Origin of the sequence: Paenibacillus taichungensis, assembly GCF_003287275.1 — a bacterium.
Taxonomy (GTDB): Bacteria; Bacillota; Bacilli; order Paenibacillales; family Paenibacillaceae; genus Paenibacillus; species Paenibacillus taichungensis_A.
In genome coordinates, this window is the sequence record NZ_QEVW01000008.1 from 173,014 (window position 1) to 288,356 (window position 115,343).

The window sequence follows — 115,343 nt, forward strand, 5'->3', positions numbered from 1 at the left end:
AATCGGCGTCTGATAGTTTTGCTCCATGTAACGCAGCGCGTCCAGTACAAGGCTGGCCGAGTCATAATCCGAGGTGGCTTCAAGCCGTTCTCCGACATCGGCGACCCATTGCAGAAATTGTCCTTGGATACGAATCCGCTGCCAATGGTTATGTTTCTGCCAGAGTATATGCAGTTCTTTGATTAACTCGCGTTCATGTGATTGAAGGATACCAACACGGTTATGCTCAAAAAGGGGAGGAAGATTAAGAGCCTCTTCGAAATCCTCTCTGTTCGAGATCTGGCCCTCGATCTCCAACGCGATGATGCGTAAAGGATCTGCGGAAGTCTGTCTAATCTGCAGTTGTTTGCCATCCTGGAGAAAAATAAAATGCCCTGCCTTGAGATCGCGATGCTGACGATTCACGGTCAGACAGATCTCTCCATCCTCCAGCAGCAGTAACAGTTGTCCTTCTGTATGTGTGAACGGGTTGCCATTAGAGGGCAGCCTGGTGTGGTGCTCAATAGATGTAAGATTGTACATTGGAATATCCCTCTCTATGAAGCCGATCTCAGTGTGTATTAAAAGGCATTGGAGTCAAAGCCTAAGTATTATCTTATTATTCTAGCGAGTAACAGAAATGCTATCAATCATCTTCGTCATCTTCGATGTTCCCTTCCTTGTTCTCCCATCCTTTCTAATGGTCCAGTATGTGAAGATTACTGTTTAATAGCGTTTACAATAAAATTCAAAGAGAAACACCGAAATTAAATGGATTATCCTCCTAAAACGATCTATCTGCCGTTGTTTATGTATGCCAAATGTTAGTCCGATTTTATAAGCTTATTTTGTAGGCCAGAGGCTTCTGAATTATATAAAAATAAAAGGATAAAGGAGAGTTTTTGTGAACGCGAACACAATCGCAAAAGAACGCCTCCCCTGGTCAGCTCTGCTCGCTTTGGCCATGGCTGGATTTATATGCATTCTTACAGAAAGCCTGCCAGCGGGGCTGCTGCCGCAAATAGTGCAAGATCTGAAGATCGGTGAAGGTTTGGCTGGACAGCTCGTCACTTTGTATGCGGTGGGGTCTCTTCTGGCGGCAATTCCCCTAACGACAGCAACTCGTGGATGGAGACGCAGGCCGTTGCTGCTATTATGCATCTTCGGTTTTCTGATTTTTAACACGATTACGGCCGTATCCTCGGTATATGGTTTGACCCTTGCTGCGCGCTTCATGGCGGGCGTGTCTGCTGGAGTGTTGTGGGGGATGACGGCAGGTTACGCACGCCGGATGGTTTCAGACTCGCTAAAGGGAAAAGCGATGGCTGTCGCCATGGTGGGCACACCGCTCGCGCTTGCATTGGGCGTTCCCTTGGGAACCTTTTTGGGCAATTACGCCGGATGGCGTCTTATTTTTGGAACAGTCTCATTATTGACGGTAGTGCTTGTATTGTGGGTGCTCTGGAAAGTACCTGACTATGAGGGGGAGCCTGCACGTCAGCAGCTTGCGCTTCATCGGATCTTTGTTATACCGGGGGTTCGTCCCATATTGTTTGTTGTTCTGACCTGGGTATTGGCCCATAACATTCTGTACACGTATATCTCACCTTATCTGGGCGAGACGATGCTGTCCGAACGGGTGGACCTGGTTCTGATGATCTTTGGAGTGACTTCGGTAATCGGTATATGGATTATTGGGCTGTTGATTGACCGTTACATGAGATTATTGATTCTGGTTAGCCTTGTTCTATTTGGGCTGGCCTCGCTGGTGATGGGGATCTTTATCCATCAACCGATGATGATCATTCTGGGAGTAGTGGCCTGGGGGCTTACATTTGGCGGAGCGGCTACGTTATTACAGACTGCAATTGCGCAGGCCGGAGGCAGAAGTGCCGATGTTGCCCAATCCATGCTGGTGACAGCATGGAACCTGGGGATCGGAGGGGGAGGGATCATCGGAGCCATTCTGCTGGACCAGACAGGTGCTCGTTTCCTGCCGATTTCCCTGATCCTGTTGATCGTTATGGCTTTGCTCGTCGCCTGGTTCACCAGTAAACAGGGTTTCCCAAGACAGGTTAAGGACCGATGAACGATGAAACATTTACACCGGATTCGTTCCTTCGATGAGATTTTTGGTTGCAATAGGTGAAGACATCGCGATGAGGGTGGTGTAAGTGCCGTATTGATCGCATCGGTCTCCAAATGCTTCAAGACCAGCAATCGAATCCGTCATGATCTTCAACAGGTAATTATGCTCTCCGCTCACGCGATGACATTCGATCACTTCGGGTGACGAACGGCAGAAATCAAGAAAGGCATGGCAATCCCGTGTGCGAAAAAGAAGATAGGAGGTACTCGACCTCCCTATTTTCTGCGGGGAAATGATGGTGCGGTATTCTTCGATTACGCCACTTTCTTCCAAGCGTTTCACGCGTTCCGTTACGGCGGGTTGAGATAAACCGACCAGCTTACCCAGTTCAGTCATGGATAGCCTTGCCTGGTTTTGCAAATGAAAGAGGATATTCGTATCGATTTGGTCCATGAGATGGCCTCCTTTAAAATTATAGGAAATGTTTAGTAAATGCCTTTATATTCATCGCGGATTAAATCGAATAACATGGTTTTATTATGTAATACGGATGATATCATTTATATAATAAGCACACTTACTTTAAATAATCAAGCATGTGGCACATGGAGGGGATGAGTGAGATGGGAGACAAAAATATGAAGTTTAATCCTGAATTTGTAGAAGAAGTGATTCACCGTACGTTGGCAGAAAAAAGAATTGTGGGTTCCGTTGTTCAGATTGCGTGGAAAGGGGAAGTGGTCTATAACAGCGCGGATGGCCTCGCCGATCGAGAACAGAACAGACACATGCAAGAAGATGCGTTGTTCAGGTATGCTTCTGTAACCAAGCCAATTGTATCCACCGCCGCCATGGTATTGATATCCCAGGGTAAATTAAAGCTGGATGACCCGGTTATGAAATGGTTGCCAGAATTCCGTCCCAAACAGCCAAATGGGGAAGTTGCCTCCATGACGGTTCATCATCTGATGACGCATACGGCGGGTTTAACGTATCGTTTTTTTCAGGAGAACGGGGGAACGTACGAAGTTGCCGGAGTATCGGATGGAATGGATATCGCTGGCATTACGCTGGAAGAGAATTTGCAAAGGATTGCTTCTGCTCCACTGCTGTATGAGCCCGGGAAGATGTGGAGATATTCGATTGCAACAGATGTACTAGGTGCGGTTATTGAGAAAGTGACTGGGCTGACACTGCGAGAAGCAGTAGAACTGCTCGTGACTCATCCACTGGGCATGAAGAATACGGATTTTGTCGCTGTGGATTCGAAGAGAATGACAGCTGCATATGCGGACAGTTCCAACAGTTCGGGGCAACCTCGTCGCTTGCGGGATGAGGACCATGTACCGTTTATTGAAGGTGCGGCGGGCTTCCAACTTGCACTCGAAAGATACCATGAACCATCGGCCTATCTTTCGGGTGGTGCGGGCATGATAGGAAGTGCAGGAGACTACCTATCATTGCTTGAAACGCTGCGTCAAGGTGGAGGTTCGCTTCTTCCTAAAGCACTGGTGGCCCAAATGACGATTAATCAGATTGGTCATCTAGAGATGCCTTATTGGCCAGGCAGAGGATTTGGCCTGGGATTCACGGTGTTGAAAGATCCGGCAGAAGCAGGTACACCTGAGTCTGCTGGAACGTGGCGCATGGGTGGAACCTATGGTCACTCGTGGTTTGTTGATCCAACAGAAGAACTAAGCGTTGTTGCGTTCACCAATACAGCTTTGGAGGGCATGTCGGGCAGATTCACAACGGAACTTTGCGAGGCTGTCTATGAGGGAATAGAGCGAAAGAGATAAGTTGAGTTATGGATTAATATGGAAAAATGTGATAAGGTAGAGCAGCAGATTACAGTGAATTCTAAATTTGATTCCGAAATGAGATGAGAAGATGGATCGCATCCGCAATTACCTGTTTGTGTTCACAGGGAATTTTCTAGCTGCCTATATGATCTTTCCTGAAAGAACCATTGGTAAATCCGTGATGTTTGCTGTACTGATGCTGTTGCTGAGCATGGGAATGGATTTCATGAAAAGCCAAAAGCAGCATTCGTTGGAGCAGCAATAAGCAAGCTTATCATTACATGTCAGTGCGGAATAGCGGAATACCTTATCCGTATTTAATAACTGAACCGATTCTCGACAGAGGATCGGTTTTTTGTGTACAGTTGAAGCATGAAAGACATGTATGTTGGTCAATTCAGAAGGTGGGGAAGCTTTTCATATGATCCGAAACCAATTTAATCAATGGGCCCAGTGTCAGGCGGAACGGTTGCAAACGTTGGGTATCTCGACGGAGCAGGCCAAACAGGGGAACATCGATGAACGACTTATCCCTGATCCGTCAACCGGATTCATTCATGAGTCCGAGTATGCCATCGGTCAGGTGACTGTCTGGGCATCAAAACAAATGGAATATGAGGTTGTGAACATCGAGACGGAAGAACTGCTTTTATGGAAGTATGTTGAAAACATAGAGGATGACGAACCTGAATTTGATTGGATTTTGAGACAATATTTCGAGGTGTTACAGTCCGGGCTCAAACCTTAACCGGCTTCGGGAGGAGAGACAGAGGCCACTTTATCCAGCTCCCATTTACATGTCCGCGATTGTTCATTACACTTGGTTTATAGCACTTACTTAATCCAAACTCAGATGTTCAGGGGGAATATATTTATGCATCAATCTGCACATATTCAGGAAGCCAGAGATTACATATTAAACCGTATTAATAACAAGCCTGTCGTGGGCATGATTCTGGGATCAGGGCTGGGAGCGCTCGCGGACGAGATCGAGAATGCTACCGTCATTCCATATACGGACATTCCTTATTTTGCTCAATCCGAGGCTATTGGTCATGCCAACGAATTGGTCATTGGAGAATTGATGGGCAAGACTGTCGTAGCGATGAAAGGACGCCTTCATTATTATGAAGGTTTCACGCTGGATGAAGTAACGTTCCCGGTTCGGATTATGAAAGCACTGGGTGTCGAGCAGTTGATTATCACCAATGCTTGTGGAGCGATCAATACCAGCTTCGAACCTGGACAGCTTATGTTGATTACCGATCATATTAATCTGGTAGGCAATAATCCGCTGATGGGTCCGAATAATGCCGAACTGGGTGTGCGTTTCCCGGACGTGTCACAGGTATATAATCGCGAACTCCGCAGTATCGCCCTGAAGGTAGCGGAGGAGCAGGATGTCGGTTTGCAGCAAGGGGTATATGCATGGTGGAGTGGTCCGGCGTATGAGACTCCAGCAGAGATTCGCATGATTCGTACGATGGGCGCGGATGCTGTGGGGATGTCGACGGTACCTGAAGCGATTGTAGCCATCCATGGTGGGATGAAAGTACTGGGAATTTCCTGTCTGACCAATATGGCCTGCGGCATTCTGGACCAACCGTTAAGTCATGATGAAGTGATTGAAGTCGCGGCAAAAGTGAAAACAACCTTTATTGGACTGGTTAAAGGTATTTTGAAAGAGATGTAATCCGGAATCGAGAGGAAGCTTTCTTTTCAAAGTAAAAAAATTTATGAAGCATTGTCCAAGACGGAGTGATTCCGTTGGGCAATGCTTTTTTACAAATGAACATGCGCAAAATATTCCTATTTCGGTCAAAACGACCTATAATAATAGTGATTCAAGCTATAGGCTGAAAAAGGAGACTGATAGAAATGGAAGAATTGGCCCCCATGAACACGTCATTTTTGAGAGTATTCATGCAAACTGGTTAAGAGGTTTTGAAGGAGTAGGAGAAAGCTTTTTCTAACTAATGAACGATTAATTTTTATTCCTCATGGTCTGAATTTTCAGACGGAATGGGTTCAAATCGAGATCTGGGCTATGACTAAGATTGAGAAAAGTGCGACATGGGGACTAATCCCTAACGGAATTACCATTACATTAGACAGTGGACATGTCTTCAAGTTTGTTGTCTGGAATCGTTCTAAGATCATCAAAGAGAGTGTACAAGCCAAGAGAATGAATAACGAAATCATTTAAGTTTCAGATGAAGTACATAACCCAAAAAATGTGGGATAATAAACTGAACGGATTCTGCTCTGGCCAGATGAATTTATCAAATCCTCATAGATCAATGATGCATTGAAATCTATATAGACAATAGTAATAACATGATATGCACTAAAAAGGCTATAAAATGGGCACTGTCTATACGGAATTAATCCGTTGGGCGGTGCTTTTTGATTTGGCAAAATGATGGGATTAACTGGATCGTCATGCACTCCCTTGTATTTCCTATCTCTGATATCGTACAGTTGAAAGATAAACAAGGATATGGATTATCAATGAATTAACTATACTCCTGAGGAGAAACGTGAAGTATAGATTTTCTATATCATTAGACTAGACAATCTATATAGCACACAAAAAGGAGGATGAGAATGATCGAGCAAGCAGAGCTGCTATGGCAACGTATTATTGCAAAAGGAACAGGAGCAAATGCAGATTTTGAGGTAGCGCTCAATCTTCAACCTGGTGCGAGCGATGAAGATTTTCAATCTGTGGAAAATCAACTTGGGGTGACATTGCCTGAAGAGATGAAGGCTCTGTATCGTGTACATAACGGACAAGTCTGGAATGTTGGCGTAGATTGCTTTGTGCGGAACCTGACATTGTCGCCTCTGGATCAGGTTAAGGAGAATTGGGCGTTTTTGCAGGAAGAATTCGACCCGGATGATATGGAGCCTGAGATTGAAGATGATACCATTAAGCCAGTACTGTGGAACTGCAAATGGATTCCGATCGCAGAAAATGGCGGTGGGGATTATCTATGTCTGGACACAGACCCATCAGGTTCTGGAACGGTAGGACAGGTGTTGTATTTTTGGCATGATTGGGGACATCGATCAATTGAAGCTGCGGGGTTATTTGAATTCATTCAGAAGTGTCTGGAAGAAAAGGATGAGGACAATGCAACGTAGGCAGCATGAATTCGAATAAACGTAAAAGGAGTCCTTTCAATGATCCAAATAACCATGCTTCAATCCAAGCAGGCAGATGAGGAGCACCTTGCTGAGTTGCGAGCTTTGGTTCTATATGATGATCTAAACCGGTTGGGAAGATACGATGATGTGAAGGTTCGTGAACGTTTCCGTAATACATTTGATCCTGAGTATACATGGATTATCGAGTTTGAGGGTGAACGGGTGGGGTGTGTAGCATTGAAGCCCAAGTCAGAGGAGATGCTGCTGGAACATTTCTATATCCATCCCGATTATCAGGGTCGGCAAATAGGGACCCAAGTGCTGAATATGCTATTGAAACGGGATGACGTTAAGGGCAGAAATGTTACTTTAAATGTATTGCAGGGCAGTCCGGCTCGGCGTTTGTATGAACGCTTTGGGTTTGTTTTGGACAGTGAAGATGAGGTGGATGTATTCATGTCCGTTCAAGTGAAGTAATTTTACGGTCAAAATAGCAGCATAAAACAGATCCATTCATTTAATTCTTGAATGGGTCTATTGAACTTTTCTATTATACTTTCCAGTGACGGTATCCTAATATGGATAATAACCTACTTTTTATATAGGAATTATATAGTATGGAGAATGCCAAGATGCCGCATTGGAAGCGAAATCTGTATATTTTGTGGTTTGGTCTATTTTTCAATCATATGTCTTACACCTTGTCTGTTCCGTTCTTTCCGCTATTTCTGCAAAATGATCTCGGTATCCAGAGCGGATTGGAAGTCTGGTCCGGCATTTCGATCTCGATCAGCTTTCTGATCAGCGGACTATGTGCTCCATTCTGGGGCTCGCTGGCTGACAGATATGGAAGCAAACTGATGCTGATTCGTTCGGGCGTTGGCCTCGCCATTGCTCATCTGGCTAACTATTTCGTTTATGATCCTTACACATTTATCGCTGTGCGGATATTTCAGGGACTCATGGCCGGCTTCAATCCTGCATCCATTACGTTGGTCGGCACCAATACACCGGAGAAGCATGTAGGTTATGCGCTTGGTGTCATCTCCACATCCACGGCTGCTGGGGGAATTCTGGGACCGCTTGTGGGTGGAGTACTGAGCCAGTGGATCGGTCTGCGCGGATGCTTTATCGCCTCGGGAATTATTACGCTGCTCTCGGCTGTGATGGTGATATGGGTAAAGGAAGCCCGCGGTCCCCGCACTGTGGTTCGTACAAGTATTCTGGGTGATTTGAAAAAAGCTGCCGCCACGCCGGGATTAATGCGGATTTATGGTTTGATTTTGCTCGTTTCAACTTCCGTGCTCATTATCGAACCTGTACTGACGCTTTATGTGGTCCAGATTGGTGGTGATGTCAGTAGTGCAACACTTAGTGCAGGAATCGTCTTCTCGGCCATCGGTGTGGCAACGGTAATTATGGGGCCGCGCTGGGGAAGGATTGGCGGAAAGATCGGATACGAGAAAACGTTGTTTATCGGCCTGCTGGGCGGTGGCATTGGCAGTTTACTGCAACTGACGGCGTATAACCTCATTTATTTTGGAAGTTTGCGATTTGTTTATGGTCTGTTCTTCGCAGCCGTATATCCGGCCTTGAATGCGTTGATCATCAAATATGCTGACCGTGATTTTCGGGGAAGGGCTGTCAGTCTGAGTCAGACGGCGAATCAATTCGGTATTGTACTCGGCCCGTTACTCGGCGGTTTTCTGGGCGGATGGACGGGGATTCCTTTTATATTTCTCCTGACAGGCATTGTCCTTCTGGGAGCAGCCTGGACAGTCCGGGTAAGCGAAAGGAACCAGACGAATAAACCGGGATTGGGTATGGCAGCAGCAGAAGCAGGCGCAAACAGCATAAAGAAATGATGAAATGAAGAAGCGATTCTCAGAGAAAAAAGGTACTCGAACTGAATTCATTGTTCATCACCACAACAAAGGGAGGAATTCATATGTCACAACGACGATTGAGATTGGGAGCAAACTTGAATGGAGTGGGAAATAGCATTTCTTTTTGGCGGCACCCGGATATTCCAATCAATGCCAGCGTAAATCTGGATTTCTACAAGAAGCAGGCGATTAAGGCGGAGGAAGGGAAGTTCGATCTGCTTTTTATTGCGGACGGCCTATTTATTAACGAGAAATCCAACCCGCATTTCCTGAATCGTTTTGAACCGTTAACCCTGCTCTCCGTTCTCGCGGGAGCAACCTCACATATCGGGCTGGTTGCGACGTTGTCCACCTCATACAGTGAGCCGTTCACGGTAGCAAGACAGTTTGCTTCTTTGGACCATATTAGTGGAGGACGAGCCGGATGGAACGTAGTCACTTCGCCACTTGAAGGCTCGGCTCTGAATTTTGGCAAAGGTGAACATCCGGACCACGCACTGCGCTACGAAATTGCAGAAGAACATCTGAATGTGGTTAAAGGACTGTGGGATTCCTGGGAGGATGACGCGTTTATCGGGGACAAAGAGAATGGTGTTTTCTTCGACCCATCCAAAATGCATACGTTGAACCACCAGGGAGATCACTTTTCCGTTCAGGGGCCACTCAATGTGGCGCGCTCGAAGCAGGGACATCCGGTCGTTTTCCAGGCAGGTTCTTCCGAATCCGGCAAGGATCTGGCGGCCCGATCGGCTGATGCTGTATATACGGGGCATGAGACGCTGGAGGAAGCTAAGGAGTTCTATTCGGATGTGAAGGCAAGAGCGGTGGCTTATGGACGTAAGGCAGAAGATATTCTGATCTTCCCTGGCATCGGTCCCATTGTGGGCAGAACGGAGGAAGAAGCGGAGCGCAAATATCAGGAGATCGCGGAATTGGTCAGCATTGACCAGGCACTGAACTATTTGGGCCGATACTTCGATCATTATAACTTCGCCCAATTCCCATTGGATGAGCCCTTCCCGGAGATTGGTGATTTGGGCAGTAATAGCTTCCGCAGTACAACGGACAAGATCAAGCAGCAGGCACGAGAACAGGGACTGACCCTCCGCCAAGTGGCATTGCTTGCATCAACGCCGCGCACATCCTTCATCGGTACACCGGATCAGATTGCTGATCAGATTCAGGAATGGTTCGAAGGGGGAGCTGCGGACGGTTTCAATATTCGTACAGTTGTGCCGAACGGACTCGCGGACTTCGTGGATCTGGTCGTACCTGTCTTGCAAGAGCGCGGCCTGTTCCGTACCGAGTATGAGCATGAGACACTGCGCGGTAATTTGAATCTTGAGATTCCACGCAATCGATATACATTGGAGACGGTAAAATAAATCAAATATCGCATATCGAACGTGCTTCCAGTTTAGAATGCTTTAAAAGCGATCCAGAAAGCCCCTATCATAAAGACAATTCCGCATACCTTGCTCAAAAAGTAATCAAATTCGCTAGGCTCGACATCGTTCGCCCAGAACGAACGAAGCGAGAGGTAGAAAAGGAAGTCTTGAAATTTTTGATAGCGGAAGCTGCACCATCCGAATATCACTGCGGCTAATGCGAGAAACAGATAACCTGGAGCACCACGAGTGTAATGATATTCCGGGTAAGCGGCTGTTACAAGCGTTGCAGGAGAGAATTGTTCTTCCCCATCCTGAAGTACTCTCTGGCTGCCAACGTACAAGAAGACCTCGGAAACGCTATTGCCTTTTGCATCAAAACTTATTAATTGTCCCGAATGATCTTGGACTTCATACTTGTTCCCGTTAGGATATATCAAGTCATACGTTGTACTGAACGCAGAATCAATTTTCGTGATGAGATATTGCTGATGATTGATGTAAACAGTCCGCTCCTGATGATCAAGGCGTACTTGAATAGGATCTGCCGTTCCGCTGCGATAAGTCGTTAGATTACCTTGTTCACTATTGAATGTGTACTTGTTGTTCTCAACATGGAAAATCGGCTCTGTGAAATAAGTTCTGGACAGGATCGCGACGATTACGGACAGGACCAGAACGCATGAAAAGAAAATGAAGGTGGGGGACTTGATTTTTTTGAGTGACACTGCCATATAAACGTCATCCTTTCCATTTTGTTCTATAATACGTCATTGAGAAGTACAGGTTGCGAACAGTTACTGCCTTAATAACGATCGAATAACCACAACACGAAGAAACGAGCAAGTCGCCCATCATCTGGGGACTTGCTCGTTTCTTTGGTTAAGCTGCTGCAGCTATAGGGTTATACTCTCAGATCAATCTCAAACGTCTTGATTTCATAAGGTTCAAGAGCAAAAGTTATCGGTGTATCATACAGGAGTTCGCCCTCCGGTACTTCCATAAGATTGCATTCTCTCCATGCGTGAATCCGTAGATCGCTTGTCAGTTCAAGCATATTCATGCTGCCGGAATAATCATGAACGCGTACGATGACACGATTGGAATCCTCCGCCTTCTTAACTGCCGAGATCATGGCTGTGCTGCCGGACAAGGTGAACATGGAGCGACTTGGTTGCTCTGATTGTCCCACTGTATATCGAGCCGGAGAATTTAGAAGCCAGGCTTGCTGCACGGTTCCGCCAACCAGCCAATCTCCCTGATGCGGAAGAAGAGCATAGGTGAAGCTGTGCAGTCCCTGATCGGCATGTGGATCAGGGTGCGTAGCGCTCTTGATCAGGGTCAGCCGCATGACGTTATCTTTAATGTCATAACCGTACTTGGAATCATTCAGCAAACTGACGCCATAACCTCTGTCGGACAGATCCGCCCATTGATGGCCAACGGATTCGAAACGCGCCCAGTCCCAACTTGTGTTCCAGTGCGTCGGCCGTTTAACGTTACCGAACTGAATATCATAGGTGGCTTCGGTAGAGCGGATGCCGACTGGAAAGGCAACTTTCAGCAGTTGCTGCTGTTCATGCCAATCCACCTCTGTGGCGTAATCGATTCGCCGCTGCCCGGCATATACAGTCATGTTCTGCGTAATCGTGGAGCCGAGGTATTCCCAAGCGAAGCGAATCACGGCCTGAAGCGGCCCAGTCTCTACGACTTCAATGCTGGTGCATTTCGTAATCTCTCGCATATCCTCCTGATAGAAGATATCAATATCCCAGGCTTCGTGGGCAAGCGGTTTGTCCTCGAACACCTGAAGCACATTGCCTCTAGCGCCTTTGGCAAGCACCTCACGGTGTGACTCTTTATCGTAAAGGCGTGTCAACTGCCCATTCTCGTTCCACTCGAGCAGATAGAACGGCGTCTCAATTCCATTGGCTGAGTGGATGAATGGCGAATGCTCAGGGATTTCGTTTACCGTACTGATCTGGAAGTGAATGGTGGTGTACCCCAGCGAAGGAATATCCTTCACCTCGACGGACCAAAGGGCATCCTGGTATTGAGCGTTCAGGATCTCACCGGAATCGCTCAGCCAAGTCCCCGTTTCCAATTCACCTGATGCCGCAGGAATGCTCACAATTTCTGTAACGACCCATGGGGAGGAGTTCCAAATGGTGTACGTATGCGGAGATTCTCCGCTGCCAGCGATAGCCATCCGAGCCTGCGTGTCCACGTGACTGCCAATCTGCTCAGCTTCTGCATATTCAATTCTGCTATCCTCATACACCTCTGTGATGGAGGAACCGGGAATGATGTCATGGAACTGGTTGCGCAAAATGATTTTCCAACCCGCAGTCAGAGACTTCGCTTGATACAGATTCCAGTCATTATGCACAATACTTTGCAATGCATTCAGCCATTCTGCTTCGCGGTAAGCCAGCTCAAGCTTGCGGTTCATCCGTTTGTTGTACGCCTGACTGGTATACGTTCCGCGGTGATACTCCAGATACAGTTCGCCGTCCCATGTATGGATGTACGAATCGGTTTTCTCCACTGTCTCCTGCAGCTTTTCAAAATAATCATCTGCACGTCCTGTCTTAACCTTGGGCAGTCCGGGCAGTTGATCCAGCCGTCGTCTCATCTCCAGCATTTCACGGTTAACTCCGCCTCCGCCGTCTCCGTATCCGTACGACAGCAGCAGATCCTGGTTCATCTCCTTGTCGCGGTAGGCATCCCAGATGCCCTTGACCGTCTTCGGAATGATTTTCCCGTTATAGGTATAGAACCATGAACCCGGCTCGGACCAAGGCTCAGGCGTGGTAATGAAGTGGGTCAGCACCTCTGAGCCGTCAATTCCGCGCCAGTGGAATGTATCGAATGGCATGCGGTTGTATTGGTTCCAGCTGATTTTGGTCGTCATGAACGTATGAATGCCGGATTTTTTCAGAATTTGCGGCAGGGACCAGCTATAGCCGAATACATCTGGCAACCAGAGATATCGGCAATCCGTCCCGAATTCTTCTTTGAGAAAACGAGTACCGATCAGCAATTGCCGGACCAGAGATTCGCCCGAAGTCAGGTTGCAGTCAGCCTCCAGCCACATGCCGCCGCCCGCTTCCCAGCGACCTTCAGCGACACGTTCCTTGATGGATTCGTACAGTTCCGGGTAGTCCTCTTTCACATATTCGTACAATTGGGGCTGTGTCTGAAGGAAAACATACTCCGGGAACATCTCCATCAGTCGCATGACCGTAGAGAAGGAGCGGGCGCATTTCTCGCGCGTATGCTTCAACCGCCACAGCCAGGCAACGTCAATATGAGTATGGCCGATACAAGTAACAGTCACATCAGAGGCTTTGTCCATCGCACTCAATCGGGAGCTCAAGTCATCCCTTGCGTCATGCACAGAAGAATAGAAAACATCGGACTTAGGCTGCGACCAGTCAATCAGGCGGAAGGACTGCTGGAGCGCATGAAGCAGCTTTGTGCGTTCCGGTGCATGGGCATCCAGAATGTTGACCGTTTCCAGAATCGCCGACCCTGTAAATACAAGATCATCAACAGCTTCATCCAGCCAGCACAGTTCTGCTTGTCTGAACGTATGCGTCTGGTTGCGGGGCTGACCGCCACCTTCCAGACCGGACCATAAGCGGAAGACCAGCTCGTTGGTGCTGCCTGCGGCAGAGGCTGGAAAGAACACTTCCTTGTGGTTGGAATCTACGCCTTGAAACGGCTTGCCATCCCAGTAGAACAGGGATTCAAACCCGGAATTGTTACCACCCCCGGTATCGCCAAAATCAAACAGTCCGACAATCCGTTTATCTGCCCAGGAGGCAGGGAACTCGACTTTTGTACGCAGCCACAAATAGAGATCTCGACCGGACCAACTTTCTCCTGTATGCATAGGCTTCCAATGGCTATTATCTGCCGGCAGGACCGGGTTGATCTCTTCCCTGCGGTCTTCGCAGGCAAGAAAATGATTTAAAGGCAAACGATTCCGGTAACGGAGCTCGGATAATTCATGAATACGTGCTTGTAGTTTGTTTTCAGTAAGAAACATCGTTAAAAACCCCCAGTTCATTTTATCGGGGAGTGATTCATATATAGAGAGCATCCAAAGCGAGTATGTATTACATAACTTTTATAGGGGAATGCGCCCATTATAGCGCTTCCATTCAATTTTGACAAATCATAATATGGATTACGGGTTCTGAGGGCTGGTGATTGTCGAATTTAACCAAACGGTGATACACTGAGTTGGAAATTGGTCTGGAGGAGGTGTTCAGGCGCGAATGTCCAGGATACGAACCATGTATAAGAACTACTTGAAGAAAAAAATGTTCAACAAAATCCTGCTCTTTTATTCCATGGTGATGGTCCTGTTGTTCATCAGCATATCGGTGTTGGCCTACCGCTATTATGAACAGCGAGTGGTACAGGAACAAATGGATGCCAGTTTGCAGGAGCTGGATATTGTCAGTATCAACCTGAATCAGCAATACGAACGGCTGTATAATGCCGTGCAGCAGATTTATACCGACGCCATGATCGGCGATGATCTGAAGTATTTTTTGACTCATGAATACGAGGATTTTCTCAATTGGCGTCTGAATCAATATGCTTACAGCTACCGTACAGAGCGAGGGAACTTCGATTATCAATTACGTCTGTTGTTAAAGGATGAGGCTTCGATTGCAAATGTCGTGTTATACAGCACGGATCAGGATTTCTTCTATGTGCTTAATCGGGAGACTCAGCACTTTTACTATCATCCCAAGCTGCCTGCAGGGCATCAGGACTGGTTCCAGCGGCTGAGGAGTGCACCTTGGCAATACATGGGCAGCGAACCGCTGTTCGAAGGGAAAATGGCTGATGAGCCTACCCCTTACAGCTACGCGAATGTGCTCAAAGACTCCGTGACATTGAAGCAGTACGGAGCAATTATGTTTGAGCTGAATACAGACCGTATCAAAGGGCTTCTTCGAGATAGACTCGACGGCAAGAACAGTCGGATCATGTTGATGACAGGGGAAGGTCAGGTGATTTTCGATTCGCAAGGCAAGTATGACAACACCGTCTACCCGTACTGGGGGAAGATGAATTTGCCGGAGGATTGGGTGGATCTGGAGGAGCGCTCCAAGGTGCAGCTGCTGAATATCGGGAATACGGGAATGGTCGTGGCTTCTATTATTCCGGAGTCGCAAATCAAACAGAGCCTTCAGGCGATTCGTTTCAGCCTCATTGGGATTGTGATTCTGTGCATCATGATTAGCATCGCGGTGACGTTCACCATCATCCGCCGTTATTCCAAAAAAATTCATAGACTCGTGCTTTACATGCGTCGCTGGCAGGAAGGTGATCTGAGTAAACGTATCGAGATGGAGGGGGAAGATGAGCTGCAGCAGATTTCGCAGAGATTTAATCATATGTGTGATCGGCTGGAGTCTTACATAGAAACGGTATATGTGTCGGAGATCAAACAAAAGAACGCACAGCTTGTGGCTCTGCAAGCCCAGATTAATCCCCATTTTCTGTATAATACGTTGGAAAGCATCCGCATGAAAGCCATCAGTTTGGGAGCCAGGGATGTTGGGCAGATGATTTATATTCTCGCCACGATGTTCCGTCATTTGATCAAAAAGCAGACACATGTAACCTTGGCGGAGGAAATAGAGCTGTGCGGCATGTACCTGGCTTTGGTCCAGTACCGGTATGAGGACAAGCTGCACGTGGAGACCCGTATCGAGAATGCAGCGGCGGGAAGCATGGTCGTCAAGTTGCTGGTCCAGCCGATTATTGAGAATTACATTGTGCATGGTTTTCGTACAAATGATGAGGATAACCGAATCTCCATCACAGCCGAAGAAGAGAACGGCGTGATTCGCATCCGTGTAAAGGATAACGGAAAGGGGATTTCCGCGGAGAGGTTGCTTGAACTGCAGCATGGGTTGCATAAGGGCGATGAAGCTACTGAGACATCTGACCGATCTTTGGGTCTTAAGAACGTCCACGACCGCATACGTCTGAATTATGGCAGTGATTATGGTCTGCACCTGAACAGTGTGGAGGGCGAAGGATGTGAGGTGACCATCAGCATTCCAGTTACAAGGGAGGAAACGGGATGAGAAGTGTAATGTTGGTCGATGATGAGCCGCTTATTGTGAAAGGAATGCAAGCCATCATTGATTGGGATCAGAATAATATGCAAATTGCCGGAACGGCTTGCAATGGGTTGGAAGCGCTAGCAATGATGGACGAGGTTCCTGTCGATCTGATTATTACGGATATCATGATGCCGCAAATGACCGGACTTGAACTGATCCGGGAGACCAAAGCGCGCAATCCATATACTAAATTCATTATTTTGAGCGGTTACGAAGAATTCAAATATGTGCGGGAGGGCATCTCGCTTGGAGTCGAGAACTACCTTCTCAAGCCAGTCAATATGGATGAACTGGAAGCGACCATCAAGCATATGCAGCAGGATTGGGAGCACGAAGAGATGCGCCAGATTCAGATGGATCAGAGCTGGAGGATTCTGCGCAACAATATTTTGCAGCGGTGGGCGAACGAGACCATTGACGCCAAAGAATTCCGTGAGCGTGCGCAGCTGCTTGAGATTCCCATGAATAAGTCCACATATTGTGCGGCTTCTTTGCGAATTGTAGGGGAGGATAAAGGGGAGGATTCCCAGATGTATCTGCCTGGAATTGCTGAGAAGTGTGAGCAGATCGGGAACAAAGACCTCCCGGATGGCTGCGGTATCATCTGTTTCCCCGATCAGGAGGGAGACATCATGCTGCTGTTCATTTCATCAGGTACGGAAAGTAGTGATGAATGGCAGCTCCAGGCACTTAACAAGATGAAGCAAGCGGTTGCTGAGGACACAGGTGCACGTGTATGGGGGATCATCGGTCAATCCGAGTCGACCTATCTGGGTTTTCCGAAGAGCTGTAAGTCTGTCAAGCTGTGGCTTCAGAACCATTTGTTTATGGATTGTAATACCTTCATCATGCAAGTGGAGAACGAAGAACCTACCAATCAGCATCAAGAGAAGCCAGGGCCAGCGATGGAGCAATTCCACAAGCTGCTGCGGGATGGGGAAGGTACAGAGGTGGACCGGTTCATCGACGAATTCTTCAGTGTTGAGGGTAAGGAACTTTGTCTCGCAAGAACACCGTTCTTCAATTCTGCCATCCAGCTTATGCTAGCCGCCAAGGAACTGGAGAAAACGCCTGACTACGGGGACATCTTCGGGCCCCTGTCCAGAATTCATACGCTCAGCAAACTGAAACAATTGGTCAGAAAAGTTGTTCATCACACGCTGGATACATATCATACCGCCGAGAAAACGTACAGCCCGCATATCATGTCTGTGCTGGAGGTGGTGAAAAATCACTATCAAGATGAGCTTTCACTTAAGACGCTCAGCCAGAGGATGGAGCTTCATCCGAACTACCTCGGCCAATTGTTCCAGCAAGAGGTCGGTACCACGTTTTCTGATTATGTGAACCAGTACCGGATCGAGCGTGCCACTCATTTGCTGTTATATTCGGACAAAAAGACGGCAGAAATAGCGGGCGAGGTGGGTTATTGGGATTCCACTTATTTCTACAGACAGTTTAAGAAATATGCTGGCGTTTCTCCTACGGAGCTGCGGTCGATCTACATGAAAAAATAAGCCGGGAGCTCCGGCTGAATGGAGACACTCCCCATGTGGGGGTGTCTTTTTTGTAATGCAATGAATGCACGATCTTTAATTAATCCATCAAATTATTGGTTTTTTCAACTATCTCAAAATTGGTAGCGCTTGCATAATGGAGGTAGGAGTGAACGAGGAAATCCAAAGCAACAAAAGAGCTTAGGTCCAGTGTTGATTATAGGGGATTAATACTGGATGTAGCTAAAGCGATAATGAACGAGATTATAAGGAGGGACAGCCGTGCAGGGCATCTTCAAAAGTCTGATGAAGAACAAGGCGTTTCTTCTGCTGGTACTGCCGGGAGCAGCTTGGTTTATCATTTTTGCCTATTTGCCAATGTTCGGAACGATTATTGCTTTTAAGGACTTCCGGATTCATCCGGGCGGATTTCTTGAAAGCGTTCTAAAAAGCGAATGGGTCGGGTTCAAAAACTTTGAGTTTCTGTTCTCCACCAGTGACGCCTATATCATCACACGTAACACCATTCTGTATAACCTGGGTCTGATCTTTCTCGGGTTGGTGCTCGCGGTGACGCTTGCGATCATCATGAACGAACTGCTGAACAAACGGCTGGCGAAGATCTATCAGACCGCAATGTTTATGCCTTATTTCCTGTCATGGGTTATTATCAGTTATTTCGTCTTCTCGTTTCTGAGTGTGGAAAAGGGTGTGTTCAACCAGATCATTACCTATTTTGGTGGAGATCCGGTTAGTTGGTACAGTGAGACAGGGTATTGGCCGTATTTTCTCATTCTGCTCGGCCTGTGGAAAGGTGCAGGTTATGGCAGTGTAGTTTATCTGGCGGCAATCGCAGGTATCGACCGTTCTTATTATGAGGCAGCGATGATCGATGGCGCCACGAAGTGGAAACAGATCCGGTATATTACGCTGCCACTGCTCCGCCCACTGATGATCATCCTCACCATTCTGGCGATCGGCGGGATCTTCCGTTCCGACTTTGGACTGTTCTATCAGGTTCCGCGGGATTCTGGTGCGCTGTATCCGGTCACCAATGTCATCGACACGTTTGTATACCGCGGCTTGACCATTATGGGTGATACAGGAATGAGTACAGCTACAGGATTGTATCAATCGGTTGTCGGTTTGATTCTTGTCCTGCTGGCAAACTATGCTGTGCGTAAAATTGAAAAGGATTATGCCGTATTCTAGGCTTGCGGCAAGGGGGTGCTGTCCATGAGTAATTTAAGCGAACCGGTAAAGCGGGCATCTGCCCATGCGAAGAGGACCAGACAGAAATCGAAAGATTTGAATGCCATTTCGCCATTTTCCAATGTGATTTTTAATATAGCTATCGGTCTTTTTGCCTTATCTTGTATCTTTCCGTTTCTGTTCATCGTTATCATCTCATTTACCGATGAGAAGACGCTGGCGATCAATGGATTTAAGTTATTCCCTGAAGTCTGGACGCTGGATGCCTACAGATTCCTTATGGAATCCGGGCAGCAGATGGCCCAATCGTTTGGGGTTACTTTAACGGTGACGGTTGTCGGAACCGCGCTCACACTGTATTTGGTCACGACATATGCGTATGCCATCTCGCGCAAAAATTTTGCTCAGCGTCGGTTTTTCAGCTTTTTGGCCTTCTTCACCATGCTATTTTCCGGCGGTCTCGTTCCCAGTTACATTGTGGTTACGCAGGTGCTGCACTTGCGGGATTCAATCTGGGCGCTGATCCTGCCGTCAATCATGAACGCTTTTTACATTATCGTTATGCGCACATTTTTCACGACCACTGTGCCGGATGCGGTTATTGAGTCGGCCAAAATCGACGGAGCTACTGAATTCGGTATCTATACGCGCATCGTACTGCCGATTTCGTTACCGGGCATTGCGACTATTGGATTGTTCAGTACGTTAGGATTCTGGAATGACTGGTTCAATGCGCTGCTCTATATCGACAATGCGAATTTGATTCCACTCCAGACATTGCTGATTCGAATACAGAACAATATGGATTTTGTTGTGCAAAACAGCAGCCGGGTCGTGTCCTATGACATTGCCTCGACACTGCCAACGGAGACCGTCCGCATGGCAATGGTTGTCTTGGCAACACTGCCGGTTGCGCTGGCGTATCCGTTTTTCCAAAAGTATTTTATACAAGGCCTGACCATCGGTTCGGTCAAAGAATAAGTCTGGTTGTGCCTGCCCTCAAAGGGCAGTAACAATAACATTGATAAGGGGGATACACATGAAGACAAGAAAAATCGCTCTGCTCATGGTTACTTTACTGCTTGCTTTTTCTACTGTTCTAGCAGGCTGCGGTGGCAGTAATACCAATGATACAAGCGGAAATGCGGCATCCGGGGGAGAATCCGGCGATAAGGACACAGTGAAGCTCAAAGTATATCTGATTGGTGGTCCACAGCGCGATCTGCCAATGGTGCAGGAAGAAATGAACAAATACTTAATGGAGAAAATAAACACAACCGTCGACATCACGATGATTGACTGGGGTGATTATTCCAAACGTATGCCAGTCATTACCGCTTCGGGCGAAAATTATGATATCGCTTTCACCTCTTCCTGGGCTTATGACTATCTGCCAAATGCCACCAGAGGAGCCTTCCTGCCAATCAATGATCTGTTGGATAAGTATGGTCAGGGTATTAAAGAGCAGCTTGATCCACGATTCCTCACAGGATCGCAGATTGATGGCCAAAACTATGCCGTGCCAGTTAATAAAGAGTTGGCTTCGCAATGGGTATGGCGCTTCAACAAGCAGTACGTTGATAAATACAACATGGACATCAGCAAGATTCGTACATTAGAAGATCTGGAGCCTTACCTGCAGCAAATCAAGGACAATGAACCAGCAGACATTACTCCGCTGGCTGTTCCGAAGGGCTTTAAGCCTTATCTGGCGTTCGACTTCCTGCTCGGTGACGAATTCCCGGTTGGTATCAACATGAATGGAGACACCGGTAAATACGTTAATGTGTTGGAATCTGAAGAGCTGAAAAGCTCATTGAAAACCATCCGTAAATACTATCAGGCTGGTTATCTGCGCAAGGATGTAGCGACACTGGAAGGCATCGACAACATCAAAACAGGCAAATGGTTTGTTGACCGTGAACAGACACAGCCGTACGCCGAACTGGGATGGTCCAGAAGTGCGGGCTATGATATCGTGACTACACCGATGCAGGATCCGGTTATTTTCACTGGCTCAGCAACAGGCGCTATGCATGCAATTTCGGCGAACTCCAAGAACCCGGAACGGGCTATGATGTTCCTGAACTTGCTCAATACCGATCCATATCTGCGTAACCTGATCAACTACGGTATTGAAGGAACACATTACAACAAGATTTCGGATAATGTCATAGAGGATCTGCCAGCGATGAAGGACGGATTCCAGATGCCCGGTTTTGCTCTGGGTAACCTGTTCTTGACCTACATGCACAAGGAAGATCCAGCCGATAAGTGGGAAGCGTTCAAGGAATTCAACAATTCCGCGAAAGTTGCCCCGAGCTTTGGCTTCAACTTCAATCCTGATCCGGTGAAGACGGAAGTGGCTTCCATCTCCGCCATCGTGAAGGAATTCTACCCATCCATCATGACGGGAGCTGTTGACCCGGATGAGCATCTGCCGAAAGCGATCGAGAAGTTGAAAGCGGCAGGTCTGGATAAAGTGATTGCGGAAGCGCAAAAGCAGTACGACGAATGGAAAGCTGCAAATCAAAAATAACCTGAATTATAAAGTAGACATGGAAACGTCTGTCCTGGTTTGACGGGCGTTTCTTTTTTTACCCTGATTGGATTGCCAAAAATGGATTGGAGGGTATGGCATGAAAAAACTTGGTGCGAGTCTCATATTTGTAGTATTGGTATGCGCTGTTCTTTCCTCAGCGGCCTTGGCGAAGCAACCTTATTCATCCTATTGGCTGCCTGAACAATTGCTTAACTGGAATCCAGCTTCCGACCCGGATGCGGCCTTCAACCGGAGCACTATTCCACTCCAAAGCCGATTCACAGGAGAGGCAGTTAACCCGAACGCAACGAAAGATCCCAAAGTGATGGCCTTGTCTGCACTGAACCAGGGAACCAGCGGCGTTCCATCACAGGGATCGGATACATTTTCTGCAAATACGTTCTCTTACTGGCAGTATGTTGACAAGCTCGTATATTGGGGTGGCTCGGCGGGTGAAGGTATTATTGTGCCGCCAAGCGCTGACACGATTGATGCGGCACACCGGAACGGAGTGCCAATCATGGGCACAGTGTTCTTCCCGCCATCCGTATACGGTGGAAAATATGAGTGGGTGAAGCAAATGCTTCAGCAGAACAGCGACGGCTCCTTCCCGGCTGCGGATAAACTGATAGAGGTGGCAGAGTATTACGGTTTTGACGGTTGGTTTATCAACCAGGAGACTGAAGGTGGAACAGCCACTGACGCACAGTTAATGAAGACATTCCTCCGTTATCTTCAAGATCATAAGCCCGCGGGTATGGAGATCATCTGGTATGATTCCATGACGAAGGAAGGCAATATTTCATGGCAAAATGCGCTGACGGACCGGAATGCGATGTTCCTTCAGGATAACGGGAACAAGGTATCGGACAGCATGTTCCTGAATTTCTGGTGGAATGATCTTGGCAGTTCTGCGGCCAAAGCCAAAAGCCTGGGCAGATCGCCATTTGAACTGTTCGCAGGTATTGATGTGGAAGCAAAAGGATACGATACCAGTCTGAAATGGAATTTGCTGTTTCCTGAGGGGAAACCGGCTGTAACTTCCCTCGGCATTTATCGGCCGGATTGGTCGTACAACAGCGCGGACAGCATGACCGATTTCTTTGCTCGTGAAAATAAATTCTGGGTAGGGCAGAACGGCAACCCGGCCAATACGGGGACAAGCCAGGCCTGGAAAGGGATTGCGAACAATGTGGTTGAATCATCGCCGGTGGACCAACTGCCATTCACGACCAACTTCAACACGGGCAGTGGCGAGAAATTCTATGTGGATGGCACGCAGGTGCGGGAGACTGGATGGAATAATCGCAGTTTGCAGGACGTACTTCCGACATGGCGCTGGCTGACAGAGAGTAAAGGTAACGCACTTACGCCGTCCCTGGATTGGTCGGATGCCTACTATGGGGGCAGTTCCCTCAAGGTATCGGGTACGCTAAGTTCGGCGAATGCCACCCATCTGAAACTGTATCAAACCGATCTGAAGATTGAGCCAGCTACCAAGCTGTCGATCACGTACAAAACGCAGAACAAGCCGAGCATGAAGGTTGGCCTGGCTTTTGCAGACCGTCCTGACCAGTTCGTCTTTCTGGATGTAAAAGACAAAAAGGCATCGGGGTGGACGACGGACATCTTGAATCTGACGCCTTACAAAGGAAAGCGGATTGTGGCATTGTCTCTGCATTTTGACAGCAAGGAAATCATATCGGATTATGACATCCATATTGGTCAGATATCCATTCGGAACAATTCTAATCCAGTGAAGCCACTTGAAGCAGTTCAAGAATTGAATGTCATCCAATCCGATTTCCGCGGGGGTATATACGGTGATGCCAGATTGCAGTGGAAAGCACTGGATGAGGAAGTTCAGCAGTATGAGATTTACCGTGTTCTGCCCGACGGCAAAGAGACTTGGGTGGGTGCGACCACCAATAACGTCTTCTATGTGCCTGAGATGAAGAGAATCAACGCGGAACAGGCAACTATACTGAAAGTCGTAGCAGTGAATGCAAAATATGAGCGAGGCCAAGCTGCAAGCGTGACCATCCAGTGGCCAGCGTATCCGAAGCCGGAAGCAGGATTCAAGGCCGATGCAACACTTATCACACCTGGCCAGCAAGTGCATTTCACTGATCTCTCTTCCGAGGTGACGGAAGGCTGGTCTTGGACTTTTGAGAATGGCAGTCCGGCTGTCAGCACGGAGCAAAATCCAGTGGTAACGTATGACAAGGAAGGCACGTACAATGTGACGCTTACAGCTACCAACAGTTCGGGGCAGGATACCGTAACGAAGCAAGCTTTGATCACCGTAAGCAAGGGTGCTTCCGGGATCAAAAATGTCGCACTTGGCAAAACGGCCACTGCCGACCATGCCTGTGGACCTGCTGAAGGTGCGGGAAAGGCAATTGACGGCAAGGTGACGGACAACAGCAAGTGGTGCGCACTGGGTAACCAGCCGCATTGGCTGCAAGTTGATCTTGGCAAAGAACATCAGATCAGCGGTTTTGTCATCAAACATGCGGAGAGCGGTGGGGAATGGTCTGGTTTTAATACAAGCGACTATTCGATCCAGGTCAGTGCTGATGGCGTGAATTGGTCAGATGTAGTTCATGTACAGGGGAACGCCGCAGCCGAAACCTCGGATGCAATTGCGCTGGTCAAGGCTCGTTATGTGAAGCTGAATGTGCTGAAACCTACGCAGGGCGGTGATACCGCAGCCCGAATCTATGAATTTGAGGTTCATGGGTTGCAGCCGTAGTTGGCGGTTAAGAAGTGACAAGTGTAGCTGTGAAATTAGCAAAAAAGGAACCATGCGGCCAATCCGGTTTCAATGACGGCTGGCTATCCCTGAAGTAGCCAGTCATCTAATGAATGTACCGCATTGCATCAGATTACGACTGAATATAATTGATTATGAGACTCACAGATCATTGGATCTTGTGAGTCTTTTTACATTTATGCTGGATTCGCTTGCAAAGGTTATCAAATCGTTGTTTTAGATAAAAAATCGGTTTTGCAATCAAAGACAATGCGAATGAAAAGTCTTATATTGTAGTTAAAAAGATAAGAAAGGAGTGAAGGTGATGAAGAATAGAAAGATCATGTTTGCTCGTCCGCTGCAAGTGGAAACGGTAGAAGAGGATTTTATTTTGCCAGCCCTAGGGGAGAAGGAAGTATTGGTTAAATTAATCTATTCCCTCATCAGTCCGGGGACGGAGCTGGCCATGTTATCGGGAAAAGAAGAGTGGGCCAAGCTTCCCGTATGTCCGGGGTATGCAAGTGTAAGTGAAGTGATCGAGGTGGGACAGGGTGTACGCCATGTTCAGCCCGGGGACGCTGTGTTTCATTATGGTCAACATGCTGAATATCAAGTGGTATCCACAGATCATGTTTTCATCAAGGTACCTGAGCACTTGGATTTGAAGTGGGTTCCCTTCACCCGCATGGCAACCGTGGCATTCACCTCAGTTCGTGTATCCAATATTGAACTTGGGGACGTTGTGGGGGTGACGGGGCTTGGACTTGTAGGGAATTTGGCTGCTCAATTGGCACGCCTTCAAGGTGCAACTGTGATTGGCGTGGACCTGTCACCGGAACGAATTCGAACTGCCCAGACATGTGGGGTTGACTATACGCTTCATGGCGGAGAAGATAAAGTAAAAGAAAAGATACATGCCATAACGAATGGAGCAGGTGTATCCACTCATATTGAGGCGACGGGTGTACCCAGAGTAGGTGTTCAAAGTCTGGAGTGGATCGGGAAGCTGGGAGAGATTATTTTCCTCGGCAGTCCACGAGGCGAATATAACACGGATGTCACTGATATATTGAATTACTGCCACCTGTATGGACGAGGCTGCATTACGTTTAAGGGGGCACATGAATGGCGCTTCCCGGTTGAGCCGAACGAATTCGTTAAGCATTCTCTGGTGAGAAATTCGAACATTGTATTTGAACTGATGTTAAAGAACAAGCTGCATATCGAACCATTGATCAGTCATGTGATGAAGCCGGATCAGGCACAAGAAGCATACGAGGGACTGAGATTGAATAAAGACCAGTATAACGGTGTACTGTTTGACTGGTCCTAGGAGGAGATTGGGATGATTAGAGGGTTAACAAGAGCAGGCTTAGGGAACATCGAGTCCAATGAACAATATATTACAAACGCTGCAACTTACGTATTTCAGTCTGTAGATTTGAATCCGCTCTCATTGATTGAAGAGGTTGGCAAGGAACAGGCTATACATCTGTTGGAGAGCAATCAGGTGATCATCGGTTCATCCGATCTGACCGTAGACTGGAGAACCACAGATGAACAGTTTCGTGATGGACTTCAATCGCTGGTTCAAATGGCAGAAGCCTCTGCTGCATTGAACTGTTACAGCTGTTGCACCTATATTTTACCTTCCACAGATCAGCCAGCAGCATCATTTATGGCGGCAGCTACCAAACGATTGAGATTGTGTGCAGATATTCTGGACGCCTATGGCATTCGACTGGGCCTGGAGTTTGTGGGTTGCCATCATCTGCGCACTCAATGGAAGAATCCATTTATTTGGAGTGTGGAGGATACTCTTGACTGGATCGAAACAATTCATGCTCCGAATGTTGGTTTATTGGTGGATTCCTATCATTGGCATACGAATGGATTAAAGATCGAAGAGGTGTTGGATCTTAAGAAGGAACAGATTGTCCATGTTCATATCAATGATGCTTATGATCTGCCCATTGAAGAATTGCTGGATCATGAGCGTTTATACCCTGGCGAGGGAGTAATCGATTTGCAGGGGTTCTTGAAGAACCTGAAGGCGATTGGATACAATGGCGTCGTATCTCAAGAGGTGCTGGCACCAACGCCAACCGTCGATTCAAGTGAATTGTTTGCCAAGTCCAAAGCAGGCTTCGATAAAGTGTTTGCGACAATATAACCGGATCAGTGAGAAGGCAGTTGGGAGGAATACATGTGTATGAGCCATGGATGAATAGCATTTCGCCATTCGTAAGAGCGGCAAGAGTGACGGAATCATTTTCTTTGGCAGGGGAATGGATAGACCACGATCATGTGTATACATACATCGAACAAGGGGAAGCGGAGTTCTTCTTGAGTGGTGTGAAATACCAGGTCAAAGAAGGCGATATTGTGCTGATGCATCCATTCATGTCTCATATCATTCGGTCCACCTCCCAGCAGCCATTGATTCAGTATATTTTTCATTTTGATCTGTATTATGAGGAAGAGCGCAGTTTATTGAAGAATACGAGTGCAGCGCATAGTGAAAGACCCGATCTGGAAGATAGGGAAATGAAGCTGGCTTCCATACGCCCAATCTCTCATTTGCAGCTAGCCGATCGAATCGAATGGAAAAAGAGATTTGCGCTTATGCATAAGGAGTTTCAGGAGCAGCGGGGAGGATCTTCGTTAATTACGAAATCCATATGTTTGGAGATGCTACATCTCTTTTTCAAAAATCAATCCGAAGATCACGACCAAGAGGGGAATATGACCAAGGGGTGGGCATTCATTGAAAAGTCGATTCGTTATATTCATGAATGCTACGCCGACCCTCAATTAAATAATACTGCCATCAGCAGACATGTTGGTGTATCGACGAACCATTTATCGCATTTGTTCAAAAGCAAGCTGGGGATTACCCTTCACAAATATGTGACACATATCAGAATAGAGCAGTCCCAGAAAAGAATTATTGAAGGAACACATAATTTAACCCGGATTGCCGAGGAGGTTGGCTTTTCGAGTATTCATCTGTTCAGTCGGTCTTTCAAGGCTGCTGTAGGTATCACCCCCAGTAAATATGCAGCGATGAAGTCGAGGGTAGAGTAAACTCAGTAAAGTTCAGCGAAGTTCATGCGTCCGTATGACAGCAATAACGATCATAAAAAATGGCCCATACATCAAGTATGGGCCATTGGTGTTTCACGATGCATAGGATTGAAGTAGTCGCTGAAGCGCAAGTCGAACATCCCCTTGAAAATGACCCCCATGGTAGCAAATGAGCGAATCGATCTCATATCCAAGCAAGCGTTGTACAGAGCGAACCGCTTCCTTCAGGTCCAGTGTATGCTGGGGATTGGCGATTCCGAGCTCCCCATTGTTCTCAATGATCACAGCATCACCAGCGATCAGGGTACGACTTGAGGGAAGGTAAATGGAAATGTGCCCTGGTGTATGACCAGGTGTGTGTATAATCTCCATACCTTCACACCATGGCAGTAGTTCATGATCATGAACCGCCTGATCAACCGGACTTGGTTCAATCATTTCCAACGTACAGATGAATTCCTTCGCTGCGGGCTGTGCTTTTTCAGGCAAAAGGCTAAGTGTCGCTAGCGCTTGCTCCAGCCGCAATGAGGTTCTCGTGCCATCAATATATGGAGCTTCCTGTTCATGCGCGATAATCCGGATATCGGGATGGGTTCGCTTGATCTCTGCGAGAGAGCCTACATGATCCAGATCATGATGGGTAATGATGAGGCCAGTTAGATTGGACAACGACAACTCATGTCTATTCAATGCTTTTTCAATATGTGGAATGAAGCCGGCGTAACCGCAATCTACCAGAAAGGCATGCCGTTGATCACCAATCAGGGCAGGTGAAATAACCTGTGATATCCCGTTGTATTCAAATTCGATACTTAGTGGTGTAACGTATAAACTCATGAAGTAAAGGCACCTCCTGATTTGAATCCTTCAGGAACAGATTACCGTATGCTCTTAACAACGAGCAAGGACATACATGATACAACATTATTATTGTCCGTGTTTATGCTGGAGAAGGATACGGCGAATACTGCGCTCTGTCAGGTAGTACTACTGTGCCAAAAGACGAACAGAAATTCCGGAATGATGAGCCTCAGCAATCGCCTTATTGCGTTTTTGCAACATGGCTCTCGAACCGGAACATGCTCCCCATGGTTTCTTATATTCTTCCTGGACCGGGATATACAAATAGGTTCCCTGAATATATTGTTGAATGCGCTGCACCAGTTCTTGTGGTAGTACATAGTCTGCATTTTTGTATTTCATCTGATTTTGCTCCTATCTATATAACGTAATGGATATATAGAGGGGCAAAGCTCTTACCTTCAATGCTGTTAGAAAAGGCTCCAGGCAAATATGGAAAGAGGGCTCTGCCCAGAGCCGGATGCATCGATTCGAACCATCCCATCAGCTCCTTTCTTAAGTTCAGGATGATGTGCAGATGAACATGATATACATTTAAAATTGGCATTGTATTACACTGGAAGGGAACAGTCAACCGAATGTATCTTGACCTTGCTTTGGAGATTGTGTTGTAGTTGCTAACTAAACATAAAAGATATATAGTATATTTAGAAAAAAAGTTAGGATGAATGCAATGGCATACTCTACAGCCTTATCACAGGGAATCTCCATTCTGCTCTACGTTCACACGTACACCGAGAAGAACTGTCTTAACTATCTATCGACCAAAGTGATATCGGAGCAGCTAAATATTCCGGTTCCTACGACGGTAAAAGTCATTCGCAACCTGAATAACGCCAAACTGACAATGGCCAAAGAAGGGGCGAAAGGCGGCATATTGCTTGCTCAGCCGTTATCGGAAATCACGATGTTGGACGTATTCCTGGCGGTTGAACCTGGCAAAGACTTGTTTAAAATTCATACCGATGTAACACTCCAGGGACAGGACGTGGATGACGTGAAACAAAAGGTCATTCATCATCTTGAAGGTGCGGAGATCGCCATGCAGAATTATTTAAAAGACATACGGTTAACCGATCTGCTTCATGAAGAAAAAAAGGGTTAACCTCTTTTTTTGGCTTTAACTAGATATAATATATATCAAGTATATTCCGTTTTGAGAGGAGTAGTTAAAATGAATTTGCATACCAAAGTGATTGAAGCCAGTAACGGGGTTCCCATTCCCCAACTGGGTTTTGGGGTTTACAAAATAACGAAAGAAGCAGAATTTACAACAGCGACTCGTGAGGCCATTCAAGTCGGGTACCGGCATTTTGATACTGCCAGAATCTATGGGAATGAGAAAGCGCTGGGAGCAGAGATCCGGCATAGTCAGATTCCGCGCGAGCAATTTTTCATCACGTCGAAAGTCTGGAATACGGATCATGGTTATGAAGCGACCAAAAAAGCTTTCCAGAAAACGATAAACAAGCTGGGGGTCGACTACCTCGACATGTATTTAATCCATTTTGCCTCGCCAAAGTATATCGAATCGTGGAAAGCCATGGAGGAATTATACGAGGAAGGCAGGATCAAAGTCATTGGGGTCGCGAACTTTGAGATTCAGCATCTGGAAGAATTAAGGAAGCACGCGAAAATCTTGCCGATGATCAACCAGATCGAGACGCACCCGGAATTTCCGCAGAACGAACTACGAGCCTATATGAACAAACATCAGATTTTACATGAGGCATGGGGTCCGTTGGGACAGGGGAATAAAGTGTTATTGCAGCATCCCATATTGAAGGAAATCGCTGATCATCATCATAAGACGGTGGCTCAAGTGATTTTGCGTTGGCATCTGGAACGAGGTGTTATTCTGATTCCCAAATCATCCAATCCAAAGCGGATCAGAGAGAACAGTGAAATCTTTGATTTTGAGCTGTCCGCTGAGGAAATGGAGAAGATCAGCCGTCTGAACTCGGGTAAGAGGTATTCTATCCATCCGACAGGTTATATTGTGAATCCGATTTTTAATACATTGATGAAACTTTTTATTCGGTAGAACGAAGGATGCGTTGCATTGGCATATCTAATTTTATATGAATGAAACAATTGCGATAGGGATTAACGGGTGTATCCGTTAATTCCTTCGTTTTTTTTTGAGGAAAAAGGTCTTTTGCACCCTACTCTGTTGGTTCTTAGGTGTTCAGTGATTGTTAAGAACTGCTTGCTATATTGGTACAGAACGTTATCAGAAACCTAAGGAGGAGACCATTTGAGTTTACACACTAAAAAGGGTGCAAGAGTCAAAAGAACACGATGGAGTGTGCTTGCTCTTGTCATTACATTACTCACAAGCGTGGGTTTTCCAGCTTCATCGGCTCTGGCTGCAACAGAACCCGTTTCATTAAACAGACCTACAGATATCGAGTTCTATAAGACGGCTAATGGTGAAACAGAGTTGCTGATTGCAGACACTGGAAACAATCGGGTTATTCGGTCTACACCGGAAGGCAAGGTACTATCGACGATAGAGGTCAACCAGGTGACGGCGGTTACGATGGGGAACGATGGGCTGATCTACGCTGCTGAATCCGGAGCAGCCGCAAAAGTACATATTTTTAATCAGGATGGTACTGTGAACGGACAGCCTATAGACGTTATGCGTAAATTTTCGTTGTATCCGCATCCAGATGAGGATAAGCAGCCTTACATTCGAAACTTAATTCGATATAAGCAGGGCGATTATGAAAGACTGTACGTTTTCTTCAACGTGTATAGAGAAATGAATAATGCTCCAGCGAGATATGGCACATTGGCCAACTTCGCTTTGGGACACGAAGGATGGGGAGGTTTGAGTGGCGCATTCTCAGAATACTCTGGCGCAACCCAGGGAACTGGAGATCAGGTATGGTATACCAATGGGCAGGGAGCGATGCTTTACCCCGTTACAAGTATACTGAATTCAACAGATAAACTCGGAGACTTGACACTGGATCCAGTAAACAAACGTGTATACGTTGTGAGCGAGAACCAGATCATGCAGAGTGGCTACGAGGGCTTTGTATCTCCTGAACGTCCTGTCCTGAGTACGTGGGCGAGTGGAAACGAGACATATCCGATTGACCTCACTAATCAGATTGCCTTCGGACCGGAAGGCGAATTGTATATGGCTGATACGGCGAGAGACCGAATCGTTGTATTCAGTGCAGATGGCAGCTCTGCCCGTATCTTGGGACTAACGCTGGATAACACCCCCAAACCTGTTGTAGGCACGTTTAACAAAACGGTAAAACAGGGGCTCCCGGTATCCTTTACATCTACGGATTTTACCAGTAACTATGCCGACCCAGAGAACCGGTCTATGACGGATATTCGCATCGCATCCCTGCCTGACAGCGGTAAATTACAACTGAATGGTACAGACGTTGTGAAGAATCAGGTGGTTCCTGTCGCAGAGTTGAACACATTGGCCTTCGTTCCTTCTTCGGCTTTTACAGGGATCAAGACAACGTTCGGCTGGCAGGCCAAGAATGGAGCTGTGTTTTCGGATAGCGTGGAGGTAACGATCATGCTGCGAATTAAAGGGGATGCGAATGGAGACGGTGTGATTACACCTGCAGATGCCTTATTGGTGAATAAATATATCAAAGGTTTAATCACGTTAACACCGAGTCAGATTGAAGCGTTGGACATGAATGATGATGGTGTACTGGATGCCGAAGATTCAGCCCTGATTATGGGCGTTTACTTGGGGATTAATTCTTAAAATTAGAAGGGAGTGACTATCTTGCCAAACAATAAGGGACATTTCATTTCTGTAAAATCCAAACGATTCATGAAGGCGCTTCTGGCTGTGCTGCTCTTGGTTTCCATGAGCTTTTCGTGGCTTCCTCAAGCACATGCCAGTGTAGATCCTGTAATTCATATCGGAGAAGTATCTGGTAAACCAGGAGACATCGTCGAAGTGCCTGTATCCTATGATTCAAAAGGCTCAGAATTTTCTTTTTATCACTCTGAATTGTCCTTTGCCTATGATTCGGCTGTGCTTGAACTCGTTGAAGGGGACAAGGTTGTAAACCGCCAAGCTTATGAGAATTATCAGGGAGTCAGCCTAACTGAAGATACGTCTGCTCCAGGATATATATCAGTGATAATGACGACGCAAAATTTCATTCAGGAATCCACGGCGCTGTATTCCCTTCATTTTAAAATTAAGGAGAGTGCGGCTATCGGTCAAAGTTCAGTAGCTCTTCATGCGGGCGCACTGGTAGAGGAATTTGATCCGTTTCAGGTGACTGGGGAAAATGGGCAAGTTACTGTGCTGGCCGATGTGAAACCGGTGGGGAGTGTTGTTGTCTACATTGGATCAGAAGAAGGAAAAGCAGGTGACAAGGTAACGCTAACTGTCGACACGGTGGCGCTTTCTCAACCGATTGGCTCTTACGGGGTACGTCTGAAGTTCAACCCGGCAGCCTTACAGGTGACTGATGTTACAGGCAGTCCGGGAATACGACATCATGCGAATAATGAGACAGGATCGCTTATCGTGGGCTGGAGTGATGAAAATGGAGGGCTGAGTCCTATCCCGGCGTTCGAGACCTACCAGACGTTGTTCAAAATTGAATTCACGATTACCTCCAATGCTGTTGCAGGCGAGTATCCGGTGGAGTTCGTCAACGAGACGCTACTAGAACACTTCACGGTGACGGATACCGATGGAATTGAAATGCATAAACAGGCAATATCAGGCGATATCACGGTCGTTGGTGAGCCAACAACACCAACAACGCCAACAACACCATCCAATCCGGGTTCGTCCGGTTTAGGAAGTTCATCCGGTGGTTCGACGCCAACCTCACCGTCTGCAAGCACTTCCGAGAAGATTACGCTAAATGTGACCAATGAACGGAATGCAAATGTAGTTGTTTCTACAACGATCATCGAAAGAACAACAGGGGCAGATGGACGTAAAAAGGATGTGGTGAATCTGACAGCCGAGCAGACTTCTCGTGCGATTGAGAGCTTGAAGAAGGCCGGTTCGAATATTGCCCGGATCATGATTCCGGATGAGAAGGACGAGGTATCCGAACTGAATGTGAAGCTGCCAGCCAAGTCTACTTCACTGATGGCAGATGAGAAGATGAATCTGTATATTGAAACGGATAACGCTTCCCTTCAACTTCCGGCGAATTCTTTAAAGGGACTGGGCTCGGATATATTCTTCCACCTTGTTCCGATTAAGGATGCCGCAGGGCGTGAAGCGGTGGAGCAGCGTATCCAGAAAGATCCATTAATCATCAAAGCATCAACAGATCCTGCCGACTTCCGCTTGGTAGGACGTCCAATGACGATTGAGACGAATATGAGCAGTCGTCCAGTGATGGTTGTGCTTCCGGTCAGAGATAAGAACCTGACGCAGAAGGAACTGGACAAGCTGCAAGTATTTATCGAACATAGCGATGGGACAAAGGAACTCGTTAAGGGTAAAATCGTTAAGTTTAATGGAACAGATCAACCAGGAATTGAGTTTGAAGTCACCAAGTTCAGCACATTTTCCATTATTTTGATGAATGGGGGCCAGTCATCAGCCTACATTCAAGGATTTGCGGACGGCACGTTCAGACCGAATCAAGCGGTTCAGCGTGCTGAAATGGCTGCCTTATTATCTCGAATACTGCCGTCTGGCAGCGACGAGGCTGCGCACAATAGATCATATCGGGATATGCCGGTTGCGGAATGGGCACGCGAAGCGATTACAAAGGCTACTGCAGCAGGTTACATGCATGGCAATGCTGCCGGGGATTTCATGCCAGGGCGTTCCATTACACGAGCCGAGATGGCTGTCATTATTGAACGGATTTTGAAAACTCAGGAAGCAACTGCAGAAACAACGGCTGTGCCAAACGAAGCTGCTGATCTTACACAGCACTGGGCACGCGAAGCAGTTCAGCGTGTATTGGCAGCAGGCATCATGAGTGTGTCGCAAGACGGAGCATTCCGTCCAAACGATGCTGTGACACGAGCAGAGGCCGTTACATTGCTGAATCGTCTGGTTCATATCGAACCTGATCTGTCCAGTACATCCATGTGGAAGGATGTATCTGTTGGTCATTGGGCTCACGGCGCAATCCAGGCTGCATCCCAAAATTAGAATGTTTATTGCTGATGCTGCTTTGTTCCTATCCTGCGCTAGGGACGAGCAGCATCAGATGAACTCCAGAGGCATCTGCGGATGCCTTTTTTTCATCGTTATATCGTAGCCTGGGAAAAGGATGGACAGGGTCAAGCGTGAGTGCGAAAATAACGCTATATTGAGTGGTAGCTGCTACGGAAGAAGGAGAGATGACTGTCATCAGAAAGGATCGGTTTTTGTTAGGGGTTGGATTAATGACAATGCTGCTCGCACTCGTGGTTGTGTTGCAGATCGGGGGTGGACGAGGGACGCCTGTTGCCAAGCAGGGGACTCTGGAGCTGGTAGACTTCTCATGGACAAGCGATACCATTATTCCACTGGATGGAGAATGGGAATTCTATCCTGAGCAGCTGCTCTCACCACAGCAGATCCATCTAACGCGTATCAAGCCCATCATGATGCAAGTGCCTGGGAACTGGGATGAGGATGTGATTAATCAAGGCTATCCAATGAGCGGGAAGGGATATGGGACCTATCGCCTGATTGTGCGGAATTTGCCTCAGGGGGAGCAACTGGCAATTGCCAAACGATATGTTCGATTCGCGGATGCGATGTATCTGGATGGGCAGCAGATGAGCCGATCAGGGCTTCCGAGCACGTCTGCGGCATCCTATATACCACGCAATGAGCCATATACGATTTATTTTCATACGAAACAAGCAGAGCTCGAAATTGTGTTACAGGTAGCTAATTTCGATTTTCGCAGCGGTGGTATCTACAACTCGATTGAACTGGGGTATGCCAGTCAGATTGAAAGAAGAACGATGATTCAGTCTGGACTGGAGCTGTTCATCATGGGGATTGTAGTCATCTTTGGTTTGCTGTTTTTCTATCTCTATCTTCGTCTGCATCGTGATCGCATTCAGTTGCTTTATGCGCTATTTTTCTTGGGTTTTGCCGTCATTGTGGTGACGAATGGGGAGCGTCTGTTATTACAGCTTGCGCCGGGAATTCCCTTTGAGTTCGCCTTTAAAATGAAATATGCAGCGGTATATGGTGTATCCGTCATTGTTAGCATGATTACATGGAAACTGGCACCTGGGCTGGGGCAAACGATCAGAAGATGGCTTCGGCTGCCAAGTGTTCTGCTTGCTCTATACGTCGCCCTGATCATGATATCTCCATTTCGAGTGTATTCCTCCATTCAGGAAGCCATGTATATCGTTAACCTGTTGTCTTATGCTGTAGCCTTTGCTGTCATTCTGCTTCACTATGTTCTGAAGAAATATGAGAGCAAGAGTCGTTCCCAGTTACAACTTCTCATCACATGTATCTGGCTTATGCTTGTAAATTACGTTCTTGGCATCCTCGTAACGTGGTATCCGGTGAGTCAGATTCTACTTAATTGTACAACATTAGTAATTTTGAGTGTCTTCGCCGTGCTCCTGATCTATCAATATGTCGGAGCTTATGATGCAATGCAGCGGCTTACGCAACAGCTTCAATTATCGGACAAAGTAAAGGATGAGTTTTTGCTGCTGACATCGCATGAACTGAACTCTCCGCTTCACAGCATCATTCATTTATCCCGTTCTCTTCTAGGAACGTCGTTGAGACGCACGAATGAGACCGAAATTCGAAGTAAGCTTCAACTCATACGCAATACATCATACCGGATGTCCAATCTTGTGAATGATCTGATCGATATGTCGCGATTTAGAGACGGCAATATGAAGATTGCGGTGGGCACTGTTGATCTGGTATCCTGCCTTTCTTTGGTCACTGAGGTGCTCGGGTTTCTGGCTACGGGAAAAGGAATCGTTATGGTACGCAGGCTGGAGCTTGAGGCCCGCTATGTTATGGCAGATGAGAGCCGTCTGCTGCAAGTGCTGTACAACCTTGTTTATCATATGATTGGTCAGCATAGTCACAGGGAGCTGGTATTCGAGTGCGAGCGGCATCAAGAGCGAGTGCGGATTATACTTCGTTTCGAGGCATACACGGAACAGTTTACCCGATTGGGGAGAGAAGACCGCGCTGATTTACAGAGTATGCAGAACGGTTCAGCAGGCTTGTCTGTTTCAGCAGAGCTTGTCGGCATTATGGGGGGGCGGCTTACGGTCAACGATGCAACAGAATCAATTCAGATCGAGCTTCCATCCGCAGAAAATGCTGGCATGGAGAGCGTTACTGAGACTGCAGTATCTCAGGAAACGTACGTAGAGGATTTATCGGAATTACCATCTAGCAACGCTTCAGCAGCCATATTAATTGCAACAACCGATCTTGTGGACATGGAGCACTTGAATACATTACTTTCTACAGAAGGTTTTCAGGTTAGCTTTGCGGACTCCGACATAGAGGTGCAATCATTACTTGCAAGCGGTAAGCTGCCTGATCTCGTCATCGTGGATGCGATGCTGCCTGCGGTTACAGGTTATAAGGTGTGTAAACAGATTCGGCTGGAATTCAGCCAGGTGGATCTGCCGGTTCTGTTTATCAACATGCGCAGTACACCAGCGGATATTGAGGCATGCATTAAGGCAGGAGGCAACGATTTTATTACACGCCCGCTGGATGCGGGAGAGATTCTGGTCCGAGTACATACCTTGCTCGGTATGAAACGACTGGTGAAGGAAGCTGCGAACAACGAAATGGCGTTTCTTCGTTCACAGATCAAACCGCATTTTCTGTATAATGCCTTGGGAACGATTATGTCGTTATGTTTCACAGACGGGCCCAGAGCGGGAGAGCTGTTAGGCAGCTTCAGTCGTTATTTGCGAATTCTTTTTCATCTGGATAACTCGGAGGAGTTGATTCCGCTCAGCAAGGAGATGGAGTTGATTCAGGCCTATGTGGAGATTGAGCAGGAGCGCTTCGGTTCACGTCTTCAGGTTGAGTTGGATGTGGACAGATCACTGAATTCCTGTAAAGTGATGCCACTCCTCATCGAACCGCTGGTGGAGAATGCTATCCGGCATGGGGTGTCGAAAAAGATTGATGGAGGAACGGTGCGGTTATTCATCCGAAAATGTGAAAATCGGGTTCAAGTGGTGGTTGAGGATGATGGGATCGGCATGTCTCCTGAGCAGGTCGCAAGTATTCTGGAAAGAGGCCATGCCGAACAGGGAATTGGCTTGCAAAATGTACAGAGGCGACTGAAACACATGAACGGACAAGCACCTGTGATCCAGAGTGAACAAGGTCACGGGACGAAGATAACGATTGAATTCCCATACCAATAAATGAAGCAAAGGGGGAACCTGTAGTGATGCAAGCGTATTTGGTGGATGACGAGCCGCATGCTTTGAATATGCTGGAAATGTTCCTTACTCGAACAGGTAAAGTACACGTCGCAGGGCGTGCGGCTAATGGCTTTGATGCGCTTGTGGCACTTCGGAACATTCACCCGGATATCTGGTTTCTGGATATTGAGATGCCAGGAATGAGCGGATTGGAGTTGGCAGCGAACATACACGAGGTGGAACCGGACGCCATGATCGTGTTCACGACTGCCTATGATCAGTATGCTGTGGCCGCTTTCGAGCATGAAGCGCTGGATTACCTGCTCAAACCAATCGAGATGGAGCGCTTGTCACGGACCATTGAGCGATTGACAAAGGAGAAGAACAGACCCACGGATCACGTTGTCGTCAAGACTGATAATATGGACAAGTTGTTTGTCCAATTGCTTGGGACATTCCGTGTTGCAATCACAAATGGAAAGACGATGATGTGGCGAACAGCCAAAGAGAAGGAGCTTTTTGCGTATTTGCTGCTGAATAACCCTGCCACAAGTGCAGTTCACCGGGATCGTATTATCGAAAAGTTATGGCCGGATGAACCTTATGAGAAAGCCAAAATTTATTTGCACACCTGTGTGAGCCTGTTGCGAAAAAATTTGCGGAACGTTGGTATTGAACATTTGTTGAGATATAAAAGTGAGCACTATATCCTGGATAAGGAACGAATCAGAGCAGACGTATATGATTTTCTGGACATTTCGTTCAGGATGGAGCAAGAAGATATGCCGATATCTCTAATCGAGCAAACCTTACATTTGTATCTGGACGAACTGTTACCTCAGGAGGATTACCCATGGATAGTGGAGCTAAGTCATAAGCTGGAGCAAATTTCACTGGAGCTTAAGCTGAAACTTTCCGAGAAATATCTGGATTCACGTAACGGCAGAAAAGCAGCAGAGGCAGCAGAACGTGCAATCAGTCAATCGCCATATGAAGAAGAAGCCTATCGTCGTGCCATGCAGGCGTACTTGTACATGGGTAAACACGACCATGTGCTGCGGATCTATCGCAATCTCAAAGAAAGATTGACTGAGCTTAACATTCAGCCCTCCTTTCTCACGAGACAGTTATATGAACAGATTGAGGTCTGAAGAATCGACATGTTCGGATACTGGAGCCGCAATTTTAACTCACAAAAAACGAGTCATGGATCATATTCCATCGACTCTTTTTTTGTATTTATGAAAACATTGACAATTCGTTAACAATTCCAGGATTTCCCGTTTACAAATCTCTCCTATAATTACAATCGTGATAGGTCATTTTTACTATGAACGTGGAAGTTTGGGGGGATGAGCCGGACAAGCTCTCATAAAGACGATACATGCAGAATACCAGACAGCAGGGCATGACAAAACAAGGCAAATTAAATGGAATAGAGAAGGGTGACAAGAGCCAATGTCAATGAAAAAAGTGTTAGTGGTGTCCATGGTAGCAACAGTGTTAGGTACTTCTGTGGTTAGTGCAGTATCGGCTGCTCCTGCAGTGAAACCTGCGGCTAATGCAGCTCAGGTGCAAAATTCCACGCTTACAATAAACGGTAACAGCGTCATCGTTCGTTCCATCGTTAAAAATGGGGAGACACTTGTGTCACTTCGTGATGTGATCAAAGCCATCGGCGCACAAGCCGAAGTACATAGCGGAACGACGGTGATCAAGCTGAATGATCACAGCGTGACGCTCCAAAACAATAGCAAACAAATTGTGGTAGATGACGTCAAAGTGAATCTGAATCAACCGGTTACCATCATCGGTGGTACAAGTTATATCGCTCTTCGTCCACTGGTGTCGGGCGTTGGCGGTACGATTGTCAAACGAAACGGACTGCTTGAGATCAGTACGGTATCCTTGATCGATGAAGTCGAGAATCCTCGTTTTGCCGGAGCGGATAAGCTGATTGTTTCCAAGAGCGACAACAATGGCAGAAACGATTATCTCGTGAATACAACAAGCGGCAAATATGAGTTGTTGCTAACGACAGACGGTGGATCGGATCTCGTTATTTCGCCAAGTGGTGATCAAGCGGCTTATACGAATGCCGAAGGAGCCGTTTATATTATTGATCTGAAGACCAAGGCTTCCAAACTGATCACGAGTGACAACAGCATCAAGCCTGAGTTGGTTTGGTCTGCTGACGGGAGTGCAATCTACTTCCTGCAAGGAGATAAAGGGTCTGTGATTGCCAAGCTGAATCTGGCGGATGGCGCGATTACGAAAGTGGTCGAAGACAAGGTGGATTATAAGGAAAACCTGAATGTTTCTGCTGACGGCAAGAAATTCATCTATACCGTAACAACACTTGGTACCGTAACTTCGGATACAACCAATGTGGATGAAGACAATGTCTCCATTGATTTCTCATCCAATCAACAGCAAATATTTTCGTATAACACAGGAGATTCAAAACCCGAGGCTGTGAAGCTTACAACATCAACCGACGACAAGGTATTTGTATGGTCTGCTGACGGACAAAAAGCCTACTACGTGAGTGTACCTTCCGAAGACGGTAAAGCATCGTTGCTGTCTGTGAATTCATCCCAAAAGTCTACGCCGGTGTACACCGAGTACGATGTAGAACAAGCTATTCTGTCAGGTGGAATCTTGTATGTACTGGCAGCCCAGGATGACAACAACAGCGTGATCCTTTCGATCGACCCGGTAACTGGAAAACAAACCAAGTTGTACACCGTATCTTCCGATGTATCATCCATCGCGGTTGCCGGATCACAGATCTCTGTGGTTGAGAACGGCCGAGTTCTGGTACAAGCTGGCGGAAGCTGGAGAGCCGTTACGAAGTAATGTTTTATATCAAATATGATCACAAGCTTTTTAATTCGAGAGGAGTTTAATTAACATGAAAAAATGGATCAAACCCTTCACAGCAATGCTTATGGCTGTATCTCTGATTGGTGGACTGGGTGGCGCAACGACAGCATCAGCTGCCAAGAGCACAGAGAAAGGTAAAATCGTCATTAACGGTTCCTCCGCATTACTTCCGCTGACACTTCAGGCAGCCAGCGAATTCAAAAAGGATAATCCAAAAGTTAAAATCTCGGCTTCCGCAGCAGGTTCCATCACAGGTCCCCAATCCGTTCGTAAAGGGATCGCGGACATTGGGGCTGTAGACTGGGATGCATCCAAAGATGTACCTGGCTTCAAGAAATTTGATGGCTTGGTAGCCAATCCGGTAGCTGTAACAGTGTTCACGGCAGTCGTTAATACCAATGTGGGTGTAAGCAATCTGACAACAAAACAACTGCAGGACATCTTCTCCGGCAAAGTGACAAACTGGAAGGAAGTCGGCGGATCGGATGCCAACATCGTTGTAGTTAACCGTAAATTTGGTTCCGGTACACGGGTTAACTTCCAACAAAAAGCACTGGATGGCAAGGACTTCATGAGCAAAGGGGACAACTACAAAGAGGTTGGCTCCAGCGGTGATATGAAAACAACGATTGAAACAACACCAAATGCAATCGGTTATATTGACCTTCCGTATGTAACTAGCAAAATGAAGGCTGTATCCATCAATGGCGTAGCACCAACAGAGAAAAACGTCCTGAACAAAACATACAAAGTATGGGGTATTGGATATTACATGACCAAAGGTCAACCTACGGGAGCAACGAAAGCGTTCATCGAGTATATCCAAAGCAGCAAGTTCCAGAACGGTTCCCTGAAAAAACTGAAATTCATTCCGCTTGCTGCCGTTAAATAACGAAAGCTGCGAACGTTCATCATTCTCGCATTTCATAAGGAAAGGGATAGCCAGCTTCTGCGCACGGTCGCCAAGCTGGCTTCTCTATGTGAAAGGAAGAGCCCTTCATGATCGATTTAAATCCATCCACGAACAGCCCTGCTCCGAGTGAGCTTGGTCCAAGCATTGGCAAGGCTCCCGGATCGGGAACCCGTTTTGACCGTAAGGCGCGTTTAAGATGGTCCAATAAACTGTTTCGCATGATCTGTATTGGCAGTACATTGTTCGTTTGTCTGGTTCTGTTATGCATTCTGGTTCTTATGCTTCGTACGGGCGTTCTGACCTTTGCGGATGTTTCGCTCAGCGAATTCTTTTTCTCTACCAACTGGGACCCGGAAAATGAGCATTACGGCGCACTGACCTTTATTCTGGGAACGCTGGCACTGACGGGGCTCACGATGCTGTTTGCCATTCCAATCTCCGTCATCATTGCTGTGTTTCTGGCCGAAATGACGCCAAAATGGCTTCGCCATATTCTGCGACCCGTATTGGATCTGTTGGTGGGTATTCCTTCTGTGGTATACGGTTTCTTGGGACTGACGATTCTCATCCCCTGGCTTAGGGATATCAGTGGACATGATCTGGCGGATGGATTGCTCGCAGCATCCATCGTTCTGACGATTATGGTGCTGCCAACCATTAGCCGGATCAGTGATGATGCCATATCTGCTGTACCGAACAAATACCGGGATGCAGCTTATGCGCTGGGTACGAACCGATTCCAAACCATAACCCGTGTGGTCTTGCCTGCTGCAAGAGGCGGAATCATGTACGCCGTCATTCTCGGGATGACTCGTGCCATTGGAGAGACGATGGCGGTGGTAATGGTCATCGGCAATACGGCGCAGCTCGCGAACAGTCTGTTCACGCCAACAGCCGTGCTGACAAGTAATATCGTTATGCAAATCTCAAGCGTCGAATTCGATTCCACCTGGAATCACGGGCTATACATGATGGGCTTTATCCTGCTTGCCATTTCCATCTTGATGATTGTAGCCGTAAGAATGCTTCAGAAGAAAGGGGGACGCTACTCATGAGTATGAAGAAACAGGCGAACGCTGTCCCCGTCTATTCGTTCGGCAAACGCAGAGGTGCATCCACGCTGATGGACCGGATTTTCACGGGCATGGTATGGGGTGTAGGGATTGTCGTCATTTTATTCATTGTTGGACTGTTATTTCTTCTTCTAGAAAAGGGGTTGCCTTTGCTAAGCTGGGACTTTCTATATGGTGTTCCAAGCGAGATTGAAGAAGGAGGAGGGATTGGGCCGGCGCTGTTCAACTCGTTCTATGTGCTGATTCTATCCCTTCTGATCTCCATTCCCATCGGTATGGCGGCCGGGATTTACCTGGCGGAATTTGCCCCAAACAACAAACTCATGGAGATCGTGCGGATTTGCGTGGAGGGACTATCATCTGTTCCATCCATCATCTTTGGATTGTTTGGTATTGCCCTGTTTGTGGAGTTCTTTGAGATAGGTCTTACGATTCTGGGCGCCGCTGTCAGCCTTGCCTTTCTGAATTTGCCTGTGCTGACCAGGGTAACCGAGGAATCGGTCCGGGCGGTTCCGGTTGAACTTCGTAATGCGTCCTTTGCGCTTGGCTCCACCCATTTGCAGACGATCCGTAATGTATTGCTGCCGGTGGCTGTAAACGGGATCATGACAGGCATTTGCCTCACGGCAGGTCGGGCATTCGGTGAGAGTGCCGTCATTATTCTGACCGCAGGGGTGTCTACATCCGGGGAAATGTGGGACTTCAATTTGCTATCGCCGGGAGGAACCCTTGCTGTGCATCTGTGGTACATTCAATCCGAAGCAATTGTGCCGGATGCCGAGGAAATTGCGCAAAAGACAACGGCTGTGTTGATCTTTGTGGCCTTGCTCATCAATATTCTGTTCCGTGTGCCGCTGTGGCTGAACTCACGCAAAAACCAAGCCTGATGTGCCAGGCTGATCCAGTAACCAGATCAATTTCAACACCGGGAGGAACTATTGTGCAGCCAATCATTGAGATCAACAAATTGAATTTATATTACGGTCAGTTTCAGGCACTTAAGGATGTCTCCATTGAAATTCCGGAACGGGCCATTACCGCTTTTATCGGACCGTCCGGCTGTGGCAAATCGACGCTGCTGCGAACCCTCAACCGCATGAATGACCGTATACCCGGAACACGCATCGAAGGGAAAGTGGCTGTAGGTGGGACGGATATCTACAGCGGCGAGGTGCATGTGGAAACCATTCGCAAGAAGATCGGCATGGTTTTTCAGCAGCCGAATCCCTTTCCGAAATCCATCTACGATAATGTGGCCTTCGGCCCACGACAACATGGCATTCATGGCAAAAAGAAGCTGGATGAAATCGTGGAACAGAGCCTGCGTTCTGCTGTCCTGTGGGATGAAGTAAAGGATAACCTGAAGCGCTCCGCGTTAAGTTTATCCGGAGGACAACAGCAGCGCCTCTGCATCGCACGTGCACTGGCAGTGGAACCAGACATTCTGCTGATGGATGAGGCTACGGCATCGCTTGATCCCGTCTCGACTTTCAAGATCGAAGAGTTGGCCCATGAGTTGAAGGAACGTTATACCATCGTGATGGTCACACACAATATGCAGCAAGCAGCTCGGGTTTCTCAGCAGACGGTGTTTTTCCTGAATGGGGAGGTCGTGGAATACTCCGCTACCCAAGACATGTTCGCCGAGCCCGTCGATTCGCGTACGCAGGACTATATCAGTGGTCGATTTGGTTAATTGTAGATCGGCAAGAGGTGAAGTCTTTCAGATAGTTATCTGGAAGGCTTTTTTCTCATTTGTGATCTTCACTACCTAGGGAATCATCCCCATATAGTCCATCTCTTTTAATGACATGATCTCGTTGGAAATGTTATTGAGTTTTGCTGAATAAGGTTTAATCGCTTGAAGGAATTCATTAAGGATTTTCTTGCGATCTTTATCAAAGGCGGCTGATGTTATGGAATTCTCTTTTAATACATTATCGTTCTTTACGACTTGTTTAGAATAACTAACTGGATTACCATAATCGATTAGATGCGTAGACCCCGTGAATTTGCCACTAGTTAATGTGCCTTTGGAGAATTCGGAAGGTTTAATCCCAATATATTTTTCTAAAGAGCCGTCTTTCTTTTTATAATTGATAATCGTGTCAAAAAAGTACTGGTCCCCGGTTAACTTTCCATTGAAATAATTGTTTTTGAGGGTGATTGTCGTCGTGTAATCTGTATATCTTAGTGAAACAATATCTGAGGAATGGATTGCGTAATAACCCTGAGACATCTTGCCTTGATTGTATGTTCCATCGTTAATGGTGTTTATGTAAATACTAGGTATAGGATGAACCTTGTTGTCAGAAGTAAGATACTGTACTTCTAACCATTGCGTAATTTCTTTTCCTTTTCCATGATATGTATCATTAATCCACGATCCGTTGTAGGTTTTTGTTGTGAATTCACCTGTTCCTTTACCCATGTTAGATTCATCATAATCATCAAAGGGTACACCCGCACCTTCGACTAATTTATATGTATACTTGCCTTTTCCTTGCCGCTTACCATTCACCCAATCTCCAGAGTATATTTCGGTTTCTCCCCACCTCGCTGTCCCTTTACCATGAGGTTTCCCGTTTAAAACTTCGCCATAAAACGTCGCTCCATCTGACAATTTTAAATTTATTTTCTTCGATGCTGCTTCTGTTGGAGTAGAGCTTAGTAATAGTAAAATTAAAGCTATAATAGTTAGCCCCAAACCTTGATAAAATCTTCTCAAAAGTGTGCAACTCCTTCTATATAATATGATCTATGTCTAATGAGCCAGAGCCATCTTCAATAGTATCGGTTTATTGGGAGAATTTTTCTAGTTTAAATATAAAGTAGAGAGTGACCACATTTCACAACCCGTTAACTTCACATTCACAAAAGTAAACATGTAAAACCTAAATCAAAACCCAGTCAAATCCAGAGTACCTGCGGATTAAGGGCGCGTTGCGCCTGTGCATTCGGGGGTTCTTTTTTCTATATTCGGCAGATGCTCCGTCCTCAAATATTTACAAAGTCCTTCATATATACCTCTTCATCACCCTTGTTATGCTAATTCTCTTCCTAATGCTCCACTAGCTGTGGTGGAACTTTCCTGAATGGTGAACAAAATTCGAATTTTTCTCCACCCTCTTGCAACCTTTCTCTAGTACATTTCAGCACCTCAATATGGAGAATGATAGAGCATGATCTTCATAGACACAGCAAAAGAAATCGTTAACGAAATGTAAAGTAATGCAGGAATGTGTCAAATTTTTAATAGGCGCTTTCATTGCGTTGACCCAGTCCTCAAAGTTTCTTATATTTACTCCCGACACAACAACTCAGAACGGTGGTGGGATGATTTTGTTCAACAATAAAGGAAAGAAAATGCTCGCTATGCTTACGCTTATACCACTGGCTACAGGCCTTGTCATGGGAGCTTTTCCTGCTGCGGTAACCTATGCGGATGCAGGAGATAACACACCAACCAACAGCTCGACAACAGGTTCATGGCAAACGGGAGATTTGCACGTACATACGTTTGAGTCCGATGATGCGCAGAATTCGCTGGAAAATGTACTCGACGCGGGACTGACGAAGTATGGTCTGGACTGGATTGCGCTTACGGATCATTTACGGTTATCCAAACGGGATCACAACGGAGTAGACATTCCAGGCGGATCGATTCCGATGTCCAAAGGGATGAACGAATATCAGGTACCACAGATCAAGGCCCTTCAGGCAGCAGGCAAATATGCAGGCAAAACGATCTTCTCCGGTTTCGAATGGGACATGCCGACACATGAACATGTTGGGGTGGGGATTCTCACGGATGAGCCAAGTTCGACCGAAGCGCTGGAAGCTGCAAACGAATTTGAGTATCGTTTTACCAATCGGGACGCAAATCTTTTCGATGCGGCTGACGTAGCGAATTGGGATCTGACGGGGGGACGTGCCTATACAACTCATCAGGATGCACTGGCTGCTATCAATTGGCTGGCAACCAAGTATCCGACGACGAGTTATGCAATGATCAATCACCCTTCACGGGGCAAATACAAATATACCATCGCGGACTTCCGTGAGTTCAACGATCTGGCTCCACAAGTTGTTTTTGGTATCGAAGGTATGCTTGGCAACCAGATGGAACCGGATCGCGGTGGGTATAACACGAGCTACAACGTAGCCAATCCGACCGCAGATGATGGATACAAATACCGTACATACGGCGGTGTGGATTACATGGTCGCCAAAGTGGGCGGTCTGTGGGATGCATTGCTGGGAGAAGGGCGTCACTTCTGGAACTATGGCAATTCGGATTACCATTTTAAGACGATTGGCACGAATTCCAGCGGTTATTTTCCGGGCGAATATGCGAAGACCTATTCGTGGGTTGATGGTACAGGTATGCAAGCCGTGCTGGAAGGACTGCGTTCGGGGAAATCATTTTCCGTATTCGGTGATCTGATCAACGCACTGGACTTCACGGCTTCCGGCGCGGGTACTCAGGCTGAAATGGGCGGTGACCTGGGTGTGACCCAAGGTGACGAAGTGGAACTGAAAATCCGTTTCAAGAGTCCAACCACGAGCAACAACTATGAAAAACCAATCAACAGTGGCACGTCCGCTGGACAAGTACCGGTGGTCGATCATGTCGATCTCATCGCGGGAGATGTGACGGGCAAGGCCGAGAAGGGCACAGCCGCATACTCCAAAGATACTAACGACTCTACCGAAGTGCTGGCAACCTTCACGTCCAACGATTGGACAACCGATGCGGAAGGTTACAATGTCATCACGTACAAGATCAAAGCTACAGATCAGGATAAATATTATCGCCTGCGCGGTACAAATCTGGGCATGAATGTTGCTGGTGAGACCGTAGATGGTGAACCGCAACTTGATCCGAAGATCACAACAGCGGATGCAGAGACTCGGTTCAACGAGATCAATGATCAGAACTATCGCGATCTGTGGTTCTACTCCAATCCGATCTTCGTGAGTGCTACATCTTACAGTGATGCACAGGCGGTAACGGATACGCTTCAAGCGATTGATCTGGGTGATCTCAACGCGGTCACTTCCGACCTTACCCTTCCTGTTGAAGGAAAACATGGAGCTACGATTAGCTGGTCCAGCTCCAACCCGGAATTGATGGATGCACAGGGTAAGCTTCTTACACAGCCTGAAAATAATGAGCGACTGGAATTGACAGCAACGGTACAACGTGGCAGCGAAACGGATACCAGAACGTTCACAGTCATTGTGGAAGGAACAAATAATCAGGTATTGGTGTTAAAAGACAACATGACCACCGCTGACGGCCAGCCGTATCATACGGATACATGGACAAACCAGTCCGTAACGGTTAGCGTAACCAGCGCAGTTTACGCGCCAGCCACTTCGGCGACTATTGAGTTATCCCGTGATGGAGGACAGACGTACGAACCATATACGGAGAATACACCTCTTGAGGAAACGGAGCCGGGAGAGCACAACCTTTTATTCCGAGCAACAGACGATTTGGAACAAACGTATACTTTACCTCTGGTCATTAAAATAGACCGCGAGATTCCCGTCATCACCCTGCAAGGCAGCAGCCAGATGACATTAACCGTGGGAGATATGTATAACGAGCCTGGGGCACAGGCTACCGATAATGTAGGCATCCGTGGTTCCGTGCAGATTGATGGCACAGTGAACACACAAGTGGCGGGGCTCTACACCATTCGTTATAACGTGAAAGATATTGCCGGCAATGCTGCACAGGAAGTCACACGTACGGTTACTGTACAAGCCCGTTCGGGCAATGGAAGTGGGGGTTCAAGTGGAGGTAATGGAGGCAACGCTGGAGGGAATTCCGGTGGAGGCACACCAAGCGTGCCAACAACGCCTGCCGTGCCAACCACACCAACCAACCCGGATACGGGATCAGATTCAACTACTGAAGTGGAGGTAGATGTCGAAGCGAATCAGCCAGTACAAACGGGTCTGAAAGATATCGTGCAATTCAACGCTCCGGCTGGAGCCATTGGGGAAAAAGATACTTTGCAACTGTCCGTAGTATCCCAGGACCAATTGCAGAATGCAGCTTCGCTGAATGTACTGGGCCAAGCGGTCCAGATTACTCGCAGTGGAGGACGGACATTGAACGATCAGGCAGCATTGAGTCTGCAATATGATGCTTCCAAGCTGCCACAAGGAACACAGCCAGCGATTTACTATTATAATGAAGCCCGTCAGAGCTGGGTATTCATTGGTGGCAAGACGAATGCAGCAGGAACAATATCAGCTAATGTGAATCATCTGGGTACCTTTGTTGTGTCCAGTTACACAGCTGCTAATCTGTCCGATCTGAACGGACACTGGGCATCCGACTATGCAGATCGTTTGATTGGCATGGACGTTATCCAGGGTTACACAGATGGTACATTCCAACCATCCAAGAAGATTACACGGGCAGAGTTTGTTACGTTGATCAGTAAGGCATTGGCTTTGAAGTCCGTGCAGTCGGATTCGACGTTCGCAGACCAAGGCAGTCTGCCAGACTGGGCTAAGAACGACATTGCCGCAGCCGTGCAAGCTGGAATTGTGAAGGGCTATGGAGACAACACGTTCAAGCCTAATCAGACGATCACTCGTGCCGAGATGGCTGTGATGATGGCGAATGCATTGAAGTTAAGTGCAGATGCACAATCGGGAACGAGTGGAGATACTGTAAAACCAAGCTTCACTGATGCGACGCAAACGCCGGCTTGGGCACAAGAAGCACTCAATACAGCCGTTCAAGCCAAAATTGTGAACGGATATACGGACAATACGGTTCGTGCAGGAAATATGACGACCCGTGCGGAAGCCGCGGCAATGATCTATAAGTTGTTGTTGGCGTTGCATGTGTAAGATATGAAGAAGAGAATTAACCGTATATAAGTAGAAAAAAAACGGCCCATAATTGTCGAGATAACGTCTCTGTGATTCGTTACAATTCGGAATTGTACAAAAAAGAGGGAATTAGCGTATCCTCAATTCGTTAGAATGAAGCGAATTCCAGAACAAAGCGATAGAGAAAAGGCATCGAGCAAAGCCATCGAGCAAAGCCACAAAGCAAACCCCAAAAGGGCATTCCCTGTCTTCCGTATGACGTATGACAGGGAATGCCTTTTTTCTTATGATTTTTAGCTAGAGTTCTTCTATGTTGAGCTACTGATTATACTGAAGCACTAACCAGAGGCCATGTTCTCTGCAATCTGACGTAGGCACGCTCCGCACCGCTGCGTAGCAACTCAACCCACAACCCTTGCAGATGCACCATGAAAAAGGCGAAGGAGCTTTCCGCAGCTGGATAAGGTTTCGTTCTTTGCAAGGGAACAGCAACCTGATATTGTCCAGAGTTAGCAAGGGATATGTAGAATTCCTGATCCGCCGGCTCCTTACTGAACACAGTGAACAAAATCTGCTCCAATTCATCGATATAATGATTACGCAAGTCCTGAATTGGAGCTTGCAGGTGCTGCGGAGGATAAAGGAATGTTTTGAGCATATAAGAAACACTCGGTTCGCTCTCGTAACGATCAATGAAGCTGGACAAGAATTGAAAGAGCACTTCTTTGAAAGCTACGTCAGAACGAATTTTCGTTAACTGACGGGCGAAGTCCAACTCCTGTGTAAGTGAATCATGCAGTAATTCGAGATACAACGCATCTTTACTTGTGAAATACGTGTAAATAGAAGGCTTCTGTATACCGACTTGTTGTGCAATGGTTTGCATCGAAGTGCCGTCAAAGCCGTGGATGGAAAATAACATCAGGGAAGCTTGTTTGATTCGTTCCAACGTCACAGCAATCCCTCCCGTTACGCGCTATTCTATTACTCTATCTGTTGGCTCTACATGCTGTGTTCTAACAATCCGTCAGTGGGTTAAGCACTACCGCCAAATCTCGTGTGCCCTCACTAACTAACATGTCAAACGAACAACTGAACAATCAAAGTACCATTGAACAAAATCACCTTTGTTTACAAGGCTTCATCCACTTTGGATATGCTTATGGTTGCGGGCTTCAAACGTTTAACAAGGTAGTATATGAGTCCAGCTACGAGCCATCCGGAGCCAAGCATCAACGAGGAAACATCGAGTAGCGTGATAAGATAAAATACAAATCCGGCACCGAGTAGCGGACATAGGAAACGTACGAACATATCACGGGGAGAACGCTGTTTTTCACGAATAATATAGTGGAATATAACGGATAGATTGACGAACAGAAATGCGGTTAATGCACCAAAACTAACAAACATGATCGCTGTCTCCAGGCTGATAAACATAGCCGATAACGAGATGACACTCATGAGAACAATGTTGAACACTGGAGTTCGAAGTGTAGGATGGAGTGATGCGAATGCTCGTGGCAACAAGGACGTTTTTCCCATCACGAACATAAGACGTGTTACGGTCGTCATGGAGGACATACCCTGAGATAGTACAGAGAATATAATGACAAAGGTGAAGATCGAGGCAAGTAAGGGACCACCGATCGATTGCATGAGTTCAAAACCTGCGGAATCGACATGATTAAACGTGAATGAAGGGTACATCTGCTGAATCAGGAAAGCTGTGACGAAATACATTAGTCCTGCCAATAAAACGATGATTATGATGGCCCGAGGGATGGTTTTCCTTGGGTTCTTCGTTTCTTCGGTCATGGTCGTAATGGAATCAAAACCAAGGAACGAGAAGCATACTAGCGAAGCTCCGGCAAGAATCGTGGAAATGGGGACACCATCTTGAGTATTAAGCGGATTCCAGCCTGCGGTGATCCCGCTCTGAAATGCTCTGTATACAAGTAAGGAGCAAAAACCTGCAATGAACAGGATCTGCATGATTACGAAGATTTTGCTGACATTGGCTGATGTTTTGATCCCGATAATATTAATGATCATGACCACAAGGGTACATAACAGAATCCAGACAAAGGAAGGTATCGAGGTGAATTGTGCGTGAAGATTAATACCGAACATGAGCACGGCGATAATACAGGAGAAGAGATAATCTAACAGGATGGCCCACCCGACAAGGAAGCCGATAAATGGGTTCATGGATTTGGTTACATAGGTATACGCTGATCCCGACACGGGGAACGCCTTGGCCATCTGACCATAACTGAGCGCGGTGAACAAGATGGCTATAAATGCAAGCAAGTAAGCTGCGAGAAGCATGCCTCTGGAACCTTCATGCAACACACCGAAACTGGTGAAAAAGATCATGGGTGACATCCAGGACAGACCCATGGTCACGACGTGAGACAACGATAAGTCTCTTTTCAAAGTTAGTTTATCTGACATAGAATCTCCCCCCGATTTCGGAATGTATCGATTTTTTGCATTGGTGTTTGTCATGACACCTCACATTTAACCAAGTTTTTTTGGAAATCACAAGCTTTTTTTTCGTAAATGAGGTGGGAATGCCTCTAAATATAACATGAATCCGATCGCTATATTGAAGAAAATAATTAAAATAAAATTATTGTTGTCACTGTTTTTGTTATGTGTTAGGATTGTTAACATGAAAAGCAACCGAATACAAAATGTTTTCTAGGGTTCCGAACGGTGGCTCACATTGTTGCCTGGTCCGAGAGAAAACGCATGGAAGTAGCCGATCTGGCTCACATCCATGTACACGGCGGGAAAAAAGCCCGGGAGAATGTACCAAATTCATTTTTGGTATTTCTCCCGGGCTTTTTTATATTTTTTTCTACTACACAGGAGGTACTGATATGACTTCAATTCGCATCCAAGCAGGTGGCAAGTGGTCAGGTTACATTAGCCGGGGCAAGAACATTCGAATGACAGCAGCGGGGGATCGCGCTAACCTGACAACACTTCTGTTTCAGGCTTCCGATCCTTCCGAACGTTACAACATGCCGGATTCACTCAAAGCGCAACACACCGCATACCTGACATCCGGTCATGTGTTGATGAGTGATCAGGGCCGTGTCCTTGCATCCATTATCGATGACACGACGGGTTGGCATGATACGTTGTCGGGATACACAACACGTCGAAGTACGGATCACAAATATGGAGTCACGACCTATCAGCAGGAGCGAAATGACTGGTACCGTAGCGGATATGAGAATCTGGTGGTAGAGATGTATCGACATCGGCTGACGCCTCGTGATCTCTGTACGCCGGTTAACTTTTTTTCCAAAGTGGTCTGTGAGCTGGATGGCACGATGCGATACGAATCGCAACCGACTGCAGGTACTTCGATAACGCTTCGCACGGAAATGGAACTTCTTCTCGTCGTATCCAATACACCGAATCCGCTGGACCCGGAAGGGCGTTATCCAGATTCAGTTATTGAGCTGACGTTCAGTGATGCCGAACCTGTGAAGGAAGATGATCGCTGCCTTGTTCATTGTGAGGAGAGTCGGAGAGCATTTGAAAATACCTGGCAAGCACAATCGTTACTGAAAGGGGCCTATTAATATGAGCACATCAACATTTGTAGCGACCACGAGCACACGGGAACCCGCCACAGCGATCTACGACCACATCATCCCGGCAGGGGATGGGTGGATTCATGATCTGGCCGCAGGCCAGGTACTCCGCATTGTCGATCTGGAAGGGAATCAGGCGGTGGATACACTCTTTTATGCTACGGAAGATCCTGGGGATCACTATAGTGCTATTCAAACGATTACTGGACAGCAGAACCTGTATCTGACGACCGGATCAGTGCTGGTTGCGGAGTCGGGTCGGGAACTGCTTAAGATTACCGCGGATACCTGTGGCAGACACGATACGATTGGTGGAGCTTGCTCGGCACAGAGCAATACCGTTCGGTACTCCCATGATGCGCTGCCGATGCATAACTGCCGGGATACGTTCATGCTGATGCTGTCCAGTCGCCCGGAGTTCTCCAAACGGGATCTGGCTCCCAACGTCAATTTCTTCATGAATGTGCCGGTTACACCCGAAGGCAAGCTCACATTTGCAGATGGCGTATCGGGACCAGGGCGGTATGTAGAACTGGTGGCTCTAGCTCCTGTCACGGTGTTGATCAGCAACTGTCCACAGCTTAACAATCCATGCAATGCATACAATCCGACACCTGCTCAGGTGCTGATCTGGGAAGCAGAAGGGAGCGATTCTCATGTTTAAAAAAGTGCTCATAGCCAATCGCGGAGCGATTGCCGTCAGAATCATTCGTACGTTGCATCAGATGGGCATTGCTTCTGTGGCCGTCTACACCCAAGCAGATCGCGATAGTCTGCATGTTGAACTGGCAGATGAATCCATCCTGATCGGTGATGGCCCGGCGAAGGAGAGTTATGTGAATGCCGAACTTATCCTGAACATGGCCTTGGTGGCTGGTGCTGATGCAATTCATCCGGGGTACGGATTTCTAAGTGAGAATGCGACTTTTGCGAGAGCGTGCGGAGAGCAGGGAATTACGTTTATTGGACCAACTGCGGAGCATATTGAACTGTTTGGCCTGAAACATACGGCGCGTTCCATTGCGGAACAGGCGTCTGTGCCGTTACTTCCGGGTACGGGGCTGGTGCCATCGCTGGAGGTGGCGATGGAACAGGCTGCTGCGATTGGTTATCCCGTTATGCTCAAGAGCACCGCCGGTGGCGGCGGGATCGGGATGCGTATCTGCACGGATGAACAAGCGTTGCAAGAGGCATACGATTCGGTAACCCGACTGGCCGTTGCGAATTTTAACGATGGCGGCGTGTTTCTGGAAAAGTATATCGCAAGAGCAAGACATGTCGAGGTGCAAGTCTTCGGTAATTCTTTTGGAGAAGCGGTGGCACTGGGTGAACGGGATTGTTCCGTACAACGTCGGAATCAGAAGATTATTGAAGAGACCCCGGCACCGAACCTGCCGGAAGCAACGCGAAGCGCCATGCATGAAAGTGCCAGAAGGCTTGCTGCGACAGCAGGATATCGCAGTGCGGGTACGGTCGAATTCCTGTATGACCCGGAGACAACACAGTTTTATTTCCTGGAGGTAAACACCCGGCTACAGGTTGAGCATGGGGTAACGGAAGAGGTGCTGGGCATTGATCTGGTTGAATGGATGGTTCGGGAAGCAGCCGGAGAGATGGAAAATCTGGCGGCTCTGGTTCATCAGCCGCAAGGCCACAGTTTGCAGGTGCGACTGTATGCGGAGGATTGTTTGCATGATTTTCGCCCGAGTGATGGCCGGATCGATGCTGTCGTGTGGCCCGAACATGTTCGGGTGGAAACGTGGATTCGCAGTGGTGTACAAGTGACAACCCTGTATGATCCAATGCTGGCCAAGGTAATCGTGCATGCCGAATCCAGACAGGCCGCCATTGAGAGCATGATTGAAGCACTCGCTGCATTGCGAGTATATGGCATAACCACCAACCAGACTTACATTCAGGCGTTTCTGGATACGGAGCCTTTTCGGGAAGGGTTGGTATATACGAACATGCTCGCTGGATTCAGTCCGGCAGAGCATGCCATTGAAGTGCTGGACGGCGGGATTCAGACTACGGTGCAGGATTATCCGGGCCGTAAAGGATATTGGGATATCGGCGTACCGCCTTCGGGTCCGATGGATTCGCTTGCGTTTCGAATCGGCAATCGTCTGCTAGGTAATGATGAAGGTGCGGCGGGGCTGGAAATGACTTTGCGCGGAGGCTCGTACCGCTTCCGTGATGAAATGACATTCTGCCTGACAGGTGCGGATATGTCTGCAACGCTGGATGGAACACCGATTCCGCTCTACACACCCACACTTGCGGCTCAGGGTTCTACTTTAGTTCTGGGTGAAGCTGTGGTCGGCATGCGGGGTTACCTGCTTGTCTCTGGGGGACTGGATATGCCGCTGACGCTGGGCAGTGCGTCAACCTTTACTCTGGGGGAGTTCGGCGGGCATACGGGCAGTGCACTGCGAACGGGAGCGGTATTGCGAGTTCATCCAGAGCGGCAGCAGGAGCAACAGCAAAGTCAGCAGCGGAATCAGGAGCAAGAGCAAGTGCTGCAGTCTAAGCCAGAGGGAATGCAGCAACAAGTGCAGCAAGGCCAGCAACAGAAAACTGTTTTGCAGCCGCTCTCTCTTCATCAACAACCGGAATTAACCCATAACTGGATGATTGGTGTTATTCCGGGGCCTCACTGCACGCAGGAATATCTTTTACAGGAATATTTGGAGCAGTTGACGGAGACGGAGTGGGAAGTTCATTTTAACAGCTCACGTACAGGCGTGCGTTTGATTGGCCCTAAGCCGCTGTGGGCAAGAGAAGATGGCGGAGACGCCGGGCTTCATCCATCCAACATTCATGATAATGCCTATGCGGTTGGGGCACTTGATCTGACCGGAGATATGCCAATTCTTTTGGGGCCGGATGGACCGAGTCTGGGAGGATTCGTATGTCCGGTGACAACGGCGTCGGCGGAATTCTGGAAAGTCGGACAGCTGTCTCCGGGCGACAAAATAAAGTTTAGGCTGATCACAGTGGAGGAAGCCGAGCAGCTCCGGGATGCACAGCATACCTATCTCGATGCATTGATCGAGGGGGGCGAACGTCTTTCTTTGCCGAAACTGTTGGATATTTCTTCTGACGCCTATATGCCAATTCTCGCTTATGAGGAGCAGGGACGTCGGTTCAAGATCGGTATTCGTTGCTCTGGTGACGAGAATATTCTGATTGAATATGGAGATCGGGAACTGGATCTTCTGTATCGCTTCCAGGTCTATGTGTTAATGCAAACGGTGCGTGACAGTGGACGGATACCGTTCATCGAGATGACACCGGGCATTCGCTCCTTGCAGATTCATCTGGACAGCACCCGAATGACGGTGAAGGAAGCCGCGGCAATCATTATGGAACTGGATCTGCAATTGCCGTCGCTGGATTCAATTGAAGTGCCATCCCGGATTGTGAAGCTGCCGCTGTCCTGGGATGATCCGGCCACCCAACTGGCGATTGAACGTTACCAGCAAAATGTACGCCCGGATGCGCCTTGGTGCCCCAGTAATCTGGAATTCATTCGTCGCATGAACGGACTCGGCTCGCTGGAAGAAGTCGCTGAAGTGGTATTTAACGCATCCTATCTGGTGATGGGACTGGGTGACGTATATCTCGGAGCGCCAGTAGCTGTACCGCTTGATCCGCGTCATCGTCTGGTGACGACCAAATATAATCCTGCACGCACATGGACACCGGAGAATGCGGTTGGCATTGGCGGCGCGTACCTGTGCATTTATGGCATGGAGGGGCCGGGTGGATATCAATTTGTCGGTCGTACGATCCAGATGTGGAACAAATTCAGGGAGACAGCCAACTTCCAGGAGGGCAAACCGTGGTTGCTGCGTTTCTTCGATCAGATTCAGTTCTATCCGGTATCCCAGGAGGAATTGTTGCAGATGAGAGAGGATTTCCCGCGTGGGCAGATGGTGGTTGACGTGGAAGAGACAACGTTCAATCTGGGTGAATATCTCAGCTGGCTGGAAGAGATTCAGGAGCCTTCCGCACGTTTCCGGGATTCACAGCAGGCTGCATTCCAGCAGGAGCGGGAGTACTGGAAGGAGCTTGGCATCGCAGAACATGTGTCCGAACCGGAAGGTGCGAGTGCGGCGGAGCAAGAGGCTTTGCCCGAAGGAAGTCTGGAAGTGAACAGTTCGATGTCCGGCAGTGTATGGAAGGTGCTTGTGGAAGTGGGTCAGAAGGTACTCCAAGGCGAAGACATTATAATAGAAGAAAGTATGAAAATGGAGTTCCCGCAAAAGGCACCTTATGACGGAATTGTCGCTTCCATCTATGTCTCATCAGGGGACCAGGTTCGTGCCGGGGACTGCATTGCAGCTATATATCCTGTAGAAGAGGTGAATGCGTCATGAACCAATCATCTGTACCAGGGCAATTCACCGTACCTAACTTGCAAAAAGCTTATCGCCATCGCCACTTCACCCCACAGGATGTGATCGAGGCTATTATCCAGCGGGCAGAGCATGCCCGGGATCGTAACATCTGGATTCTGCCGCCGACCCTTGAACGGATTCAGCCGTTCCTGGATCGACTTGCGCTGATGAAACCGGAGGATTGCCCGCTTTGGGGCATTCCGTTTGCCATCAAAGACAATATTGAGGTAGCCGCTTGGACGGTTACGGCGGCTTGTCCTGACTACGCTTATGTCCCGGATCGCCATGCGACCGTGGTAGAAAGACTTATTGCTGCAGGTGCCATTCCGGTGGGGAAATGCAATCTGGATCAGTTCGCCACCGGACTTGTAGGCACACGAAGTCCGTATGGCGATACACATAATGCGCTTCGTCCCGAGCTGATCAGCGGAGGCTCCAGTTCGGGATCGGCCATAGCGGTAGCGTCTGGTCAGGCGGCGTTTGCTCTCGGAACGGATACCGCCGGATCAGGACGTGTGCCAGCAGCGCTGAATAATCTTGTTGGATATAAGCCGGCGGTGGGTGCATGGCCTTCGGCTGGAGTTATTCCCGCTTGTCGCAGCATCGATTGCGTCACCGTATTCGCTCATGAACTGGCCGATACACAGCGCGTGGACGAGGTGGTGCGGGGTGTGGATGTGCAAGATCCGTATTCTGTGCATCGCCCGTTGAGTCGAGGGGAGATGCCGCGTACCTTTTTGCTGCCGTCCAATGCACTCGAATTCTATGGCCCTTATGCTATAGCGTATGAAGAGGCATGGTACCGGAAGAAGGAAGCCATTCTAGCATCCGGCGTAGCTGTGAAAGAGATCGATATTGCCATGCTACAAGAAGCGGCGGCACTTCTGTACGAAGGTCCTTTGGTTGCGGAGCGCTGGTCTGATCTGGATGAATATGTAGAGGCACATGGGGAAGCGGTCTTTCCGGTTACGAAGACGGTACTGGAGTCTGGGAAAAAAGAAGCCTTTACCGCTTCGGCCTTGTTCAAGGCTCAGCATCTCTTGGCAGAGATTCGGCGGCACACGGCGACTTTGCTGGAGGATGCCGTGCTGATTCTGCCGACATGCGGGGGAACCTGGACCCGCGAGCAGGTGATTGCGAATCCGATCGAAACGAACAGCAAGATGGGACTGTACACCAACCATTGCAATCTGCTTGATCTGAGTGCCGTGGCGATTCCCGCAGGCTGGGCAGAGGAAGGGCTTCCTTTTGGTATAACGCTGTTTGCCCGGCCGGAAGAAGAAGCGAATATCATCGTGGCATCTGAACTTCTGCTTCAGCAGGAAGATGTCATTACGGTTGCCGTGTGCGGACTTCACCTGCGCGGAATGCCACTGGAACCCCAGATGACTGGACTCGGTGCCGTATTCCGGGAAGAGTCGCTGACGGCGCCTGTGTATGAGATGTATGCACTGCCCACCACGCCAGCCAAGCCTGGTCTTGTGCGCACAGTAACAGGCGGCACATCTATTGAAGTCGAGCTGTGGGATATGCCGCGCGCTTCGTTTGGAGCCTTCACCGCGTCGATCCCCGCCCCGCTTGGCATCGGTCAAGTCGAGATGATCGATGGCAGAAGTGTGAGCGGATTTGTCTGTGAGGCCTACGCTGCGGAAGGTGCCGAGAAGATCAGTGACTCGGGCGGATGGAGAGAGTGGATTGAGACAAGGGTTATATCTTGAGTGGGATTAGCGAATAAATAAATAAGGTGTCAAAAACAAGTCTTTCGGATATGATCTGAAAGACTTTTTGCTGTATGTTTAGATGGGGGAACCAAGCGGTAACTGATAGAAAAAGCGGTGCTTTACCTGAACTTGTACGTTATGATAATAATCCAGTGATGAAAGGAACGTCTGCACGTATACGGATGGGGTTCAAGTGCGCAGGTCCCACAAACAAAATAAAGGAGATGTCCTCATATGATTCGAACCTACCAATACTATGCGATTTTTAATTTTGCTGACGACGGAATTAATGTTTCGTTCCCCGATCTGCCGGGTTGCCTTACCTGGGGGGATTCCATAGAAGAGGCATTGATGATGGCCAAAGAAGCACTTGCTTTATTTATAGATGAAGTACCCGTGGAAAAACTTCCGCCTCCTCAGACAATGCCTCAGGTAGTTGAATCAAATGACAAAGCTTATTTAATTGAAGTGAGTATCCATTTGGAGATGGCCCCAAGGGTACTCCCGCATATAATGGAAAAGCAATTGACCAATATACCAAGCGTGATTTCACTCCTGAATTCACCAAACTGAGTTTAGAACATCGTCGACTTCTTTGATTTTGGTGACAGATGGTGTTTGAATTAGATTTCCTTTGACCATGACCATAGAGATATCCGACAAGGCATCAATATGTTCCAGCGGATTTTGCTCCATGATAATCAGATCAGCATGTTTCCCGATATCCACCGTCCCTGTAACATCGTCAACACCGAGGATCTTCGCATTAGTTCGAGTCACCATGTCAATGACCTGCTTGTTGTTCAGGTTGGCCTGTCTCATGTAGTGGTCCATCTCTCTCCACATATCATAGTGAGTCACGTAAGGCATGGCGGCGTCGGTGCCGATCCCGATGGTGATGTCGTTTTCGATTGCTTGCTTGACGCCCTTGAGCATGGAATCATAGACCAGTCTGGAATTCTCTTTTACCGTTGCACTTACCTTCGTTACGCTGGTATCCAGTGAAGCGGATGGATAGGCGGCTTGCAGGGTGGGGATGAGTGCGGTGTAGCCATTCAGGGCATTGGGATTATTTTTGTATAAACGAATGATTTCGTCATCCATCTCCGAACCGTGCTCAATCGTATCGACGCCACCTTGTAACGCAACTCTTACGCCTTCCGTGCTTTCCACATGCGCTGCCACCCGCAGGCCAATCTTATGCGCTTCATCGCAGATCGCCGCAACTTCCTCCACCGTCATCTGTAAACGTCCAGCTTCGCCAACCATTTTCGCATCCGTCACGCCACCCGTCACACAGATTTTGATCAGATCCACGCCGTGTTTCACATTCAGTCGTACATTTTTCCGTGCTTCCCACGGGGAATCGCCTACCAGAGCGAGGAATGGGGCACCATGTCCGCCCGTGACACTTAGGAAGAACCCGGAGACAAGCAGATTAGGGCCGACAACTTCACCGTTGTTAATCTCATCCCGCAGCTGGACGTCCGTGTAAAAGAATTCTCCCACACTGCGCATCGTTGTTACACCCGCATGGAGTGCGGTCAGCGCGTTGCGTTTCATGCGTTTTTTCAAAACGTTTCTACCAAATTTGGTGTTCAATATCCGATCATAGGCAAACTGCAACAAACCTTCACTGACCGAAAGACTGAATGGTTTACCATCTGCAAAGAGGTGCACGTGGGCGTTGATCAGTCCTGGCATTACGTATTTTCCTGAGAGGTCGATTGTTGTGTAGTGACTTGGGATATTGAGTTCATGATCTCGGCCGATGTCCTGAATAAGACCTTGTTCATTGACGAGAATCGTCATGTTTTTTTGCAGATTGCGGCTTGAGTCGCCGTGGATCAGATTGACGTTTTTCAATGCGTAAGCGGTGTTCATATGGTGGTTCCTCCTTAGAATGTGGGTGAGGTGAGTGGTTAGGGTAACGATGATCCTTTTTCAAAAATGAATAATTAATTCATTTTTAGGTCAAAAAAATAGGCTGATCTATGATTAAGTTTTTTCGCGTGCAAACCAATTGGAGTTGATATGATCTGCACGCTTTGGCTACCTAGATAAGTGATGAGATGGAGCGTTATTCGTTGAGGCTCTTCATACCGTACAGTCTGTATACATACAACGCTTCAAATATTTGCTTCCGGCTGTCCTCACTCATATCTCGCTTTAATAGATCCAGGTTCATGTCGATCACATTATGCGCGAGAATGTTCAGCAAGATCAAGTTCTCCTCGGTGCCAATCTCATACCGTTTATATTGATTCTTCAAATAGGCCTTCTTGGTTTCGATCATCAGCTCAACAAGTTCATTCTTCGCGTTGGTGTAGATCGTACCTTTATTCTTTTCAAAGATGATGACAATCTGGTTCCGGTATTTACGTAGGACATCCACCTGTTCCTGCAACAGTGCCGACTTTCGCTCGCTATCCGTTTCCTCGAACAAGGTCTGGTTATCAAAGTGAATCGTCTCCACCAGCACATTTTTCAGATAATCCACCAGATCCGGCGGCACGACGGCGTAGAATAGTTCCTTCTTGTTCTTAAAATAAGTATAGATATTGCCCACGGAAATATTGATTTCATCCGCGATATCGCTCATCTTGGCATCCACATAGCCTTTTTCAAAAAAGACCTTGAGCGCCGCATATTCAATCTCTTTCCTGACTTCGTCTTTCTTGGCTTGCACCATCGGGAACGACTCCTTAATAGTGAATGATTGGTTCGTTATTAGGGTAGACTTGTTTTGGGAAATTGTCAATGAGAAGGAGTGCGAAGGGAGGAAAGCCTGCAAAAATAAAGAGCACCGTTCTGGTGTTCTTTGTCTTTTGACCTTAACCATGTTTATTAATGAGAGGGAAGTATGAGTTTGATTGCTTGGGTAGATTACATGCGCCAAGGAACCTGTGGCGTTTTATAGCGAAAAAAAGTGTTCGAATCTTTTTTTACATAAATCCATGGTGGGTTTGGCGTTGTACCTTTGGCCTTGTAAAGTGCTTCGCCTTTATCACTTGATGCATATTCGTCAAGATCGGAAGGACTAGAAAAAATTGTTCCTTGATAAGATAGTCTTTTCCCCTGTACTTCAATATTAGGTGCACCAGAGATAATTCTGTTCGCTGTATTGAATAACCCAACTCTTCCCGAAGACCAAAGGAATAATTCACTGAGTAGTAATAAGCCAACCAGCGTATAAATGCCTATTAATATTCGTTTTTTTCTCATCATTTTTGATCTCCTTTTGAATTATCGACTATGATGTTACAACCAAGTAACAACGTGTTACGTTTTTACGTACCACATTATCCCTAATTTAATGTTACTCTCTTTTTAACAAAGGAGTGATGACATGACAAGTACCAACAGCGAAGAATTAACTTTGCAGTACGCACAACTCGTAATACAGGAAGACGATTACGTTGATCAACTCATCACATGCAACAAACTAATCTTGGACGCCATGGACATCATTGCGAAGCAGGCAGGTGTGCTAGAGATGGATACCGTGAAACAAGCAGCATATCACCTTCATTCCATGGAACAGGATTTGAACCGAAAGCTATTTAAAGTCCGACTGGAGAAGAGCATCTTAGCGAATCGGATGAGCCAGTCTACATAAAAACACCTTAACCAAAGGCAGCGCAGGATCATATAAGATGATCTTGAACTGTCTTTTTGCCTTTCCATCCAAACGATTATTGCTCCCAATTAAGCATTGACTTTCCTCCCAAATCCCCCTACACTTCAATTATTAAAACACTTTTAAAAACATTCATTGAATGGTTCGAAATGAACGAAAGGAGGCATACAACTAACCATGTTACCCACATCACACAACACCCAACAGGTGAAACGCATTAACGTTGAACTGGTGAAGAATACGCTCCGATCCATGGGCGTAGGCACAAAAGCTTCCATTGCGAACCTGACCAAACTCAGCGTGGCGACATGCGGCACGATCCTGAACGAATTGCTCCAAACTGGTGAGATTATCGATCTGGGTCCAGACGAATCGAGTGGGGGGAGACCTGCGAGTCGGTATCAGTTTAATGCGGACTACGCGAGTGTGCTCTGTCTGATTATTCGAACAGAGGGCGGCATTCACTCGATCACACATACATATGCCAATCTGAACGGAGAGATGGCGGACGAACAGACTCTCATTTTGGATGAGATTAATGTAACCGTGGTAGAAGATCTGATTGCGAGCCTGATCGAAACGCACCACAATGTGCAGGCCATTGGCATTGGTATACCAGGGGTGGCACACAACGGTGTGATTGGCATTTGCGATGTGTCGGAGCTGGCGGGTCAACCTCTGGGGCCAAGGCTCAAGGAGCAGTACGATGATGTTGAAGTAGTCATTGGCAACGACATGAACCTGACGGTCTACGGACTGTACAACCAGCAGCAATTTGAGGAAGAGAAGAACTTTGCGGTGGTGACTTTTCCGGAGAATCATTTTCCGGGTGCAGGCTTTATCATTGATGGTCGTCCGCTCACAGGGAACACGCAATTTGGGGGAGAGGTATCTTTTCTGCCATTTGGCGTGTCACGGGAAGAACAACTGCGAATGTTGAAAACGACGGAAGGGTTGCAGGAACTGGTGGTACAGACGCTGGTATCCATTATCGCAATCATCAACCCGGCCGCGATTGTCGTTACGGGCGATACAATGGACCCATCCATGCGGGATGGCCTGACGAAAGGTTGTCTGGATCACCTGATCCCACAGGAGCATATGCCTGAGTTGATCATCCAGAGAGACACTCGGCGAGAATATGTGACGGGGCTAGTCGCTGTTACGTTGGAGAGCCTGACCTACCGCATTCAGGTGATTGAGAAGCAGTGGTAAAGGACAAAGGAACTTTTACAAGTATTCTATTTTTAGGAATAATGCTTAACCATGTTTCCTATTTCAAATGTACAAATCATTGACACGATAAAGGAGAGGGCAGAACCAGTCTGAAGAACGCCTTTATCACTGTATTTTCACCGTTAGAAAGAAATTCAAAAAAATACAGGGATAACAGCGGGCGGAAGATGGTACTGCAATCGTAGTTATGAAGTGTAACCATTTTTCTGAACATAATGGAGGAACTTATTTTGAATCAGCAAGCAGGTACAGAAGGAACCAAGAAAAAGTTCAACAAACTATACGCCATGCAACTGGCCACGATCTTTCTGGGATTTATCGTATTCGGTATATCGGAAAATATTAAGGGACCAGCCATCCCGCGTATTCAATTCGACTTCAATCTGGATGAGAAACAGCTCGGGACGCTGTTGTCCCTGAATGCGCTGGGTTACTTGATCGCCTGCTCATTCACCGCCATCCTGGTACGCAAATGGGGCATTAAGGCGGTTAGCATCATTTCATTTGCATCGATGATTCTCTCGGGTGTGTTCATTTACGTATCTCATACATATCCACTTTTTGCTTCATCATACTTCTTCATGTATATCGGAAACGGCATGCTGGAGATTGCCTTGGCAATTCTGGGAGCGCGGATCTTTGTGAAAAACACAGGTACGATGATGAACCTGTCCCATTTCTTCTATGGGCTGAGTTCAACGGTGGCGCCTTTATTGGCGACAGGGGTGATGTCGTTAAGCGTGTTCGGACACGTACTGGACTGGCGCGGCATGTATCTCGTGATGCTGTCACTCTGTTTGCTGCCGATCATTGCGGCACTGCGCAGCAAATTTCCGGGGGATGATCTTCCTCATGAAGATCGGACCTCGCTCAAGACGTTAACACGTGATCCAGCCATCTGGCTGATGGTGCTCATTCTTTCTTTTGGCGTGGTATCGGAGCTGGCGGTTGGGGGTTGGCTCGTTAACTTCCTGGAGAAAGCCTATACGTGGGACACGGTCAAAGCATCTGGGCTGCTCTCTGCGTTCTTCCTTGCTTTCTCGTTAGGTCGTCTGCTGCTGGGTCCACTAACGGACCGAATCGGATTTGTGTTGTCGCTCATTCTGTTCTCGGCTTTCTCGGCGGTGTGTACGTTTGTGGCGCTTACAGGAGGAGAGAGTCTTGCATTCTTCTTTGCGGTATCCGGTGCGGGTATTGCGATGATCTATCCAACGGTGATGGCATTTATCGCACGCAGGTATCCGAACGGCAGTGACACCGCGATTACGTTCACGGTCACCCTCATGGGGGTCGGAAGTGTCATTGGTAACTATGTGATTGGCTGGGTCATTGAAGGTGTGAAGAATATGTACGGTCCAACGACTCAGTTGGGGTTACTACGCGGACTTCAAGCAGGGTACGGATTCATCGGCCTATGCGCTGTGATCTGTGCGGCATCTGGAATAGTGTTGTACGGGTATTTGAAGCGGAAGCAGGAACTGATTTAGATTATGTAGATATCATTTTATAGTATCAGAACAGAAATCGATGTTTGATGTAGAGAGGAAATAAAGTGTGGATTAACGATGCTTCTTTAAACTAACGTGATACGATAACTCAATAAAAACAAGGAGGCAGCCGACAACGTGATCGGCTGCCTTTGTTCAATTAACTTAGGTTAGTCTATAACTGCAAGTGCAGTCGCAAATTTTTAGTGATTAATACTTAAATTGGATTGTCAAACGCTCTAACTGCTGTGACATATCCGACAAGGTTGTGGCTAGGCTCGTAATTTGCTCCATTGAAGCCAGTTGTTCTTCTGAAGATGCAGCTATATTTTGTGAATGGTCTGCAGCTTGAAGCGCAAGATTGGAGACTTGCTCTTGACCCGCTGTTATTTCCTGGACACTTGCAGTTATCTGCTGTGTAACACTGGCGAGTTCTTCCGTTTGTTGCGCAATAAAGTTTGTGGACCCCACAATTTTGTTGAACTGTTGTTCTGTCTCACTAGCAATCTGTATACCGGAGTCGACGTCCTGTTTAACTCGTTCCAACGTTTTGAGAGATTGCTCTATATCTGTACGCATATCATGAATCAACGTGGAAATCTGCCCGGATGACTGATTCGATTGTTCAGCAAGTTTTCTTACTTCAGCAGCAACTACGGAGAAACCGCGGCCTTCTTCTCCTGCACGGGCAGCCTCAATCGAAGCATTTAAAGCCAGAAGGTTAGTCTGGTTTGCGATATCCGTAATGGCATGTAGCATCGTACCGATCTGCTGGCTGCGTTCATCAAGCATCCTCATTACTACATCGGTTTCATTAACGGAATGGTTAATCAGGTTCATTTGCTTCGTCGTGTGCTCTATGGCAGTACTACCTATATTCGCCAATTCCATCGCATCAACAGAAGAATCAGCAATAGTTGATGAACTTTCCGCTATTCGCTGGATACCAATTGATATTTCCTCGAGTGAGTTGGTTGTTCTTTGAAGCATCATTTGTTGCTCTTGTGCGCCGACTGCGGATTCTTGGATCGAAATGGTGATATTCTCAGTTGCTTGACTGGTGTGCTCTGCTCCAAGGTTCAATTCTTTGGAGGATGAAGCTACCTGCTTTGTGGAAAGATCGACTTGTCTAATAAGATATCTCATGTTTTTAATCATTTCATTAAAGTCTTTAGACAGCTCACCTATTTCATCTTTGGACTTAATTTTGACTTCTTCAACGGTCAGATCACCGTCCGCAACTGACTTCAGTCGCTTTGCGATCTTAAGGATAGGCTTCGTTAGACGCCCTGAGACAATGCTGACGATAACTGATCCGAGAACTACTGCAACTGCCGTAACCATTATTACAAGATAAAGTACTTGGGTTGCACCGCTGTTGAACTCACTTAAATATGCACCAGAACCGACGATCCAGCCCCAATGTGGATCCATTTCAACATATGAAACTTTGGTTTCTATTTCACCAGTATCGGGTAGAGCCCACTTGTAGGTGACAAATCCCCCTCCGGCTGACCCAACCTTAACAAGCTCTTTTCCCAAATACACGCCATCTTCCGTCACGACATCTGTCAAATCCTGACCTTCATTTGAAGGATTCATCACGGAATGAGCAACCTTATCAACTGCCCATGGATATCCTGTTTTCCCTACAGTATATTCACTTTTTACAGGCCGCTTATTATCTGCATTTTTTTCACCGAGCAGTTCGGCGCGGAGTTTTTCCTGTGCTTGTTCCAATGTTAAATCTCCGCTCTCTACTTGCTCATTGAGGAGGCTAATCATGCCAATAACCATATTCACACTATTTTCAAGTGCTGCCTTGCCTGATTCATTCATTTCATTTTTCGAAACCGTATACGAAGTGAACCCTATCACGATCGTGGGCACAATTAGTATAGCCAAGCATAGAGTGACTAACTTTGTTCTCAAAGATCTCATTTTTAGTATGGATACAATCTTTGTCTTCACTACATTTCCCCCTCAACACATCAATTTACAGCTCCCATAACTTCAATAGTTAAAATTTAAAATAAAAGTCTGTACATAATATATCGAAAAAATATACTGTAAAATGAAGTCCTTGATCTATACCTTTCCTCTTATCTAAATCCACTTGACCTACTAAAAAAATTACGACTGGGAGTTTGTGTTAGTTTTTGGTTTTGTATAGAAATGCTGTTAATGGACTACGCTTAAGGTTAAATGTGATCTTATGAAGGAGGTCATCGTTTCTTGAAATTCGAACTAGGACGTTGCTTACTGAATGAACGATTGATGGAAACCGGAAAGTCAGCGGAATGGCTGGCAAAAGAATTGCTTTTTAAACCGGAACGAGTTTATGACTTTATTGAAAACAAAAGAGTGATGCCACTCAAAATTGCCATATCGATCGCCGATACCGTCGGTTGTGATGTTCGTGCCTTGTATGAATTAATTCCGAATGATTATGAAGTAATGGGAGACTAATGAAATAAGTGGTAGGTTATGTTAAAGATAAATACGTGATTCATAAAATATGGAGGGAATGCCCTTGCTTAAACGGATTGTTTCATTGCTTTTTGTTTTTACGCTATCGGTTGGAATCAACAATGACCTACCTGTCGCATCAGCTAAACCTACGCAAGCTTTTTCAAATGTTGATTTGGACAAGCTGAAAACTGCTGCGGATTTCAAACTCTATACGCCGTCTTGCTTGGTTGAAAACTATAAATTAGAAATTAAGGAGCCATACCCGTTTGTTAGTAGTCCATCCGTTTCAAAAGTTAGACTTCATTTTTTTGATGAATCAGGACAGACATATTTGTTTGGAATTGTAGAACATAAGGCGATTGGATATAAAGTAAACCGAGTTGTCACTAACGTCGATGTCCGTAACCGATCAAGTACAACACGAACTATAATCGAGGATTTTAAATTTAATGAACATGGAGAGAAAATGAACATAAATGGAATAGAGGGGCGATTTGAACCATGGGCTAACCATATACCAGGCGGATACCTACGATGGGTACAAAATGATACTTTCATTGAAATGGACAGCGGAGAATTAACTAAAGAGGAAATGATCGCGTTAGCAAAATCAATGAGATGATTCAGTAATTCAAACTAACGGAAAAGGAAAGTAATTAAGGCTGCCAGCATACATGGGAGCCTATTTTATTTGACTTTAAGTAGACTACGAAAGCGGAATGACTTGTATTCTTGAAATTAAGCAACAAATTCTATATAAATCCGTTGTAGTATGAGAGAGGTGATATGATGTGACAAAAAAGAGTAGTTGGATCTTAATGTTGGTATTAGTGGTACCGATGATATTTGCTGGGTGTTCATTAACAGAAAAAAATGAAGAAATTGTGACTCAAAGTGTAGTAGCATCTGATTTTGTTCTCGAAGTAACAACCCCAACTAATATAGTTACTGGTGAAGCAATAAAAGTAAAAGGGACTCTTAAATATACGGGTATTCAACCCGTTGAAGTTTTCCATGGAAAACCAATCATTCGTTTTTACTTTTCGGGTAGTAACGAGGAGCGTAATTATAAGGATATGGCATATTTAACTGAGTTTAAGTCAGGTCAACTCGTTGAGGTTGAAGATGAATTTATAGTAACAAAAAAAGGGGAACAAAATCTTCTTGTAAATATTGATGGTGATATCTCATTAACAATGAATCCAATTGAAATTCTTGTTAAATAATCTTAGTTGAATTCTTACGTCGAATAAGAGTGGGGGCTATTAATATGAATGTTCAAGAAATAAAAGATTTTGTTGAAGAGTATAATTTAGAAGATCGGAGTTACTCAGGATTTTGGAACTACTTTAATAATTATAAGAAAGAATGTAATGATGATTTTAAAAAAGAATTCCCCGAATATGATCCAAATAAAATAGAGTTGTTCGTGGATAGTGTATCACTTCGTATTACTAATTGGCCAGATGATGGCTATAATCATGTAGTAATTACACTTAGAGTACACTATAAAGAAGTATATGCTGCAATGTATCAAATGATATTTAACTTATCTGGAGAAGTAGAGGATGATCATTTATCCTTATGAAGTGAAAGATTCAGCAAAATCTAAACTGAACAATAAAATATACTAACAGGTTAACTCAGTGCCATTTTGTGAATTACAGATGTAACTCTCATTGATTTGATAGCGTTATTAATAACGAGGAACGTCTTATAGGTTCTAGAATAACTAATAAAAGAATACGAGGGATAAAGTTGTGAAAAAAAAGGGGCTTTTTTTTGCTGTTTTATTATTATCTTTAACAACAGCGACCTTAACTGCCTGTGATTCAACAAGTTCAACTCAAGAGAATACCTCTACTCCAAAGTCTGGTGTATTATCAAGCAAGTCAACAAGTACAACCCTTACTAATTCTTTAAGTGAAGAAGAGGATAAACCCTCGCACTATATTGCTTCTGGGGGCGCAACGGTACAGCAACTCTTTTCAATAAATCCGGAATTTGTACATATAAAACTTCTAATGAAGAACAATAGTAGACACGAAGTCAATGTTAGTTTAACACATTTAGAAACTAGTAAAGTGTATTTCGCTATAACGATTGCTGCCGGGGAATCTTCGGATTGGATGAATATTAATCAAGGTTTCTCACAAGGCATGCGTACTGGAGGCTACTTGCTTCAATGGAGTGGTGGCGGTTATAACGTTGATGGGGAAGTATGGGGAGCAGCTGGTTTAGACCCGGACGATACTGCTCCTCTATCTTATTGAACTAACGGGCAGGTTAGTTTTAATTTGAGGTATCGCTGCACGAAATCAATAGAACGAGCTGTGTGTTGAAATATAGGAGTGTTATTCAAAAAGTGAGGAGGCAACAAATACATAATGGTCAATGATCTATACCGAAAAATTGGTCCCTTGTTTATAAAGAAAAATCTAGTTCAGTTAGCATTTCAGTTTTTTATTTCAGCGTTAATCGGAGTTATATATACATTTATGATCATTGATGAAACAATAAGTGGCTATATTAATAAAGTATTACCCAGTAAGGATGGACCGGATCTATATCATTATCTGCCCATTGTGATCACTGTGTTAATTTACTCGTGTTTCATTCAAAGAAAAGAAAGAATTTTTATAGAAAAAATTTCATTCAGTTGTCTTCATATTCTGATTGCAATACTAAGCTGCATTTCTTCTCTTATCGTTATAATGATGATTCAATTCCGAATGATGTAACTAATAAATCATTGAACTAACGGGCAGGTTAGTTCACCGCACTAAGTATACTAAAGGGCAGAATACTACGAAGCTTAGGAGGAGTAGGAAGATGATTCGGGGTGTAGTTATCGAAGGGATGTCTACTGTAGGAAAAACATCATTATTTTCTGCTATAAAGAGATTACATAGTCAAACACCGAATAGTGAAAAAACTATAGTTGCAGTAAGTGAACACTATTCACAAGTATTGCATTCATACCAAGGTGTTTTAAGATCCATGGATAAGGATGAACATATTTCACTTCTAAGTCGACATGTTGATTATCTTGAACAACAATACGATTGGATTAACTCTCTGGGTCATTCCAAACCATCCAAAGGTATATTTTTTCTTTTAGAGAGGTTTCATGTAAATCATAGAGCCGCATTTAAAGCCTCTCCTGAGATTGAGTTGCTTGAGAAACGTCTATTCATGATGAATGCACATTGTGTACTCTTAACCTTGACCCCGGATGCAGTTGAGCCAAGGTATATTGTAAGTCGCGGTGAAGCTTGGAAGTCATATGTAATGGGAAATTCTACTACTCCCCAAGTATGTGAAACGTTTTTAGATAATCAAGAAAATCTTCGAATGGCTACGAAACAATCATTGATTCCAACTTTAGAGATTAACACAGATGAAGCAGACTGGGATGCTTATGCGAGACAAGTCCTTACGGATTTACGTTAAGATCCGGAAGATGTTCGAAGACAACGCTGAGCAATATCACGTCTATATCGAAGGGCTTGAGGAATCTAAGTTGGACGAAATGATCGACTACGCGAATCAAAACGGGGTTCCCTTCCGGACATCCTGTTGCAGGTTCTCTTACATGGGCAATATCACCGGGGACAGATCAATCGGGCACTTCGGATCGAATCGGCAGAGCCTGTCCGAATCGATTACATCACGTTCGCGAGGCTCTAACGGGCAGGATTGCTTCATCAATTATCGAATGCTCTAATGAACATTTCTATTAAGGGAGAATAGGCATGGAAATTAAGATACGAGAAATTGCAGCGAATGATTATACTGAAGTTGTTTTTTTATGGAACGATGTGCTTGAGATTCGCACTGTTAATGAGGAAAATTTTCGAGCTACTACAGAAAAAATGAATGCGGCCGGGGATTACAAAACATTTGTTGCATTATTTGAAAATGATGTGGTTGGTTTTGTAACTATAGTTCAGGCATTATCCATAGGGGTTCCGATTGGTTATTTACATATACAAGCTCTGGCCGTTAAAAAGGAATTTCAGCATCGTGGGGTCGGTACCAAACTATTAAGACACACTGAAAATTATGCTAAAGAATTCGGAATATCTAGTATTATTTTATGCAGCGGATTCAAGCGAGCTGAAGCCCATGCATTTTATGAGCATAATGGTTATGATAAAGATTCATACTGCTTTGATAAGGCTATTAAGTTTGACTAATATGTAAATCAACTTTTGAAGTTCCATTTGAAAAATACAAATATGTAGAAAGGAACGTGAAAAAATGACACAGCGTGAAAATATAAAAAATGGATTGTTGTTTACAGACATGGGAGAAGGCTTGCCGGAGGAACGGCTTAAGGGAAAAGAACTGGTATACGACTTTAACCAAACGAGACCGTCCGAGGTGGCCAAACGTGAAGCATTGGCTAAGCAACTTTTTGGAAGCTTGGGCATAAATTGCTGGATTGAACCACCCATTCACTTTGCCTATGGCTCTAACACGTTTATTGGTGATAATGTCTATGTAAATTTCAATCTTACAATCGTGGATGACACAACGGTTACGATTGGCAATGGAGTCTTATTCGCCCCTAATGTTACGATATCTACGACCGGACATCCCGTCGATGCAGAGTTGCGTGCAACAGGGCAAATGTATGCATTTCCCGTTGTTATTGAAGATAATGTGTGGATTGGTAGCGGTGCAGTCATTAATCCGGGTGTAACGATAGGAAAGAATAGTGTAATAGGCGCAGGCAGCATCGTCACGAAGGATATTCCGCCAAACGTGGTTGCAGTAGGCAATCCCTGCAAAGTTCTGCGACTAATTACGGAAGAAGACAAAACGTACTATTATAAAAATCGGAAGGTGCAACCATAATTTCACGTTAAAGGGGCTATTCATGATGTATCCACATCACCAAACGGCTATTCAAACGATTACCGACAAACTCAAGGTTAAGGAAGAAATCTTGGCTGTCATTGTAGGCGGGTCCGTTGCGCATGGTTTTGCAAAAGAAGATTCGGATATAGACCTTATGTTGGTCGTGTCGGATGAGCATTATCGTTCGTTATTAGAAAGCGGGGATATTCATTACCATGAAACGGAGTCAACACCTTATGATGGCGGCTACGTGGATGGAAAATACACCTCGATTTCGTACATTAAAAAAGTAGCCGAATCTGGCAGTGAACCAGCTCGCTTTGCCTTCAAGGATGCAATAGTGAGTTATAGTGAAATAATCGGCTTAGAAGAGTTGGTACAAGCGGCATCACGCTATCCGATTGAGCGGAAAAACGAAACGATGGAAAAGTTTCATGCGCAATTTGAAGGCTGGAGATGGATGTTCTATGAAGGGTTAAAAAAGAACGAGCCTTATGTAATTGAATTTTCAGCGACTAATTTCGTTTTATTTGCGGGGCGGCTCATTTTGGCCTATAACGAAGTTGTCTATCCTTATCATAAATGGTTTATGAAAGTGCTGGAAGGCGTCAATAACAAACCCAATGATCTTCATGTAATCATAAATAACGTACTTAAAGATAAATCGAAGGAAAGCGTCGAAGTTTTATATGAGTGTGTCACACAATTTCATCAATGGCCTCAGTCAGAGAAAGGATGGCATATTCGATTTATGCTGGATAGCGAACTGAACTGGATGACCGGACATGTGCCTGTAGCTGATCTTTAATACCATAACAGTTATCGGACCGTTCATTATTTTCCTTTACTTGAAAGAGGTTCAAGACGTATAATCCGTTGAGACATCAGAGCAAGAAGAGGGGAAAAATGATTATGAATAACGGGTTGGTCAACGCTATTATTGCGTATATCATGTGGGGGGTTCTCCCGCTTTATTGGAAGTTGTTTAGTGACGTGCCAGCAGGCGAAATTCTGTCGCATCGGGTCGTGTGGTCATTCGTTTTCATGGGTATTTTGGTCGCTGCCCAGCGGCGCTGGGGTGATATAAAGCGAATTGCAACTAACCGCTCGCTCCTGCTGTCGCTCGCCGCCAGTGGTCTGCTGATTGCTGCCAATTGGCTTATCTTCATCTGGGCAGTCAACAACGGCCATGTCGTAGAGACAAGCCTTGGCTATTATTTAAATCCGTTACTGAATGTGCTGTTAGCGGTTCTATTCCTTCGTGAGAAGCCAAACCGCGGTCAATGGCTTGCGATTGCCATCGCTGGCGTAGCGGTTCTTATCATCGCGATTGACTATGGACGGTTTCCGTGGGTCGCGATCTCGCTGGCTGCGTCATTTGGCTTGTACGGCCTGGCGAAGAAGAAAATCAAGCAAGATGCTTCAATAGGTTTATTCTCGGAGACGGCTGTAGTCCTGCCTGTCGCGCTTGGCTACTGGATCTATTTGGCGGTTGTGGGTAAAACGACGGCGTGGACGCTGCCTGCGCCGACGTTCATTGAACTGCTTCTTTCCGGTGTAGTCACGGCGCTGCCGCTGCTCTTTTTTGCGCGAGCAGCTGCCCGGATGTCGCTGTCAACGCTCGGCTTTGTTCAATACATCGGGCCGACAATCATGTTGTTACTGAGCATATTCGTATTCAAGGAATCGGTCTCGCCGGTTCTACTCGTTGGTTTTGCGCTCATCTGGACAGCGCTCGTCGTATATGCTACAGCATCGATTCGCGGCACGAAACTCGCAAAGGCGAGCTGATGGCACAGGACCCCGGTATCATCAAAATGGCTCTTTCCGTCCGATATGGCGGAAAGAGCCATTTTTTGTTTGTAGTGTTATCAGGCGTACCTGAGCGCACTACGTTGGAACGATAGCTCCATAAAACAGAGGCAGTCTGGACTTTATTTTTTCATCTAAGGCTTACAGCTGTTTTTTTTGTTGGGGATGATCTAGGAACCCTCGTTTAGACCAAACGAGGGTTCCTAGATCATTTTGCTTTATATCAATGGTATATCTATAGGTAATCATAGGCTTTACAATCATTATTTTACGGTAGAAAGCAATGTATCCTTTTATTGTTTTATGTATATCATATGGATATACAACTGTAGAGAGGTGAGGTATAATTGGAGCATCAATCAAACGAAAGGCGTGGGATTGCCATGACTACAGCCACACTTAGCAAATGGGGAAATAGCAGTGCAATTCGCATTCCTAACCAATTGCTTAAGCGTCTTAATCTGGAAGAAGGCTCGGAAATTGAGATTTTGGTGACAGAAGATAATGAATTGTTGTTGCGTCCAAAAACCAAGCCTGTAGAGTCCAATGAGGAACTACGTAACCATCTAAAGACTTTGCTCTCTAAAGTGAAACAGGATACAAGACATGAAGAAATAGACTTTGGCACTGAAGGGAACGAGTTACTTTGATTATTCCCAAGCGAGGCGATCTGATATGGCTTGACTTTGATCCTCAAGTGGGTCATGAGCAAGCCGGGAGACGACCGGCTATTGTTCTATCGGAACTTGAATTTAATGAAATAACGGGTTTTGCCGTTGTATGTCCCATAACGAGCCAAGCCAAGGATTATCCTTTTGAAGTTACACTACCAGAAGACCTGCCATTTTCAGGTGTTGTTTTGACGGATCAGTTGAAGAGTCTTGATGTGCGGCAACGACGTATCCAAATTGCGGGGCATGCCGAACCAACCTCTGAATTTATGAAATCAGTTCTACGCAATGTCCGTTCTATATTGGCATAATTGAAGATTATTAGCTGTTCGTATACCTAAATCCACGTCTAACTCAGAGACGTGGATTTTTTCTTTCATACCTAAATTTATTCGTCCATCACTGACACTTCGAACAAGAGCATTCGAATGGCATCTATAAGTTGAAAAGAAAGATTTTAATCCTCTGAAAATGTTTCCATTTATAGTATGATAAGACTATCGCTAGCTTCTTCAAACATGGCCTGTATTATCTCTGCGGCTATCGGGCAAAGGCCATATCGAATGATCACGAAGACCATCCTATAGATAAAGATAAGGAGATCCAAATATGACAGTAACTTCGATTATGGAACAAATCCGCATTATCGAATACGATCCCTCCTACGCTGCCGCAGTCGCTGATATGTGGAACCGCAGCAATGAAAGTTGGGGAGGTGGAACCAACCAGAGAACAGAGGATACCGTTCGCCGGGAGATGGAGAATTCGTCCAATCTTCATGTATTTCTTGCCGTTCATGAGAAAGAGGTTGTTGGCTTCTGTAGTTTTGCCCACTACCGCTATGACGAGAATGCCCTGTATGTACCGCTGTTGAATGTGCGCCCCGATTATCACGGCTACAAAGTCGGACGCAATCTGATTCTGAACGCTGTTCGCAAGACCGTGGAAGCGGGATGGCCACGCCTGGATCTGTTCACGTGGGCAGGTAACACCAAGGCTGTACCAATGTACAAAAAATGCGGGTTCTTCTGGGAGAAAAAGGATGATAATGTGCATCTGATGAACTTCATCCCGACCATTTTGCAGACGGAAGCACTTGCTCCCTATTTTGAGGAGCTGGACTGGTACGCAGACAGCACTCGCGAACTCGTCATTGAACCGGATGGCCGTCGGGAGCGTGGTTTCGATTTCTTTGATTATTCCTGGCAAAAAGGAGATATCTCCTTGCGAGCCGAATTCGAGAAGTCTGGTCGCGGGCTGACAGCTCTTGAAACACCGGATTACGAAATTTCCACAGAGATCGACGATCATGACCTCGTATTTGGTTCCGCATACAAGGTTCGCTACCGGATCACGAACCGCTCAGCATCCGAGCTGAAGTTCGAGATCAAGGGCCAGGACAACAAAAATATCCGTTTTGCCCTGGACGATGCAAGAGCGGTTGCTCCGGGAGAAACGGTAATCGTGGAGGGCGAATTCTACCTTGATCCGGTTCAGGAGGAGCAAAGTCAGAATAAGACCCATCCCGTTGTCGCGAGCACATGGCTGATCGGTGGCAGAAAAGCCGAGTTTCGTATGGGTGTTGCCCCGAAATTTCCGGCCAAGATCGACACGGCGTTGCCCGTAAAAGAGCTCTATACAGGCATTCCTGCTGAGCTATACCTGAACGTGGAGAATAATTTTGATTCCGAAGCAGTGTTCACTTTTGACTTGCCAGAAGAAGAATTCCTGGAGTGGGCAGAACGTTCGGTGAGCCTTACGGTCCCTGCAAAAGGCAAAGCATCTGTACCCGTAGCCTTCACTTTGCGTTCGTATGGTCTCTATTCGCGAGAAGTAATGGTAACGGCTGTTCCGACGGATAGACAGGCGGTTACTTATACAACCAAGCTGTCTGTGTTAATGAAGGGGACAGAAGGACGTTATGGCGGGGAGAACGGAGACCAGTGGATAGCTGTAAACGGCGCATTCTCTCTCCATATGAACAAGCAGGATAATATTATGTGGATTGAATACCCTGGGTCACGGCACTCATTCTGGTGGACCTATCCGAAGCTGGGCAAGCCGTACGCAGAAGAGCTGTCCAAGAAACAAGCCAGAGAAGTAAACATCTATCCGGAGGGAGAGCGGCAGATTTTCGAGGCCGTTTATGACTCGGAGGATTTCCCTGGCTTACACATCAAGTCTGTCGTCAAGCTGTCTTCAAACGGAATTGCCGAATTCCATCATGAGATTGAAAATACACGAGGCACAGCATGGGAAGAGGATATATTCCTCATGAACAATTTTGGATTTTACGGAAACGGATTAATCCTTCCTTATCAGGGCCGATTCGTAGATATGAGTGATGATTATGCAGGTGATCCGAACCACTGGGATAGTGCACAGATTACGGAGAACTGGCTGTTCTGCAAGGAGGAGTATGGTGCGTGCGGCATCTATTGGGATCCTTCCCTCAAGCTGATTCGGCCGGAATACACGCTCGGATTGCAGCATGAGATCGGACGCCTGGAGGCAGGGGCTGTGGGACGAACCAAGGAAACCGTGTTTGCCCTAAACACCTTTGCCAAATGGTCGGATTTCCGTGCGTTTGCCCGGAAGCAGCATAATCCGATTATCCCGTTCCTGGATAGTCACCTTGATTTGACACTGAGTGGTGGTGATCCATTTACTCCGGAAGCGCTAAAGGTGGAGTTGACCGAACGTAAGCTGGTTCCGCTCGCTGGCAAGCTGGAACTATATGTTCAGCAGGGTGGCGAACCGGAGTACTTGGCAACGACTACGGAATTCAATTCGGAACAGCAGTTGGATATGGCAAAGGTGGAGTTCATCCCTGAGAAAACGAATCTTCATGAAGCGCACAAAGGTGGATGGAAGGTCCGTGGGGTATACCGTGGGGAGGATCGAATTCAGGAGCGAACAGCCCTCTGGTTTCCTCAGAACGGAACAGATGTTGAGCGTGTGAGCGAAGAAGGTCCAACGGGGACTTTGTATACCGTGAACAATGGTGTATTATCTATTTCTGTGGCTCCGAACTTCGGAAGCGTTGTACACTCTCTGAAATATCTGGGGGAAGAATGGCTGGATAGCTCGTATCCTGAACCAGCACCACGTTCGTGGTGGAATCCGTGGTACGGCGGACTGGGTGTGGGCATTCCGGGCATGAACGGCTTCAGCCGCCAAGCGGAACAGAGAAACGCTTCATGGACAGAGCACAAGGATCAATCCGGCAACGTCTGGAAGGGAATCAAGCTGACCACCCGAATTGAAAAACATGAAGCCAATCGGGGTATAACTATTAATCAGCACTATCTGATGCTGCCAGGCGTTCCCGTGCTCTGTACGTTGATTGAAATGACGAACGAAAGCGGCCTGCTGCTGACAAATTACTCTCTTGCAGAGGAGCGTTTTATTCAGCCTTCACCTGTGTTTACGGAAGGTTGGATAGAGCAACCAGGTAAAGATCGATTCCCTCTAGGCAAGGTGGATGTTGGCCTGCCACTCGAAAATCTTTTGCGAGTAGGATCGGTTTCGCGTAAAAATATGCTGCATGCGGTGAACCGTTACCCGAATCAGAGTGCTTGGGCATTTGCCAACAACCAGGTGACGGGTCTTAATGTGAATCATCATCTGACACTGTCGAATGGGGAAACGGCCTGGACAGAGCCGACCTATCTGACCTTGGGAGAAATCCCTCTGAATCCGGAGGATGTACGTGGCCTTCTGCGGCTAAACTTTGCAACTTCAAAAGGTGAAAAGGAGGCTTAACATGCCGATTATTGACATTCACATTCATCTGTCGGACATCGACAGCTTTCATCGAACGGCGATAGATTTATCGAAAGTGGATTATTCTGCCGCTGGCCTCAAGGCGGAGTTTGATAAGAACGACGTTATTCTTGGTATCGGAATGGGGGTTACGGAGCAGACGAAGGGAGCATTTCCGGATTCCAGCTCTCCCAACCCGATGGGACTTGATTTGGAAGAAACGGTTCCGTCATTCCTCATGGAATGCGTCGGCATCAATCCAAACCACCTTGGTGGTGAACACGCTCAGGACGAGCTGGACCGGATTGAAGCACGATTACAAGCTCCTGAGGTAGCCGGAATCAAACTATATGCGGGGTACTATCATCACTACGTGTATGACAAGATCTACACACCGGTCTATGAACTGGCAGCCAAGTATAACGTGCCTGTGGTCATTCATACGGGCGATACGTACTCCATGAATGGATTGCTTAAGTATGCACATCCGCTGACCGTGGACGAATTAGCCTTTCAACAGCGCGGCGTGAATTTTATGATCTGTCATTTGGGTGATCCTTGGGTGATGGAAGCCGCTGAAGTTGTGGCGAAGAACCCTAACGTTTATGCAGATCTGTCCGGCCTCGTTGTCGGTGATCGGCCCCATTTTGAACGATTTATGAACGAGCCCTTATTCATGGATCATTTCCGCCGGGCGCTGGTGTATTCGGATCATTACGAGAAAATGCTGTTCGGAACCGACTGGCCGCTTGCGCCGATCGATCTGTATGCAGAATTCGTCCGCCGACTTGTGCCGGAGCAGCATCATGAGAAGGTATTCTATGAGAATGCTTTTGGTTTATTTCCGCGCATTAAACAGCGAATTGCAGATTTGGGTTAAGCACCAGTTCATAATTTTGTGAAAAATGTAAGCCATGTAGGTCGTGGAAGCATACGATGTTCATGCTGAATCCTTATCATGTAAGCTCCTGTCACTTCTGGTGGCAGGAGCTTTTTTTTCGGCAAAACAGTGAATTCATCTTATGCTTAACCTGGAATAAGGAGGGGATTAGGAGAACAAAGGTTGAGTTACCATCTTCATATACTTTTTTAAATCGTCTTTTGCATATGAGTGTTGTTCCCATACCCCAAGGTTCCAACTCATATAGCGGATGCCAAGGTATCGGGATGCCAGGGAGAAATACTTTTCGAATTGATCTTGTGGAATATCGTATCCGTGGGAACTTAGGGCCTCCCGATAGATGTCTACTTGTCTCATATGGCTACAGCGTAGAGGAATATCGAAGAACAGGGAGCCGTACCTTGCTTCCTCCCAATCGATAAAATAGACATCCTCATTGTTATGTACCAGTACGTTTCCGGGATTCAGATCATTATGGATCATCGTATGCATATGTTCATCTCTGATTAGAACTTCAAGATCATCTACGATTGTACTGGCTACGGCTTCAATTTCTGATATGATCGGTAATCCAAATTCCGCAATGAATGCCGGGTTTTCTATGGCGGCGTTCCACGAAGGTTTCCAACGGTTTTCCATCATGTCGATGATATGATTTCGATCGACAGTGGGTATCCAGGGCATTTCTTTTTTTAACCCCATATTCGTTCCATGTATGTAAGCCAGCGCTCGTAATTCTTTATTCTGAAGCAGATCCATATCCAGATGGCTATAATCGGTTTGGTAGTCCACATCCTGAATGCAGATCAAGCTGCGATCTTCAGTATGAGGCTCACTTGTTAGACTAAATGGCACATTCGCGCCTTGTGAAAATAATCTGGTCAATGCAGAGCGTTCTATGAACGTGGCTTTCTTCGTAATGAGAGAAATGTCTTTTTGCACTCCATTGACTAGGAATTCAATATGATGTCGAAGCAATTCCACGGCCTGAAGTCCCAATTGGATAGGGTTACTTTCCATGCTTAGGATGTGAGCATCCGATGAGACATACTGATTAATGGTTTGCTCTATTAATGCTTGTACTGTGATAGATTTCTTACTCATCTGATCGCTCCTTCCTTCCTGCCTATTCGTTAAGTTGCTTACCAAGCTTCGCTGTAATTACAAATGGCACAAGCACCTTATTGGTGAGCGAGCCCACTCGACAAGAGCGTGCCTGTGTTTCTCAGCAACGTCTCTATTTTGCTATTGTTTTTGTAAAAAACCTAATTACGGAATGTCTATGGATTCGATAGAAGCATAAAATTATTAATGAAGCCCTCTTTTTGAAGAAATATGGCTTCCACTTGTTGCGTTTTCAAATCATAGAAATAAATTCCTCGTTCCTGATTCACGTTTGCTTTTGTATTTTCTCCGAGGAAATAGAAACCCTGCCCGTCTTTGGACAAAAACAATCCACTCCTCGCTTTAATGGGAAGATCAATTTCGTTTCTTTCTCCTGTTTTAATATTAACCATACTATATTTAATTGGATTCTTGTTGATATGTTTTGCAGTGGCAATAAGAATTTGGTCTCCCCGTGTTGATAAAGTTAAAATTTGTTCCTCCTCTAGTTCAATAACCTTGCGTGTCTGTTTAGAGATTGGATCTATCTCAATGATCGTATGGTTTGGAGGAACCATCGGTGTTTGCGTTTTATTGGACTCCTCCATATGATTATATTGCTCCTCTTCAGAATATTGGATGGCATAGGATTTTCTTGTTTCTGGATCATAAGAAATATCCCATGTTGTTGTATCCGAATCATTTTCATTCAATATGGTCATGTCTTGAGTTTCTTTATCATAGAACATAACTTTGACAGGCCGTTCTCCCTTCTTAACAGCAGCCATAACCAAAGTATGATCAACGGTATCTGGAATAATTGAATTAATTGCAAATAAGCCTGAGCTTAATTGTTGAGTCGTTTGTGCCTGAATATCATAGGAATACAACTCGTCACCCTTATCTTTTCCTGCTCCTGAATAATAGATGGTGTCATTTGCTAAGGAAGCTACAGTTAAGGGATATTGTGAGGTATAAGGTAAATCAGATAGTTTAGTTAGAGCCTTCGTTTGGAGGTCGTATGTGTATACTCTCATGATCATACCATCATCGGTATCTGTTCCATTAACATATTCCGTGTTTGTAATTGAGAGATATTCATGTGCTTCTTCTTCTGGACTACACCCTGCAATGAAGAGAAGTAAAGTTATTACGACTGCAATAAATTGGTTGGGTAAGATCGTTCTTTTCATTATCTTTGCACCCTTTTCACTAAAAGAAACGATAGATGAATTCAAAGTGAATTATACCTTTATTTTACAAATTAAGTCAATTAATAAAATATAATACTAGTTACATATAGTTCTATTTATATATAGATGAATATGAGCTATTAAAAAACATTTTCAGTGCAAACGTTTTTCCTGCTGAACAATTAATCGATATCTACCGATATAAAGTTAACCCATACAATATTGCACACAATCAAGGATGAAATGGAAGGTGGATTCATTTGGTATTCGCAAAGGCGAGAGAACGCATGATTAACATGTCGTTCAGAGTCAAATTGCCGCTAATGATTAGTTTACTGGTAACCCTCGTATTGGCGGTAACTGCGGTATTATCTTACTCTGTAGCAGCAGTCATTACCCTCGACAAAAGCAAGGATGAGATTAAAGCAACCTCTGATCGGATTGGTGCGGGCTTGTTCACTTCACTAACGTTGGAAGAACAGTCCACATTTCTAATTACAACACATCGCACATTCCAGGACCTGCTGGAGATTCGAAATAGCGAAGGACAGAATGATGATGTTTTTTTCTCGGAAAATAGTGAACTCGTGGATAAAGCCAACGGGATATTGGCAGACAGCCTCGCAGGGATGGAAGGCAACAGCAATATCATATTGCTGGACCGGAATGGCATCGTCGTTGCAGCGAACGATCCTGAAGCCCTAGGGGGAGAACGTGCAGATCGTGCGTATTTTCAACAGGCGGTTCAAGGCCAGAATGTAATTAGTGAAGGGGTTATCTCCAAGTCACTGGGTACGCTGGGTACCGCTTTTGCAATGCCGATCTACGATGAAAACAAACAAGTGGAGGGGGTACTCGTATCTACCGCATCAACCTCGTTCTTTGTTGACCAGCTTCAGAATATCAACATTAATGAAGAGGGAAAAGTCATTATTCTGGACCGCGTGGGTACAGTGATGTTCAATTCGGCGGATGAGAAGATGGCGGGGCAGAAGCTGGAGTCTGGTGAATATCAGTCACTGATTGATCTGCCTTCTAACGAGCAGCTGCAACAAGGCGATGTTAGCACAGAGGACAAAGTCGTCTTTTATTCCAAAATTCCAAGATCAGATTGGACTATCATTGTTGAAGATAAACTAAGTGATGTGCAGAAGCCATTAGGGACAATGGCGAAAAAGATGTATATCGTCTTGTTCAGCGCGATTGCGGTGTCTGTCATTGCTGGAATACTGATCTCCCTGCTGGTTACCAAACCCATTACAAGACTAACAGCATTGTTTAGACAACTTGCAGACGGGGATCTGACAGTGCAGGCTAAGGGCAAATATAGTGGAGAATTCAAACAACTGGTGGACAGCTTTAACACGATGGCGGCGGGCAACCAACAGCTGATTTCCAGTATGAATCATTCCATAAGCGTACTGAAAGCAAGTACAACCGAACTGGATCTTTCCACCCAGCAGACCTCGACCTCCATTGCCGAAACCACGACAACGGCGTTTGAAATTTCACGAGCCATGGAATCTCAGGCCAATGATACGGAAGCCATCGTGGATAAATTCATGAACGTGGGCAATAAAATTGAGAACGTCAATGAGATGTCACAGTCGGTGAAGCTCAAGGCAGATGAGATCACGGATGCATTCAAGAGCAACCATGAGGTCATTGACGCTTTGATTGCGGTGGACGAACAGAACGAGGCCGAAGTAGCCAACATTTCCAAAATCACAGTACAGCTGGCCGAAAGTTCCTCCGGCATTCACCAAATCACAGGTACGATAACCGAGATTGCGAATCAGACGAAACTGCTTGCACTTAATGCCTCTATTGAAGCCGCTAGGGCAGGCGAGCATGGGCGTGGCTTCGCCGTAGTTGCATCGGAGATCCGCAAACTGGCGGAGCAGACCACAGCCCAATCGGAGGATATCAGCCGGATTGTGATGCAGACGATTGATCATGTCGAGCAGAATAACCGGAGTGTACAAGCCATTGAGGCGATTGCAGAACAGCATAAGAGCAGTGTAGGCCAGACCAAGGAAACGTTCAATTTTGTCACCCAAAATATGAATGAGATGATGGATCAGGTTCAGGCTATTGCCTCTGAGATTGAATCCATTGAACGCGATAAGGATGACGTTATTGGATCTGCTCAGAACTTGTCTGCTTCGGGTGAAGAAGTGTCCGCATCCGTAGAGGAAGTTACCGCGACGATGGAGGAACAGTCAGGCATGACCGAGCATCTGTCAGAGATGGTACAGACCATCGATGGATTGACCAAACAGCTTGCAGAAGCATCATCCCGATTCAAAACAAAGTAAATAAGCGCATGATGTCGTTAGACAAGATCCGGTATGCTGCGATTGGTCCTAGAGATAACTTTCCAGTCGCACAACTGGTGCAGGCCATACAAAAACAATCAAAGAACAAACCTCCCGCCCGTTAAGTTTCAAGGGTTGAGAGGTTTTTTCGTAGGTCCATATTTTCTAACTTTTATCGTACGAACCAACTGAGCGGCTGCGGCGAAGTGTCTGCGGTATCCCGAAGATCATGGGCTTTGACATGATTGCCGTATATCATGGAATCACTGCTCAATCGGTAGGAAGGGAAACTGTTCTCTGATTGCAGGCGAAGGCAAGGCTCGAAATAAATCTGTTGCTGTTTGTTGATAAGGAAAGGAAGCGAATCGGATTCAATCCGAATGTCATCACTGTCCGGCTCGTTAACGATCAGAAGCACAGCAGTACCATCACATCCGCATCCATCGGTGTCATAAAACAGCTTGAAATAGCCCGGCCGATCTCCCAGCATCGCGTTAAGTCTTGATTCTGCCAGCGGACTGACCTGAATGATCATAACGTCGTTCACACTCCTCTAATCACCTTATGAATTCGCTTACAATCTAATATATGGATCAATGGTGTGAAATAGAAGGGAAAGCAGGCTGAATCCGATGAAAATTACAACTTTGCTGGATCATCCAATCGAATGGTCCGATTACTTGAATATCATCGGTGGAGATGCTGTGATGGAGCCTCGGAATGAAACCCATTTCATCCCGATTCCTTATCTGGTATGATAAGCAGGAATATTAGAGAAAAAGGATGGTTCCACATATGACATCGATTACCATATATGACATCGCCAAAGAAGCGAACGTATCCGTATCCACGGTCTCCCGTGTGCTGAATGATACGGCACCTGTGCGTGCAAGCACAAGGGAGAAGATCATGTCCATCATTGAAAAACATCAGTTCCAACCCAACGCGCAGGCGCGCAGTCTGATTAAGAAAGAGACGGGAACCATTGCAATCATCCTGCCAGACATTACGAATCCGTTCTTCCCGGAAGTGTTTTGGGGGGCTGAGAACGAGGCACGTGGATTAGGATATACATTCTTCCTGTGCAATACGGCCGGGGATTACAACCGGGAGTCCGAGTATCTTTCCATTTTGCGTGAGAAGCGGGTAGATGGCATTATTTTTCTCGGTGGGCGAATTAACATGCAGGTCTGTCCGGATGAGATGGCTCAGGAATTGATTGATATGGGCAAACGCATGCCGATCGTACTGGTCAATGGCAATATTGCCAAAGGCGGATTCCATCGGGTGTACACGGATGAAGGGGCCGGGGCTGTTTTGGCTGCTGAACATTTACTCGAACTGGGACATCGGGATATTGCTTTTGTAGGCGGTTTGAAGGAGTTGTCCACCACGATGGTTAAGGTCAAAGCCATTCAGAAAAAACTGCGTGAGCATGGACTCGAAATTCCGAAAGAGCGTCAACTGCTTGGAAGCTTCTCCATTGAAGATGGCAAACGGGAGATGTCTAAGCTGCTGGACCGTGGAAACCCTCCAACTGCGGTGATCTGTGTGAACGACTACACGGCGATTGGTGCGATTAAGGCTACCATTGAGCATGGCTTATCGATACCAAAGGATATTTCCATTGTTGGTTTTGATGATACACCGCTCGCCAGTGCCGTTATACCAGAACTGACGACTGTGTCCCAGAATACGTATCAGTTGGGCAAGCTGGCGGTGGACAAGCTGCATGAACTGATTAATCAGGGTAATCCGAAGAAACAGACCATTTTGCAACCAGAGCTTGTTGTCCGCCAAAGTACTGGCCCCGCACCACGATAAATGGAGAATGTTTGAAAAAGAAAGCGTTGACATTCCTTCGGAGGGTGAAATATAATGAGGTCGTGAATGAAACCCCTTTCATAAACTGGAACGGGTTTTAATTTTAAACGTTATGAAACCCATTTCATGAAACGGGTTTCAGTTGTCTCTGATCTTCCATTCATATTTCAAGGGGGCGCACGGTATGAGAAAAAGTTTAAAGGTCATTTCGTTATTGATGCTGGTCATGGTAATGGGGCTAACAGCCTGCAGCAAGGGTGACAGCGGTGCAGCTGGCGGTAAGGTCGATCTGAGCATGACGATCTGGGGCTCAGAGGACGAGAAGAAGATTTACCAGGAGAGACTCGACATTGTGAAGCAGACCTATCCCGAGATTAATGTGAAACTGAACGTCGTTGCCGGGGACTATGACCAAAAGGTTCAGACAATGATCGCCGGAGGTACCGCACCGGACATCATGATGATTGCCGAGAACTATCAGGCGTACGCCTCCAAAAACCAAATTGTTCCGCTGGATGACATGATTCAGGCCAACAATGTGAACATGTCAGAGCGTTATTCTGACGACATCGCCAACCTGATGAAATTCGATGGTAAACAGTTCGGAATGCCTGACCGCGCAGGAGCAATGGTGCTTTTTTACAACAAAGACCTGTTCGACAAGGCCGGGGTGGAATATCCAACCAAGGAATGGACCCAGGAAGACCTGCTCGCTGCTGCTCAGAAGCTGACAGTGAAGGAGAATGGCAAAACGGTTCAATGGGGGTACTACCCAGGCAGCTGGTGGCCACAATGGATGCAGTTGATCTACCAAAACGGTGGTTCCCTGTTCGATGAGAGCGGCAAACCAACCTTTAATACCGAACCTGTACGTAAAGCACTGCAATTCATGAATGATCTGACTTTCACGCATGGTGTGGGACCAACGCCAACGGAGATTGCCGACATGGGAAATATCGGTGCTGACCCATTGTTCGCCCAGGGCAAGATTGCGATGGAGACGACGGGATTCTGGAATATCGGTTCACTTGCCAAGGTGGAAGGCATCAATTGGGACATTTCTCCGATATGGGGTGAAACGAACGCGTTCTTCAATGGCTTCACAATTACGAATGCGTCCAAACATAAGGAAGAGGCATTCAAAATCATAGAAGCGCTGACCACACCAGAAGCACAATTACCGATGATCAAAGCGGGCCAGGATGCTCCGGCAACGAAAGCAGGCCTGTCCAGCGATGAGTTCCTGAATGCAGAATATGGCGGCAAGAAAATCAACATGGCTGCTTTCAGTGAGTCCACCATTTATGCCGAGCCGTTCAATCCGCAATGGAATGAAATGATGAAGCTCATTAACGACAAGCTGGGTGTCTACTTCAACAATAAAGCCTCACTGGATGATACCGTGACTGAAATTCAGAGTGGACTGGAAAGAATCTACAAATAGAGGTTGTTCACATGCATAAATAGCATCGACAGAGGACAGGCGGAATTCGGCATGAATGAATCCGAGTTTCGTCTGCTCGCTTCGTTATGGGAGGGCTTAACGTGAGAAAAAAGGACGGGAAATGGTTTTATATCTTCATCTCGCCTTGGCTGATTGGATTTCTTGGACTTACCCTGGGTCCGATCCTGTTTTCCATCTACATGAGCTTCACCAATTGGGATCTGTTCCAGTCTCCTGAATTCATCGGTATAGACAATTACAAAAACCTGTTGACCGATGACCCGATCTTCTGGAAATCCGTAGGCAATACCTTCTTCTACGCACTAATATCGATTCCGCTGGGCATGTCCATCTCGCTCTGGATTGCGTATTACCTCAACAAAAAAATCAAAGGTATTACTTTCTTCCGCATCCTGTTCTATCTGCCATCTGTCGTTCCGGTGGTTGCAAGCTCACTGCTCTTCATCCATCTGCTTGCACCAACGGAAGGTTTGATTAACCAGGCGCTTGCCATTTTCGGCATTCAAGGTCCTGCTTGGCTGCTTGATCCGAACTGGGTTAAACCAGCCTTGATCCTCATGTCGCTATGGGGCGTCGGGGGCGGCGTGGTACTGCTGCTGGCGGGTATGAAAGGTATTCCTCAGGAGCTGTACGAGGCCGCCGCCATCGATGGGGCGAAGAGCTCACAATCGTTCTTTCACATTACATTTCCGATGCTGACTCCCGTCATCTTCTTCAATCTCGTCACCGGGATGATCGGGGCGCTCCAGACGTTCGCACAGGTATTCATCGTTACAGCAGGTGGACCGGACAATGCCAGTCAGATGGTTGTTCCTTACCTGTTCCAGAATGCGTTCCAGTTCTACAAAATGGGATATGCATCAGCCATTGCCTGGGTGCTGTTCATCATCATCATGGCGTTGACCCTGGTTGTGTTCCGTTCGTCGGCGCTATGGGTGCATTACGAGGAGGGAAAAGCAAATGAGTAATCCATCCACTGTAGAGAAAACGATATCCTACATTTTTCTGATTCTGGTCGGGGTGCTGCTGGCTTCCCCTTTCCTGTACATGATCTCCATCGCACTGGCGAGTGACGCTACAACCGTGAAATCAGCCTTTACCTTCATACCGCTCGAATTCCAATGGTCCAATTTCTACACGATCTTCACAAATAATAATCTGGGTACGTATTTGAAAAACTCAGTCATTATTACCGTCATTACCATTATCGGGTCGGTGTTGTCAGCTTCGGTCGTATCTTACGGTTTCGCTCGGATCAAGGCGAGAGGCAGTCGGTTCCTGTTCGTTGTACTGCTTAGTACGATGATGATTCCGGGCGAGGTGACGATGGTGCCGCAGTTCATCATCTTCCGCCATCTGGATTGGATCAATACATTCTATCCACTGATCGTGCCGAGTTTTTTCGCCGGAGCATTCAACGTATTTCTCATTCGGCAGTTCGTCATGAGTATTCCAAGGTCGCTTGATGAAGCGGCGATGATCGACGGTATGGGACATCCGGGAATCTACTGGAAGATCATTATGCCACTCACCTATCCGATACTTGCCGCCATCGCCATTTTCTCGTTTTCCTACAACTGGGGGAACTTCATGGGGCCGCTCATTTACATCAATGATCCGGAGAAAATGCCACTGGCACTCGGTGTTCAGCTTCTGACCACGGTCGGTGGCGGACAGATGCCGCCATGGAACCTCGTTATGATTGCTTCCCTGTTCCTGACCATTCCGATGGTATTGGTATATCTGTTCGGACAGCGTTTTGTCTATGAAGCGAATATCAGTGGCGGCAGCAGCGGGATCAAGTAACGGGAGGTGAACGCAGTGTTGAAGCCAGTTGTGAAAACCAAGAACCGTCTACATCGCACATCAATAAAGGGCTGCATGAACTATGGATAACAACAAGGGCCCTTTCAACAATGACAACAATACTCATCACAAGCAGCGCAGGTGGCGCAGCCGGAGTTACATCCTGATGGGTGTAGCCCTGATCGCGCTCCTTGCGGGAGGAGGGATTATCATCAATCATTTTGCCAATGAATCATCCAAAACGGTTGCATTCCAAGGTGAGCCGATACATCTGAAGCTGGAGCAATCCTATGATCATTTTGAAGGCTGGGGTACGTCGCTTGCGTGGTGGGCCAACGATCTTGGAGGATGGAAAGATCAAGCAAAGGTCAGTGAAGTCTTGGATCTGGTGTTTGATGCAGAGAAAGGGCTAGGTCTGAACATTGTTCGCTACAATATTGGCGGCGAGGAGAATCCCGACATGAAGGCGCTTCGGCCCGGAGGAGATGTTCCCGGTTTTCAGCCTGAACCCGGCGTGTGGGACTGGGAGGCAGATGCAGGACAACGTGCCGTATTACAAGGATCTCTGGAACGTGGGGTCAACATTGCCGAAGCGTTCTCCAATTCACCCCCTTACTGGATGACGATCAGTGGCTCGGTTACGGGTGCTGTAGATGGCAGCAACAATCTGCGAGAGGATCAGTACGATGCATTTGCCGATTATCTAACCGAGGTCGTGAAGCATTATCGCGATGAGTGGGGCATTACATTCCGTACACTTGACCCACTTAATGAACCTTCCTCGGATTGGTGGAAGAAAGGCAACATGCAGGAAGGCAGTCATTTTACCAATGAGAAACAGGCCGAGATTATCAAGAAGGTTGCTGCATCACTCAAAAGTAAAGGGCTGGACGGTACGGTCATCAGTGCTGCGGACGATAATAGCATTGACGAGACGGTGCACAATTTCAGCCTGTATGATCAGGATACGCTGGATGTGATCGACCAGATTAACACGCACTCCTATAATGGAAGCAAAATGGAAGAGCTGCGGATGTTGGCCGAGCGGTATGGCAAGAAACTGTGGATGTCCGAGTATGGGACAGGTGGCAGCGAACCGCATAGTCATGAGGACATGACTTCCGTGCAGGAGCTTGCGGAGCGCATCATGTTCGATCTGAAAATCATGCAGCCTTCTGCCTGGGTGTATTGGCAGGCCGTTGAAGATGAAGGTGCCAACAATAACTGGGGCTTCATACATGCCAATTTTAATGGAGAAGAGCAGTACGAGATGACAAAACAGTATTATGGCATGGCCCAGTTTACGAAATTCATCCGTCCAGGTGCAACGATTATTCCAACAGATGATGGGCGAACACTGGCTGCTTACGATGCAGAACAGAAGAGACTGGTGCTGGTGATTCGCAATGAGTTATCTGCCGGAACCACAGCATTTGAACTTGGGGAGTTTGACTACAGCAGTACTTCTACAGCACAGGTGTACCAGACGTCACCGGATCGCAATATGGAGCAGCTTGAAGATGTTCCGGTATATGCCAATGGATTGGAAGTATCGACTGTGGACAATTCTATCACCACGGTGGTATTGGAGGGCGTAACGTTGCAGGCGAACTGAGGGTCAAGCAATATATCATTTCAGATAAACCCTCACAGGATCACAGCGACCTTAAAGATGTTCTGTCATGAGAGTGCAGTGTAAATATGCATTAGTTGAACTTATAAAGTAGATGAATTATACAGGACATATGAACTCAACACAGAGAAGGAGGGCTTATCTTTGACAGAGAAATCATCCCTTTTGCTTCAGGAGCAGGAGAAGAATATAGATACCGGCACTGAGCATAGTGCTCGATCTGAACTGACTTATGATCAGCGCAGCTTCATCATGAATGGAGAACGAGTATTTCTGAACAGTGCCACCATTCATTATTTCCGTATGCCAAGGGAGGAATGGCGGGAGGTTCTAATGAAGGCGAAGTTGGCAGGCATGAATTGCATTGATACCTATTTTGCCTGGAACGTGCACGAGCCGGAGGAAGGACAATGGTCGTTCGAAGGAGACAATGATTGCGGTGCCTTTCTGGACCTGTGTGCAGAGTTGGGCATGTATGTAATCACGAGGCCGGGTCCGTTTATTTGCGCAGAATGGGATTTTGGCGGCTTTCCGTATTGGTTGGAAACGAAGCAGGGAATCAAGTTCCGGCAAAATAATGAAACCTATCTGTATTATGTAGATTTGTATTTTGACCGAATCATTCCAATCATTCGTGAGCGCCAGCTATCTGTCGGAGGCACTGTTATTCTCGTGCAGGTCGAGAACGAATACGGCTATCTGATGGATGATGCAGCAGCAAGTGCCCATATGAACCACCTTCGGGACAGCCTGCTTCAGCGAGAGATTGACGTTCCGCTTATCACCTGTGTAGGGGGCGCGGAGGGAACGATTGAAGGGGCCAACTTCTGGTCAGGTGCCGACGGGCATTATGCGAAGCTGCGGGAGAAACAGCCGGATACACCGAAGCTCGTTACGGAATTTTGGACTGGATGGTTCGAGAATTGGGGTGGGCCCTCTGCCATTCAGAAGACGGCGCCACTATTTGAGAAACGTATGATGGAAATTCTTCGCACAGGTTACACCGGAATCAGTCATTACATGTTCTACGGCGGAACCAACTTTGGCGGATACGGTGGCAGAACCGTGGGCAGCAGCGATATTTTCATGATTACCTCCTACGATTATGATGCACCGCTGAACGAGTACGGGCGGGTAACGGCCAAGTATGCCGTAGCCAAGACGTTATCCTATTTTGTCGATGCATTTGGCGCATTGCTGATGGAGACGGAGGAAGTACCAGCAGAGCAGATCAAGGTCCGTCATCCGCAAGGCGTTACTGTACGAGGCAGGTCTAAAGGCAGCGAGAAGATATGGTTCTTGGAGAGTCACAAAGAAGAGCGCGAGACGTTTCACGTCACGCTGGAGGAAGGCCGGACAATTCCCGTTGCCCTGAACCCAGGGCAGATTATTCCGATACTGGACAGGGTAGAGATTGCCCAAAATGTATACCTGACAGGTGGCACGATGATTACGGGCAATGAAGTGGTGAACGGAGAATTGACCCTGTTCATCGTTGCGGAGGCGGGACAGCGTTCAGTTGTAGAACTGGAGACAAACGTCTTGAATGTACAGGGCAGCAGCATGCCAGTACTGGTTGAACGTGATCAGTTAAACGGAGCTTATCGGTTCGAACTGGTACATTTCTGTGAGCCAGGCATCGTTCATCTGGAGGCAAGTGGTGTCCTCATTCGGTTCGTGGTTCTGGACAAGGCAACGATGGATCGCACGTGGAGAATCAATGGAGGGGGAGGCGCGAAACAGCTGCGTTACGCAATCGGATTCGATGATGTAGATGTCTCCCTATCCGGGCAGGTCACGGGTATGATCTCTGATCCGAATCGGAATATTTTACTTCTCGGGAGTTGGGCGGATGGTGAACGGTCGTTGACTGGACTTGAGTTCATATACGGAGAAGCAAACGATTCACAGAGTGGTATACAGGATGAACATGTTCAGGAGTCAGCCCCAGAAAATCAGTATGCTCTGTTCACCATGCCGCCAATGCCACCAAAACTGTCGGATTCCCCTGAGCTGTCTCGTGTGACTTTGACAGCGGAACAGCGTGCTTCGAATGGTCAACCAGAGCATTTTTCCCAGTACGGACAGGATTTTGGGTATCTGTTATACGAGTGCGACTTCGACCGTTCGGAGGAAGAAATCACTACCCTTATTCTGCCGGATCTCCAGGATACGACCAGAATTTATGTTAATCGTGTAGAGCAGGCACTGGTTCGTCAAGTTGGTGCAGCGATTGTTCAGGTGCAGACGACCAAAGGAAAGAATACACTTCAGGTGCTGGTACAGCATATGGGCAGGCTGAATTTTTCTCCTTATTTGGGTGAAAGCAAAGGCCTAACAGGATCTGTGTACATCGGTGGTTCCTTTCAGGACATACGCCGGAATTGGCATACGGAGCATGGGGTGGCGCATCTCGATGAAGTGAATCATCTTGAGGATGCCCCACTTCTGAGCAGAAGCTTTACGCTGGATGGCATGGACCGTGCGATTCTCGTTGGAGCGGTGAGCCAGGGATTGCGCATTAATGGCATGGATGTGCCAATGGAAGGGTATCAGAACTGGTTTTCGTTCAACACATTGGATCTTTCCCTTTATTTGCGGCATGGAGAGATCAATACGCTGGAGATGCCTTATAGCAGAACGCCGCTGAATCGGCTGGAACTGATCCTTTACCGGAGTGAAAATGAGCTGAAGGATTGGCGCATGGCAGGTACGGATGCCCTGCTTCCACGACAATGGGGATTATATGAGCCACCGAACGTTTCAAGTTATGTCGATACCTATCGGCAGGATGCGGACTATAGTGGCAATTGGAATGCCATGTCGGTGGGCAATGGTTCGTACGGTCAACCTGTCTGGTACCGCTGGCGTTTTTCCAAGTCAGCTGTGCCCGAACACTTCCGAGTGAACCTGATGCTTCGTCTTACCGGGATGAGCAAGGGAACAATTCATCTGAACGGGCACCATCTGGGACGTTATTGGCAGATCGGTCCGCAAGAGGATTACAAAATTCCGGTATCCTGGCTGCAGGATGAGAATGAATTGCTGTTATTTGATGAGGAAGGTCGAACGCCAGAACGGGTGCGTTTCTTGTATGATAACTTGTCCCAGTATCCATGGGGTGTGGTTGAGTAAATCTTCTTTTCATTGAACCGTATAAGAAGAATTGGGTCTGTTCTAACCAGTCGTGTCCTGTTCTAGAGGTTCCCAATTATTCTTTTAACCTCTCTTTGCGGAGACTGCTCGGATAATTGAATCTATAGATTCTGAATCTCCGGGCAGTTCTTGCAAGGTGAATGGACGGTGAGGACAGCTAGTATTGTTTATTGAAACCGTTTACATAATGAGGGTTTGCGGGCTACGTAGTCTTTGGAGGGGGTGATGTTTGGCAAAAGATATGCCTGTCCCACATTTTCGATAAGGAGATGACCCATGTTCACAAGGAAAAGATGGAGCACAAGATTATTCAAAACTTGTAAGTCCGGCATGATCATGCTGCTTGGAGCATTGCTTCTATTCATCACGTTATTCCCGAATACAGCCAGAGCAGCAACAAGTGTTTACACGATTTCGGCTTTTACCAATACGAGTGAATCCAATCTGTATATCTATGAATCCTACAATGCGACTAATTACGGTTTGCTTAAAGGGCCTGCATATACACCCCCGGCCAATCTGATCCGAGATCCCAGCATCATGAAGCATACGGATGGGCTGTATTATGTCGTTTATACCACGAACTGGTCAGGCAATACGATTGGCATCGCATCCAGCACGGATAAGGTGAATTGGACGTTTGTCCGTAATATTACCCTATCTGGACCCACCACGATTGCGCATACCTGGGCACCGGAATGGTTCAAAGACAGCAACGGAAGTCTGAACATCATCGTGTCCATCTCCCCAGGCAACTATGAGAACTTCAAACCTTATGTCATCACGGCGACCAATTCAACCTTGTCTTCCACAACATGGTCTGCTGCCACAGAGCTTGCAGGTCTTGCCCCCAACTACATCGATACCTTCATCGTTAAGACCGGCTTAACCTATCACGCATTCACCAAGAATGAAACCACCAAGTATATCGAATATGCTACATCTACTTCCCTCACCGGACCTTACACATTCAAAGGGACAGGGGATTGGGCTGGCTGGGGTTCCTGGGTAGAGGGACCTGCGCTTGTCCAGCTGGATAACGGTTCCTGGCGAATCTATTTTGACGGATACTCTACACAAAAATATTATTACAGCGACTCTGCCGACGGATTTCAGACCTGGAGTGCAAAGCAGGAGCTTGCCGGTCTGACCGGGTTGGTTCGGCACATGACCGTGTTGAAGGAGACAGGACAACCGGGTGATATTCGAAGGCTGGAATCGTACAATGCTCCGGGCAGCTATATTCGCCATTACAACTATCAGGCCCGCATGGACACCAACGTCAGCCCTGCGGAGGATGCACAGTTTCGCATCGTTCCTGGACTGGCTGATTCATCAGCGGTATCGTTCGAATCCATCAATTATCCGGGCTACTTCCTGAGGCATTACAACTATGACATTGTACTTGTGAAAAATGATGGCAGCGCAGCCTTCAAAAGTGATGCCACGTTCAAGCGTGTTAATGGGCTTGCCAATTCTTCATGGACTTCTTACGTATCCTCGAATTACCCAGACCGTTATTTGAGACATGTGAACAACATGCTGCGGCTGGAACCGATCGTAACCGCGGTTGACAAATCGGACGCCACCTTCAGGGAGACAGCACAATAAAGCATGAAAAGACTCCATTTAACTCATTTTAGAAGGAGTGAATCGAATGAAATGGTTGAAACGATTGGGTGCTCTACTGCTGGCTGGAAGTCTTATAACAGGGGGATTGGGTACGGAAGCATCCGCCGCGGGTTCTTATACAGCTACGGCTGATCCCTCGAAGCAATATCAGACCATCGAAGGTTGGGGAACATCCCTTGCCTGGTGGGGCAAAGTGGTTGGGGAGTACTCCAACCGGGATGAATATGTAGAAAAGATGTTTAGCCCAACAACCGGACTAGGTCTGAACGTCCTTCGTTACAACATTGGAGGCGGCGATAATCCTGCATCAAACGTGCTGGAATATCGCAAAGCCGTGCCGGGATATCAGCCTTCCCCGGGCGTGTATGACTGGAATGCAGATGCCAATCAGAGGTATATGCTCCAAGCCGCCAAATCATATGGAGTCAACGTCTTTGAAGCCTTTGCGAACTCGGCACCCTATTGGATGACTATTAGCGGAAGTGTGTCCGGTGCCGCGAATGGTGGCAACAATCTCAAGCCGGATTATTATGATGATTTTGCAGATTATCTCACAGAGGTCGTGAAGCATTTCAGAGATAACTGGGGCATCACGTTTGACACAGTTACCCCGCTCAATGAACCGATCTCCACTTGGTGGAAGCTGGGCAATAATCAGGAGGGTATGCATTTTGATCGGGCAGATCAAAACACGATTCTGAGCCAGTTGCAATCTTCACTTACAGCAAAGGGATTGTCCACGAAGCTAAGCGCACCAGAAGAATACAGTCTGGATGACACAACCACTTCCTTCAACAGTTACAGCAGTGCAGTGAAGTCTGCGATCAGTCAGATTAACACACATACCTATGGCGGAAGCAATCGTGTATCATTGCGGAATACAGCGACTTCAGCGGGAAAACATCTCTGGACCTCAGAATATGGAGACGGGGATGCCAGTGGACTAACGATGTCACGCACAATCCTTAAGGATTTACGCAACATGGGGGCGAGTGCGTGGGTGTACTGGCAGGCCGTAGATAGTGCGGATGGCTGGGGATTTTTCAAAAACGTACTGAATAACACGCAAACGACCAGCTACACCGTGAATCAGAAATATTATGTCATGGGCAACTACAGCAAGTTTATTCGTCCCGGAACCAAGATCATTGGTATGAGTGATGCCAATACGCTTGCTGCCTATGATGCTGCTTCAGGTAAAGTAGTGCTGGTGACTACCAATTCGGATTCGAGTGATACAACGGTGACGTACGATTTGAGTCAGTTTACAAGTGTTGGATCGTCTGCTCAAGTACACCGAACATCCTCTACGGAGAAGTTGCAGCAATTGACCAACATCAACATTCAGAATAAAAAGTTTACAGCGACCGCCAAAGCAGGCTCGGTTACAACCTATGTCATATCCGGCGCGACGTATAACGGCAGTACAGGATATGAATCCGGGGCGATCTATAAGCTGATCAATCGGAACAGTGATCTCGCTCTGGATGTGAATGGAGCTTCCACTGCCGGGGGTGCAACGATCATCCAGTGGAACGACAATGGCGCAGCAAACCAACAATGGAAGTTGGAGTCTGCGGGCAACGGTTATTATAAGATCCGTAACGTAGGCAGTGGTCTGATGCTGGATGTGAATCAGAGCTCAACTCAAGGAGGCGCAGCCCTGATTCAATGGCAGGATAATGGGGGCAACAATCAACAGTGGTTACCGGTGGATGTCGGAGGATATCTTGTGCTCGTGAACCGCAATAGCGGCTTAACCGTTGATATCAACCAGAGCTCCACAACCGCTGGTGCCTCGACCATTCAATGGGCAGACAATGGTGGGGCCAATCAGCAATGGAGCTTGGTCAAAGTGAATTAGCAATGGCTGTGCGACCTGTTTATTTCGATTAGATTTGGTTCATGGTACTCCTTTCTTGAAACATGGTGCGCTATACCACACGGCACGGTTCAAGAAAGGAGTTCACCCCGATATATGGCTACCAAATCGGGAAAGAGCAAATCGTCCGATATCCTGATCCGTATGCCCTGTTTGCACCAAGTCAGACAATATTTTGCCTACTGCACTTGCGAATTTGAAGCCATGACCGGAGAATCCGCCTGCCAGCCATACATGGTTATGGGCGGGGTGACGGTCAATAATAAAATCCTCATCCGATGTGAACTCGTATTTGCATACCGCACCACGCTTCAGCTTTCCGGCTGCCAGAGGCATCCGAAGTTCAAGCAATCTCCGCAGATCACCCTCATCCGTTTCATCAGAGCCAAATGGAGCCAGTGTACCGCCTGGTGTCCACTCTTGCCCCGTATCGTGACGTCCAATTTTCAGACCCGACCCGCAAATGCTTGGAAATCCATAATATCCACCTTCTTTTCCAGCCAGCGTGAAACCGGGAAAGTGATCCTCGGCGAACAATGCCTCCGGTGCATCGAACCATCCCACGGTTTTGCGTACAGCTCGAATGGGTAGGTTCACGAATGGTTTCAGCGTCTGAAACCATGCTCCGGCACTGAGGATAACCTGGTTCGCATAATACGTCTCGCCAGCAGATGTGATGACTCCAACAGAATCTGGGCTACACTCGATATGTTCAACACGTGTATGCGTTAAGAGAGTGGCACCCGATGCTTCGGCTGCCTGACGGAAAGCGAGCACGCAGCGTTCACTGAACAAATATCCTGCATCAGGCTCATACATTCCCTCGTAATGTTCAGGGACTTCAATGCCTGGCCAGCGTTTCATGATTTCGGTTGCGCGCAAGGTTTCATACCGAATCCCCGCATCGTCAGCATGGGTTAAACGATTATGAAAAGAATAGATGTCCGGGTCAACTATATTCAAGACGCCCGAGGGTACAAGCAATTTGGCCCCGGTAGTATCCTCCAGTTCTTCCCACAGTTCCTGCGCCAGAAGTGCCATCGCTATATAATCAGGTCCCCCGCTATACACATGGCGGATAAGCCGTGGTTCTCCGTGATGGCTGCCTTCCGTATGCGGAGGATCAAAGGCATCCATCAGCAATGTTTTTAATCCGCTGCGCGATAGATAATAACCTGCACTCATGCCCATCGATCCGGCTCCAACGATAATGACATCATAGGAATGTGATATAACCATCCCTCCTTCCGCTTATTTATCTCAGACCAATCGTATACAGGATAATCTAGTCTTCAAATCTGCAGCAGTCAATAGAACCGGTTATAGAGAAAGCCGATACGACAATAGAAAAAATTGATTAAGGATAAAGTTGTATGTATACCAAAATAGTGGTAGAGTTTTGAACTAAACATTCCAACCTGATTAGTCGGTATTTCAGATCTCTGTAAATTCAGATGAAGAACAAGGAAGGTGAAGTCAACGTCAACGAATCCAACACAAACGTCTGGTTTTCCCAGTCAAACCTATGCCGAAATTGTACTTAAACCCGCCTATAATCAGGCCACAAAGCATCTGCTGAACCCCATGATGGCCGTAAACAAAGCACATCTGATTATGCTCCGTGAGCAAAACATCATTTCGGAAGAAGAGGCGTGCCATATCGCTTCGGCTATACAAAGTCTGGATGTGGATGGGCTCCGAACGAGCGAATATTCCTCCCACGTTGAAGATTTGTTCTACCAAGTTGAAGTTGAACTAGATAAGCTCGGCGGACCCTCTGTCGGGAATCTGCATTTAGCCAGAAGCCGCAACGATATGGGAATTGCCATGTATCGTATGGTGCTGAGGGAGAAGCTGAACTCAACGATTTCCTCAGGGCTGTTATTACACAGAAGCCTAAGAAAGTTTGCATTACGTCATATCAATACCCTCATGATTGCTCACACGCATACCCAACAAGCCCAGCCGACAACACTTGCCCATTACATCTGTGCCGTTAGTGATTCCCTTGAACGGGATCTTAATCGGTTGAGATCCGCCTATGCAGGCTGCAATCGCAGCAGTCTTGGTGCGGCTGCGCTCACCACTTCTGGATTTCCGGTCTGTCGAGGCCGGACCGCAGAACTGCTTGGCTTTGATGGCATTATTGAGAATGCCTATGATGCCGTCAGCGGTGCGGATTATGCAGGTGAAGCCGCCTCTGTAGCCCAGCTTGCAGCTATCAATCTGGGGCGTTTCGTTCAGGATCTGCTGTTATGGTGCACACAGGAATATGGTGCATTAATTGTAGCTGCCCCTTACGTTCAGATTAGTTCCATCATGCCGCAAAAACGGAATCCGGTATCGATTGAACACACCCGTTCACTCCTTTCAAGTGCCAAAGGGGATGCAGCAACTGCGCTTAATATGATGCATAACACGCCCTTTGGCGACATTGTAGATACCGAAGATGATATGCAGCCCTATATATGGAGAAGTCTGAATACGCTTGGATCTGTATACCGCTTGCTGTCCGAAGTCATGGATACCCTTAAGGTCAATGTGTCATTGCTGCGTGAACGGGCAGAGCATAGCTTCGCCACGGTTACCGAACTTGCAGATACATTGGTTCGCACAGAAGGATTATCGTTTCGACAAGCTCATTCCATCGTGAGCCGCATTGTAACACAGCTGACTGAGTCCGGTACTTCCATTTCGGGATTGAACTGGGATGTTGTGAATACAGCGATTCAGGAGATTGCCGCCAAGCCGCTTGCCCTAACCTTTGAGCAATTAGAGGAAGCAATATCTCCCGAGCATTTTGTACACATTCGGCATGTGCGTGGTGGACCGAATCCGGAGGAAGTGGCAAGAGCATTGGAGGCTCAATCGCTCCGTCTTGACACACAGGAACAATGGAGTCTCGGCACCACCAATAAACTCCGTTCCGTAGATGCGAATCTGGATTTAATTCTAAACGGTTGGCTTAACCAAACCTAAACGGAAGGAGCAAAATCAATGTTCTCCAATCCTGACTTTCGAGTTTTTGATATCCATGCCCATCTGCCTTATAAACTTTTGTTTTCCTCATATAAAAACCACGAACTGGTGACGCGATATGGCAAGGAACGAAGTGAGCGAATGCGACTAACCTGGGATTTCCCGGCGGTGGAGGAGCAGGGAGAGGAAGCAGCACGGCCGTTAATTGAACGGTGGGTAGATGAATTGGACAAATACAATATTGCCGGACTTAACTTTCTGACGGCTCTGGATAATGACAATCTGGCTGAACAAATATCCATATACCCGGATCGGTTTACCGGCTTCGCCTATCATCCCATTGAAAATGAAGATGCATCCATAGAGCTTCGTCGGGCGGTTGATGAGCTCGGATTGCGAGGATATAAGTTGTTTGGTCCCCTCACCCAGATTCCCTTTGACTCCCCTTCGCTTGATCCGGTGTGGGCGTTTCTTGCGGAGCGCCGCCTGCCTGTCCTGATTCATTTTGGCATGCTTGGTCATGCCGGAGGCATCGTTCATCATCCCAACATCAATCCGCTTGCCATCTTTAACACGGCCCGTGCTTACCCGGATATTCCGTTCATTATCCCTCATTTTGGCGCAGGCTATTTCCAGGAACTGCTTCATCTAAGCTGGAGCTGCCCTAACGTCTACATCGACACATCGGGTTCCAATCAGTGGGTACGCTGGATGCCATACGAGCTGAATCTGGAGATATTATTTCGAAAAACCTACGAACTGTTGGGTCCGGAGCGAATTATCTTTGGAACGGATGCAAGCGGATTTCCACGTGGTTATCCCTATCGTTATTTGCAGGATCAGGTGCGTGTATGCCGTGAACTTCGCTTCCCTGAAGCAGACATTGAACTCATTTTCGGAAATAACGCAAGACGTTTATTGAAGCTGCCTGTTGGCAAAGCCGTCGGTTCCATCAACGCGTAAGTCAAGGAAATAAAGAACGGGGTATAACACTTTTGTTGCAAAAGAGGGGAGAGTGGCTTCACTTGATGGAATCTGGTTACTTTTCATTCAGACCAAGCAAGACCATGCAATTATTGATTGCAGGTTTACTCTTATTGAGCATTACAGCTTGTTCAACCAAGCCATCTGAAGAGTCCGGTTCAGCAGCTGTTACAGCTTCGGGTGATCAGACGGAGCCTATCACGATTGAGTACTGGCAGTACGAATTTCCAGCCAAGGTTGAACTGATCAATACCTTAATCCAGGAATTCGAGACTGAACATCCCAACATCAAAGTCAAACAAACCAATTTTCCGTACGACCAGTACAATCAAAAGGTGGCTACACTTGTTCCCGCTGGAAAAGGACCGGATGTCATCAATCTGTATTACGGCTGGCTGCCCAAATATGTGCAATCCGGTTATTTACAGCCGCTGCCTGAAAGCAGCTTTCCCGGCATCTCAGAGGCATTTTTCCCTTTTGTGGATACAGCCAAATTAAATGGAAGCTATTATGCTCTGCCTACAGGCGTGAGAACGCTGGGGTTGTTTTATAACAAGGACCTGTTCACCAAGGCTGGACTTGATCCCGACAAACCGCCGACGACTTGGGAAGAGCTTGTCTCGGATGCCAAGGCATTAACGGAAACGGACAAAAACGGCCAGTTGGTGACAGAGGGTTTCGCGTGGGAACCGGGTTCCCAGCTTCATCACTGGTTCCGAGACGGATTGTTATATCAAGCGGGAGGCAAGGATACGAGCGAGGATCGTCGGAAAATTCTGTGGAATGATACACCCGCAGGGCTTGAAGCATTCAAATATCTGGTTGATTTTGCAACTGTGCATAAGGTGGGCATTAACGGATTTTACACCGATGATGCCAATGCATTCAAAACGGGCCATGCTGCAATTAACGTGGATGGTTCATATCGATTGGGATCTATCAAAAAAGACGCACCCGATTTGAATTTTGCTGTCGCACCGCTGCCGGGTTATAAAGGAAAATCCACACAGGCTTCATTCTGGGCCAATGCGATACCGGCCAATGTTACCGGAGAGAAGTTGGAAGCAGCGACAACATTCCTGCAGTTTTTGATCAGCAAGGGCGTTCAGGAACAATGGGTGGAGAAGGTCGGTGAACTTCCTGCACAGAAAGAAGTCGCTCTTCAGGATAAGTATGTGAATGACCCGCTGCTTGGCCCTTTTATCTCCCAACTGAACGATGCCAATGCCCACTTCTTCATTGATGAGACGCAGGAGCGTACATTGTTTGTGAACGCTGTGGATGAGGTGCTGCTTAATCATGTGCCGGAAGAGCAGGCTTTCAATGATCTGGTGACCAAAACCCAGAAGCTCTATGACGACTACTGGGCGAAACAGGATAAGAAAAAATAAGCTCTCATTCAAGGAGGCTGCGCAGCTATGAGGAGTACCGGAGTGATCCCTTCGCGGCCGAAACGGCGTTTATGGTTCGGATCGGGAATAGGAAGACTCAATTACAGACATAAACAGCGGTTATTCATTTATGGCGGTTTGTTGATTCCGCTGATCTATTTTGTAGTCATCCGCATCTTGCCGATTCTGTATTCCTTTAACGTGAGCTTTCGCGAATGGGGCATGCTGTCACCGGATAAACCCTTTGTGGGCTTTGATAATTATGCTACGTTGCTAAGTGACCCTCTGTTTCTTAAGTCGCTGGTGAACACAGGAATTTACGTCGTTGTTGGTGTACCTGCACAGTTGATTGCCGGATTAATCGTGGCTCTTCTTCTCCAGCAAGTGGGAAAGCTGCGCGGACTGTTCAGGACGGCCTACTTTATTCCGTATGTAACCAGTGTAGTGGCGGTAAGCTGGATATTCCGGTGGCTGCTGATGAAGAACGGGATTGTAAATGCTCTATTTATTGAGTTGGGCCTTGGTCCGCAATCTTTCCTGTATTCGCCCTCACAGGCCATCTTCTGGATTATTGCGGTGATGGTATGGCAGAATATTGGCTTTCAGATGCTCATTTTCCTGGCGGGCCTGCAAAACATCCCCAAATTGTATTATGAAGCGGCTGCGATAGACGGAGCCACGGGTTGGCAGCGCTTTGTGCATATTACGATCCCTCTATTGAACCCAGTCATGCTTCTATCTGTCGTCATGGCAAGCATCGGGTTTCTGCAATCCTTCACTCAGGTGCTGAATATGACTGGCGGCGGACCGTTGGACTCCACCATATCTGTCGTGCTTCATATATACAATTTGGCTTTCAAGAGTTTTGATATGGGTCTGGCTTCGGCAGCGACTGTTATTCTGTTTGTCATCATATTCATACTGACACTGATTCAGCTTAAAGTGCTGGGTAGCCGTTTTCAACAGGAATAAAAGGAAAGGAGGGTGCTTTTCAAGCATGAGCAGATCTGCCGCATGGGCCGATACCCGAACAATGCTCCGCTGGAAACGTTCCGGGTCACTGATCAGTTATGGTTTACTTACGCTCGGACTTGGTTTGATGGTGTTTCCGTTTCTATGGATGATATCGACGTCGTTCAAGACGCTGGATGAAATCTACTCTCTAAGCCTCATCCCTTCCAGAGTCACATGGGACAATTATGCGGCCATTTTTCAGGGAACCCCATTTCCCCGCTGGATGTTGAACAGCCTATATGTAGCCGTCATTGCCACCGTGAGCGTTTGCGTATTTGATTCCATTACGGGATACATTCTGGCCAAATTTAGCTTCTGGGGGAAACAGGTTATTTTTGTACTCATTCTGAGTACATTAATGGTGCCGACTGAAATGCTGATTATTCCATGGTATCTTGTGTCCAGCAGTTTCAACGGCATGGATACATACTGGGGTATTTTGTTTCCAGGTTTAATATCCGGGTTTGGCATTTTTCTAATGAAGCAATTCATGGAATCCCTTCCTTCGGAATTACTGGACGCGGCACGAATGGATGGCATGGGAGAATGGGGCATTTTCCTTCGGATTGCTGTTCCGCTGGTTAGACCAGCGTTTGCCACCCTCTGCATTCTGACATTCCTGGGCAGTTGGAATTCATTCATCTGGCCGCTTATTATTACGCAGAGTGAGGAGATGTTTACGATTCCGGTCGGCATGGCTTTCTTCTCCAGCGAGGCCAAGGACAGCAGCAACTGGGTGCAGATTATGACTGGAGCAACACTTTCGGTTCTGCCATTGATCGTTCTCTTTCTGTGCTTCCAGAAGCAGATCATTCGTGGCATTGCTACAACAGGGCTCAAATAGCATTAAAGCGTCGGACTTTTTTTATAGAAAAACAGAACACTACAATACAAAACAAAGCCGGTTACCCCGTCAGGGGTCCGGTTTGTTTTATTACATAAAAATGAAAAGGTCATACGTGCAATGAAGCGGTGCATTTTCCATATGGAAATGGGTGATTCGTCCATGGAAGGCCGGACCGACCTTGGATATAATCGGAGACTAAAGCCGTAGCAACCAGGAGGAATCTTTATTGAAACAAGTGATGAGACATGACGGAACAGAACCAGAGGTAACGTTGCCGGGAACAACCTTTTACCGCATGCGTGCAGAACAGACCGAAAGAGAGTATGAGATCAGAGTTTGGGTGCCGGAGGGTACCCCGCCAGCTTCAGGATATCCCGTGATCTATCTGCTGGATGCCAATGCGGTGTTTGGTACGATGGTTGAGGCCATGCGTGTACAATCTTTACGCCCGGAGAAGACCGGGGTTGTGCCGTCAGTTATTGTTGGCGTTGGGTATGCAGTCCGGGAACCCTTTCCACCGGACAGGCACTATGATTTTATGATGTCGGTTCCCGAAGGGGAATTACCCCGGAGACCGGATGGAGCAACTTGGCCGGAGCATGGCGGCGCTGAAGCATTCACCCTGTTTATCGAGGAACAATTGAAGCCGGATATTGAACGACGCTATCCTATCGACCGGAGCAGACAATCCGTTGTGGGGCACTCGCTGGGCGGATTATTTGTTTTGCAGTTGTTACTGGAACGTCCGGGAACCTACCGAAATTACATTGCAGGTAGTCCGTCTCTTCATTGGAACTCGGCATGGATCGCCCAGCAGCAAGAGACGTTTACTTCCCGTTTGCTGGATAACCGTACGGAAATTCATATTTTACTTGCATCAGGAGAACTGGAGGGGAGTCATACCAGCGGGGTAATTGAACGTTCCCGAGCGTTTACCGAATGGTTGAACCATTCCGATGCAAGTGGAGTCCGCGCTGATTTTATCTGTTTTGAAGATGAGGGTCACGTCTCAGTATTACCTGTGTTGATCAGCAGGGCACTGCGATTTGCATCCAGAGATTGAACGGATTAGCACGATTATGAAAGAACTAGTAGATGCGGGGGCCTCCGAAAATTTGATATACTGATTAATAGTTATTGAGAATGGTTATCAAATGGAGGCCTGTAAATAGATGATTTCCCCTAACATATATACGAATCAAGAAATGGATTCCACGTATGCACTCGACAGATTGACTATAAAATTGCGTGATATAGAGAAAATGAAATCCACTTCAGACTGGAACATTCCCCAGCAGCATACCTCATCTTATGTGCTTGTCATGGTCACAGGTGGTGAAGCCTTACTGACACTGGATCGGGGGTCTATCCATATCCATGCACAAGGCGTTTATTCCTGTGTACCCGAATCCACTTTTGGGCTGACTTCTTTCGGAGATGAAGGAGCCGAAGTAACGATCATGCGGTTTGATCTTTATCAAGAGCTGCATGATGATCCTGACACCTTGCATGTGGTTAAAGATACCCCGATGTTCAGATCTGGCAAGGAGCTGGCGGTGTCTCCAACCGTTCAGCTCTCATTTATGTGCGAAGAAATACACAACCTGTGGCATAGTGGCAGGGCCATGGGGCATTTTCAGGCACATGTGCAGTTTCTCCAACTGCTCGCAAGCCTTACAGAAGCATCACCTCCGCTCAAGGAAGATTCCCAGATGATGATCCAGCGTACCAAAGATTATATCGATGAGCATTCCAATGAGAATCTAACCGTGGAATATCTGGCAGGCATGGCCGGGCTGAGTCCGAAATATTATGTGGACCTGTTCAAGCGAAGATACGGAATGAGTACAACCGATTATATCTCTTCACTCCGCATTAACCGGGCGAAGCAACTGATGGCCGGTACTGAAATGCGTCTGCGGGATATTGCCCATCAGGTCGGATACCAGGACGAATTTTATTTCAGTCGCAAATTTAAAAAAGCCATGGGAATATCCCCTTCGGTATATATGAATAGCCGCCGCCGTAAAATTGCCGCTTATCACATTGCGATTACAGGACATTTGCTAGCCCTGAACATGATTCCCTATGCGGCACCGCTGCACCCGAAATGGACGTCGTATTATTATCGAATGTATGGTAAAGACATCCCTGTGCATCTGAGTGCCTATCGGATTGACATGGAATGGCAATCCAAAATTCAGGCTCTGCAGGAGCATCAGCCAGACCTGATTATCAGTTACGACCACTTGCGACCTGAGGAGAAAGCACAGCTTGAAGGTATTGCGCCGGTTCATTACCTCACAGTCTCAGATCACAACTGGCGATCACAGCTTCAGATTCTGGCTGAACATCTGGGGGCACAGCAGGATGCCAAGAGTTGGCTGGAAACTTATGATCATAAGTCGGATCAGGTCAAAACGATGATGCAGCAGAAGCTTGGCAACGAGAAGGTTGTCGTTGTCCGTTTGTTAAAACATCAGTTCACACGTTATTGTTCACCTTCCATGTTGCAAGTGTTATATGGAGATTTGGCAGTCAAACCAGCCCATATCAGTGAAGAAGGGGAAATATATAACGAGCCGATTACACTGGAACAACTGGATGAAATGCAGACCGATTGGATATTTCTGATGGTATGTCAGGAGAGTGAGACGTTATCCTTCTGGGAGGATGTTCAGAAAACCTCCTTGTGGCAAAATATAAAATCTGTTCAGAATAACCGGTTGTTCATCATCCCGGCTGATCCCTGGCTTGAGAACTCGCCCCTCGCCAACGAACGCATCCTGGACGATCTGATGGATCGCTATCGGTGAAAAATCCATAGAGATTCAGGACAGAGTCCATGGTTCTGTTGGTCAATCTTGTTTATCATTCAATAATGATTATTATTCTCAATTAGAATAATCGAAATTGAAGGGGGATCACCAGAGATGAGAAAGAAATTGGGGTTATGTTTGGTCATGATATGTATGCTCGCTGTATTGGGAGCGTGCGGCAATAAAGAGGACGCGTCAGGGACTGCTGAGAATTCGGCTTCGACCGGAACCACGGCAACGACCGATCAAACGGATACAGCTGAGGCAGCTGAAGGCAGCACACGCACCATTAAATACTTAGATCAGGAGTACACGGTTCCTACAGAGGTTAGCCGTATTGTAATTACCGGTTCCATGGAAGCCATGGAGGATGCACTGGTTCTTGATGTACATCCGGTAGGGGCTATTACTTTTGGCGGCGAATTCCCGGAGATGTATGCTTCTATCACGGATCAGGCTGATTCCATTGGGCAGAAGATTGAGCCTAACTTTGAAACCATTTTGTCCCTGAAACCGGATATTATTCTGGGTTCCACGAAGTTTAAGCCTGAAGTGGCCGAGCAGTTAAGCAAAATTGCGCCGTTTATCCAGGTGTCTCATATTGCTACAGATTGGGAGTCTAACCTGAATCTGCTGGCTGAGCTGACAGGCAAGCAGGAACAGGCCAAACAGGAGATTGAACAGTATAAGGCTGCTCTGACTACTGCCCAGGCTGAACTTGGGGACAAACTGGAAAACAAAAAAGTGCTGGCAGTACGTATTCGTAACGGACAAATGTATGTGTATCCTGAGTCTGTCTTTGTGAATCCGATCCTGTATGGAGACCTTGGATTCCAGGTTCCGGCCGAGATTCAGGCAGCCAAAGCACAGGAAGCACTTTCGGTGGAGAAGTTTGCAGAGATGAACCCGGATTACGTGTTTGTACAATTTGAGACATCCGAGAACTCCGACACCCCGAATGCCCTGACAGATCTGCAGAACAACCCGATTATCCAGAAGACAACTGCGCTGAAAGAAAATCATGCTTTTGTCAATGTCATTGATCCATTGGCTGAAGGTGGTCCGGCCTGGAGTCGTATTGAATTCCTGAAAGCAGCCGTTGAGCAGTTATCCAAATAATTAGAGCAAGGCGTGTATACTCCTATGCATAAAAGAAGATTGAATCCGGTGGTGCTGTTCGCAGCAGCACCTCTGTTCATTGCAGTTACCATTCTGGCATCGGTCATGTACGGAGCCAAGAGCATTGACGTTTCGACCATCACAGCAGCCATTTTTCATTTTGATACAGAGAGCATCGATCACCAGATTATCGTGTCATCCCGGCTCCCACGTGTCATTGGAGCTCTATTGATCGGGGCTTTTCTGGCGGTGTCAGGTGCACTCATGCAGGGGATGACAAGAAATTATCTTGCATCCCCTTCCATTATGGGGGTATCCGATGGATCTGTAGTGGTCATCACCTTATGTATGGTATTTATGCCGAATACGACATCCCTTGGCCTTATATTTTACTCTTTGGCGGGATCGGCACTAGGAGCAGGACTGGTATTCTTCATAGCCTGGTTACTGCCAGGCGGCATGTCGCCTGTTCGGCTTGCCATTCTGGGCACGATTATTGGTACATTCCTCGGTGGTGTATCTCAGGCCGTGGCTACCTATTATCAGGTGTCTCAAACAATCAGTTTCTGGTATAACGCCAGATTGCATCAGATGGACCCGGGCATGATCAAGCTGATTATTCCATTTGCTGTAGTGGGACTGGCGATAGCCATCATCCTTTCCAAGTCCATTACCATTCTGTCGATGGGTGATGATGTGGCAACAAGCCTGGGGCAGCGTACCGGATGGGTTAAGGCCTTATCAATACTAAGTGTGGTTATACTGACTGGAATATCTGTAGCTTTGGCGGGCAAAATCGCTTTTGTCGGTTTGTTGGTTCCGCATATTACCCGATTTCTCTTCGGGGTGGATTACCGCTGGGTTATTCCGTGTTCCGCTGTATTGGGCGGGTTCTTTTTGGCTTGGTGTGACATCCTTAGCCGTTTCATTAACTCTCCGTTTGAAACACCAATTGGAGTCGTCACCGCATTATTCGGCGTTCCCTTCTTCCTTTATCTGATCAAAACCAAAGGAGGGGGAAAACATGCCTGAAGCGCAGCGGGGAAGATTATGGTTCGTCATTTTCATAAGTGCAATAATCATTGCAACAGCCGTTTATATCAGTTTGACCAACGGTGCGTTTGACATATCGGTGATGGATGTGGTCAAAACGTTATTGCGGCTGGACCCTGTCCATGAGCATGATCTCGTTATTTTTGATTTCAGGCTGCCGCGTATTGTCATTGCATTACTGCTTGGCCTGGGACTCGGGATTGCCGGAGCTGTGATTCAGGGCATCGCGCGCAATCCGCTTGCTGACCCCGGCATGCTTGGTATTAACGCCGGCGCCGGAACAGCAATGGTGCTCTTTATGCTTCTGTTTCACGGGTCCATAACGGGTACAGGATGGTTATCCATTATGGCAATGCCGTTGTTTGGCTTGGTAGGTGGATTAACCGCAGTCGTTCTCATCTTGTGGTTTGCACAGGAGCGCGGTCAGTTGGATTCCCAAAGGCTCATTCTCGTCGGGATTGCCATCGGTTCAGGTTTTAGTGCAATTACGCTTTACCTTTCCCTCAAAATGAACCCCTCCGATTTTGAGATGGCTACCGTCTGGCTGACAGGCAGCATCTATAATGCCAACTGGCGATACATATCGGCGATGATTCCATGGCTGGTTCTGCTGATTCCATTGCTTTGGGCTAAATCCCGTGTGCTGGATGTCATGCAGCTGCAGGAGGCTAGCAGCATGGGACTCGGCGTGGATGTGCATCGGGAGAGAAAAATATTGTTACTGGGCAGTGTTGGGCTCGTTAGTGCCTGTGTTGCCGTATCCGGGAGTATCGGATTTGTTGGGTTAATCGCTCCTCATATTGCACGGCGCCTGGTGGGGCTTCACCATAAACGGGTCATTCCGATATCCGGATTGGTTGGCATGGCGATGGTCGTTGTAGGGGATCTAATCGGCAAAACGGTGTTTGCCCCGGCAGAACTGCCTGTGGGCATCGTCATCTCCATTATTGGTGTTCCTTATTTCATTTTTTTACTGCTCAAAAACCGAATGTAACAAGCCAGATTTGAAACAGAAGGGAAGGGTTCCATACATGAGCAAATGGGTACAGGAGTCGGTTGGTGGCTGGACGCTCCATCTGCTGCTTCCGCCATCTTACACAGAGGGAGATCGTCATTACCCGGTCGTTTATATTCAGGATGGAGGAGGGGTAGCCAAAGCCTGCAGTAATCTTCTGGATCATTCCTTTCGCTCCGGAAAACTGCCTGAATTGATTTTGGTCGGTATTGAACCTCACAATCGCAACGATGACTATACACCATGGCCTGTACCAGCGCTGCATGCATCCTTTTCGGCCTTTGGCGGTCAGGGAAGCATATATCTGAAGGCGATCACTGAGCAGCTGAAGCCGTATGTGGACTCGTCTTACCGTACTCTTGCAGATTCAGAGAATACAGGTATACTTGGCTGTTCGCTCGGTGGGCTGATCTCTCTGTTTGCGGCGATGGAATTCCCTCATATCTTTGGAAAGGTTGGGGCGTTATCAGCCTCAATGTGGTATGAAGGTTTCCTCGATTATATGAGTAAATATTCATGGGCTGAACGCCGTGGCTTGAAGCTGTATATGTACGTTGGGAGTCTGGAAGGTGTGTACAAGGCTAATGCCCAAGCACAAATGCTGGAAAATACACGTTCCGCGTGTCGCATGATTTTGGCCCAGGGCTATCCTGCTGAGCGGCTGAATTACGTGGAGGAAGAGGGCGGAACGCATGATCTATTGTTTTTTGCCAAGCATCTGCCCGAAGCATTATCCTGGTTGTATGAGTGAGCTTATGGCTTAGGAAGCGCTCACTCTGTTTCGATATCGTCACACCTCAGCTTGTCCTTCCGAATTCGCCCATGCTATATTGGGGAGATGTGAGGAGATGAGGATATGAAGCTGGTGTCCTGGAATGTGAATGGATTGCGGGCATGTGTCACCAAGGGATTCATGGATTATTATAACGAGAGTCAGGCCGATATTTTCTGTGTACAGGAGACTAAGCTGCAGGCAGGACAGATCGAGATGGATCTGGGAGAAGACGTATATCAATACTGGAATTATGCTGTAAAAAAAGGATACTCCGGCACAGCCGTATTTACCCGGATCAAGCCGTTATCTGTCTGGTACGGGATAGAGGAAGATAGCGAACCGGAAGGGCGAATGATTACGTTAGAGTTTGATCATTTTTATCTAATCAACGTATATACCCCCAATGCGAAGCGGGATCTGACCAGACTTCCTTACCGTTTGGAATGGGAGGATCGGTTCAGAGGGTACGTGCTGCAATTGGAGCAGACCAAGCCGGTTATCGTATGTGGTGACCTCAATGTAGCCCATCAGGAGATCGACCTGAAGAATCCGAAGCCGAATCTGGGCAACTCGGGATTCACGCTGGAAGAGCGAGGCAAGATGACCGACCTGCTGGCTGCCGGATATGTGGATAGCTTCCGCCATCTGTACCCGGATCGCACGGATGTGTACAGTTGGTGGTCGTACATGCCCAAGGTAAGAGAGCGTAATGTTGGATGGCGAATCGATTATTTTCTGGTGTCCAATCAGCTTGCTCCGAAGGTGTCAGATGCACATATTGATTGCCATGTCATGGGCAGTGATCATTGCCCGGTGGGTCTCACGTTGCAACTGTAGATTGCAGAGGGTGTATTTGCCTTTTTACAAAATGAATATCATCAAAACCGCAGGTTTCCGTTAACGGGAATTTGCGGTTATTTGACGTTGTCTATATGATTATCTTCCCTTTGGTACAGGTCTCAATGGTATTTTTGATGCTGCGGGTAGGGGGATGGAACTAGACTTAGGTTGGGGAAAGAACTGGACCCGGGATCGTTCCGTTTCCACCCGTACTTGGGTAAGATTGAAGAATACATATAGAAGATGATTCGGGTAAGGGGTAGAGAACGATGAAGAAGGGGTTACGGAGAGGTTTGAAAGGGCTGGGTGGCCTGATGCTGGCAACAGGACTTTTGCTGCTGGCAGGAACCGTGTACGAGGCTTATCAGTCGACACAGGACATGAAATCTTATACTGCACCGGGCAAGATGTATGAGGTGAGCGGACATAACATGCATCTCTATACAACGGGAAGAGGAAATGCGACAGTCGTTCTCGCTTCAGGCTGGGGTACGCCTAATCCGTACGTTGATTTCAGCCCATTGTATAACAAGTTGAAATCCCAGGTGAAAATTGCGGTGTATGATCGGTTCGGTTACGGGTATAGCGATTATACGGATCGGCCACGTGATATCGATACCATTACGGAGGAGATCCATCAACTGCTGCGAGTATCCGGCCAACGTCCGCCATATATCATGGTAGGTCATTCTCTCGGATCGCTGGAGACTGTGCGATTCGCACAAATGTATCCCGATGAAGTAGCTGGCATGGTCATGATCGATGGAGGAAGTCCCGAATATTACAGCACTGTGGCTATGGAGCAATCAGATTGGTATTTCGATTCAGCCCGTCTTCTGGTGAAAACAGGAATTGTGCGTACATTGCTGCATTCGGATCGGATTACGGAATCTATGGTCGTTAACCCGGATCTCGTTACGGAGTCAATGAGAAAGGCAGCCACCATATCCACACTCATGCATGCTTACAATGACAACGTGATTGGAGAGATGCGCAATTCCAAGACGAACGCAGCCCATATCCTGGAGCATAAAAAGGAATTCACCTTCCCGCTAACCATTCTGACGGCCGGTTCAGAGAAACCAAGCGAAGGTAGCCGGTCATGGCAGGCAGATCAGGCCGATTTTGCTTCATGGTCCAGTCAAGGGACACAGGTCACTGTAGCACACGCCAAACACGATATTCATAACAGTCAGCCGGATATTGTCGCCAATGAAATTTTGGAGTTGGTGAAGCGGTCCGGTGAACTATGAAGAACATAATTCAGCCAAAATATAGCAAACAGGATGAGGAGGTAGGATGGATGAAAAAGATCAGAACCGCATCAAGATTCCTTTCCTTACTCCTGGCAAGTTGTCTGTTGTCTCTAACGGTGTTGTCCGTTTCCGTCTTGTTTGCTACTTCTTCCGTAGATGCCATACCGTTTATCCATTCGGTTGGTCGTGATTAGAATAAAAGGAATATATCAGTCCTTGCTGCTCTGCATGCAAGGTATTTTTATTTCAAACTGGAAACCTGACAATTTACATGTTATGTTATATCATTATACTAGATAAAGTAGGCAACTATAGATGAAGACAGGAGAGGATTGAACATGGTCAAAGTTGGTATCGTAGGTTACGGAAATCTGGGCAAAGGTGTAGAGAAAGCTATTACTCAAAACCCGGATATGGAGCTTGTTGCTGTATTTACACGTCGTAACCCGGAGCAGATGGTTGCAGAAGGTACGGAGGTTCGTTTCGAGCACATCTCTGCTGCTGAGCAATACATAGGCAAAATTGATGTGATGATTCTGTGTGGAGGTTCGGCAACTGATCTTCCGGAGCAGACACCTGCAATTGCAAAATTGTTCAATACGGTGGATAGCTTCGATACACATGCCAAGATCCCTGAATTCTATAAAGAAGTTAACGCTGCGGCAGAGCAAGGTGGCCATGTGAGCGTCATTTCCACAGGTTGGGACCCGGGCTTGTTCTCAATGAACCGACTGCTTGCCCAATCGATCCTGCCAGAGGGTAAAGAGTACACGTTCTGGGGTAAAGGGGTCAGCCAAGGTCACTCCGATGCGATCCGTCGTGTACCAGGCGTTAAGGCTGGTGTGCAATACACTGTACCTGTTGAAGAAGTAATCAACAGCATTCGTGCCGGGGAGACACCAGAATTAACCACACGTGAGAAGCATCTGCGTCAATGTTATGTAGTTGCAGAAGCTGGTGCAAATCAGGACGAGATTCGCGAAACGATTGTTTCCATGCCGAACTATTTCTCGGATTACGATACAACGGTGACTTTCATTACTGAAGAGCAATTGAAGGCTGAGCATGAAGGCATGCCGCACGGTGGGTTTGTCATTCGCAGTGGAGTTACAGGCGCAGGCCAGAAACAAATTATTGAATTTGGTCTGA

At 46.9% G+C, this 115,343-nt stretch carries 94 protein-coding genes, 1 pseudogene and 1 riboswitch (2 of these 96 only partly in view); of the genes and pseudogenes, 78 read left to right on the forward strand and 17 right to left on the reverse strand.

The window, feature by feature from the left end:
- Nucleotides 1-522 carry the 5' end (the start) of a helix-turn-helix domain-containing protein gene (locus DC345_RS13430; RefSeq protein WP_113053525.1) on the reverse strand. Its footprint begins 1,047 nt before the window's first position, so 522 of the gene's 1,569 nt are visible here — the first part of the coding sequence; its start codon is at nt 520-522; the stop codon falls past the left edge of the window.
- Between the two features lie 421 nt (nt 523-943).
- Here DC345_RS13430 and DC345_RS13435 point away from each other — a divergent pair, with 421 nt between their 5' ends.
- Nucleotides 944-2,068, forward strand: coding sequence for an MFS transporter (locus tag DC345_RS13435; protein WP_113053745.1), 1,125 nt, complete (start codon nt 944-946; stop codon nt 2,066-2,068).
- 12 nt (nt 2,069-2,080) lie between these two features.
- Here the strand turns inward: DC345_RS13435 and DC345_RS13440 are convergent, their stop codons facing one another.
- A complete protein-coding gene (locus DC345_RS13440) occupies nt 2,081-2,521 on the reverse strand; it encodes an Lrp/AsnC family transcriptional regulator (RefSeq protein ID WP_063565290.1) in 441 nt (146 codons plus the stop codon).
- 170 nt (nt 2,522-2,691) lie between these two features.
- Between DC345_RS13440 and DC345_RS13445 the strand changes: the two genes are divergently transcribed.
- From DC345_RS13445 to DC345_RS13480, 9 genes and pseudogenes are all read left to right on the forward strand, one after another.
- The gene (locus tag DC345_RS13445; RefSeq protein WP_113053526.1) at nt 2,692-3,867 is read left to right on the forward strand and encodes a serine hydrolase domain-containing protein; all 1,176 of its coding nucleotides are present in this window, start codon (nt 2,692-2,694) and stop codon (nt 3,865-3,867) included.
- Nucleotides 3,868-3,958: 91 nt separating this feature from the next.
- On the forward strand, nt 3,959-4,135 hold the full coding sequence (locus tag DC345_RS31720) for a hypothetical protein (RefSeq protein WP_181586586.1): 177 nt from the start codon (nt 3,959-3,961) through the stop codon (nt 4,133-4,135).
- A gap of 156 nt (nt 4,136-4,291) precedes the next feature.
- Nucleotides 4,292-4,618 carry an immunity protein TriTu family protein gene (locus DC345_RS13450; RefSeq protein WP_146752132.1) on the forward strand — a complete coding sequence of 109 codons (327 nt, stop codon included), beginning with the start codon at nt 4,292-4,294 and terminating at the stop codon, nt 4,616-4,618.
- 126 nt (nt 4,619-4,744) lie between these two features.
- The gene (locus DC345_RS13455) at nt 4,745-5,563 is read left to right on the forward strand and encodes a purine-nucleoside phosphorylase (protein ID WP_113053528.1); all 819 of its coding nucleotides are present in this window, start codon (nt 4,745-4,747) and stop codon (nt 5,561-5,563) included.
- 279 nt (nt 5,564-5,842) lie between these two features.
- Nucleotides 5,843-6,076, forward strand: a pseudogene (locus tag DC345_RS13460) (hypothetical protein); the annotation flags it as partial.
- Nucleotides 6,077-6,477: 401 nt separating this feature from the next.
- Nucleotides 6,478-7,017, forward strand: a complete 540-nt coding sequence (locus DC345_RS13465; RefSeq protein WP_113053530.1) for an SMI1/KNR4 family protein — start codon at nt 6,478-6,480, stop codon at nt 7,015-7,017.
- A 39-nt stretch (nt 7,018-7,056) separates the two neighbouring features.
- Nucleotides 7,057-7,497 carry a GNAT family N-acetyltransferase gene (locus DC345_RS13470; protein ID WP_113053531.1) on the forward strand — a complete coding sequence of 147 codons (441 nt, stop codon included), beginning with the start codon at nt 7,057-7,059 and terminating at the stop codon, nt 7,495-7,497.
- A gap of 140 nt (nt 7,498-7,637) precedes the next feature.
- Nucleotides 7,638-8,885, forward strand: coding sequence for an MFS transporter (locus tag DC345_RS13475; RefSeq protein WP_113053532.1), 1,248 nt, complete (start codon nt 7,638-7,640; stop codon nt 8,883-8,885).
- 83 nt (nt 8,886-8,968) lie between these two features.
- Complete coding sequence (locus DC345_RS13480) at nt 8,969-10,291, forward strand: LLM class flavin-dependent oxidoreductase (protein WP_113053533.1); 1,323 nt, start codon at nt 8,969-8,971, stop codon at nt 10,289-10,291.
- 32 nt (nt 10,292-10,323) lie between these two features.
- Here the strand turns inward: DC345_RS13480 and DC345_RS13485 are convergent, their stop codons facing one another.
- Together DC345_RS13485 and DC345_RS13490 are read right to left on the reverse strand one after the other, a co-directional pair.
- Entirely contained in the window at nt 10,324-11,028 is a 705-nt protein-coding gene (locus DC345_RS13485; protein ID WP_113053534.1) for a DUF6199 family natural product biosynthesis protein, read from the reverse strand.
- 170 nt (nt 11,029-11,198) lie between these two features.
- A complete protein-coding gene (locus tag DC345_RS13490) occupies nt 11,199-14,348 on the reverse strand; it encodes an alpha-mannosidase (protein ID WP_113053535.1) in 3,150 nt (1,049 codons plus the stop codon).
- Nucleotides 14,349-14,580: 232 nt separating this feature from the next.
- Between DC345_RS13490 and DC345_RS13495 the strand changes: the two genes are divergently transcribed.
- From DC345_RS13495 to DC345_RS13535, 9 genes are all read left to right on the forward strand, one after another.
- Entirely contained in the window at nt 14,581-16,413 is a 1,833-nt protein-coding gene (locus DC345_RS13495; protein WP_113053536.1) for a cache domain-containing sensor histidine kinase, read from the forward strand.
- Entirely contained in the window at nt 16,410-17,969 is a 1,560-nt protein-coding gene (locus DC345_RS13500) for a response regulator transcription factor (RefSeq protein WP_113053537.1), read from the forward strand. Before DC345_RS13495 ends, DC345_RS13500 begins: the two co-directional genes overlap by 4 nt.
- Before the next feature lie 285 nt (nt 17,970-18,254).
- The gene (locus tag DC345_RS13505) at nt 18,255-19,160 is read left to right on the forward strand and encodes an ABC transporter permease (RefSeq protein WP_205524889.1); all 906 of its coding nucleotides are present in this window, start codon (nt 18,255-18,257) and stop codon (nt 19,158-19,160) included.
- A 24-nt stretch (nt 19,161-19,184) separates the two neighbouring features.
- Nucleotides 19,185-20,141, forward strand: a complete 957-nt coding sequence (locus DC345_RS13510) for a carbohydrate ABC transporter permease (RefSeq protein ID WP_113053538.1) — start codon at nt 19,185-19,187, stop codon at nt 20,139-20,141.
- Between the two features lie 58 nt (nt 20,142-20,199).
- On the forward strand, nt 20,200-21,699 hold the full coding sequence (locus DC345_RS13515; RefSeq protein ID WP_076287867.1) for an ABC transporter substrate-binding protein: 1,500 nt from the start codon (nt 20,200-20,202) through the stop codon (nt 21,697-21,699).
- Nucleotides 21,700-21,799: 100 nt separating this feature from the next.
- Nucleotides 21,800-24,457 carry an endo-beta-N-acetylglucosaminidase gene (locus DC345_RS13520; protein WP_113053539.1) on the forward strand — a complete coding sequence of 886 codons (2,658 nt, stop codon included), beginning with the start codon at nt 21,800-21,802 and terminating at the stop codon, nt 24,455-24,457.
- 325 nt (nt 24,458-24,782) lie between these two features.
- Nucleotides 24,783-25,790 (forward strand): zinc-dependent alcohol dehydrogenase, encoded by a 1,008-nt coding sequence (locus tag DC345_RS13525; protein WP_113053540.1) that lies wholly within the window; start codon nt 24,783-24,785, stop codon nt 25,788-25,790.
- Nucleotides 25,791-25,802: 12 nt separating this feature from the next.
- The gene (locus DC345_RS13530; RefSeq protein WP_113053541.1) at nt 25,803-26,630 is read left to right on the forward strand and encodes a sugar phosphate isomerase/epimerase family protein; all 828 of its coding nucleotides are present in this window, start codon (nt 25,803-25,805) and stop codon (nt 26,628-26,630) included.
- A gap of 35 nt (nt 26,631-26,665) precedes the next feature.
- Entirely contained in the window at nt 26,666-27,544 is an 879-nt protein-coding gene (locus tag DC345_RS13535) for an AraC family transcriptional regulator (RefSeq protein ID WP_113053542.1), read from the forward strand.
- 93 nt (nt 27,545-27,637) lie between these two features.
- Here DC345_RS13535 and DC345_RS13540 read toward each other — a convergent pair whose 3' ends face one another.
- Both DC345_RS13540 and DC345_RS13545 read right to left on the reverse strand, forming a co-directional pair.
- A complete protein-coding gene (locus tag DC345_RS13540) occupies nt 27,638-28,381 on the reverse strand; it encodes an MBL fold metallo-hydrolase (RefSeq protein ID WP_113053543.1) in 744 nt (247 codons plus the stop codon).
- 150 nt (nt 28,382-28,531) lie between these two features.
- Complete coding sequence (locus DC345_RS13545; RefSeq protein ID WP_113053544.1) at nt 28,532-28,747, reverse strand: CD3324 family protein; 216 nt, start codon at nt 28,745-28,747, stop codon at nt 28,532-28,534.
- 331 nt (nt 28,748-29,078) lie between these two features.
- Between DC345_RS13545 and DC345_RS13550 the strand changes: the two genes are divergently transcribed.
- The 11 genes from DC345_RS13550 (at nt 29,079) to pstB (ending at nt 44,336) form a co-directional block, all read left to right on the forward strand.
- A complete protein-coding gene (locus DC345_RS13550) occupies nt 29,079-29,510 on the forward strand; it encodes an RrF2 family transcriptional regulator (RefSeq protein ID WP_181586587.1) in 432 nt (143 codons plus the stop codon).
- Nucleotides 29,511-29,579: 69 nt separating this feature from the next.
- Complete coding sequence (locus DC345_RS13555; RefSeq protein WP_113053546.1) at nt 29,580-30,449, forward strand: aldo/keto reductase; 870 nt, start codon at nt 29,580-29,582, stop codon at nt 30,447-30,449.
- Nucleotides 30,450-30,662: 213 nt separating this feature from the next.
- Complete coding sequence (locus DC345_RS13560) at nt 30,663-32,156, forward strand: dockerin type I domain-containing protein (protein WP_113053547.1); 1,494 nt, start codon at nt 30,663-30,665, stop codon at nt 32,154-32,156.
- A 21-nt stretch (nt 32,157-32,177) separates the two neighbouring features.
- A complete protein-coding gene (locus DC345_RS13565) occupies nt 32,178-34,541 on the forward strand; it encodes an S-layer homology domain-containing protein (RefSeq protein WP_113053548.1) in 2,364 nt (787 codons plus the stop codon).
- Nucleotides 34,542-34,777: 236 nt separating this feature from the next.
- Nucleotides 34,778-37,768 (forward strand): histidine kinase, encoded by a 2,991-nt coding sequence (locus tag DC345_RS13570; RefSeq protein WP_181586588.1) that lies wholly within the window; start codon nt 34,778-34,780, stop codon nt 37,766-37,768.
- 26 nt (nt 37,769-37,794) lie between these two features.
- On the forward strand, nt 37,795-38,919 hold the full coding sequence (locus tag DC345_RS13575) for a response regulator (protein WP_113053550.1): 1,125 nt from the start codon (nt 37,795-37,797) through the stop codon (nt 38,917-38,919).
- Nucleotides 38,920-39,232: 313 nt separating this feature from the next.
- Nucleotides 39,233-40,627 carry a stalk domain-containing protein gene (locus DC345_RS13580; protein ID WP_258530650.1) on the forward strand — a complete coding sequence of 465 codons (1,395 nt, stop codon included), beginning with the start codon at nt 39,233-39,235 and terminating at the stop codon, nt 40,625-40,627.
- Between the two features lie 55 nt (nt 40,628-40,682).
- On the forward strand, nt 40,683-41,546 hold the full coding sequence (locus DC345_RS13585; protein ID WP_063565318.1) for a phosphate ABC transporter substrate-binding protein: 864 nt from the start codon (nt 40,683-40,685) through the stop codon (nt 41,544-41,546).
- A 107-nt stretch (nt 41,547-41,653) separates the two neighbouring features.
- Complete coding sequence (pstC, locus tag DC345_RS13590) at nt 41,654-42,622, forward strand: phosphate ABC transporter permease subunit PstC (RefSeq protein ID WP_113053551.1); 969 nt, start codon at nt 41,654-41,656, stop codon at nt 42,620-42,622.
- The gene (gene pstA, locus DC345_RS13595; RefSeq protein ID WP_113053552.1) at nt 42,619-43,527 is read left to right on the forward strand and encodes a phosphate ABC transporter permease PstA; all 909 of its coding nucleotides are present in this window, start codon (nt 42,619-42,621) and stop codon (nt 43,525-43,527) included. The genes pstC and pstA overlap by 4 nt, the downstream gene beginning before the upstream one ends.
- A gap of 53 nt (nt 43,528-43,580) precedes the next feature.
- Nucleotides 43,581-44,336: a phosphate ABC transporter ATP-binding protein PstB gene (pstB, locus tag DC345_RS13600; protein ID WP_181586589.1), complete on the forward strand. Its 756-nt coding sequence runs from the start codon at nt 43,581-43,583 to the stop codon at nt 44,334-44,336.
- A 75-nt stretch (nt 44,337-44,411) separates the two neighbouring features.
- On the opposite strand, the gene DC345_RS13605 is transcribed toward pstB, so the two are convergent.
- Nucleotides 44,412-45,368: an MORN repeat-containing protein gene (locus DC345_RS13605; protein ID WP_113053553.1), complete on the reverse strand. Its 957-nt coding sequence runs from the start codon at nt 45,366-45,368 to the stop codon at nt 44,412-44,414.
- Nucleotides 45,369-45,982: 614 nt separating this feature from the next.
- On the opposite strand from DC345_RS13605, the gene DC345_RS32360 reads away from it, so the two are divergent.
- Nucleotides 45,983-49,519: an S-layer homology domain-containing protein gene (locus DC345_RS32360; protein WP_113053554.1), complete on the forward strand. Its 3,537-nt coding sequence runs from the start codon at nt 45,983-45,985 to the stop codon at nt 49,517-49,519.
- 307 nt (nt 49,520-49,826) lie between these two features.
- Here DC345_RS32360 and DC345_RS13615 read toward each other — a convergent pair whose 3' ends face one another.
- Entirely contained in the window at nt 49,827-50,456 is a 630-nt protein-coding gene (locus DC345_RS13615; protein ID WP_113053555.1) for a TetR/AcrR family transcriptional regulator, read from the reverse strand.
- A 176-nt stretch (nt 50,457-50,632) separates the two neighbouring features.
- On the reverse strand, nt 50,633-51,958 hold the full coding sequence (locus DC345_RS13620) for an APC family permease (protein ID WP_113053556.1): 1,326 nt from the start codon (nt 51,956-51,958) through the stop codon (nt 50,633-50,635).
- A gap of 238 nt (nt 51,959-52,196) precedes the next feature.
- Nucleotides 52,197-52,317: riboswitch (guanidine-I (ykkC/yxkD leader) on the forward strand.
- 72 nt (nt 52,318-52,389) lie between these two features.
- On the opposite strand from DC345_RS13620, the gene DC345_RS13625 reads away from it, so the two are divergent.
- The 5 genes from DC345_RS13625 (at nt 52,390) to DC345_RS13645 (ending at nt 59,812) form a co-directional block, all read left to right on the forward strand.
- Nucleotides 52,390-53,103 (forward strand): urea amidolyase associated protein UAAP1, encoded by a 714-nt coding sequence (locus tag DC345_RS13625; protein WP_113053557.1) that lies wholly within the window; start codon nt 52,390-52,392, stop codon nt 53,101-53,103.
- A 1-nt stretch (nt 53,104) separates the two neighbouring features.
- Nucleotides 53,105-53,779: an urea amidolyase associated protein UAAP2 gene (locus tag DC345_RS13630; protein WP_113053558.1), complete on the forward strand. Its 675-nt coding sequence runs from the start codon at nt 53,105-53,107 to the stop codon at nt 53,777-53,779.
- Nucleotides 53,772-57,497 (forward strand): urea carboxylase, encoded by a 3,726-nt coding sequence (gene uca, locus DC345_RS13635; RefSeq protein WP_113053559.1) that lies wholly within the window; start codon nt 53,772-53,774, stop codon nt 57,495-57,497. Before DC345_RS13630 ends, uca begins: the two co-directional genes overlap by 8 nt.
- Nucleotides 57,494-59,236 carry an allophanate hydrolase gene (gene atzF / locus DC345_RS13640; RefSeq protein ID WP_113053560.1) on the forward strand — a complete coding sequence of 581 codons (1,743 nt, stop codon included), beginning with the start codon at nt 57,494-57,496 and terminating at the stop codon, nt 59,234-59,236. The genes uca and atzF overlap by 4 nt, the downstream gene beginning before the upstream one ends.
- A 237-nt stretch (nt 59,237-59,473) precedes the next feature.
- A complete protein-coding gene (locus DC345_RS13645) occupies nt 59,474-59,812 on the forward strand; it encodes a type II toxin-antitoxin system HicB family antitoxin (RefSeq protein WP_113053561.1) in 339 nt (112 codons plus the stop codon).
- Here DC345_RS13645 and DC345_RS13650 read toward each other — a convergent pair.
- The 3 genes from DC345_RS13650 to DC345_RS13660 form a co-directional block, all read right to left on the reverse strand.
- The gene (locus DC345_RS13650; RefSeq protein ID WP_113053562.1) at nt 59,801-61,123 is read right to left on the reverse strand and encodes an amidohydrolase family protein; all 1,323 of its coding nucleotides are present in this window, start codon (nt 61,121-61,123) and stop codon (nt 59,801-59,803) included. The genes DC345_RS13645 and DC345_RS13650 overlap by 12 nt on opposite strands.
- Nucleotides 61,124-61,319: 196 nt before the next feature.
- Nucleotides 61,320-61,931 (reverse strand): TetR/AcrR family transcriptional regulator, encoded by a 612-nt coding sequence (locus DC345_RS13655; RefSeq protein WP_090809647.1) that lies wholly within the window; start codon nt 61,929-61,931, stop codon nt 61,320-61,322.
- A gap of 194 nt (nt 61,932-62,125) precedes the next feature.
- Nucleotides 62,126-62,464: a hypothetical protein gene (locus DC345_RS13660; RefSeq protein ID WP_146752134.1), complete on the reverse strand. Its 339-nt coding sequence runs from the start codon at nt 62,462-62,464 to the stop codon at nt 62,126-62,128.
- A gap of 124 nt (nt 62,465-62,588) precedes the next feature.
- Between DC345_RS13660 and DC345_RS13665 the strand changes: the two genes are divergently transcribed.
- From DC345_RS13665 to DC345_RS13675, 3 genes are all read left to right on the forward strand, one after another.
- Complete coding sequence (locus DC345_RS13665) at nt 62,589-62,858, forward strand: hypothetical protein (protein WP_113053564.1); 270 nt, start codon at nt 62,589-62,591, stop codon at nt 62,856-62,858.
- A 198-nt stretch (nt 62,859-63,056) separates the two neighbouring features.
- On the forward strand, nt 63,057-64,094 hold the full coding sequence (locus tag DC345_RS13670) for an ROK family protein (RefSeq protein WP_113053565.1): 1,038 nt from the start codon (nt 63,057-63,059) through the stop codon (nt 64,092-64,094).
- Nucleotides 64,095-64,402: 308 nt separating this feature from the next.
- Nucleotides 64,403-65,602 (forward strand): MFS transporter, encoded by a 1,200-nt coding sequence (locus DC345_RS13675; RefSeq protein WP_113053748.1) that lies wholly within the window; start codon nt 64,403-64,405, stop codon nt 65,600-65,602.
- Nucleotides 65,603-65,812: 210 nt separating this feature from the next.
- On the opposite strand, the gene DC345_RS13680 is transcribed toward DC345_RS13675, so the two are convergent.
- Nucleotides 65,813-67,573, reverse strand: a complete 1,761-nt coding sequence (locus DC345_RS13680) for a methyl-accepting chemotaxis protein (RefSeq protein ID WP_113053566.1) — start codon at nt 67,571-67,573, stop codon at nt 65,813-65,815.
- A 264-nt stretch (nt 67,574-67,837) separates the two neighbouring features.
- Between DC345_RS13680 and DC345_RS13685 the strand changes: the two genes are divergently transcribed.
- From DC345_RS13685 to DC345_RS13760, 14 genes are all read left to right on the forward strand, one after another.
- Complete coding sequence (locus DC345_RS13685) at nt 67,838-68,071, forward strand: XRE family transcriptional regulator (RefSeq protein WP_113053567.1); 234 nt, start codon at nt 67,838-67,840, stop codon at nt 68,069-68,071.
- A gap of 64 nt (nt 68,072-68,135) precedes the next feature.
- Nucleotides 68,136-68,696, forward strand: coding sequence for a DUF4367 domain-containing protein (locus DC345_RS13690; protein ID WP_181586590.1), 561 nt, complete (start codon nt 68,136-68,138; stop codon nt 68,694-68,696).
- A gap of 169 nt (nt 68,697-68,865) precedes the next feature.
- Nucleotides 68,866-69,300: a hypothetical protein gene (locus DC345_RS13695; RefSeq protein ID WP_113053569.1), complete on the forward strand. Its 435-nt coding sequence runs from the start codon at nt 68,866-68,868 to the stop codon at nt 69,298-69,300.
- Nucleotides 69,301-69,344: 44 nt separating this feature from the next.
- Nucleotides 69,345-69,662 (forward strand): hypothetical protein, encoded by a 318-nt coding sequence (locus DC345_RS13700; protein ID WP_258530651.1) that lies wholly within the window; start codon nt 69,345-69,347, stop codon nt 69,660-69,662.
- 172 nt (nt 69,663-69,834) lie between these two features.
- Nucleotides 69,835-70,347, forward strand: a complete 513-nt coding sequence (locus DC345_RS13705) for a pilus assembly protein (protein ID WP_113053570.1) — start codon at nt 69,835-69,837, stop codon at nt 70,345-70,347.
- 559 nt (nt 70,348-70,906) lie between these two features.
- Nucleotides 70,907-71,527 (forward strand): hypothetical protein, encoded by a 621-nt coding sequence (locus tag DC345_RS13715; RefSeq protein WP_113053572.1) that lies wholly within the window; start codon nt 70,907-70,909, stop codon nt 71,525-71,527.
- A 302-nt stretch (nt 71,528-71,829) separates the two neighbouring features.
- On the forward strand, nt 71,830-72,273 hold the full coding sequence (locus DC345_RS13725; RefSeq protein WP_113053573.1) for a GNAT family N-acetyltransferase: 444 nt from the start codon (nt 71,830-71,832) through the stop codon (nt 72,271-72,273).
- A gap of 64 nt (nt 72,274-72,337) precedes the next feature.
- Complete coding sequence (locus DC345_RS13730; protein WP_113053574.1) at nt 72,338-72,937, forward strand: maltose acetyltransferase domain-containing protein; 600 nt, start codon at nt 72,338-72,340, stop codon at nt 72,935-72,937.
- A 22-nt stretch (nt 72,938-72,959) separates the two neighbouring features.
- Nucleotides 72,960-73,748 carry a nucleotidyltransferase domain-containing protein gene (locus DC345_RS13735; RefSeq protein ID WP_113053575.1) on the forward strand — a complete coding sequence of 263 codons (789 nt, stop codon included), beginning with the start codon at nt 72,960-72,962 and terminating at the stop codon, nt 73,746-73,748.
- Nucleotides 73,749-73,852: 104 nt separating this feature from the next.
- Nucleotides 73,853-74,731: an EamA family transporter RarD gene (gene rarD / locus DC345_RS13740; protein ID WP_113053750.1), complete on the forward strand. Its 879-nt coding sequence runs from the start codon at nt 73,853-73,855 to the stop codon at nt 74,729-74,731.
- Nucleotides 74,732-75,099: 368 nt separating this feature from the next.
- On the forward strand, nt 75,100-75,402 hold the full coding sequence (locus tag DC345_RS13745) for an AbrB/MazE/SpoVT family DNA-binding domain-containing protein (protein WP_017687001.1): 303 nt from the start codon (nt 75,100-75,102) through the stop codon (nt 75,400-75,402).
- The gene (locus DC345_RS13750) at nt 75,399-75,734 is read left to right on the forward strand and encodes a type II toxin-antitoxin system PemK/MazF family toxin (protein ID WP_113053576.1); all 336 of its coding nucleotides are present in this window, start codon (nt 75,399-75,401) and stop codon (nt 75,732-75,734) included. Before DC345_RS13745 ends, DC345_RS13750 begins: the two co-directional genes overlap by 4 nt.
- Nucleotides 75,735-76,032: 298 nt before the next feature.
- The gene (locus tag DC345_RS13755) at nt 76,033-79,188 is read left to right on the forward strand and encodes a GNAT family N-acetyltransferase (RefSeq protein WP_113053577.1); all 3,156 of its coding nucleotides are present in this window, start codon (nt 76,033-76,035) and stop codon (nt 79,186-79,188) included.
- Between the two features lies 1 nt (nt 79,189).
- Nucleotides 79,190-80,068: an amidohydrolase family protein gene (locus DC345_RS13760; protein ID WP_113053578.1), complete on the forward strand. Its 879-nt coding sequence runs from the start codon at nt 79,190-79,192 to the stop codon at nt 80,066-80,068.
- A 168-nt stretch (nt 80,069-80,236) separates the two neighbouring features.
- On the opposite strand, the gene DC345_RS13765 is transcribed toward DC345_RS13760, so the two are convergent.
- Complete coding sequence (locus tag DC345_RS13765) at nt 80,237-81,193, reverse strand: phosphotransferase family protein (RefSeq protein ID WP_113053579.1); 957 nt, start codon at nt 81,191-81,193, stop codon at nt 80,237-80,239.
- 176 nt (nt 81,194-81,369) lie between these two features.
- On the reverse strand, nt 81,370-82,386 hold the full coding sequence (locus DC345_RS32185) for a DUF5050 domain-containing protein (RefSeq protein WP_258530652.1): 1,017 nt from the start codon (nt 82,384-82,386) through the stop codon (nt 81,370-81,372).
- A gap of 260 nt (nt 82,387-82,646) precedes the next feature.
- Between DC345_RS32185 and DC345_RS13775 the strand changes: the two genes are divergently transcribed.
- Nucleotides 82,647-84,704 (forward strand): methyl-accepting chemotaxis protein, encoded by a 2,058-nt coding sequence (locus DC345_RS13775; protein WP_113053580.1) that lies wholly within the window; start codon nt 82,647-82,649, stop codon nt 84,702-84,704.
- A gap of 172 nt (nt 84,705-84,876) precedes the next feature.
- Here DC345_RS13775 and DC345_RS13780 read toward each other — a convergent pair whose 3' ends face one another.
- Nucleotides 84,877-85,251: an iron-sulfur cluster biosynthesis family protein gene (locus tag DC345_RS13780; RefSeq protein ID WP_256336612.1), complete on the reverse strand. Its 375-nt coding sequence runs from the start codon at nt 85,249-85,251 to the stop codon at nt 84,877-84,879.
- Nucleotides 85,252-85,336: 85 nt separating this feature from the next.
- Between DC345_RS13780 and DC345_RS32190 the strand changes: the two genes are divergently transcribed.
- The 9 genes from DC345_RS32190 (at nt 85,337) to DC345_RS13820 (ending at nt 98,084) form a co-directional block, all read left to right on the forward strand.
- On the forward strand, nt 85,337-85,462 hold the full coding sequence (locus DC345_RS32190; RefSeq protein ID WP_258530653.1) for a hypothetical protein: 126 nt from the start codon (nt 85,337-85,339) through the stop codon (nt 85,460-85,462).
- A 37-nt stretch (nt 85,463-85,499) separates the two neighbouring features.
- A complete protein-coding gene (locus DC345_RS13785) occupies nt 85,500-86,528 on the forward strand; it encodes a LacI family DNA-binding transcriptional regulator (protein WP_113053581.1) in 1,029 nt (342 codons plus the stop codon).
- A 184-nt stretch (nt 86,529-86,712) separates the two neighbouring features.
- Nucleotides 86,713-87,972 carry an ABC transporter substrate-binding protein gene (locus DC345_RS13790; RefSeq protein WP_113053582.1) on the forward strand — a complete coding sequence of 420 codons (1,260 nt, stop codon included), beginning with the start codon at nt 86,713-86,715 and terminating at the stop codon, nt 87,970-87,972.
- 101 nt (nt 87,973-88,073) lie between these two features.
- A complete protein-coding gene (locus DC345_RS13795; protein WP_063565348.1) occupies nt 88,074-88,961 on the forward strand; it encodes a carbohydrate ABC transporter permease in 888 nt (295 codons plus the stop codon).
- Nucleotides 88,954-89,799 (forward strand): carbohydrate ABC transporter permease, encoded by an 846-nt coding sequence (locus DC345_RS13800; protein ID WP_113053583.1) that lies wholly within the window; start codon nt 88,954-88,956, stop codon nt 89,797-89,799. Before DC345_RS13795 ends, DC345_RS13800 begins: the two co-directional genes overlap by 8 nt.
- An 82-nt stretch (nt 89,800-89,881) precedes the next feature.
- On the forward strand, nt 89,882-91,414 hold the full coding sequence (locus DC345_RS13805; RefSeq protein ID WP_309304333.1) for a glycoside hydrolase family 30 protein: 1,533 nt from the start codon (nt 89,882-89,884) through the stop codon (nt 91,412-91,414).
- A 162-nt stretch (nt 91,415-91,576) separates the two neighbouring features.
- Nucleotides 91,577-94,567, forward strand: a complete 2,991-nt coding sequence (locus tag DC345_RS13810; protein WP_113053584.1) for a beta-galactosidase — start codon at nt 91,577-91,579, stop codon at nt 94,565-94,567.
- Nucleotides 94,568-94,864: 297 nt separating this feature from the next.
- Nucleotides 94,865-96,199 carry a glycoside hydrolase family 43 protein gene (locus tag DC345_RS13815; protein WP_113053585.1) on the forward strand — a complete coding sequence of 445 codons (1,335 nt, stop codon included), beginning with the start codon at nt 94,865-94,867 and terminating at the stop codon, nt 96,197-96,199.
- A gap of 46 nt (nt 96,200-96,245) precedes the next feature.
- Nucleotides 96,246-98,084: an RICIN domain-containing protein gene (locus DC345_RS13820; protein WP_113053586.1), complete on the forward strand. Its 1,839-nt coding sequence runs from the start codon at nt 96,246-96,248 to the stop codon at nt 98,082-98,084.
- A 102-nt stretch (nt 98,085-98,186) separates the two neighbouring features.
- On the opposite strand, the gene solA is transcribed toward DC345_RS13820, so the two are convergent.
- Entirely contained in the window at nt 98,187-99,341 is a 1,155-nt protein-coding gene (gene solA, locus DC345_RS13825) for an N-methyl-L-tryptophan oxidase (protein ID WP_113053587.1), read from the reverse strand.
- 231 nt (nt 99,342-99,572) lie between these two features.
- On the opposite strand from solA, the gene argH reads away from it, so the two are divergent.
- The 15 genes from argH to DC345_RS13895 form a co-directional block, all read left to right on the forward strand.
- On the forward strand, nt 99,573-101,081 hold the full coding sequence (argH, locus tag DC345_RS13830) for an argininosuccinate lyase (RefSeq protein WP_258530654.1): 1,509 nt from the start codon (nt 99,573-99,575) through the stop codon (nt 101,079-101,081).
- A gap of 18 nt (nt 101,082-101,099) precedes the next feature.
- Nucleotides 101,100-102,044, forward strand: coding sequence for an amidohydrolase family protein (locus tag DC345_RS13835; RefSeq protein ID WP_113053588.1), 945 nt, complete (start codon nt 101,100-101,102; stop codon nt 102,042-102,044).
- A 65-nt stretch (nt 102,045-102,109) separates the two neighbouring features.
- On the forward strand, nt 102,110-103,456 hold the full coding sequence (locus tag DC345_RS13840; protein WP_113053589.1) for an extracellular solute-binding protein: 1,347 nt from the start codon (nt 102,110-102,112) through the stop codon (nt 103,454-103,456).
- Between the two features lie 27 nt (nt 103,457-103,483).
- The gene (locus DC345_RS13845) at nt 103,484-104,428 is read left to right on the forward strand and encodes a carbohydrate ABC transporter permease (RefSeq protein ID WP_113053590.1); all 945 of its coding nucleotides are present in this window, start codon (nt 103,484-103,486) and stop codon (nt 104,426-104,428) included.
- Nucleotides 104,429-104,453: 25 nt separating this feature from the next.
- Complete coding sequence (locus tag DC345_RS13850) at nt 104,454-105,314, forward strand: carbohydrate ABC transporter permease (protein ID WP_220095241.1); 861 nt, start codon at nt 104,454-104,456, stop codon at nt 105,312-105,314.
- A 241-nt stretch (nt 105,315-105,555) separates the two neighbouring features.
- Nucleotides 105,556-106,380, forward strand: a complete 825-nt coding sequence (locus DC345_RS13855; RefSeq protein ID WP_113053754.1) for an alpha/beta hydrolase — start codon at nt 105,556-105,558, stop codon at nt 106,378-106,380.
- Nucleotides 106,381-106,549: 169 nt separating this feature from the next.
- The gene (locus tag DC345_RS13860; RefSeq protein ID WP_181586591.1) at nt 106,550-108,133 is read left to right on the forward strand and encodes an AraC family transcriptional regulator; all 1,584 of its coding nucleotides are present in this window, start codon (nt 106,550-106,552) and stop codon (nt 108,131-108,133) included.
- Nucleotides 108,134-108,250: 117 nt separating this feature from the next.
- Entirely contained in the window at nt 108,251-109,255 is a 1,005-nt protein-coding gene (locus DC345_RS13865) for an ABC transporter substrate-binding protein (RefSeq protein WP_113053592.1), read from the forward strand.
- A 24-nt stretch (nt 109,256-109,279) separates the two neighbouring features.
- Nucleotides 109,280-110,287, forward strand: a complete 1,008-nt coding sequence (locus DC345_RS13870; protein ID WP_113053593.1) for a FecCD family ABC transporter permease — start codon at nt 109,280-109,282, stop codon at nt 110,285-110,287.
- Nucleotides 110,280-111,302, forward strand: coding sequence for a FecCD family ABC transporter permease (locus DC345_RS13875; RefSeq protein ID WP_113053594.1), 1,023 nt, complete (start codon nt 110,280-110,282; stop codon nt 111,300-111,302). The genes DC345_RS13870 and DC345_RS13875 overlap by 8 nt, the downstream gene beginning before the upstream one ends.
- A 37-nt stretch (nt 111,303-111,339) precedes the next feature.
- The gene (locus DC345_RS13880) at nt 111,340-112,074 is read left to right on the forward strand and encodes an alpha/beta hydrolase (RefSeq protein ID WP_113053595.1); all 735 of its coding nucleotides are present in this window, start codon (nt 111,340-111,342) and stop codon (nt 112,072-112,074) included.
- Between the two features lie 105 nt (nt 112,075-112,179).
- Nucleotides 112,180-112,935 (forward strand): exodeoxyribonuclease III, encoded by a 756-nt coding sequence (locus DC345_RS13885; protein ID WP_113053596.1) that lies wholly within the window; start codon nt 112,180-112,182, stop codon nt 112,933-112,935.
- A 272-nt stretch (nt 112,936-113,207) separates the two neighbouring features.
- Nucleotides 113,208-114,191: an alpha/beta fold hydrolase gene (locus DC345_RS13890; protein WP_113053597.1), complete on the forward strand. Its 984-nt coding sequence runs from the start codon at nt 113,208-113,210 to the stop codon at nt 114,189-114,191.
- Nucleotides 114,192-114,241: 50 nt separating this feature from the next.
- On the forward strand, nt 114,242-114,388 hold the full coding sequence (locus DC345_RS31725; protein WP_157258407.1) for a hypothetical protein: 147 nt from the start codon (nt 114,242-114,244) through the stop codon (nt 114,386-114,388).
- 144 nt (nt 114,389-114,532) lie between these two features.
- Nucleotides 114,533-115,343 carry the 5' portion of a diaminopimelate dehydrogenase gene (locus DC345_RS13895; RefSeq protein WP_371121655.1) on the forward strand. The gene runs 167 nt beyond the window's last position, so only the first 811 of its 978 coding nucleotides appear in the window; the start codon lies at nt 114,533-114,535; its stop codon lies beyond the right edge, outside the window.

Coding starts and splice junctions, on each gene's coding strand:
- DC345_RS13465 (WP_113053530.1), top strand. CDS start 6,478: ATGATCGAGCAAGCAGAGCTGCTATGGCAACGTATTATTGCAAAAGGA.
- DC345_RS13755 (WP_113053577.1), top strand. CDS start 76,033: ATGACAGTAACTTCGATTATGGAACAAATCCGCATTATCGAATACGAT.
- DC345_RS13670 (WP_113053565.1), top strand. CDS start 63,057: ATGTTACCCACATCACACAACACCCAACAGGTGAAACGCATTAACGTT.
- DC345_RS13870 (WP_113053593.1), top strand. CDS start 109,280: ATGCATAAAAGAAGATTGAATCCGGTGGTGCTGTTCGCAGCAGCACCT.
- DC345_RS13675 (WP_113053748.1), top strand. CDS start 64,403: ATGCAACTGGCCACGATCTTTCTGGGATTTATCGTATTCGGTATATCG.
- DC345_RS13765 (WP_113053579.1), bottom strand. CDS start 81,193: ATGAGTAAGAAATCTATCACAGTACAAGCATTAATAGAGCAAACCATT.
- atzF (WP_113053560.1), top strand. CDS start 57,494: ATGAACCAATCATCTGTACCAGGGCAATTCACCGTACCTAACTTGCAA.
- DC345_RS13500 (WP_113053537.1), top strand. CDS start 16,410: ATGAGAAGTGTAATGTTGGTCGATGATGAGCCGCTTATTGTGAAAGGA.
- DC345_RS13835 (WP_113053588.1), top strand. CDS start 101,100: ATGTTCTCCAATCCTGACTTTCGAGTTTTTGATATCCATGCCCATCTG.
- DC345_RS13455 (WP_113053528.1), top strand. CDS start 4,745: ATGCATCAATCTGCACATATTCAGGAAGCCAGAGATTACATATTAAAC.
- DC345_RS13620 (WP_113053556.1), bottom strand. CDS start 51,958: ATGTCAGATAAACTAACTTTGAAAAGAGACTTATCGTTGTCTCACGTC.
- DC345_RS13490 (WP_113053535.1), bottom strand. CDS start 14,348: ATGTTTCTTACTGAAAACAAACTACAAGCACGTATTCATGAATTATCC.
- DC345_RS13505 (WP_205524889.1), top strand. CDS start 18,255: ATGAAGAACAAGGCGTTTCTTCTGCTGGTACTGCCGGGAGCAGCTTGG.
- rarD (WP_113053750.1), top strand. CDS start 73,853: ATGAATAACGGGTTGGTCAACGCTATTATTGCGTATATCATGTGGGGG.
- DC345_RS13625 (WP_113053557.1), top strand. CDS start 52,390: ATGACTTCAATTCGCATCCAAGCAGGTGGCAAGTGGTCAGGTTACATT.
- DC345_RS13805 (WP_309304333.1), top strand. CDS start 89,882: ATGGATAACAACAAGGGCCCTTTCAACAATGACAACAATACTCATCAC.
- uca (WP_113053559.1), top strand. CDS start 53,772: ATGTTTAAAAAAGTGCTCATAGCCAATCGCGGAGCGATTGCCGTCAGA.
- DC345_RS13790 (WP_113053582.1), top strand. CDS start 86,713: ATGAGAAAAAGTTTAAAGGTCATTTCGTTATTGATGCTGGTCATGGTA.
- DC345_RS13845 (WP_113053590.1), top strand. CDS start 103,484: ATGAGGAGTACCGGAGTGATCCCTTCGCGGCCGAAACGGCGTTTATGG.
- DC345_RS13760 (WP_113053578.1), top strand. CDS start 79,190: ATGCCGATTATTGACATTCACATTCATCTGTCGGACATCGACAGCTTT.
- DC345_RS13865 (WP_113053592.1), top strand. CDS start 108,251: ATGAGAAAGAAATTGGGGTTATGTTTGGTCATGATATGTATGCTCGCT.
- DC345_RS32190 (WP_258530653.1), top strand. CDS start 85,337: ATGAAAATTACAACTTTGCTGGATCATCCAATCGAATGGTCCGATTAC.
- DC345_RS13650 (WP_113053562.1), bottom strand. CDS start 61,123: ATGAACACCGCTTACGCATTGAAAAACGTCAATCTGATCCACGGCGAC.
- DC345_RS13850 (WP_220095241.1), top strand. CDS start 104,454: ATGAGCAGATCTGCCGCATGGGCCGATACCCGAACAATGCTCCGCTGG.
- DC345_RS13820 (WP_113053586.1), top strand. CDS start 96,246: ATGAAATGGTTGAAACGATTGGGTGCTCTACTGCTGGCTGGAAGTCTT.
- DC345_RS13785 (WP_113053581.1), top strand. CDS start 85,500: ATGACATCGATTACCATATATGACATCGCCAAAGAAGCGAACGTATCC.
- DC345_RS13540 (WP_113053543.1), bottom strand. CDS start 28,381: ATGAGTTTATACGTTACACCACTAAGTATCGAATTTGAATACAACGGG.
- DC345_RS13520 (WP_113053539.1), top strand. CDS start 21,800: ATGAAAAAACTTGGTGCGAGTCTCATATTTGTAGTATTGGTATGCGCT.
- DC345_RS13645 (WP_113053561.1), top strand. CDS start 59,474: ATGATTCGAACCTACCAATACTATGCGATTTTTAATTTTGCTGACGAC.
- DC345_RS13545 (WP_113053544.1), bottom strand. CDS start 28,747: ATGAAATACAAAAATGCAGACTATGTACTACCACAAGAACTGGTGCAG.
- DC345_RS13450 (WP_146752132.1), top strand. CDS start 4,292: ATGATCCGAAACCAATTTAATCAATGGGCCCAGTGTCAGGCGGAACGG.
- pstC (WP_113053551.1), top strand. CDS start 41,654: ATGATCGATTTAAATCCATCCACGAACAGCCCTGCTCCGAGTGAGCTT.
- pstA (WP_113053552.1), top strand. CDS start 42,619: ATGAGTATGAAGAAACAGGCGAACGCTGTCCCCGTCTATTCGTTCGGC.
- DC345_RS13730 (WP_113053574.1), top strand. CDS start 72,338: ATGACACAGCGTGAAAATATAAAAAATGGATTGTTGTTTACAGACATG.
- DC345_RS13840 (WP_113053589.1), top strand. CDS start 102,110: ATGGAATCTGGTTACTTTTCATTCAGACCAAGCAAGACCATGCAATTA.
- DC345_RS13440 (WP_063565290.1), bottom strand. CDS start 2,521: ATGGACCAAATCGATACGAATATCCTCTTTCATTTGCAAAACCAGGCA.
- DC345_RS13580 (WP_258530650.1), top strand. CDS start 39,233: ATGAAAAAAGTGTTAGTGGTGTCCATGGTAGCAACAGTGTTAGGTACT.
- DC345_RS13470 (WP_113053531.1), top strand. CDS start 7,057: ATGATCCAAATAACCATGCTTCAATCCAAGCAGGCAGATGAGGAGCAC.
- DC345_RS13815 (WP_113053585.1), top strand. CDS start 94,865: ATGTTCACAAGGAAAAGATGGAGCACAAGATTATTCAAAACTTGTAAG.
- DC345_RS13525 (WP_113053540.1), top strand. CDS start 24,783: ATGAAGAATAGAAAGATCATGTTTGCTCGTCCGCTGCAAGTGGAAACG.
- DC345_RS13585 (WP_063565318.1), top strand. CDS start 40,683: ATGAAAAAATGGATCAAACCCTTCACAGCAATGCTTATGGCTGTATCT.
- DC345_RS13435 (WP_113053745.1), top strand. CDS start 944: ATGGCTGGATTTATATGCATTCTTACAGAAAGCCTGCCAGCGGGGCTG.
- DC345_RS13665 (WP_113053564.1), top strand. CDS start 62,589: ATGACAAGTACCAACAGCGAAGAATTAACTTTGCAGTACGCACAACTC.
- DC345_RS13575 (WP_113053550.1), top strand. CDS start 37,795: ATGCAAGCGTATTTGGTGGATGACGAGCCGCATGCTTTGAATATGCTG.
- DC345_RS13550 (WP_181586587.1), top strand. CDS start 29,079: ATGGCATACTCTACAGCCTTATCACAGGGAATCTCCATTCTGCTCTAC.
- DC345_RS13700 (WP_258530651.1), top strand. CDS start 69,345: ATGAATGTTCAAGAAATAAAAGATTTTGTTGAAGAGTATAATTTAGAA.
- DC345_RS13890 (WP_113053597.1), top strand. CDS start 113,208: ATGAAGAAGGGGTTACGGAGAGGTTTGAAAGGGCTGGGTGGCCTGATG.
- solA (WP_113053587.1), bottom strand. CDS start 99,341: ATGGTTATATCACATTCCTATGATGTCATTATCGTTGGAGCCGGATCG.
- DC345_RS13495 (WP_113053536.1), top strand. CDS start 14,581: ATGTCCAGGATACGAACCATGTATAAGAACTACTTGAAGAAAAAAATG.
- DC345_RS13485 (WP_113053534.1), bottom strand. CDS start 11,028: ATGGCAGTGTCACTCAAAAAAATCAAGTCCCCCACCTTCATTTTCTTT.
- DC345_RS13480 (WP_113053533.1), top strand. CDS start 8,969: ATGTCACAACGACGATTGAGATTGGGAGCAAACTTGAATGGAGTGGGA.
- DC345_RS13800 (WP_113053583.1), top strand. CDS start 88,954: ATGAGTAATCCATCCACTGTAGAGAAAACGATATCCTACATTTTTCTG.
- DC345_RS13630 (WP_113053558.1), top strand. CDS start 53,105: ATGAGCACATCAACATTTGTAGCGACCACGAGCACACGGGAACCCGCC.
- DC345_RS13555 (WP_113053546.1), top strand. CDS start 29,580: ATGAATTTGCATACCAAAGTGATTGAAGCCAGTAACGGGGTTCCCATT.
- DC345_RS13875 (WP_113053594.1), top strand. CDS start 110,280: ATGCCTGAAGCGCAGCGGGGAAGATTATGGTTCGTCATTTTCATAAGT.
- DC345_RS13735 (WP_113053575.1), top strand. CDS start 72,960: ATGATGTATCCACATCACCAAACGGCTATTCAAACGATTACCGACAAA.
- DC345_RS13655 (WP_090809647.1), bottom strand. CDS start 61,931: ATGGTGCAAGCCAAGAAAGACGAAGTCAGGAAAGAGATTGAATATGCG.
- DC345_RS13715 (WP_113053572.1), top strand. CDS start 70,907: ATGATTCGGGGTGTAGTTATCGAAGGGATGTCTACTGTAGGAAAAACA.
- DC345_RS32185 (WP_258530652.1), bottom strand. CDS start 82,386: ATGAAAAGAACGATCTTACCCAACCAATTTATTGCAGTCGTAATAACT.
- DC345_RS13570 (WP_181586588.1), top strand. CDS start 34,778: ATGACAATGCTGCTCGCACTCGTGGTTGTGTTGCAGATCGGGGGTGGA.
- DC345_RS31725 (WP_157258407.1), top strand. CDS start 114,242: ATGAAAAAGATCAGAACCGCATCAAGATTCCTTTCCTTACTCCTGGCA.
- DC345_RS13515 (WP_076287867.1), top strand. CDS start 20,200: ATGAAGACAAGAAAAATCGCTCTGCTCATGGTTACTTTACTGCTTGCT.
- DC345_RS31720 (WP_181586586.1), top strand. CDS start 3,959: ATGGATCGCATCCGCAATTACCTGTTTGTGTTCACAGGGAATTTTCTA.
- DC345_RS13885 (WP_113053596.1), top strand. CDS start 112,180: ATGAAGCTGGTGTCCTGGAATGTGAATGGATTGCGGGCATGTGTCACC.
- DC345_RS13530 (WP_113053541.1), top strand. CDS start 25,803: ATGATTAGAGGGTTAACAAGAGCAGGCTTAGGGAACATCGAGTCCAAT.
- DC345_RS13445 (WP_113053526.1), top strand. CDS start 2,692: ATGGGAGACAAAAATATGAAGTTTAATCCTGAATTTGTAGAAGAAGTG.
- DC345_RS13880 (WP_113053595.1), top strand. CDS start 111,340: ATGAGCAAATGGGTACAGGAGTCGGTTGGTGGCTGGACGCTCCATCTG.
- DC345_RS13510 (WP_113053538.1), top strand. CDS start 19,185: ATGAGTAATTTAAGCGAACCGGTAAAGCGGGCATCTGCCCATGCGAAG.
- DC345_RS13660 (WP_146752134.1), bottom strand. CDS start 62,464: ATGAGAAAAAAACGAATATTAATAGGCATTTATACGCTGGTTGGCTTA.
- DC345_RS13855 (WP_113053754.1), top strand. CDS start 105,556: ATGAGACATGACGGAACAGAACCAGAGGTAACGTTGCCGGGAACAACC.
- DC345_RS13725 (WP_113053573.1), top strand. CDS start 71,830: ATGGAAATTAAGATACGAGAAATTGCAGCGAATGATTATACTGAAGTT.
- DC345_RS13475 (WP_113053532.1), top strand. CDS start 7,638: ATGGAGAATGCCAAGATGCCGCATTGGAAGCGAAATCTGTATATTTTG.